Below are 115,343 nucleotides of genomic sequence, written 5' to 3' on the forward strand. Positions count from 1 at the left end.
GGTTTTCGCTTTCCGCCGAGCAGGGAACGATTGAAGGGCTCTCGATCCAAGCCTACCGGGATCTGATGACGCCGTTCTTCGGACGATCAGTCTGGCTGACCTTGAAGTTGGCGTTCATAGCGACAGTGATTGTCATGGTTCTGGCGGTGCCGCTGGCCTTCCTGATGACATCGCTGAGAAGCTCGTTCTTCCGCCGCGTTCTGACGATTTCCATCCTTCTGCCACTCATCCTGAATTTGTTGGTTCAGGCCTATGGCTGGATCCTGTTGCTCGGTCCATCGGGTGTTTTGAACTCGACGCTGAAATCGCTGGGCCTTATCGACCGGCCGATGTTTCTTCTCTTCAATGAGACAGGGGTGTTGCTCGGTCTCGTTCAAACGTCCTTGCCGCTTGCCGTCTTCCCAATTGTCGGAGCGGTCAGGGCAATCTCACCTGAATATCTGGAAGCGGCGAGTTCGCTGGGCGCTGGTCATTGGCGGACCTTCAAAGATGTTACGGTACCGCTTCTCAGGCCTGGTCTGGTCGGTGCGGCCTCTATCGTCTTTGCATTTAATGCCAGCGCATTTGCGATCCCGCTGTTGTTGGGCGGGCGCCGCGTCCAGATGATGGGGGTCGTCATTCGGGACATGATCTCGCCGCTCTTCAATTGGTCTGGCGCTGCTGCTGGCGGCATGATTCTGATCACTTTGACGCTTGCCGTTTTGATATTCTCTTCCTGGCTGGTGCGTTTGACGTCCACAGCGAAAAGGGGCGCATGATGCGGGTCGGTCTACTTCCAACTGAAGGCGGGGGCACCTATCGTTTCGCAGTCCTGTTTCTTGCGACCGTCGGTATCCTGATTTCGTCGCTGCCGGTGATTGTCGTCACCATCATGTCCTTTTCGGCGTCGGAGTACTCGAGCTTTCCGCCGACGGAGTTTTCGTTCCGTTGGTACGTCGAAGTTCTTCAGCTCTTTACGAATGAAGATCCATCGAGCGCTCAGTCGGTGGTCGATTCAACGCTCACCAGTTTGTTGGTCGCATTCCTGGTCATGATTATATCGACCTTGGTTTGCGTACCACTGGCTTATGCGCTGACCCGCAGCAATCGCAGCCTGCGCGAAGGCATGGAACTTCTGTTCACTTTGCCGCTGGTGTTTCCGTTGGTGATGCTAGGGATCGCCTTTTTGCTGATCGCTGAAAGCCTTCAGGTTGAACTCGGTATCTGGCGGATTGCCATCCCGCACATAGCGCTCGTCCTGCCGTTTGTTCTGCGGAATTGCCTCAGTGCGATGAACGGGATTAGCGTCGAAATCGAAGAGGCGGCCATTTCCCTTGGCGCACCTCCGCTGCGTGCAATCTGGGATGTGGTGATCCCGTTGATGAAAGCCGGCATCCTGGCTGGTTTGATCTTTGCGCTGATCATCAGCTTCAACGAGTTCACTGTCACCTTCTTCATGTACACCATTGACGTCAGCACGTTGCCAATCTGGATGTACAGCCGGACGGTGTCTTCCCTCGATCCGGCGACGCTGGCGCTGTCTGTCTTTATTATTCTGGTTGATGTTGTTCTGGTGGTGCTTGTCGACAAGCTGATCGCCGGACGCGGCAACCTGTTCTGACAAAGGTTCTCTCGTGACCAACACACACTTGAACATCGAAGCGGTTTCCAAGTCCTTTGGAGCGGTTACCGCCTTGAACAACATTGATCTGAAGATTGAGCGCGGGTCGTTTGTTTGCCTTTTGGGACCTTCTGGATGCGGCAAGACAACCTTGTTGCGGATCATTGCCGGGTTCGAAAAGCCGACTTCCGGCCGTTTGTTATTGGATGGGACTGATATCTCTGAGGTGGCGCCGCACAAACGCGGTTTTGGCATGGTGTTCCAATCGCTCGCCCTCTTCCCGCATATGAGTGTTGCCCAAAATATTGCCTATGGCCTGAAACTGCGGAAAGCCTCTGCCCTGGAGCAGCGCGAGCGCGTCGAGGAACTCTTGAATGTAATTGAATTGCCGCACATCGCCGACAGGGCAGTCTCAGAGCTTTCCGGTGGGCAACGTCAGCGGGTTGCGATTGCAAGGGCTTTGGCGATCCAGCCAAAACTGTTCCTGCTCGATGAGCCTTTATCTGCACTTGATGCCAAGCTCAGGGACAACATGCAGATCGAGTTGCGCCGTCTGCAGCAAAAATTCGGCGTCACGACCGTTCTGGTGACCCACGACCAGACAGAAGCGATGATGCTGGCCGATGAGCTTGTGGTCCTGGACCACGGCATCGTCCAACAAGCGGCAACACCAACGGAAGTTTACCGAACCCCGGCGAACAGCCTTGTGGCCGACTTTATCGGAGCTGCAAATCTGGTTCATGCCGAGGTGGACGGTGAAGAAAAGCTGAAGCTGTTTGGCCAGATGCTCGACTTGGGCAACAAGTTCCCATCGGGAACCAAAGTTTGCGCGGCAGTTCGGGCGGAAGACATTGAGCTAAACCGCGCCGACATGTCCGGCAGGGGGACCGGGACGATCGTGTTCGCCCGGGATCTCGGCGCCTTCCAGGAATGGCTGGTATCCGTTGACGGCCAGGAAATTCGGGTTCGTGGCACGACGGCAATTGGACCGAACTTTCAAGCTGGAGATATCGTTAGCTTAAAAGCAGACCCCGCGCGGGTTTCTGTCTTCCCAGCCCAATAAACATGAAACCAAAGGCGGGGTTACCCGCCTTTGGTTTCATGCACGACGATGGCTGCGGCTAGATCTTCAAGAGCAGCGCCAACCGATTTGAATAGAGTGGTTTCTTCTTCACTCATGCGCCCCGGATGTTTACCGCGGCTGAGGTCGTAGAGATCAGCGCGGATGTGTTCAAAGTCAATCAGACCGGCATTCATCGGTTGGACGATGTCTCCGCCTTCCGACAAAACGCCTTCGCGCGTATCTGCAAAAACAGACGCGACCAGAACGGCGGCGTCATCGGATTCCCGCATCGTTGGTTTGAACGCTCCGACGAGGTCTAGATGCGCTCCAGGCTTTAGCCAGCGCCCGAGGATCAAGGGTTTGTCGGATAAGGTGCAGCAGCTGATGATATCAGCGTTCCGGGCTGTTGCTTCCAGGTCGGAAACAGCCTTTGCGTTGAACCCTCGGTTCTGCGCTTCCGATGCGATCTTTTCAGCCTGTTCAAACCGGCGTCCCCAAATTGAGATTTGGCCGAAGTCATGAACGGCAGAATGCGCTTCAATCAGGTTCAACGACAGTGTTCCAGTTCCAACAACAAGAAGATGCGTGGCGTTTTGGCGGGCAAGATACCGACCGGCAAGCGCAGATGCAGCGGCTGTGCGCCGGGCCGTGAGTTCGGCACCATCCAGGATGGCCAGGAGTTCGCCTGTCTTTGCCGAACTCAGAATGTAGGTTCCCGAAATGGCGGGCAGGCCTCTACCGGAGTTTCCCGGGACAACTGACACCATCTTGACGCCCAGATAATTGCCTTCGCTCCAGGCGGGCATCAGCAGTAGAGTGCCGTCTTCTTCGCCGGGGATATGAAACCCGTGGTGATGGCGGATAGGCATCGTGCAGCCGACGCGAAAGAGGCCGTCGATCGCATCGATCAACGGCCTCCAAGCCAACGCCACGGCTACATCTTTGGCGTTGTAAAACTGTGTCATGAGTTACGCCTTGGCCGCGATGATCATGACTTCCACCAGAAACTCGGGCGCAACCAGCTTGCTTTCAACACAGGCTCGCGCAGGAGGATTTGCCGGATCGATCCAGGCATCCCAGACCTTGTTCATGTCATCGACACCGGCCATGTCTGCGACCCAGATCTGAGCGGACAAGATGTTTGATTTGTTGGTGCCTGCAGAGGCCAGTAACCGGTCGACCTCAGCCAGCATGGAGCGTGTCTGGCTCTCCATGTCAGGGCCTTCGCCAATTTGACCGGCAAGGTAGATCGTTTCGCCGTGAACGACGACTTGGCTCATTCGGCTGCCTTTTTCCTGGCGTTCAATTGTCATCAATCTTCACTTTCATTTTTTCGGGAGAGACGGGGAGAATTGCATCAGGCTCAAGATCTCAAAGAGCATCTGAGCGCCGTTTTGCGCAGTATTGGTACTTGGATCGTAGGCGGGAGCGACCTCAACGACATCGCCGCCAACAAAATTCAGGCCTTTCATGCCCCGTATCAGGCGCAGGGCTTCCCGTGGTGTCAGGCCTCCGACTTCCGGTGTCCCCGTGCCGGGCGCATAAGCGGGATCGAGACTGTCAATGTCGAAGGAGAAATAGGTTGGGCCATCGCCGACAACCTGACGGGCTTTGTTGATGATTTCCGGAAGGTATCCATCCGTGATGTCTTTGGCCTCGATAACCGTCATGCCGGACATTTCGGAGAATTCCCAAATGTAACCTGCCGCGCCCCGGATGCCGATCTGGATGGTGCGTTCGGGATCAAGAACACCGTCGAGCACCGCGTTGCGGAAGGGGCCGCCGTGGTGGAATTTTTCGTTTTCGTAAGAGCCGCCCGTATCACAATGGGCGTCGATGTGGATCATACCGACCGGGCGGTATTTTCCGACGGAACGCAGGATTGGATGGGTGACAGAATGATCGCCGCCAACGCCCATCGGGATCGCACCAGTTGCAATGATTTGCGCCACGTAGTCTTCGATTTCCTTGTGGCTCTGGCCTAGGTCAAAGCGACTGCTGAAGGGAACATCGCCAATATCAGCGACGAACATTTCGTGAAGCGGTGCGGTCTCCAGGGCGTCGTTGTAAGGTCCGACACGTTCAATGGAGCGCAGGGCACGTGGCCCAAATCGCGATCCGTTGCGGTTGGTGACACCGAGGTCCATCGGCATGCCATAAAGGGCAACCTGAAGGGTGGAGGCATCATCGATTGAGGATTGTGGAGCATCAAGAAGCGTTGGAATTCCGGAATAGGGGGCGGGACGCTTGCCGCCTTCAGAAAAGATCTTGTCGGCGATTTTCTGATATTTAGGCGTAAACAGGGTTCCACCATCTGCATTCCCAAATTTCTCCCGTAGGGCCTGGAGTTTCGCGTCCGCCATCTGTCGCTCCTTAATCGAACTTGAGCGCATCAGATAGGGCGGATTTTAATCTCCAAAAAGTTGAACTATCCAAAGATCTCTTGCATAAAAATGCATGAGAAAAATTGGGGTGGAACAAGCAAATGGCTCGGCGGAAAAATGCGTTTTCAGGAAGCGTCAGCGGTGCGGATATTCGCTTGATGCGGATCTTCAAAACCGTGATTGAATGCTCCGGATTATCTGCAGCGCAAACCGAACTTGGTGTTGGTGCTTCGACCATTTCGCGGCAGATTTCGGATTTGGAAACGCGGCTCGGCATCCGGCTGTGTCACCGTGGGCGCAGCGGGTTCTCACTGACCCAGCAGGGCGAAATTGCCCTGGAACATATCGACCGGTTGCTTGCGGCCGCCGATGAGTTTGCCACCAGCGTTGCATCAATCAATCGCCAGCTGGTTGGCAAGATCGATATCGGGATGATCGACTACACATTGTCCGATGTCCGCAATCCTCTGGTCTCGGCAATTCGCAGGTTCAAGGACGACGCTCCGGAGGTTGATGTAAGCCTCATGACCGGAACTCCGGCGGAAGTCGAGCGCGGAGTGATCGACGGAAAGCTTCACCTCGGAATTGTGCCGGATTATCAGCGTCACCCGAGCCTCAAATACCGCCGCCTTTATGATGAGGATGTCGGATTGTTTTGTGCAGGTGAGCATCCGCTGTCATTGGCGCTGGATGCCGGGGAAACGCTTTCTGAAGCCGAGATTCTCAAGCAGGCTTTGGTTTTTCGCGGCTATTTCGAAAGCGATACTCTGCGAAACCTGAAACAGAAATTTCCGGTCGGAACGATCGTCTATCAGACCGAAGCGGTGCTGGCTCTGGTCGGTGCTGGTGTCTATCTCGGGTTCTTTCCGGCCCATTGTACGGATCAAACACTCTATCATTTCAAGGAGCTAAGGCCGGACATTTTTCGCTATTCAACACCAATATGTGCGGTCTGGCGTGGCGATCGCACCCAGTCAGCTGTCCTGCAGCAATTCCTAGAGTTAATTTCAGTAGATTGAAACAAGGCGATGGTAGCGAATCCAGAAGTCCTGCCATTACTGATTGGGTAGGCCAAGACTGAGGGTCACCAATGAGAGTGTTCAGGAGCGACGCAAATCCAATTTGATTTGGTCTAAGCCACTCTGAAAAAAAGGCTAGTTGGTGACGTTGCCCCAAAAAAGTTCAGATCAAGTCTGAACAAAACACTGTTGTGCAGATTACACGCACAAATTTGGCAGTAGGTTCTTTGCTGAGCGTCGTGAGTTTGTCAACACAGTCTCATTATCAGCCGAAGTCCGGCGCGGGAGCTGACGCGGCGAGGCAATAAACAAGCAGCTGAGAGTTCATCAGGAAGCTTTGATAGTTTCGGTTAGTGTCGTGTGAGCCGTACCGTTTGACTGAGCATTGACTTTCACTGATTGCGCGATTTTTCCTGCCCTCCCTTCTTGTAGCTGTGCCGTCCTGAAGGTTGGCGATCAAAAAGGAATTGAAATTTACACAAAAATCCAATAGTACACAAAAAAACACAAAACTGCACATTTTGCCGAATGTGTAGAAGAAAAAGCAGACGCGTTTGTGTTTCTGGGAGGATGCAAACTGGAGTGAAACCGGAACGAAACTGGAAGGGGAAGACTATGATAAAGGCAAAGGCCACGATCGCGGCATCTCTATTTGCGCTTGGCGCGGGGACAGCAGCAAATGCAGATGAGCTGACGATTTACAGTGCTCTTGAGGAGGAAGAGATTGCTGTTTATCTGGAGGCTGCCAAAGAAGCGATGCCTGATCTGGAAATCGACATTCTACGGTTGTCGACAGGCAAGCTTGGCGCGAGACTTCTCGCAGAAAAAGACAATCCTCAGGCGGATCTAATCTGGGGCTGGGCGGTGACAGCCATGATGGATCCTCAGGTTCTGGAGCTGTTGGAGCCGGTCAAGGTCGCTGGTGCCGAGACACTGGCACCGGAATTCCGTGATGCCGGAGATCGTTGGTTCGCCCAGATCGGCTACATGGGCGCATTCTGTGTGAATACCGAACGCCTCAAGAGCAAGGGGCTGGAGATGCCCAAGACCTGGGCTGATCTCGAAGCGCCCGGCTTCAAGGGGGAGGTGTTGATGCCGGATCCCAACTCATCAGGTACTGGCTACTTGCACGTAAATGCTGTTTTGCAGAGCCTTGGTGTCGAAAAGGGCTGGGCGCAGCTGGCGGCAGTTGACCCGAATATGGCCCAATACACCTCTTCCGGCTCAAAGCCGTGTAAAGCAGCCCGCGTTGGCGAATACACCGTCGGTATTTCTCTTGCGTTCACAGCCATGAAGTCTATCGACGACGGCTATCCGCTGGAAATGGTGCTGCCGGAAGGTGGCGTCGGCTATGAGCTGGAAGCTTCCGGTGTTCTTTCCAGCAGTGAGAACAAAGATGCTGCAAAGCGCTTTCTTGACTGGTCCATGAGTAACGATGCTCTGTCTCTCTTTGCACAGTACAAGGCCCTGGTAACGGCTCCAGGCGTTGAGCTCTCCGGTTTTGCAAAGGAAGCCGGTCTTCCAAATGACATCAGTTCGGTTCTGGCTCCTGTAGATTTCGTAGAGTCTGCAGGCCGCCAAAATGACGTCAAAGCTGAGTGGCGCGAGCGGTTCGGCCGTTAACGCTCTGGATCTTTGCGGGCGGCGGCCTCGCCGTCCGCAAGTGTCTTAGTTCCAACTGCTCCTGCTGAACGTGAGAGCAAGCTTGATGTGTTGGCTTGCCGGGCTTGCCGTACGAAAGATTCCCGATGTATTTGAAAGTCGATAAAGCAACCAAGAAATACGGCGCGTTCACGGCCCTCGATGGCGTCTCGATTGAGCTTGAAAAAGGCGAGTTCGTCTGCCTTCTTGGACCGAGCGGGTGCGGCAAGACCACTTTGCTCAGGATCATCGCGGGACTAACCGGAATAGACGCTGGCAGCCTGTTGCTGGAGGGGCAGGATATTTCCAAAGTTCCTGCAAGGCAGAGGGATTTTGGGATTGTGTTCCAGTCCTATTCCCTTTTTCCCAATATGACGGTTGCTCAGAACATTGGGTACGGGTTGAAAATTCGGGGCGTGTCAGAGGCCACAATCGCCAGCAGGGTTACGGACCTCCTGGAGATGGTTCATCTCCCTAATGTGGGCCAGAAATATCCCGGGCAACTGTCGGGTGGTCAACAGCAACGGATTGCGCTCGCAAGGGCGATTGCGGTCGACCCTCGTGTTCTCCTTCTGGATGAGCCGCTTTCTGCGCTGGATGCAAAAGTGCGTGGATCTCTCCGCGATGAAATCAAGCAAGTTCAGCGGTCATTGGGCATTCCAACTTTGATGGTGACCCATGATCAGGAAGAAGCTATCGCGCTTGCTGACAAGATCATTTGCATGAACCACGGTGTTGTTGTTCAAGCCGGTACGCCGGAAGAGCTCTACCACAAACCCAAGACGCGTTTTGTTGCGGACTTCATGGGAGCCGGTAACCTGATCGAACCGTGCCGGGTGCAAGACGTCATGCCCGAGCTTCTGGCGGACATGCCGACGACGGGAAATGGGCGGTATTTTGCCAGCCTTCGGCCGGAGAAAATTTCGGTCAAAAGTGATCAACAGGGCACGTCAACGATCCGCTCTATCTCGTTCCTCGGCAATCTTACAAGGCTGAAACTTGAAAGTCCTCTCGGTGACCTCGTTGTGGAAACCCACGGCGAGAGCGAACTGACGGAAGGACAAGCCGTTGCTTTAGAAATTGCGCCGTCTTCTGTGGCGTGGGTCGCAGATGACATGGAAGGAGAGGCCGTGTGACAACCGCTGTCATCTCCACCGCTCCGACCGACGCTCGCAAAAGTTTTGACGGCGACAAGATTATTGCTGCTGCCTGTGTCCTGATCCCGCTGATCGGCTTGGCGCTGTTTTTCCTTTATCCGATGGTGGTCGTGTTCCTGCGGTCAATCACGGCGCCGGATGGAACCTATGGCTTGCAGAACTATGCAGAAGTTTTGCAGTCCACTGGTTTCTGGCGCGCAACTTGGCACTCGATGGCCATGGGCGCAGCGACAACCGTTGTCAGCGTCTTCCTGGGTTTCATTATCGCCCATGGGCTGCACAGATGTGCTTTTCCTGGCAAGTGGCTGATCAGAGGGGCAATCATCCTGCCGCTTTTGGCTCCGTCACTGGTGCAAGCTCTTGGCTTGATATTCCTTTTGGGGCGCAACGGGGTCATCAGCCGGGCTCTTGGAATTGAACTGGATATCTATGGTTTCTGGGGACTTTTGATATCGAATACGCTCTATGCGTTGCCCCAGGCGGTGATGATCATTGGCGCTTCCCTGGTGTTGCTGGATGCCAGAACCTATGAAGCGGCCGAAGTCATCGGGGCAAAACCCAGCCGGCAGTTTCGCGACCTGACACTGCCTGCAACGGTTTTTGCACTTTTAAACAGCTCCTTTGTCGTCTTCATCATCACGATTACGGACTTCGGCAATGCTGCGGTCATTGGCGGGGATTACTCGGTTCTGGCAACCGAGATCTACAAGCAGGTGATCGGGCTGCGCAATTTCAATCTAGGTGCTGTTGTTGGCATCATGCTGCTGCTGCCCACCGTGGTTTCTTATGTCATCGAACGTCAGGCGATGAAGCGCCAGAGAACCCGGGGCAATACCAACATTGAAAAGTTTGTGCCGGCCTTCTACGCCCGGCGCGATGTTCCAATGGCAGCACTCTGTTTCCTGATTGTGGCCATGATAGTTTCGGTCATCGGAATTGTCGTCTACGCCAGTTTCGTTAAGCTCTGGCCCTACAATTTCGATCTGACTTTTAAGCATTTCAATATCACCTTAGCGGGCGGATATTCTTCGCTGTGGATCACAATTGCCATTTCGCTCGGGGCTGCGGCAGGCGGAACGTTCTTGATCTTCATCATGGCGCTGGGCTTGCGGGAGCTGCCTGAAAAACTCGCGCAATGGATTCAGGTCCTGGCTGCCATGCCAGCTGCTGTGCCGGGGATTGTTCTGGGTCTTTCCTACATCCTGACCTTCAATTCGACATCCACACCCCTCTATCTACTTTACGGGACGGCGGTGCTGATTGCGATTATCAACTTCTATCACTACCACACACAGGCGTTTTTGACGGTCATGACCGGGTTCCGGCAGTTTCCTTCACAACTGGAGGAGGCTGCGAAAACGCTCGGTGCGGGCATGGCGCGCACGGCGATCAACATCATCGCGCCGTTCGTTGCGCCCATGCTGGTGTCTGTCTTCTTCTTCCTCTTCATGCGTTCGATGGTGACCTTGTCCGCCGTCGTGTTTCTCACAACGCCCAAGCTTGATGTTGCTGCGGTCACCATCATGCGTCTGGACGATGCGGGGCTAACATCTCAGGCGGCAGCTTTCTCGACCTGTGTCATGGCCGTTGTCGCTGTTTCTCTGGGGTTGATGAAAGTGACTTTGGCGGTCTTGTCACGCCAACGTACATCCAAGCGGGAGCTCTGAATGTGGTCGAAAGAACGGCATAAACGAATTCTGGCTCTGCTTGAAAGCTCTCAGCATGTGAGCGCGAACGATCTGCCGAAACTTCTTGGTGTGTCGCGTGAAACCGTGCGCCGGGATCTGCTTGAACTGGAAGAAACCGGACTAATAGACCGGGTACATGGGGGCGCAGTGCTGCGCACCAGCAAGACCGAAGCTCCCTTTGAAAAGCGCCGAGATGCTCAAGCCGGGGCAAAACAGAGTATTGCGCGAAAAGCTGTTTCATTGGTTGAGCCGGGCATGTCGATTTTGGTTGATGCCGGGACGACGACTGCGGCTTTCGGACATGCGCTTTCAAAGCTTTCCAACTTCACATTGATCACCAATTCTGTCGAAATCACCCAGGTGCTGAAGGCTGCTGAGGCCGACATCGAGGTCTTCCTTTTGGGCGGGCAAATCGTTTCGGATGTTCCGGCAACCTATGGGGAGCTGACTCTGTCTGAAATCCGGCGTTTCAAGGTTGATTTGGCGATCATTTCGCCGGTTGCGCTGAGTGCCTCCGAGGGAGCGTTTTCCTATGCGCTTAAAGAAGCGGAAGTTGCCAAAACAATGCTTGGCCAGGCGTCACGCCGCGTGTTTTTGTGTGATCGGACCAAGCTGGGGGAGACGAACCGCGTTCAGATCTGCGAAGCCAACCAAGTCGATATGCTTGTAACTGACGGCAAAGCACTGCCTGAACAAATAGCTCCGTTTGAGGAGAACGGAATACCGGTCTTGATTTGATGTGCGGCGACCGGCCTTCCTGAAAAAAAAGATATTAACTCAAAGAGAATAAAATGAGCAACGTGTTGGCAGAAAAACCGATTGTAGCAGATGTCGCCGAGATCATTTCCGACTGTGAAGCTTGGGCCCGGCACGCTGCTCCGATTGCGCGGGAGGCCTTCTGCCAGCGCGGTTCTGTCCGGTTCAAGCAAGATGAGAGCCCGGTAACCGTGACCGATGAGCTGATCGAACAAGAACTCAAAAAGGCAATTTCATCCAAATACCCGAAAGACGGAATTTTCGGTGAGGAAACAGGGATTGAGGGCGACACGTCGCAGAACCTCTGGATTATTGACCCGATTGACGGGACCCGCTCGTTTATCTCGGGTAATCCCTTGTTTGGACTTCTGCTGGCCTATGTCGAGGAGGGGAGGCCCGTGGCCGGAACGATTTCAATGCCTGTCCTGGAGGAGGTTTATTCCGGCGGTGTCGGGCGTCAGGCAACGCTTAACGGAGCGCTCATAAACGTCTCCGGTCAAACGGATATTGACGATTGCATCCTTTATATCAATGAAGGCGAAAAACTATTGGCCGAGCGGCCTGAACAATTGAAACGACTGCTAGAAAAAGGCCGAACCCGCCGGTTTGGTTATGACTGTTATCCGCATGCGTTGCTCGCCGCTGGCCGTATCGATGCTGTCGTGGATTATGATCTCAAGCCCTATGACTTTTTTGCACTGACTGGCGTGATCGAGGCCGCCGGAGGGGTGATCACCGACTGGAACGGCAACAAACTCGGCCTCTCTTCAGATGGAACAGTTGTATCTGCCGCAAGTCCAGAGCTGCATCGCTCGTTGCTCGAAATGCTATAGGGCTTTTGCTGTCCTGAATATCTCAGCAATAGTCCTGAGTTTCCCAGTCAGAAGGTATTGGATGAACTGTTCTGTTTGATTGGTTTGTTGTGATCTATGGCCATAGACCTGAAGTAGCTAAGACCTCAGGCAAGGAGAAGCCATTTCTGCATAAGGGTACAGCTCAATCCTCTTGGGCAACCGTTGTCTATGTCTTCGGGCTGGGCATGAAGAAAACTGGTAGCGGGAGAGGGACTCGAACCCCCGACACGCGGTTCCTGATTCCAACGATATGAAACATATTGAACGTGAGTTCAGTTCGTCATTGATGATTTGAGATCATCGCTTTTTGTAACTTCGGATCAGGAATTTGGGTCGCAGACAAAGCCGTAAGCGCCCATGCTTTGGATCGCATGTCAATCGGCTAGCAATAGAAAGGTTAAGCTGAACCCAATTGCTATTTTCAGAGGAAGTACATTGAACGTGGGCACAAGTGCATGACTTTGAGATCAAGGGCTGGAGTGTGATTCCTGAGGAATATGGCCGTGCCGGAATAGGATCTGACCGGTCGATGTGGACGCCTTTTAGCAATATTGGGTTTCGAATTTAACCTTCGTTGTCTTTCGATTTTTCCATTTTGGTTTCAAGATCGCTTGCTTGACGGGTCCCAAACGGTCAATGTCAGTCATTAGGTGGCTAAAAAAGGCTACTTCCAAAGGGGTTCAATTGAGCATGCCGCCCAATTGAGCCATCAAATAACGTTCTGGGAGGAACTCATATGAAACGGATTGCAACACTTCTTGCGTCGGCGGCGGCTGTCGCGGTGTTTACATTCGCCGGTGCAGCGCAGGCGGAAGAATGCCCGCGGGGTGATCTCGACAAGCGTTTTTGCGATGCTGATGGTGATCTGATTGCCGATATTCCAACAGACGCCAGCAAACTGATAGATCCGGATACTCTTATTTTTGCCTATACACCTGTTGAAGATCCTGCGGTCTACAAGACAGCCTGGTCGGATTTCCTGACCCATCTTGAGGCCGAAACCGGCAAGAAAGTTGTTTTCTTCCCGGTTCAGTCGAATGCGGCTCAGATTGAAGCCATGCGCTCCGGCCGGTTACATATCGCCGGATTTAACACCGGCTCAAATCCTCTTGCAGTGAACTGCGCCGGTTTCCGTCCGTTCACGATCATGGCGTCGAAAGACGGCAATTTCGGTTATGAAATGGAAATCCTGACCTATCCGGGATCGGGCATAGAGAAGGTCGAAGACATCAAAGGCAAACAGCTTGCCTTTACATCGCCTACGTCCAATTCCGGATTCAAAGCGCCGTCGGCTATTTTGAAAGCTGATTTTGACATGCAGGCAGAGCGCGATTTCGAACCGCTTTATTCCGGCAAGCACGACAACTCGATCCTGGGTGTTGCCAACAAGGATTATCCAGCTGCTTCGATCGCAAACTCAGTGCTGTCCCGCATGATCCAACGTGATGTGATCAAGCCGGATCAGGTTGTCTCTATCTATAAATCACAGACATTCCCGACAACGGGTTTTGGAACTGCTTACAACCTGACGCCTGAACTACAGGACAAGATCCGCAATGCGTTTTTCAACTTCGAGTGGGAAGGCACAACGCTGCAGACAGAATTCGAAAAGTCGAATGAAGGCCAGTTCCTGGAAATGACCTATCAAGAGTTCTGGGAAGTTATCCGCAAAATCGATGCCGCAAATGGTGTCAGCTACGCTTGCGAATAATCCTTTTTGAGGTGGCCCTGCGTGGGCCACCTTTTTTAACGACTTTAAGATTCTAGGGGGCTTCATGCTGCGGCTGAAGAAGCTTGTTAAGACGTACAAGACCGGGGATCAGGCACTCAAGGCTGTCGATCTGGAAATACCGCAAGGCCAAGTTCTGGCGCTGATCGGGCCATCAGGCGCGGGCAAATCAACCATGATCCGTTGTATCAACCGGTTGGTTGAGCCGAGCAGTGGAGAAGTCTGGCTGGAGGATACCGAACTGACCACGTTGTCTTCTGGTGGTCTGCGCCATAAGCGACGCGAAATGGGGATGATTTTTCAGGAATATGCCCTGGTGGAGCGTTTGACGGTCATGGAAAATGTCTTGTCCGGTCGCCTTGGGTACGTCGGTTTTTGGCGCAGTTTTCTGCGGCGGTATCCGCAGGAAAGTGTCGATGAAGCCTTTCGTCTTCTGGATCGTGTCGGCCTGCTGGCCATGGCGGACAAACGCGCTGATGAACTTTCCGGCGGCCAGCGTCAAAGGGTTGGTATTTGCCGGGCGTTGATCCAGAACCCGAAGCTACTTCTGGTCGACGAACCGACGGCCTCGCTCGACCCCAAGACCTCCCGTCAGATTATGCGTCTTATCTGCGAATTGTGTGAAGAACGCGGACTTGCGGCAATCATCAACATCCACGATGTCGCCCTGGCCAAAATGTTCGTTCAACGCGTGGTCGGTCTGCGGTTTGGTAGCATCGAGTTTGATGGCCGTCCGGAAGACCTGACACCCGATGTACTGACGTCGATCTATGGTGAAGAGGATTGGGAAGCGACCATCGAGAAGGTTGAAGATGAGGACGATCATCCTCATGCCGGCTTCGATGAGAACGCCGGGGCCGCCGCGTTATGAGCAGTGAACTGGATGCGCTCATCGGGCGAAAGTGGAAGAAACCACCATTTATCAAACGCACCTGGCTTCGCTGGACCCTCGGCATTGGGTTTGCCGCCTATCTGATTGCGGCTTTCATGACCATCGATGTCAATTGGAGCCGGGTCTACGAGGGACTTGATCGGGGGGCAGCGTTCATTCTGGCCTTCACGTCGCCAGACTTTTTTTCGCGTGCTGCCGATATTCGTGACGGGATCCTTGAAAGCATCGTTATGACCGTTGCCGCTTCGGTTGTTGGGATTGCGATCTCAATTCCAATCGGACTGGGGGCAGCCCGCAACATTGCGCCGTTACCGGTTTATTTGGTGTGCCGCGGAATTGTCGCGATCAGCAGGGCGCTGCAGGAAATCATCGTTGCGATCCTGCTCGTGGCAATCTTTGGGTTCGGGCCGCTGGCCGGTTTCCTGACCTTGAGTTTTGCGACCATCGGCTTCCTGTCAAAACTCCTGGCGGAAGACATTGAAAGCATGGACAAAGTCCAGGCTGAGGCGATCAAAGCTTCTGGTGCCCGCTGGCTGCAATGGATCAATTATGGTGTCCAGCCACAAGTGATGCCACGGCTTGTTGGGCTCAGCATGTACCGGATCGATATCAATTTCCGCGAAAGCGCGATCCTTGGCCTTGTTGGGGCTGGCGGGATCGGGGCAACGCTGAACACAGCGTTCGACCGTTACGAATATGATACGGCCGCTGCAATCCTGATCATCATCATCTTGATCGTTATGGCGCTGGAATATCTGTCCGGCATTATCCGGGCGAAGGTGCAATAATGCCAGTACTTGAGAAAAACGGCCTGAAGGTCTGGCAGCGCCGGACCCAAGGTGAAACCCTGTTGCGCTGGGCAGCTTGGCTGACGGGCACTGCTGTCTTCGTCTATTGCTGGCAGCAGATATCTGAATCCACCACTTGGTTCTTCGTCTGGGACGCTCCGCGTATTGCTGAGGATATCTGGACAAGAGCAACACCGCCGCGCTGGGAATATATCACCCAGCTTGGCAAGCCAGTGTGGGACACGCTCAATATAGCGACGCTTGGAACGCTGATCGCCTTGTGTCTGGCGGTGCCTGTGGCCTTTCTGGCAGCCCGTAATACAACACCTTCAGCGACGTTCATCCGCCCAATCGCGCTGCTGATCATCGTTTCTACGCGCTCTATCAACTCGCTGATCTGGGCCTTGCTCTTGATCGCAGTCATCGGGCCGGGGGTTCTGGCGGGCGTGGTCGCAATTGCGATCCGGTCAATCGGTTTCTGCGCCAAACTCCTTTATGAGGCGATTGAAGAGATTGATCATACCCAGGTTGAGGCAATAACGGCGACAGGGGCATCCCGGTGGCAAGTGATGGCTTACGGCATCGTTCCACAAATTGCGCCAGCATTTGCTGGCGTTGCCGTGTTCAGATGGGATATCAATATCCGTGAATCAACGGTCCTTGGACTAGTCGGGGCCGGTGGAATTGGACTACAGCTCTCCTCTTCGCTCAATGTTTTGGCCTGGCCACAAGTCAGCCTGATCCTGTTGGTGATCTTGGCTGCAGTTGTTCTCAGCGAGTGGGTCTCGGCAAAGGTACGGGAAGCAATTATTTGACCGACATGACATTGGAAGAAGCGTTCGCGGCCTATGAGGCCGCGCGCCCACGTTTGCCTGAAGCGCAAGAGCGCGGGCTTGCCACCCGGTGCTGCAACCTCGATGACATTGCAGATCAGTTCGATGTCTTTCTGCTCGACGCCTTTGGGGTGCTGAATATCGGCGAACACGCTATTCCAGGCGTTCCAGAGCGGGTTGCCGGTCTGCAAGCCAAGGGAAAGCGCATTTTTGTTGTGACAAATGCCGCTGGGTATTCAAATGCGACCTTGCTGGCAAAGTATGCCCGCCTTGGATACGATTTCGCCCCGGAAAATGTCATTTCAAGCAGAATGACCCTGCTGCACGCTTTGACCAGCGAGCCGAAACGGCATTGGGGCGCCATGCTGTCCAAAGCTGCAGGTCTCACCGATCTCGAAAACATTGATCTCACGCGCTTGGAAGAAGACCGCTCTGCTTATGCCAAAGCGGAAGGCTTCTTGTGCCTTGGGGCGGCAGAGTGGACCGAAGAACGGCAAGCTTTGCTGGAAGAGGCGTTGCTTGAGCATCCAAGGCCGGTTCTGGTCGCCAATCCGGACATTGTGGCGCCGCGCGAAAACGGGTTTTCGACAGAGCCTGGCAGCTATGCGCACCGGCTGGCAGACAAAACCGGTGTCGCACCGCGATTTTACGGCAAACCCTTCGCCAATATCTATGATCTGGTGTTCGAGCGCCTGGGCGGTGATGGAGACCGGAGCCGGGTCGTTATGGTTGGCGACAGTCTTCACACCGATATTCTGGGGGCGCAAACGGCAGGAGTTTCGTCCGCTCTGATATCGAGTTATGGGTTTTTTGCAGGAACTCCGGTTTCTGGACTGATTGCACAATCGGGTATTCGGCCAGACTACATTCTTGACCGACCGTGATCTTGTATTGGGAGAGGGACTCGAACTCTCGTCATCCGAATTACAACTCCAATGCTTAGCTTCCGAAGTTCATCGTTAAAAGCTGCTTTCGGCTTGCCTTCTGCATTTACAAATCCAGTGCCATTCAAGATCTTATAGAGAACGCGGTCTGAAATGTTCGATGGGTTTTTGACATTGAGGATGTCATTCGGAAAAAACAAATCTCGAACACCGATTGCGGGCTCAATGTTATGATCTGCGTGATTGCGGTATGAGCGCAAAGTTACACGCTCCAACTCATCATGTTCACAGCGTTTGATCCAGGCTTTTCTGGCGTCACTGATTGTTTTGTTGTTTGTCATTCTGTTCGTCCAAGTCTTAGACGAACAATTGTTTAGGACGGCGGAAGACTGTGTCGGGTATTTTCCAGTTCGAAGATGGAAAATGAAGATGCATTCTCAATGCCGGATGGAAGTCCTAGAAAATCATCTCTATCGCTTGCGAAATGCCTTCTGGGTCCACAAGGGTCTCGGGGTCAATCCCCGGAAATTAGGTCAACAATAATGGCCGCAATTGCCCTCAAGCTATCGTTGATACAAGCGGCTGCGAGCGATCATAATGTGTCACCACTTTGGACATTCGGTGCTTCTTGCCTTGGTTTCTAAGACTGTCATTCCCACTGAGTTTTGTTGCGCTGATCACAATGGATATCTCATCTGAAACGCTTATGTCTCCCTAAGACCGATTACAGCCTTAAGGAACGAGTGCAGATCCGCGTTTGATCTTCGCAGGATTGGCTGAACTTTAGTTGATATACCCAAATGCTCGTGGCAACCAAAGCACCAGTTCTGGAAATAGGATGAGGGCAGATAGCGCTGCCAGCAGCACCGCCAGAAACAACCAGATTTCGCTGATGATTTCATTCAGAGGGATGCGTGTGACGGCATTGATGACAAACAGAAGGATACCGTAAGGGGGCGTAATCAGCCCGATCATGCAGTTCACAACCGCCACGACGCCAAAATGGACCAGATCGATGCCAAGTTCACGGCAAGTGGGTATGAACAAGGGGATGATGACTAGAATAATTGTTGTGGCATCCAATACGCATCCCAGAAGCAGGATCAAAAGATTGACCAGGACAAGGAAGGCCAGTGGGTGGATATCAAGTCCAACCAGCTGCGCCGCCATCAACGACGGAATGTTTTCCGAAGCAACAATGTAGTTCAGGATCAACGCGCCGCCGATCACAATACCCACCGCTGCCGAGGAGCGGGCGCTCTCCACCAGGATTTCGTAAAGCGTTCCAAGCGACAGGGCCCGGTAGAACAGTCCCGCCAGGAGAAGCGCATAAAAGGCGGCAACCGCGGCAGCTTCGGTCGGAGTGGTGACACCGCCATAAATGCCATAAAGAAGGATGGCGGGCATCAATAACGCGGGGAAGGCGTTGACGGTTAGCCGGGGCAATTCAGTTAAGGGAACCGCAGCTTCCAGGGCGAAATTCCTGCGATGCGAGACCCAGGTGTTGAGGCCCATCAGCACCGCTCCCATCAGCAAGCCCGGAACAATCCCGCCGAGAAACAGGTAGCCAATCGAGGTGTTGGAAACGAGTGCATAAAGCACCATGGGAATCGAAGGCGGAATGATTGGACCGATGGTGGCGGACGCAGCTGTAATAGCAGCTGCATAGCCCCGCGTGTAATGACCGCTCTTGGTCATCATCTCAATAATGATTTTGCCGATCCCAGCAGCGTCGGCCACGGCGGACCCGGACATTCCGGAGAAGATCAATGACGCCACGATGTTTACATGGCCCAATCCGCCGCGGAATCGGCCAACCAGGGCCACGCAAAACTGCAGAAGCCGATCGCTGATCGTACCGGCATTCATGATATTGGCCGCAACGATAAACAAAGGAACGGCGAGCAGAACGAAGCTTGAATAAAGCCCGTCCATCAACACCTTTCCGGTGAGGCCAATGTCTTGTCCAGCGGCAAACAGATACAAAAGTGAAGAGATCAGGATGGCATAGGCAATGGGCGCGCCGATACCTGCCAGCAGAAACAGCGTTCCGAGGCACAGAAGGAATTCAAAGCTCATTTGCTTTGCCTCGCGCCACTTTGGTCTGGCAGGTCAGGCGCTCCATAGCGGAATGCGCGCCAAACGGACCAGAAATAGCGGGCCGACACAACAACGAGAAACAGAATGTAGATGGCAAAAAGGTCACGCATCCGGACCCAGTCGCCAAACAACGAAGACAATGTGGCCGTTTTCTTGAGCCTGAGGATGTAGAATTTGGACCAGGTGGGTTCAATTGAAACGGCAAGGCCAATGGCAATACACAAGCCGGAGACGATAAGGAATACCCGCCGCAGCTGTGGGTTAGCCCGGCTGTAGAAAATGTCAAAACGTACATGGTCGCTCTCGCGGACCACGAAGGCATTGCCCCAAAACACAAGCCATAGCCACAAGACAAGACAAAGCTCCAGGGTCCAACCAAACAACGTCGGTTCCAGGAAAGGAAAATAGTCCGGCAGCCACTCCAGACGTGCCGAATAACGGATGAAAATCTGTAAAACGAAGGTCAGGAACATGACGGCCATCATTGCCGCCGCGACTGCCTGTGCAGAGTGCTTCAGGCCTGCTGCAATCTGTTTCATATTTGCTGATCACCAATTCGGGCAAGGGCGGAAATCACCCTTGCCCTGCACAGGTTACTTGCCCAATGCGTTGATCTTGTCGAGCACACCCTCCGGCCACGACGCCGCGAACTCGGAGCCAACATATTGAGATTGTACGTGTTCACGGAAAGCTTTCAGGTCCGGTTCGTAGATCGCCAAGCCCTTTTCTTCCAGGAACGACACCAGTTCAGCTTCTTTTTGAAGCTGGGCCTTTCGGCCGCTTTCAGCCGCGGTTTCGGCAGCAGCCTTTACTGTCGCTTGCTGATCTGCACTGAGATTGTCCCAGACAGCTTTTGAGAAGGCTACATAGTTCAAATCAACCAAATGCGATGTCAATGCTATTTGGTTGGTAACTTCAAAGAACTTGGCGTCGACCACGGTTGGCAGCGGGTTGTCTTGTCCATCAACAGAACCGGTTTGCAAAGCGGTATAGACTTCCGTGAAAGCCATCGGGGTTGGGTTGGCGCCCAGAGCTTTTCCAAGGAATTGCCAAGCGTCTGTGCCTGGCATACGTAGGTTTACACCAGCCAGATCCGCGGGGGTTGTTACCGTCAATTCATCCTTGGATTGCCGTAGATTCACGTGGCGGCGGCCCAGATACATCACCGCAAGTAGTTTGATGCCCAGCTCGTCTTCGACTGTTTTTTTGAACGGATCCATCAGAGCATCATTGAATACACGCACCTGATGTTCGGCATCCTGATGCACATAGCCAGTCGCAAAGATTGAGAATTCAGGGAAGTATTGAGCCAGTTCCTGGGCGGAAGCGATCGACATTTCCAGATCACCTGAAGCGATGGCTTCAAGTTCCGAATTCTGCTTGATCAGCGACGCGTTGTAGTGAGGTTCGTATGTTGCGAAGTCCGCAACCGCTGGAGCAAACACGTCCGCCAAGGCTAGGGAGCGCTGGTCGGTTTCTGATGCCGGGGTCGACATACGCAACGTCACCATATCGCCAGCCAGGGCAGGTGCAGCAATTGCTATGGTTGCGAGGGCGGCCAAGCCCTTCCGAATAAATGATGTTTTCATATTACTTCCTCCTCTATTATTGCGGCGTGCCCCGCATTCTTCGTCAGACCCCAAGGGCTCGGCGTTTTGCGCTGTCCACATGGGCATGGACAGCTTCAACCGTTTTTTCCACGTCGCGCTTCTCAAGTGCTTTGATAATCTCTAGATGTTCGGCCAATACGGATTCAACCAATTCTGGCAACATACGGGTGTCGGAGTTTCTAATCAGGCGTATTTTGATCGCATTTACCCGGTAAATGTCGGATATGATCCGATTCCCGACGGAATCGATTACAAAATCATGAAATGCCCAGTCCATGTGTTGCGCACGCGATAGCAATTCCGGTGTGACACCACGTTCCGCTTCGCTCAATGTCGTGCGATGTTCGTTGGCGATCCGGGTGATATCGGCATCGGGCGCATTTTTGCAAAATTCTGCAAATGCCTCACTCTCGATGATCCTGCGCAATTGAAACGCATTGCGGATCAGTTCAAGATCGATATTGAGCACTTGAAGGCCTCGTTTGGGTACAGTTCGGATCAAGCCATCCGCTTCCAGCCGAGGGATCATTTCGCGTATTGCGCCCAAGGGCATTCCGGTCAGTTCGACAAGTTCCCGCTGGGACACGATTTGGCCAGGCTGGATGTCGCGCGAAAGGAGCTTTTCGGTGAAACTGGAGTAAGCGTCGTCTCTGAGGCGTCGATCTGTGTTCTTCATGCTGCGACACCTTTGCCTTCCAACGCCAGGATTTGAGATTTCTGTTCTGCCGATAACTGCGTTAGCGGCGCTCGCAGGTTTTCCCAGATCGGGTCATGTAGTGCATTGGCCAAAAGAACTTTGAGGGTAGGGATCACAGGCTGGGCTACGATGCGGTCGACTGTGCGCGATAGCATCGTGTCTTCGGTGGCGGAGTCGACGATTTTGCAAAGCCTTTCAGGATACAGATTGGCGACGCCTGCGATTGAGCCGACACATCCCAGGGGAATGGCTTTATGCAGCAAGCGCTCATCGCCAATCAGCACCGGCAATAACTTGCTGTCCAGCAATCGCACAGCGTTTGTCCAATCTCCGGAACTGTCTTTGATGGCGATTATCTGGTCGGGATAAGCTTCCTTCAGACGCCTGGTCAGGGACGGCGAGATGCCGACACCGGTCACCTGAGGGATATTGTAGAGAATGATCCCGGCTTGGGAATTGCATAAGGCCAAGAGCTCAGCAAACCACTGAAACACACCGTCTTCATCGGCATTGCCGAAGTAGCAAGGCGGCGGGACCAAAAAGCGTGTGATCCCGGCACGCAGACCTTCGTCAATCTGAGCGGCAGCATCCGCTACTGCTGAGCCATATACACCCAAGACGATCTGGCTGCCCGACAAACCGGTTTCGAGCAATGCATGGATCCCCGCTTCACGCTCGGGTGCGGCTATCGAAGCACCTTCGCCCGTCGTGCCGAACAACGTTACGCCTGAGGCGCCCCTGTCTACAACCGCAGCAGCGTGGCGCGCCAACCGGTTCCCATCAATGGAGCCATCTGCTGCAAATGGAGTCAACAGAGCCGTTAATATGCCGAAACGTGTCATCATATCCCTTGGATTATTAGCTCCATAATACATAACATTTTAGACTTGTATAGGCTAACATGTTACATGTGAATATGAGAGGAGCCTGGTATGCCGACTGTTGTTTGTGCCGGATTGATAACGCTGGATGTGATCTATGATCTGGGCAGTTATCCGGAAGAGGGCAGCAAGGTAAGAGCAGGGTCTGCTCGACTGTCACCAGGTGGCGGTGCGATGATTGCAGCAACGGCGGTGGCGCGATTGGGAGGAATCGCGCGGCTTGCCGGGGCTGTAGGTGACGACCTGTTTGGCCAGTTCCTTCGTGATCAGATGATTGTACGGGGCATCGATGACGCACTCGTCCAAACCGTAAACGGTGTGGCGACAGCCAGTTCCGCTGTGATCGTCACAGCAGATGGTGAACGCACTATCGTTAATCAAAGGTCAGACCAATTGGTCGATGCGAGGCTGGCCATCGATTTTCCTGATTGTGACATTGTTCTTGCAGACACGAGGTGCCGTCATCTCGCTAAAGACCTGTTTGAAGTGGCACAAACCCAAGGCAAACCAACGGTTCTGGACGGCGAAGCCCCAGTTCCACAGGATCTTTTACCGTTTGTCAGCCACCTTGCACTTTCTGAGCAGGGTTTGGCCGATTTCAATGGCCAATCCCTTGCTGAGATCGCAGACCAAATCAAATGCTGGGCATGTGTTACGCGCGGCTCAGGTCCGGTGGAGGTTCATGATGCCAGTTTATGTGTCCCTCCAAAGGTTGTCCCGCTGGATACTCTGGGGGCGGGCGACGTCTGGCACGGAGCCTTTTCCTTTGCTTTGGCCGACGGATTTGACGAGCTGGACGCGGTTATATTTGCCAATTCGGCAGCGGCACTGTTTGTCTCGTGTGTCGGAGAGGAGCGTTTTCCGACCTACAAAGAAGTTTCCGAAAAGCTCGAAACAGACTTGTCAGCACTATTGAGAACGCGTGGGTAAGGTGCGGGAGTTGCTGTCAGATTCTGTGTTAACATTAGGGTGACGAAACCCGGCAGACTGCGTTTATCTTCGTTGGAATCATTTGTACGTCGCGCAACGTATGTCTGATTTTCGATTAAATCAGACGTTTTGGAGCTGTGGCCTGAACAGCAGATAGATGATCAGATGGTGTGAGCGTTTGAAAGGTGTTTTCCATAGCTGCCCTTCATGCTTTCGATCATGCACTATTCAGGCGGTTTTCAAGCTGTAGATTGAAGACGCAAACGCTGGGCCTGCTCTATTTGTTCGCAATGTGCCTGCCGGAGAGTTCAGATAACTGCGCGTTGCTTTCTTGTCCGAGCTTATAAATGCCGCGCCAGACCCTCAGTCGTCCATCTGCACCGAACGTGCGCGGGCGACCTCGTTGGCTTCCTGCTAGGCGAGTTCTGGTTTTAAGGCGCGTTAATACCAGCAGGCCATCGTCGCCGAATGCCGGGGCTTCACGATGTGATGAGTTGCAGGACTTGAATCAATAAGCTGCGTGTGATTGTGGGTTGAAGTGGCTATCAGGAGATCAGCTGCAATCGAGTGAGAATTTGCGTTCAAAATGAAACGTTTCATATTGACAGGGCATCCGGGTTTGATCACTGTTGAAAAAGTCTCTTAGGGGCGGATGCCTTGGTAATTTTATTGGAGAAACAAAGGTCTACTAATTGATGGAACCAATCCCGGAACAAAAAAACTGGACCATCCCGCTTTGGCGAAAGATTTAAAAAAAACACCCACGATCAAGGATGTAGCGACCCATGCTGGGGTCTCGATCGGAACGGTCTCACGCGTTTTATCAAAGGAACCAGCGGTCAAAGCGCACTTAAAAGAAAAAGTCGATGCCGCCGTTGCCGCCCTCGGCTACCGGCCGAATTTCGCCGCGCGTGCGCTACGCAAAAATCATATCGACGTTGTCGGTTTCGTTCTGCCGGACATCACCAATCCATTTTTCTCCCAGCTGGCGAAAAGCATCGAGAGCGAAGCAAGCGCGCGCAACCACACGGTGATGCTGGCCTGTTCTTATAATGACCCGGCAATTGAGCAGACCCACATCCGGGCCCTTCTGGACAGATCGGTTCGGGGCATCGTGGTCATTGCTGCGTCCGATGAGGCCGAAAACTCCTTGGAAATCGACGTTCCGGTCATATCGCTTGACCGCCAATATGCAAAATACCCGCTGATCTCCACCAATCACATTCAGGGCGCTGCGCTTGTTGCTGATCATTTGGTGGAGCTTGGGCATCGCCGCTTCGCTTATATTGCCGGCCCGTTGAACACCGAGGTTGGCAGGGCGCGCCAAGTGGGGTTTGTCCAGCACCTGCGCCAGCTAACAGATGATACAGATCCTGCAGATCTGATCATTCGGCCAGGACAATTCGATTATGAATCCGGCGAGAAAATCACGCTGGAGCTCCTTGATGTGCCAGAAAAAGCCCGCCCCACCGCAATTGTGGCAGCAAGTGATCAGCAGGCGATCGGCGCTTTGCGCGCGGCCCGGGATCTGGGATTGAATGTTCCCAATGATTTGTCGGTAACAGGGTTTGATGACATCGTTCTGGCCGAATTGGTGGCGCCGCGGCTGACAACTGTCCGCCAGCCAACCTCTGAGCTTGCCAAGCGGGCTATCGAGGCGATTTTTGCAAAAACTGCCCCAGATGAAAACATCACAATCGATGGAAAACTCATTCGGAGAACGTCGACTGGCCCGGCACCAAACTAACTGTTTGAACAAACAAAAACTGAATTAGGACGAGGGGGATCTATGCTCAAAGGAATTCACCCGGCGCTGAATGCGGATGTTTTGAAGGCGCTCCGTAACATGGGACACGGTGATACATTGGTTGTCTCCGACGGCAATTTTCCATCTGATTCAATTGCCCGCCAGAGCCGCATCGGCAAATTGCTAACAATGGAAAACATGAGCGCGCCGGATGCCATCAAAGCAATCCTGTCGGTCTTTCCATTGGATACCCCACTGCAGCCCTCTGTCGGCCGGATGGAAGTAATCGGGAAACCGGATGAGATTCCGGAACTTCAGGCGGAAGTGCAAACCATTGTCGATGCCAGCGAAGGCCAGCCGGCGCCAATGTATGCTGTGGAGCGGATGGCGTTTTATGAAGAAGCCAAAAAGGCCTACTGTGTCATCGCGACCGGCGAGACGCGGTTTTACGGCTGCTTTCTGCTGACCAAAGGGGTTATTCCCGCTGAGGACCTGGCGGTATGACCCAAAAAAGCGGCATTACCGTCCTCGGGATCTTTGTGGCAGATACAGCTTATTATGCTGATCGGCTGCCCAAGATTGCCGAAACCATCATGGGGTCGGACTTTACATTGGGGCCAGGGGGCAAAGGCTCCAACCAGTCTGTGGCCGCCGCGCGAGCTGGCGCTGAGGTGAATTTCATATCCCGGCTCGGCAAAGACGCCTTTGGTGAACTGGCCTTGTCGACGTATGCCGCAGCTGGTGTCACGCCAAAGATTATACGGATGGACGATCAACCGACTGGGGCTGCCTTTATTTTTGTCAATGAAAACAACGGCGACAATGCTATAATTGTCGTTGCCGGGGCTGCTGGAAAAATCACAACTGCAGATGTGGAAGCCAACCGGGACATCATCGAAAGTTCAGCCGTGTTTGTGACACAGCTGGAACAACCGGTCGAAGCGGCCCGGCTTGGTTTGCAGATCGCGCGGGAGGCCGGGGTTAAAACGATTTTCAATCCAGCGCCGGCCCTTGAGTTTCCGGATGACTTGTTCGGCCTATGCGACTACATCGCCCCAAATGAAGTCGAAGCTGCGGAAATTGTCGGCTTTCCGATTAACAGTCCGCAAGACGCCCAGCGGGCGGGTGATGTTTTGCTGGAAAAAGGGGCTAAGGCTGCGCTGATCACGCTTGGTGAAGATGGCGCGCTCTATCACACGTCTCAAACATCGGAACTTGTTCCGGCGGTCAAAGCTGGAACCGTAATTGATACGACCGGCGCAGGTGATGCTTTTATCGGCGGATTTGCATCGGCTCTTTCCCGCGATATGGACCCGTTGGATGCCGTGCGGTTTGGCTGTGCGACGGCAGGAATTGCCGTCACACGCCGCGGCACCGCACCAGCCATGCCAACTTTGGCAGAGATTGAAGCGTATTTGTAAGAAACCGGGGCTAAGGTTAGCCCCGGTTAATACCGCAATTTCCTGGTGTGCAGTTTTCCAGAAGTTCTGAGTGAAAGCAGCGACAGCTGCCTATTTGACCGCGCCTGCAGTCATTCCGGCGATGATGTGTTTTTCCAATAGGATACCAACGATCACCAGCGGGATTATCCCCGCGGCCGATAGCGCTGCCATCGACCACCAATTGATGCCCTGACTGCCGGTCTGGCTGGCGATCATCACCGGCAAGGTGTTGGCATTGGTCGACGTCAAAAGAGCGGCAAAGAAGTATTCGTTCCAGCACAGCACCAAGGCCAGAATGAAAGCTGCGACCATGCCCGGCAAAACCAGCGGAACAATGATCCTGGTGAAGGCGCCCCAGATCGACAGGCCATCTACCAGTGCAGCTTCTTCCAGTTCGACCGGTACGGTTGCGAACTGATCGCGCATAATCCAGATCACAATCGGGAGCACCATGAGGGTATAGACCGCGATCATGCCTAAGTGGCTGTCCAGAAGGTTCAGCTCTTTGTAAAGGACCAGAAACGGCAGGGCCAAAACCACCGGCGGCAGGATCAGTTGGGACAAGAAGAAAAACGAGATATCGGAGTTCTTCATGAAACCGAAACGGTAGGAAAACCGGCTTAGACCATAGGCGGCCAACGATCCGAGAATAACCGCAAGTGCTGACGCGGAAACAGAAATCAGCGTGCTGTTCCAGAACCGGCGCATGAATTCTTCGCGCACAGTCGACGTCTCGAAGATCGTGTCTGGCGACAGGCCAAGGGACCTCCAGCCCAGCCACTTCGGTGTGAACTCAAGCCAGGGCAGCATGTTGCCGCGCATAACATCGGCGGCCGTTTTGAACGATGTCGTCAATGTCCAGAAAATCGGGAAGAGACAGACGACAGCCCAAAAGATCAGAAGGCCGTAGATAACAAAGCGCATCGACCACCAGCGCAGCCGCTGCTTCCGGTCAAATCGATCCATATCGATGGCGGCCATCACAGTCTCCCAGTTGTCCGCCGCACCAGACGGTCAGAAAGTTTCAGCAAAAGTGTCATCGCCACCACGATGATCACCAGATAAACGATTGCCAGGAGTGTGCCGTAGCCGACGTTGGAACGGTCGCGGTATTCCCGAAAAATGAAACTGGTCACGGAGTCTGTTGCACCGCCTGGTCCGCCGGCGGTGACGGTTATGATGATATCGGCCAGTTTGAGCTTGAAGATGATGCGGATCATCACGGCGGTGATGGAGACCGGTAACATAAGCGGGAAAGTCACCTGCCAGAATTTTTGCCAGGGTGTCGCGCCATCGACTTCAGCGGCTTCCAGCACTTCCCTTGGCATGGCCTGAAGGCCAGCCAGGATCATGATCATCATGAAAGGGATGAACGTCCAGGCATCCATGATCATGATGGACAGCTTGGCGATTTCCGGAGAGCCAAAAAACGATGGCTGTTCCCAGCCCAGCCACCTTGCGAATCGGGCGACCGGGCCAAAACGGGTCTCCAGCATGGATTTTCCGACCATCCAGCTCAGCGCAACAGGGGACAGCATCAAGGGGATCAGGAAGGTCACCCGCCAGAATTTCCGTGCAACGATATTCTGGTTCAACAAGAGGGCAAGGCCGAACGCGATCGCATACTCAACGGCGATTGCGAGGGTGAAAATCACCATGTTGTAGAGGGCGTTCCAGTAGAACGGGTCCTGGGTCATCTGCCAGAAATTATCGAGCCCGTTGAATTTCCGCCCGGTCAAAGACGCCAGGTTCCAATCGGAAAAGGCAATCCAGAGCGCAAACACAAGCGGAAAGACAACCATGGAAATGACAAAGAGTGCCGCCGGCAGAACGAAGAGGGATTTTTTACCCTCTTCGCCATGAATGACCACACGGGTCACGCAGAGCGTGACGGCCCAAAGAAAATAGGCATAAAGAACAGGCCGCCAGTTTGCGAAACCCCAGCTTGTCAGTCCGGACGCATGAAGCGCTTGCAAGGACGCCAGAGCAACCAGGAGAAGACCACTGATCCAAAGGGCAATGTGGCCGGTCCGCTTTCTCGTTGGTGTGATGTTGTCCACGCTTACCGTGTGAAGCAGATCAACGTCAGCTGCGCTCATCTTGAAACGACCTGTCTAGTTTTTGCAGCTTCTTAAAAAGCCAGAAAGAGAAAATGACGGGGCGGACCTGGGTAATAGTCCGCCCCGTCGATCAGTTCGAGATCAATCAAACACCAAGGCTGGCTTTATAGAGCTTGATCTGGCTCTCGCGCCCGATCTGATCGGTGATCTTTTCCCATGCGGCGGCAATGGCATCCGCCCCTTCTTGAGCTGAGGCGTATTTGCCCGCGTAGATTTTCGCCAATTCGTCTTCCGCTACTGAATAGTATTGGAAGATCCCTGGAATGCGCGGTTCGATTGCCGCATTCGGGTGGTTGTAGGAATCGGCTTCGGACGCAAGGTAGTCCTCAATGAACGCCTCATCGTAACCTGCACCCACCCATTCGGCGATGTTGAAATGGGACTGCCGGTACGGCTGGAACCCGGACGGGTAAGCAGAACACCACAAGGAAATGTCCTTACCGCCGAGATGCGCGGCAGCAGACCAGGCCGCTTTTTTCTTTTTCTCATCACCGTCAACGCGGGCCATGACGTAAACACCCCAGCCGAGGTAGGCCATATTCGGCGAGTGGTTCGGTCCTGAGGCCAGTGTCTCCCATTTGCCTTCCTTGTGATTCCAGACATCGTCGGACCCCGGCAGGATTGAGAACCCGGTAACTTCGCCGACAACAGAGGTGTCCGACGTCTTGGCGCTGGAGCCGATATCGCCCCACCAGGACAACATCGATCCGGTTCCTGCCAGGAACTGCTGGAACCCTGTGACGCCCGGATCGGCATTGAGCTGATCGGTCGGCTGGCTCGGCATGGCATCTAGAACATCCTGAATGGCGCGCACCCAAGCTTCGTTGTTGACCCGAGGCTTCATGGTGTCGGCATCAAAGAGCCATGCCGGATCATTTGGATGTTTGGCATAAGCTGTCGCGCGGGACGCCAGGAAGTAGAAACCGAAGCCGCCCCAACCTTTCAGCGGATCCAGATATCCATGGGCAGGCAGGCCGCTTAAGGGATCGGTCTTGCCATTGAGGAACTTTGTGACTTCCTGAACTTTCTGCCAGGTGGTGGGCACGGCCCATTCGCCCTCGTGCCCGGCGGCTTTCCAAGCCTGTGCGAACTCTTCGTTTGCAAAATAGTCTTTGCGATAATTGAAGTTGTGGCAATCGCCGTCAATGGAGACGCGGTAGGTCTTGCCGCCCCAGGTGCCGACCGGTGCACTCAAATAGCCGACATAATCGTCCATTTCGATCTGGTCTTTGACCCAGTCCGGCATTTCCGAAGCCAGTCCTTTGCCGCAGACATCGCCTTCGAACGGAGCGCCCATCTCGACAATGTCGAAGTCCACGGTGCCGGTGGCGATGGCTTGCTGAAGACGAGCATTGTAATCGGCCTGCGCCAGATCAACCCATTTGATTTTTGCGCCCGTATAAGCTTCCCAAGGCTTCAGGAAGCCGCGGAACAGGAAGTTGTGCAGGTTCTGGTTGTTGAGGCCCATAAAGGTCAGTTCAACACCTTCAAATTCCCCTTCAGCCACATTGGCTTTGGTGGCTTCCAGGCACAGCGCACCGACCTTCTGCCAATCCGAATCCGTCGGAGACCCGTTGCCAACTCCCGGAATTTTCAGAATTTGTTCCCGGACACTGTCACTCGCCGCAAAGGCAGCGTTTGGCAAGCCACCTGCGAGCGTCGACAGGCCAGCCAGTGCTGCAAGGCTTGCGGATCCGCGAAGTATATCGCGGCGACTCGCCTGCCTTTTTACAATGCTATTATAGATTTCTACTTTCATCGGTTTCCTCCCAAAATTAGGTCAAATCCCTTTTCAAAAAGATATGCCTGGCGTCCGACCATACACCATGCTACCAAATATGAAACGTTTCATTTTTTTGTCAATCGCCATTTTTTCTTCTTTGGGATCTAATGGCTAAGCGAAAAACAACGACAATAGAAAGAGTTACAGGGCGGAAAATGGCTGGGGTAATAATTTCAGAAGTGCGGAAGTCCTACGGCCAGGTTGAAGTCATGCATGGCGTCAACGTGGACATCGCTGATGGTGAGTTTGTTGTTCTGGTCGGACCGTCCGGTTGCGGAAAATCCACCTTGCTGCGCATGACTGCCGGGCTTGAAAGTATTACCGGCGGCACGATCCAGATCGGCGACAAAGTGGTCAACAACATCCCGCCAAAAGACCGTGATATTGCCATGGTCTTTCAGAGTTACGCTCTTTACCCGCACAAAACTGTCGCCGAAAACATGGTGTTTGCTCTGAAGCTGCAAAAGCAGCCGGCAGACGTCATCAAAACGCGCCTGCAAAACGCCACCGAGATCCTCGACCTGCAACCTTACCTAGATCGCTACCCGCGCCAGCTGTCAGGCGGACAACGTCAACGTGTGGCGATGGGCCGGGCGATTGTCCGGGATCCGCAAGTTTTTCTGTTCGACGAGCCGCTGTCCAACCTGGATGCCAAACTGCGCGTTCAAATGCGCAAGGAGATCAAGGAGCTTCATCAACGGCTGAAAACCACCACCTTGTTCGTCACCCACGATCAGGTAGAAGCCATGACTATGGCAGACAAAATCGTGGTCATGCAATCGGGTTGGGTGGAGCAAATAGGGACGCCCCTTGAGCTCTACGACAATCCGCAAAATACCTTTGTCGCGACCTTTATCGGCTCGCCTTCGATGAACCTGATCAAGGGGACATACAGCGGGTCGAAAAACGCGTTCGTCGGTCTGGATGGCACCGAGCAGCCCCTGCCGCTCAGCCCGGCCGCCGAAGATGGCCAACCCATCTTGTTGGGGATCCGGCCGGAGCATCTGACGCTCAGCGATAAAGGATTGGAGGCAACCATTTCTGTTGTGGAGCCGACTGGGTCAGAAACGATGGTCTTCCTTCGCCACGGCAATGAGGAAATCGTAGCTGTCTTCCATGAGCGGCAGGACTTTGCTCCGGGTCAAACGATCCATCTGTCACCGCGGGCGGAGACAATTCACTTGTTTGATCAGCAAACAGGCGAGCGTCTGGCTGAGGAATAAAAGTCAAGGGCGCGCGGCATTGGAAACACGGGAGGGCAGCATGAACTATGTCATTGGTGTTGATGTCGGAACTGCAAGCGCCCGCGCCGGGGTTTTTGATGAGCAAGGTGTTCTTTTAGGAACTGCTAAATCCGACATCGAAATATTCTTCGGGGATGGCGGGATTGTCGAACAGTCCAGCAGAGGCATCTGGGACGCTGTTTGTCAGGCCACGCGAGCCGCCATTGAACAGTCCGGTGTGCGAAAAGAAAACATCGTCGGAATTGGCTTTGATGCGACTTGCTCCCTTGCCGTGGTGCAGGCTGACGGTTCTCCCCTGGCAGTCAGCTCTTCCGGCAATCCCGACAGGAACGTGATCGTCTGGATGGACCACAGGGCTGTTGGCCAAGCGGCCCGTATCAATGATCTTCAACATGAAGTCTTGAAATATGTAGGCGGCCGGATTTCACCGGAAATGCAGACGCCCAAACTTCTTTGGCTGAAGGAAAATATGCCGGAGACATTCGCGCAAGCCGGTCATTTTTTCGATTTTGCCGACTACCTGACATGGAGAGCCTCTGGAAGCCTTGCGCGGTCCATGTGCACCTTGACCTGCAAGTGGACGTATCTCGGTCACGAAAAGCGCTGGGATGCCAGTTATTTCCAAGCCACCGGCCTAGAGGAATTTGTCGAAGAAGAGTTCTGCAGGATCGGAACAGAGGTGGCAGAGCCCGGAGCGCCGCTTGCCAATGGGGTGTGTAAGGATAGCGCGTTGGAGCTCGGTCTTTGCCCCGGAACAGCTGTTGCCACCGGCTTGATCGACGCCCATGCAGGCGGTGTTGGAACCGTGGGGGGCTTTGCGCCGGCGTATTCCCCAGAAAACACAATGGCATATGTGTTTGGCACATCATCCTGCACGATGACGTCGACAGCGCAGCCAGTCTTTGTGCCGGGTGTCTGGGGCCCTTATTATTCGGCGATGGTGCCTGGGTTGTGGCTCAATGAAGGCGGTCAATCGGCAGCAGGGGCTGCCATTGACCGGCTGATCGCCCTGCACCCCGCATTTTCCGAAGCCAAAGGCCATGCCACAGCAGCCGGATCTTCCGTTCCAGCTTGGCTTGCCGAACAGGCCCAAAAGCAATCAGCCGACTTGTCGGGCACGGTTATGCTTGCTGGCAGGTTGCATGTGGTGCCGGAATTTCTCGGAAACCGGGCGCCCTTCGCTGATCCGGAAGCCCGAGCGGTGATCGCTGGTTTGGGGATGGACAATGATATCAATAGTCTGATTGCGCTTTATGTCGCCGGAATTTGCAGCCTGGGCTACGGGTTGCGGCAGATCCTCGAAACTCAAGCAGCCCAAGGAACAGAGACACGTGCAATTGTAATCAGCGGTGGCGCCGGCCGCAGTCCGCTCATCCGGCAATTGCTGGCGGATGCGACCCGAACGCCTATTCTCACCACGTCGTGCGAGGAACCCGTACTCTTAGGCTCAGCGATCTTGGGAGCCGTTGCCGCCCGTCAACATAACGATGTCGCTTCTGCCATGACCGCCATGTCGGATCGTGGTGCCGTCTATTATCCGGCAGGGGACGATATCCTGAAACTGCATGAAAAACGCTTCACGGCCTACAAGCATTTGCAGACGACAGCCCGGGACATTGCTGCTCTATGACCAGCGTTACTTGAGAGGACCAGCGTTAGTGTTCGCGCAGAACCGGGGTGGGTGATGGCGCACATTCTGTTTGTGTGCGTCACGTCCGGAAGGTCTAAAGTTGTGCGGCTGAATATTGCAATCTCCACAAACTTAAGACGGTGCCAGCTTGTAGGCCTCAATCGCATTCAGGTTCCACACCCGATCGACTTCATCTGCACTGAGGTCAGACAGGAGGTCTACCGTTGCTGCGTGCCAGTCGGTGAAGGATGCGGCCAGTGTGCAGACTGGCCAGTCACTCCCCCAAATCAGGCGGTTTGGGCCAAAAATTATTAAAAGATGGTCCACATAGGGCTTCAGTTCGCCGATTGTCCAGTTCTCGGAAGCCTCGGTGACAAGTCCGGAAAGCTTGCAATAGGCGCTGGTTTCGCGGGCAATTTCTGTCATGTCGTTGGCCCAGGCATTGAAACCACCGTCGCGAATTTCCGGTTTGGAGCCATGATCGACCACAACCGTCAGATTTGGATGTTTCTCGAGCAGGGTGAGAAGCGGCGGAAGATGGCGGGGCAGGGTCAAAGCGTCAAAAGTCAGGCCCGCTTGGGTCATAGCGGCCAGCGCATTGGAAACGGCCGGTGTCAGCATCCAGAGATCGTCTTTTATATCCTGGATCATCGGGCGAAGCCCAACGAGTTTTGGGTGTTTGCTCATCTCTAAAATGCGGTCAGGGGCATCTGGTCTATCAAAATCGGTCCAGCCGACGACACCCAGGATGAAGTCGTGTGCTGCGGCCAGCGATAACATGTAGTCCGTTTCCGCTTCCGTTGGAGCAGCTTGAACAAGGATTGTGCCGGTGATCCCGGTCTCTTTCAGATGCGGGAGGAGATCTTCCGGATGGAAGTCGCTGTAAAGCGGGGCGAGATCCGTCGTCAGCCAACCATAGTCGCCACGGTCCAGTTTCCAGAAATGCTGATGGGCATCAATCCGGGGCGGGGGGCTGGTCATGGTGCAATCACCCCTTTTGTCAAAATGATGTTGCCATAAAGCCGGGTTTCACCGGTTTGAACAACGGCGAAAGCAGTCTGAGCCCGGTCATAAAAGACATGCCTTTCCAGGGAGGCAAGTTTTGCGGGCTGATCGGCCACACGGTCAATCACTTCCTGAAATGCGGCAACGACTGGAGGGACCTCGTGTTGGTCACCGACCACCTGCATGGTGAGCGCCGGGGCTGGAACGTATGTGTCGAGTGGCATGACTTGCAAAACAGCTTCCAGCGTATCGGTTGCGGAGATGCCATCCAGCCGGATGAGCCGCTTTGCAGTGCTTACTGCCGGAAAATTAGCGTCGGCAATGACAATCTCGTCACCGTGGCCCATGGCTCGCAAACAGTGCAGCAGATCTGGGGAGAGCAGAGGGTTCAAGTCGCGTAGCATGAAGTCTCCTTGGGCAGCGGGGCGTCCTTTCGAACTAAGCCAGATGATTGCAAATCGGACCAGAACGCAGCGGGGATCGGGGTGTTTGGAAGGGCCACATTCGCTGTGACTTCCGATGCATTGACTGCTCCTGGAATGACCGTTTTGACACACGGATGGCCTAGGACGAATTGCAGGGCTGCGGCGATCAAGGGCACATCGTGAGCCTTGCAGACGGCCTCAATCCGGCGCACCCGATCGAGAATGCCCGCAGGTGCGTCCGCATAATTGTATTTTGCGCCTTCAACAGCACCCGTTGCGAGAATGCCCGAATTATAGGGGCCGCCAAGCATGATACCGACGTCGCGTTTTTCACAAAGCGGCAGGAAGCTTTCGAGCGCGTCCTGTTCCAGCAAGGTGTACCGGCCGGCCAGAAGGAAGCAGTCGAAATCGGCAAGCCCGAGCAGTTTTTCGCACACTTGCCACTCGTTAACACCGGCACCGATGGCCTGGACATCACCGGCGTCTTTTAGCTCACTCAGCGCCCGATATCCGCCGAGATCGAAAAGCTCCCGGACACGCTGATCGCTCATCTCTTGTGAGCCCTGCGAAAACGCACAGACATCGTGAATGAAAAGGATATCCGCATTCGCGGTTTTCAGCCGTGATCTGCTGGCCTCATAGCTGCGCATGACGCCGTCGTAACTGTAGTCAAAGACGATCCGTTTTTGCGGCACATCGACAAATGCTTCGGGAGTGACGTCTTCCGGTTCGCAATCGACAAGCAGGCGGCCGATCTTTGTCGACAAAATAATGTTGTCCCGCCCGAAGCGGGTAATGGCCTCTGCAAAACGTTCTTCGGAACGGCCGAGCCCATATTGCGGTGCTGTGTCGAAGTAGCGGATGCCCTGGTCAAACGCGGCCTGAAGCGCGGCTTGGGCGTCTTCGTCGGAGACTTTGCGATAAAGGTTTCCGAGGGGCGCACCGCCAAAACCCATCACAGTCAGATTGAGTGGATCACGCGTATGACCATTCACGGCGCGTGTTGCGAATTTCGGCATTCCGGTCCTCCCAACCGTTTTCAGTTTCCGGTGACGTGATCAGTCGAACAGATCCGGGCGCTCCTGCGCCAGTGGTTCCAGACGCGTGACCAGTTCACTTAAGTGTTGTCTCATGGCTTCCCGGGCTGCCGGCGGATTTTTGGTTTCAATGGCGGCAATAATGGCCAGGTGTTCCTGGAAGGCTCCAACGGCACGTTCAGACAGCGGCAATAGAAGCTGGCGCGCCCGGTTCACCTGAATCCAGCCGGTGGCAGCCAAAGCCCCCAACTTGGGAAACCCGGTAAATTCAAGGATCAGCTCATGCATGTGTTCGTCTTCCCGGTAGAAGCCGATTTCATCACCTTCTTCGAGACACATTGCTTGCAGGCGCAGGTTTCGTTTCAGTTGGGCGAGCTGGTCATCTGTTCGCTCTTCTGCCACCTTGGCAACTGCAGCGAGTTCGACGGCTTCCCGAAGAAACGCGCCTTCACGGATTTCTGGCAGTGAGAATTTCGTCACTCGGGACCCGGACTGCGGAACAACTTCCACCAATCCCTCACCAGCAAGCCGGGTAATGGCCTCGGTCACTGGAGACCGGGAAACGCTCAGTTGTTCGCAAATGACCTGCTTCTTTAAAAGCGCTCCTGGCGGCAGATCCAAAGCCAGAATGGCGTCGCGCAAAACCTCATAAACCCGTTGAGCCAAGGACCCATTCATCTTGGTAATGTCTTTGAGTTTGTAATCGCTTTCTGCGGGTTTGGGGGCAGGGATCATCTTTTCCTCAGCCTAGAATGCTAACATGTTAGTTGACGCAGTTGGTGTGTCAAGTTACCAAATAGACAAGATGGCGCAGCGTAAAAACTGCCTGGGAGAGGATTACGTGTATAAAAGTCCTGCCAACGCGATTTTGCTACACGCTGACGACAACGTTGTCATCGCGCTTCGTGATTTGCAAAAGGGGGAGCGTGCCTCAAGCACGGAGGTGACTGTCCGCGAACCGATTGCGCCTGGGCACAAAATCGCCCGCTTTACCATTCCCAAGGGAGCGTTTGTAATCCGCTATGGCCAAATCATTGGGCAGGCGAAAACAGACATTGAAATCGGCGAACATGTCCATACTCAAAATCTGGGCATGGGGGAGCACACTCAGGATTATGGCTATGCCGAGAACTGTGTGGCGTTGGAGCCGATTGCCGAGCAGCGGACTTTCCAAGGGTATGTGCGTGAGGACGGGAAAGTCGGTACGCGCAATTATGTTGGCATCCTGACCTCGGTGAACTGCTCAGGATCTGTGGCGCGGTTTATTTCTGAGGCCGCCAAGCGGACTGGGCTCCTGGATGCCTTTCCAAACGTAGATGGGATTGTGCCCATCGTGCACGGTACGGGGTGCGGCATGTCCGCAAAGGACGAGGGATACGCAACTTTGTTCCGGACGCTATCCGGCTATGCGCAAAACCCGAATTTTGGTGCGATCCTCCTCATCGGTCTTGGGTGCGAGGTGATGCAGGTAGCCGATCTTGTTGGCGGCCGGCCAATTCGTTCAGATAGCGCGCTTCGCTACATGACCATCCAGCAGACCGGCGGAACGCGCCGAACCATCGAAGCCGGTTTGAGCGAATTGCGCGAGCTGGCCGAGCTGGCAAACAAAGCAGAGCGCAGACCGGCGCCGGTGTCGCATATCACGGTTGGAATGCAATGCGGTGGTTCTGACGGTTATTCCGGGATTACGGCCAATCCAGCGCTAGGTATTGCATCCGATCTGCTGGTCCGCCACGGCGGCACGACCATCCTTTCAGAGACCTCGGAGATTTACGGCGCCGAACACCTGCTCACCCGCAGAGCGGAGTCGGTAGAAGTTGGCAAGAAACTCATCGACCGGGTTCGTTGGTGGGAGGAGTATACGGCGCGCAACGGCGGTGAGATGGACAACAACCCATCACCTGGCAACAAGCGCGGTGGTTTGACGACCATTCTTGAAAAATCGCTTGGCGCCACTGCAAAGGGCGGCTCCGCACCGCTGACCGATGTTTACCAGTTTGGAGAGCTGATCGACAAAAAGGGATTTGTCTTCATGGACAGTCCGGGGTTCGATCCCTGTTCGGTAACCGGTCAGATTGCCTCCGGGGCGAATATTGTCGTCTTCACAACGGGGCGCGGATCTGTCTCCGGATATCAGCCAACGCCTTGCATAAAGCTCGCCACGAATTCCGAGATGTACGGCCGGATGTCTGAAGACATGGACATCAATTGCGGAGATGTCATCTCCGACGGCGTGAGTCTGGAAGACAAGGGTGGAGAAATCTTCAATACGATTGTCCGGATAGCCTCCGGTGAAAAGACCAAGAGCGAGACACTTGGCTTCGGCGGAGTTGAATTTGTTCCGTGGCAGATCGGCGCGGTTATGTAGATCACCGAACCAACTAGCCAAACACTGCAGACGATTGAAAGGAACGAGGCATATGTTTGCCCTAGGCTAAGACCTTTCATCGCCCCCAACAGGGGTACGTCCAATTACTTGTTTTCAATTTCAGAATCCGTCAGTCAGCTCCCGGACCCATTTCACACAATGATCGTCCACTGTTTGAACTGTGGTTGGTTACATGACCCCGTTCAGCTTTGTCTCACTGCCCTACAGCAAGCATGAAGCATACATTATTATTTGGATGATCTTTTCTGAAGAAAGCTGGTAGCGGGAGAGGGACTCGAACCCCCGACACGCGGATTATGATTCCAACGGAAAAGCTTTGAATCTCATTGTTTTGAGCTGACTTTGTGCTTGCGACACGGAGTTCGATCGCTGTAACTGGCTGCATAAAATTACGCGGATAGTTTCTGTGAAGTCAGTCATTGGTTTGATGTTTGTTCGGGGATACCCGCATGGGATATTGCCGGTTGAAGCTCGAGCAACGCCTTCAGGGCTCTTTCAGTATCGAGCAATAGAGCGCTGGGCATCAGAGCACGGCAAAGATATTTGCGGCTGGCTGGCTATTGGTGAAGATGCCAGTCGGCCCTTACGACCATCGAACCCGGGGTTTTCGTTGGCCCGCCTTCGAGCTTCAATGAAGAAATCGCCTTTGGTGATGGATAACGTTTTGCGGCTTTATGATGGAGCGACATCGGATAGTGCTTCTGAGATAACGCGGTATCTTCAGGACACGCCATTTCCGGTTATTAGTGCTGCGCATGACTGTATGGTGCACTCTGATCCGGAGCTGTTTGAACTTGTTTTGGCTGATCGTCTCGTACAGATCAATGAACGCTGTCAGCGTGCTGATATCAAAGCTGAACTCGCTGCACTTGGGCATAGAAAACCACCACGGGCAAAACCTGATCTTAGGCGGAAACAGGTCGCGGCGCACAAGGCATCTGAGAGTATTGTTCTCTCAATGCAGATTGGAAAGATCACCTCCGAATGCGATCCCGGCGAACTGCCGCTTGCGCTTAGAACCCTCTGTGATGAACTCAATAAGCGCGGTGTTCTGACAAAGACGGGCAAGCCCTGGACGCTCCCAAATTTGAAGAAAAGGCTTAAGACAATGCGCGCTGCGAAGCCTAATGCTCCGATTTGGCAGCATCTGAATGTTTGACTAAGCGGCCTCCAGATCTGCTTCTAGCTTTGCGAACAGCTCGACATCATCCTCGGCGTTGTCGAACAGGTGCCCATAGACATCAAAGGTCATGGTGATTGAGGCATGTCCCAGAAGCGTCTGGATTTTCTTCGCGGGCCAACCTTGTTCGATGTACAGCGAGGCAGCGGCATGACGCAGGGCGTGGAACGAGAACTTCGGTTTACCCTCTGCAGTGACAATTCCAGCGTCTTTCAAAAGCGGGTAGAGAACCCGGTTTGAGATATTCGACGGGCTTTCCACGTTGCCGATGCCGTTTGGAAAGACAAGATCGAGCTCGCCGGTTGGGCAGTCTGCTTTCCAGGACATCAGCACCTTCTTCACACTTGGTGCCATTGGAATGTCACGGCGGCCCGACTTCGACTTGGGCTTCCCGATCTGATTGAAGCGATCAGCGCGTTGACGCACAAGAATGATCGACTTCTGAAAATCAACATCTTCCCAACGCAGACCACGCAGCTCGGACATGCGCATGCCCGTATAAATCGCGGTTGTGATGAGCGGGCGCTGTTTGTCTGGAACAGTCTCGAGCATGGCTTTGATTTCAGCCTTGGTCGGGATGATGCGATCGGGAGCGTTCCTTGATGCCCTGCGCAGCTTTACTGACAGAGCAACATTGTTGTCGATCCACTCGCGATCGAGAGCCTCATTGAGAGCTGAGCGCAAAGAGCGCAGTACCTTGTCGGTCATCGCCCTTGAGTTCTTATCAAGCATGTCATCCATGAAATCGCGCACGTGTGAGCGGGTGAGGGCAGATAGCTCCCGATCGCCAATCGCTGGCTCAATGTGGTGATCAACATGATTGCGATAGGAGCGCAGGGTTGCTCGTTCCAGCTCATCGCGCTCACAGCGCTTGATCCAGGCTTTGCATGCGTCATTGATTGTCTTGTTGTTTGTCATTCTGCTCGTCCAAATTTTCGATTTACAAAAGTGTAGGACGGGCGGAAGACGGTGTCGGGTGTTTTTCCAGTCGGACAGATGGAATAATGAAGATGCTTATCAGTGCAGCGTGGAAGTCCTAGAAAAACCGCGACGATGCTTGGGGGATGCCTTATGGGGTCGACAGCTCGTCCGTGCCAAACCCCGGAAGATCAGGTTGAAGGTGATGGCAGTTTTCGGCCCAAAGCCGCCGCTCGTTAGACACTTATCGAACGGCAGCTTTGCGACTTTCTAGAGGATCGATTGCCCAGTGCCCTCCCAGTCTTTGAGGAACTGCGCCAGGCCGTTGCTTGTCAGCGGGTGCTGGACAAGTTTGCGAATGACATCGGGCGGTATCGTCGCGACATCAGCCCCGGCCAAAGCAGCTTGGGTTACATGGTTCGCGGTCCTGATGGATGCAGCCAGGATTTGGGTTTCAAACCCGTAATTATCGTAAATTGTTCGGATATCACCAATCAGATTTGAGCCTTCCAGATTGATGTCATCAAGCCGTCCGATGAACGGCGAGACATATGTGGCCCCTGCCTTTGCAGCCAAAAGCGCTTGATTTGGTGAAAAGCAAAGCGTCACATTGGTGCGAATTTGATTGCGCTTGAAGTGGGCGCATGCGCGCAACCCATCAAGCGTCAGGGGCAATTTAACGACCACATTGTGGGCGATCCCGGCAAGGTGTTCTCCCTCTGCGATCATTTCATCCGTATCTGTCGCTGACACTTCCGCCGACACCGGCGTATTTGTCAGCGCACAGATTTCGGCAATGACTTCCACGAAATCCCGCCCGGACTTCGCGATGAGACTTGGATTGGTGGTGACCCCATCAAGCAGGCCGGTCGCCAACAGATCTCTAATGTCTTTGGTTTCAGCAGTGTCTACAAAAAACTTCATTGTTCTGTCCCGTAGTTGGCTAGCCGCAATCAGGCTGCGTAGGGTTTTGAGTTGCGAATGATGATCCGAAGGGCTTCGGACGTGATGTTTTCAGGGGTCAGCCCAAACATCTGGTAGAGCTCTTCAACTGAGGCCGAAGCGCCAAAACCGGTTACCCCGATCACATTTCTCTCAGATCCGGTATATCTGGCCCAGCCGAATGGAGTAGCCGCCTCAATGGCAAGTTTGGGAGCCTGTCCCAGAACATCGCTCCTGTAAGCGGCACTCTGCGCCTCGAAGAGTGACCAGCATGGCATGGATACAACGGCGGCTTTGATCCCCTGCGCCAGCAACATGTCCGCAGCACCAAGAGCAAGGGCAACTTCCGTTCCAGTGGCCAGGAGCGTGATGTCGCGCGGGCCATCGACGTCACGGATAATGTAACCGCCTTTCGAAACGAGGTTCTCAGAGGGCTGGTGATCGCGCACTAAAGGCGTGTTTTGGCGAGACAGGGCAAACACCGCCGGACCGCCGGTCGCCAGAACGGTTTCATAGGCTTCCATCGTTTCGACGACATCTGCTGGCCGGTAAACCGCCAGCCCCGGTATGGCGCGCAGACTGGCGAGATGTTCAACCGGCTGATGTGTTGGTCCATCTTCTCCAAGGCCGATGGAGTCGTGCGTCAAAATGTAGAGAACGTTTGTCTGCATGAGTGCGGAGAGACGGATTGCATTTCGCATGTAATCGGAAAAGACCATGAAGGTCCCGCCGTAAGGGCGTACGCCTCCGTGCAGCGCCAATCCATTCATCGCCGCGCCCATGGCAAATTCACGCACACCATAGTTGATATAACGCCCGCTGCTCGATCTACTAAAAGTCGTTTCCGTTGTGTTTGTTTTTGTCAGGTTCGAACCGGTTAGGTCTGCGGATCCACCAATCAACTCTGGCAGTTTGCGCGTTAAGACCTCGAGACAGAGCTGGCTCGCCTTGCGTGTTGCAACGGCGGGCCTTTCTTCAATCCAGGTAACTTTTTGCGCTTCAATTTCCTCAAAAAGCCCAGCAGGTAGCTGGCTAGACTGCCTTCGATGAAATTCGCTGTGCTGACGTTCAGGAAGCGCGTCAACTCTGCTGTGCCAGGCCTCCCGCTCCGCATCGCTCCGTGTTCCAAAACTACGCCAGGCAGAGAGGAGTTGATCATCAATCTCAAACGGCTCGGCCGGAAGACCCAGGGCTTCCTTGGCCACGCGTGCTTCATCGACCCCAAGAGGAGATCCATGTATTTTCGAAGAGCCTGACTTCGTCGGTGCGCCTTTGCCGATTGTAGTTCTGAAAAGAACTATTGACGGCTGTCCGATTTCATTTCTGGCAGATCCAAGGGCCCGGTCGATCTCCGAATGGTCGTGCCCATCAGCTTCCAGCACATGCCAACCGAGCGCCTTGAACTTTGAGGCGGTATCTTCAGTGAACGCCAGATCAGTGTTGCCGTCGATGGTTATGCCGTTCATGTCATAAAGGAGGTTAAGGTGACCCAGACCCAGATGGCCGGCTAATGACACGGCTTCCTGTCCGACCCCTTCCATCAAGCATCCGTCCCCCGCAAACACCCAGGTTCTATGGTCGCAGATGGCTTCGCCGTATTCTTCTCGAAGCCGCCGTTCGGCCATTGCAAAACCAACGGCCATGCCAAGGCCCTGCCCAAGAGGACCCGTTGTAGTTTCTACACCGGGTGTATGGCCGTACTCGGGGTGACCTGGTGTAATGGATCCACCTTTTCGAAAGGACTTCAGATCTTCCAGCTCAATCCCTGGGACGCCTGTAAGCCAAAGGAGCGAATAAAGAAAAATGGCGGCATGACCGTTCGAGAGAATGACCCTGTCGCGGTCATGCCAAGTTGGGGAGGATGCACTGAACTTGAGATGCTTGGAATAAAGCCCCAGAGCGATATCAGCCATGCCCATCGCTGCCCCAGGATGACCATGTCCGGCAGCTTCAACGGCGTCTATCGCGAGGCCTCGAATAACATTTGCCAGCTCTTGTTCAGTTGGATTGATGGGCATACTTTTCGTTCCATTTCTAAGGTCAATAGGCGTATCGAACGCCAAATTCCTTGTAGTTTTGAGTGATCTTTAGATCCGCTTGTTGACTTTCCCGAACAACAAATTCCGCGTTAGGAAGATCGTTGCTTTGCACTCTTAAGGACGCGGAGTCCGGATCAAGGCCATGCTTCATCCATCGTTGCTGCAAACGGTCCCGAAGAGCCGCAATCGACGGTGAAACAAAGATCGTGGCGGCAAATATCTCGCTGAGCCGTGACCAGGGCTCATGACGCAGCAACAGATAGTTGCCTTCCACAACCACAATTGGCGATGCTGGATGAATTGCGATCGAATTCGCTATCGCCAGATCCATTTGCCGATCGAATTTTGGATGAAATGTTTCCCGATCTGCGATGGAAAGACGTTTCACGGCCTCACAAAAGCCAAACGCATTGAAGGATTCTGGAGCCCCTTTGCGAGCAAGCAAACCACGCGATTCCAACAGGCGATTGTCAAGATGATAACCGTCCATCGGAAGGAGGGCCGCCCTTGGAACGGAGCCACTGCGATCAGTGTTGAGCTTGTGAACCACGGATTCCGCCAAGGTGGACTTTCCGGAAGCGGGCGGGCCAGCGATCCCAACAATGGTGCGCCGGTCGCCCTGCATGCGAGCTAGAATTAGCTCGCATACGGCATCAACATCTTCTTTCATGGAGGCGGTAGTCATGCCGCCACACCTGCTTCTTCAGGTTTCATTGCTCCCGTCATCAAAGCCACCGCATCAGACATGGAACAGTCATCGGGTTTAATCGTGCAAAGCCGTTTGCCCAGCCGGTGAATGTGGATACGATCTGCGACTTCAAAGACATGCGGCATGTTGTGGCTGATCAATATGATCGGAATCCCACGTGCCCGAACGTCCTGAATCAGCTCCAGGACCCGCCTGCTTTCCTTGACCCCAAGCGCCGCTGTCGGTTCATCCATGATGATGAACTTGGTTGCAAAAGCCGCAGCCCGGGCCACGGCGACCCCTTGCCGCTGTCCACCAGACAGGGTTTCGACGGTCTGGTTGATTGACTGCACGGTCATCAGTCCGAGTTCCGTGAGCTTGTCACGAGCGAAATTTTCCATTGCCGGCCTGTCCAGCATCCGCAAGTATTTGCCCATAAACCCTGATTTGCGGATCTCTCGGCCCATAAACATATTATCGGCGATTGAAAGAGCCGGAGACATGGCGAGCGTCTGATAGACAATCTCAATCCCCATCGCCCGCGCCTGCAACGGCGACGTGAAGTTGACAGGCTTGCCGTCTATCAGAATTTCACCTTCATCTGGGACTGTCGCCCCGCAGATTGCTTTTACGATTGAAGACTTCCCGGCGCCGTTGTCACCGATTACCGCGAGGATCTCTCCCTGGCGAAGCTCAAAGTCTGAATGATCAATTGCGGTAACGTGGCCATAACGCTTTACGATCCCGCGGCCTTCTACGACCGGTGTTGTGCTAGACATTATGCCGATACCTTTCTGATCCATTGGTCGGCCGCAACAGCGGCGATGATGAGCAGTCCGATAAGAAGGAAGGTCCATTGCGCGTCCGCACCAAGGAGCCTGAGCCCAAGGGTGAAGACACCAACAATCAAGGCGCCGAAGAGCGAACCGAGAATTGAGCCGCGTCCACCGAAGAGGGAAATACCTCCAATCACCACGGCGGTGATGCTTTCAATATTGGCAAGCTGACCGGAAGTCGGAGAAACGGAGCCAATCCGCCCAATAAGAGCCCAGCCGGCAAAAGCACAAATGAGACCGGAAAGCATGTAGACGGACATCAAGGTCCGATGGACGTTCACGCCCGACAGATCTGCTGCCTCTGGATCATCCCCAACGGCATAAACATGACGCCCCCAGGCGGTGTGTCGAAGTGCGTAGGCAAGCCCGAGGATCAGCACGAGCATAAAGACAACACCGAAGGTCAATACCGCACCTCCGATGTCAAACTTGGTGCCGAAAAACTGGAGGAACGGGGCATTGACCTCGATTTCCTGGGACCGAATAGTTTCGTTGGCCGAGTAAAGAAAATTGGTGGCGAGAACGATCTGCCACATGCCAAGTGTGACAATAAACGGCGGCAACTTGACCTTGCTGACGAGCCAGCCGTTAAGCGCACCGATCATAGTGCCGACAGCCAACCCGCATGCGACGGCGATCGGTGCGGGTATTCCATATCGGAACGTCAGTTGCCCCATGACAACTGATGAAAACACCATGATGGCGCCGACGCTGAGGTCTATGCCGGCTGTCAGGATAATGAGGCTTTGAGCAGCCGCAACGATGCCAACGATCTGAACTTGCTGAAGGATCAGTGTCATAGCGAATGGTGAAAAGAATTTCGATCCCAGCAGAATGCCGAATACGACAATAGCCACGACCAAAACGATCAGCGGAACCAATGATGGATTTCCATGCAAGGTATGCTGGACTTGACCAAGAAAACCGCGCCGATGATCTTCGAATTCCGCAACCGCTGTTGATCGGCTTGCCGCAGCTTCAAAATCTTGCGCGCCGTCGTTTGATTCAGACATACCTCCCCCTTTCGCAGCACGGCGATCACTCCCATCGCCAGCTACAATTCAGCGTGTTCCAAGTTTTCGGATTTGTGAGGGAGGCGCGTCATCACGCCTCCCGAAGGTTCGGACTTCTTAGCCCCAGCAGAGCTCAAGGCCCTTTTCAACAGAGATGGACTCAACACCGTCAACAGCCTTGTCCGTGATGAGGCCAACGCCGGTGTCGAAGAAGTCCTTCCCCGGAGTTGTGTCCGGCTTCACGCCTTCATCTGCCCATTTCTTGACGGCTTCCACGCCGAGCGATGCCATGAGGAGTGGGTATTGCTGGCTTGTGGCGCCGATAACGCCATCCTTGACGTTTTGGACACCAGGGCAGCCACCATCGACGGATACCACGAGAACGTCATTCTCACGGCCAATAGATTTCAGGGCTTCATAGGCTCCAGCCGCAGCCGGTTCATTGATCGTGTAGACAACATTAATGCCAGAATCTGCAGCGAGCAGGTTCTCCATACCCTTGCGGCCACCTTCTTCATTTCCGTCCGAAACGTCATGTCCCACGATACGCGGGTCAGTTTCGTCGCCCCATTTGTTCGGGTCGCCCAAATCGATTCCGAACCCGTCAAGGAACCCCTGGTTCCGGAGAACGCCTACAGTCGGTTGAGAAATATTTATGTTCAGCAGCCCGATTTTCGCATCGGCTGCAGCATCGCCGAGCTGTCCCTTGGCCCATTGACCAATCAGCAGGCCCGCACGGTAATTGTCAGTGGCAAACGTCGCGTCCGCTGTGTCAGCCGGGTCAAGCGGAGTATCAAGCGCGATAACCAGCAAACCAGCGTCCCGCGCCTGCTTAACAGCGCCGCCAATAGAGGACGTATCCGAAGCGGTCAGCAAAATACCTTTTGCCCCATCGAGGATGCAGGTCTCGATAGCCTGAACCTGTATTTCATGGTCACCGTCGAAGCTGCCAGCAAAGGATTTAAGCGTCAGGCCAAGCTCTTCTGCCTTGGCTGTCGCCCCTTCTTTCATTTTCACGAAGAAGGGATTGGTGTCTGTTTTGGTGATCAGGCAGACGGTTGTTTCTGCGGACGCAACACTGGCAAAGCAAAACGACGCCGCAAGGGCTGCAATGCCTGTCTTAAGATACTTCATTATGGTCTCCCAGGTAATTGGACATGATTGTCCGTTCACTGCACAGCGCTGTGCAGCGTGATAAATTGGCGAAATATGTAAGATGTAAGGCTGCCACGCAGCTCTGCGCGCAGCGCGCCCCTCAGCTTCTCCTCCCGACGGAATTAATCCCGTCTATCCTTTGAATAGTGGCTGTTTATGTATCTTGTCAATAATTAATTCGTTATGAATTAGTTATATTTACGCGCGTAAAATTAGAGAGTTATCGACATAAGATCAGCAAATGGTGGTCCATGGAGCAAATATTTGCTATTCCCTTTTTAGGAGAATTAGGTGCTGTCGATGGATGATCAAACGAAAGAAGAGTTGCTCAAAGGGAACCTTAAAAAGGGGACCAACCAAGTTGCAGTTCGCAGTTACAACGAGCAGCTGGTATTGCAGTTGATCAGGGCGCACGGAGCGCTCACCAAAGCCGAGACCACGAGAGCGACAGGCCTGTCCGCCAACGCAATCTCTGTAATCTTTCGATCACTCGAAGAAGAAGGATTGCTGATCCGTGATGCTCCGATACGAGGCCGGATCGGTCAGCCATCCGTTCCCCTGCGTTTAAATCCTGATTCCCACACTTATGTCACTTTGAGGATAGGGCGCCGCAGTCTCGAATTGGCTGTTGTCAACTTCATTGGAGAGATCATTTCTAGTGAACGGGCTTCATTTCCCTATCCTACACCCAGCAGAACTCTCGACTTTGTACGTGAGCACCTCAATGGGGTATTGAAGGCGGTGGGCAAAAGCCGGAAATCAATTTCTGGAATGGCGGTGTCGATGCCATCAGAGCTGTGGAGTTGGACCGAAGAGTTCGGCGCGCCGCAAGATGAAATGGCAGCATGGCGTGACTTCGATGCGGCCGATGACCTTGGCGGTATGGTCCCCTGGGATATTCTCGTGGAGAATGACGGAACTGCCGCTTGCCGGGCAGAACTAATGTTTGGGCCGCATGCGGAAAAACAGAACTGGATATATTTCTTTGTTGGTACGTTTATAGGCGGCGGCGTTGTCCTGAATGGCGCAGTCTACACGGGAAGCAGAGGCAACGCGGGCGGCTTCGGCCCGATGCGCGTTCCGGATCAACATGGCGGTAACAGATTGGTCGATCACGCATCGCTGGTCGTACTGGAGCGCATGATAAATGCCAACGGTGGCAGCCCATATGAGATATACGAGGAACGGTCATCCTGGAACGAGTTTGAGCCACTCGTCAGCGATTGGATTGGCGAGGCAGCGAGGAACCTGGCTCACGCAACAGTATCCGCACTTTCAGTCTTAGACTTTGAATCCGTGATCATTGACGGGGCAATGCCTTTGGGTGTGAAGGAGCGTCTCGTAAAAGAAGTCCGCCTTCAAATGGAGAACACCGATCTGCAAGGTGTTTACATGCCAGTAATCGAAGCCGGTCGACTAGGCTACCAAGCTCGCACTTGCGGTGCTGCCGCAGCCCTAATCACCCAATCCTACATCAACTCCTAGTTCATCAAATGGGCTTAGCTGAGGGTATGCGGACATTCGTTCCAATTGCAGCGAACGTCCGTTTCCCGCCCAAAGCTGACCATTACTCATAAGCTGGAGCGGTCTTTGGTGAACTGCGATAACTGACCCACGCCAAATGCGAAGTCCTAGAGAAACCGTGATGGCTCGTGGGTGATGCCTTCTGCGCTCACCAGCAATTCCTGTCCAATCCCCGGAACATCTGGTTCAAAGGTGGTTCACAAAAGTTCATAACGCTCGTTTCAGCGTGAACTTGTTTCAAAGTTCCGACCAGCAAACTCATTCGATCCTTTGATCCGCTGTTCATCGACCGGCCGTGTCGGTTGTATTAAGTGCAAATTAAGTCAACAGGATCTGCACGTTTTTGCTCAACCGCAAACGCGAACCCGCGCTTTTCTGCTGATCACCAAGTTCGATCAAGTGCTAATTCCGAGCCGCGCCTTTGAATCTGCTTCGCGGCGAGATCCGGTCGGATAGTTCTAGCTATCAAAACGATAGCAATTTGGCCCTCTGATCGGCTGTCATTCATTTGCCCTACCAGGCTGAAGATCATCTCATGCTTGATCGCGCAACGCCTTGCTGGCCCTTGCGCCGAAATATGTGCGCGTCCGGACGGATAGTTCTCGAAACGCAAGATCGACAGGGAAGCTCCGTGGCGCGCGTTCTGTTTGGCGTGTGTGATTTATCGTTGAGAGTGCGCAGCGCGCGCCAGTGACTCTCAAAATCGATCCTCGGGCATGTCTGGTGTGTTTTGTCGAGTTGATTGTCAGCCGGGGAGGGGGAGGAGTGCGGAAACACCCGCCATCTTATTGTTGTGTCAAGACTTGGTGCCAAGACCCGGAAGGAAAAAGCTGCCGACGTTTCACGATGTCAAAGAGCGCTCGTCGGGCCGGAACGGCCCATCGAGCTGGAACAGTGTCCTGTTCTTCTTTCCGGAGGAAAAAACCTGACGCTTCGCTAAGCCGGAAGGAAGGGAGCGGAGAGCGCCGCAGGCGCGAGCCGGTGCCTTTCACTCTGATCTTCTTGTTTAAGCCAGACCAAGTCTGATGCCGGGATGTTTTTGAGATCTTCTTTTCAATCTCTTCCGGGAGGGAGTTTCATTGCGAGCGTGCGCAGTGCCGGAGCCGAAGGCGAAGGCCGGAGCGAAGCTCGCAGGGCCGCAGGCCCCAAAGAATGATCTATTTGTCTGTTGTTCTATTCCTTTGTTAGTTTAGTGGATTTTTGGATCTTCTATTAGCTCAATGTTTTCATGAATTTCCGGCTGGAATACTCTTTCCGAATTTGATGCGAATTGCTGACAAATCCGGATCGAACTTGGCGCAAATCGAAGTCATGCTGGCTTCTTGCCGCGGAGCGTTTTCATCACCTTTTGATAGCGATTTTTATATCCAGATGGGCGATCGCCAAAGTCGCGGCCGATCAACCGGCAGCCGAGCATCAGGTTCTTCCCGGTGACCTCATAGTCGAGGGCTTTCAGCATGCTTCCAACAGCAAGGAGATCGGCCTGCGCCTCGTGATTGGGCTTGCCCTGGATGCTCCGGTTCTTCAAGCGAACGAGATAGGACCTGCGCCGCTCGAAGAAGGCTTTTTGCGCGATGCGATCATCGGCTGTCTTCAACGACATATTGCCAAGGCGGCAAAGGGAAATCGTTTCTTCATCATCTAAATCAAGAAACTTCAGCTTCGCTGGCACCTTGCCCGGGGTAGATGAGAACTCTAGAGCCTTGTCGAAGTCGAACGGCTTCCCGAAGATGTCCTGTGAAAGTTCGTGCGTCACCGGCGTGTGACCCATCATTGCGCAGAAGTGCATATCGATGATCCGCGCGACGTTAGACAACGCTGCTTCAGATCCGACCGGGATGTTTGTGCGTTTTGGCTGAGGACGAAAAACTGGCGCAGGGCAATGACTTTGCATCATCCGTTCGTTCAGAGCGAGATTACAGGCGATATAGGTCTCGCGAGTCTTCCCTTTGAAGGCTTCGGCATGCTTTGACATGTCGATCGCTGTCTTAATTCCTTCCATCATCTCAAGAATGTCAGCGGTCTCAAATGCGCGAAGTTCCTCCAGGCGCGAAGAAACATCATCAAATTTCGGCCGATCTGGAACCTGGGTGATGGCAGCCGGTGTTGGATCGTTGCCGAAGGGCTGGTTGAAGTTAGTGGGGGCGTAGTCGGTCATGCTGCGCCTTTCTTTTTCTGCAGGTTTTCGTTTCCGGGTTGAGGATCTTGATCTGAACATTGCGCTGTGGTGCAGCAGTGCTTCTTGGTGGCTGTGCGGAGGCGCTGCAGCGGGCTCGCGGCGATGCTCAAGATCCAAGAGGCTTGATCGAGAGCGGGCGCATAGAGGAGCCGGAGCAGTTCCAGAGGGTACATGTGGACTTCCTTTCAAGATTAGGCTGCGAGCAAAACGCCGAAGCGGGCTTGGATCTCACAAAGCCGTTTATTGGGGCGGCGGATGAGGTCGTTGCGGATCTCTGCCAACAGGGCGTCCGAAAAGTTGGTGCGCCTGAGCCAGTTCGAGAATTGCGCGACCTCATCGGCAGTTTCGTTGGTCAAACACTCAGTGAGGTCGCTGGACGGCAAGGAGAGCATGCGTGCGGTGTTTTCGACGATCTCGTGGATCTCTGATGGGAAATTGGACGCACGTGTCCGTTGGCTGTTCATGCGAACCTCCTGAGGGATTGATAAGTTTTCGGGGTGAGTATGCCGCTAGTGGTGCGGCATTCGAGGTAATTTAGGCTGCAGACAACCGCTTAACGAGGTGGCGAAGCGTTGTTTCTTGGTGCTTGAAGTCGTAGGTCTGTGCTTTCAGCTGATGCAGTTCGCAACGGGACATACTGTAAACGTACGCCTGTGCCGCTGACCGAACACGCGGAGCGCCACGGCTCGAAATAGCCGCTTCGATCACAGCGCCCCTCCAAGTCGCCAAAAAACCATCCAAGACCGACAATGGGATTACCTCATTGTTACAAGTCCGATGCAAAGCACGCAAAGTGCCCAGCGTTTCGCATTGAATTGCGACTACTTCTTTATGGATCTCGACCCAAGTACAGCGTTGCGGATCGATCCGTTTGTGAACGACGCGTGCTGCGTGAGTTGGGTCCAGAAGCACTTGCAGTTTTTCAACCAATCCCATCTGTTTTTCCAACGCATAGCCAAGGTCCAAGAGAAGACGGTTGAATGATTTCGCAAAATCGATCTCGTGGATCTCCAAAGTTGACTGCTGAGTAATCGCCATCTTGTGGAGGAAGTGATGAAGAGCGTTCTTTGATACAGAATAGCCGAAGCTCATTTTTATTCCTTTAGATACGGGGAGCCCGTTCTCGTGCGAGGGTGCACACGAGTTGACACAGGCCCTTTTGGATATGCCTTTCGGCGGTGAATTACTCTCTGGTCAGACCAATCGTCTTATTTAGAGAGCAGCTTGAAGACGCCTCTCTGGGTCATCTTCAAATTTCTTGAGCTCGGAAACAGTGATGCGTTCCCAGCGAACACCAGCAATGAGTGCCCATTGTCCGTTTGCGTTCTTCCGGCGCCAGTAAGGCTTGGAAAGTGACTGAAGATGAGACAGCGCGTCTTCGAACTGACCCATCGTTTGTTCAGCGTCTCGTGGGCCAACGCGAAAACCTCCGTCGTGCTTCAGACCCGGATGAAAAATGCTGCCATCGCGCGAAACTGGAACGAAAACAAACGTTTCGACAGTGAGCTCTTCCAATGGCTTATAGTGGCCCTGCATATCCTGTGTCTGCCAAATCGAATCCCAAAAGTTTGGCCGTGTTGAGAGCCATTCCAGCGCATCTTGAGCCGGAACCTTGCCCTTTTCTGAGTACAGACCGCCCTTCTTTTTGGACATCAGGTTTCGGACAGACTGTCCGGCCATACCAGCGAGGTAGGCGAGACCTGCAGGTTCGATGGGCTCATTGTTATCGAGTGCCCAACGTCCTTTTGCCCAAGTGAGTAGAGGGCCAATTTGGTCTGCGTCATCAAGCTGCCACGCGGTCACTGGTGTCAGGGACCATAGCTCGTCGACGCGCTCGATCATCGCCTTGATATGCTCTGCCAGAGTGTCGCGATCGGTACTTGGGTGCAGAACAATTCCATACTCAGCATAGGCCATGAGATTGTGCATGATCTCGCCGAGTTCATTTTCTGAAAAGAGATTATAGGCATTGCGCTCAACGAATTCCTTCCATTGAGACGACTCCTCGAGCCCAGCGTTAAAAACTTCATTTAGATAGGTTGCCATCGCTTTATCGGAGGCAACTTCACCGCCGATGACCGAGAGGTATCGCGCTAGCGCAACGAAGATGTCTTCATAAGTGTTTGCCCCGTCAAGGGTGTTTCCGAAATTCTCATGGAAAATCTCGGCACGCTCAGAGGCTGGGATATCCGCGTTTCGTTGTCCTGACACAGGCAAGCTCCTTTTGTTGAGAGCAAAGTAAGTCAGCGCTGATCGATCGTCAATCTTAAAGTGAGTAAAAAGTAAAATAATAAGTCAGTAATGACTTACTTTCTTGTCTGAAGTGGCTGATTTCTGCCATTTTTGAAGCGAAAAAAATTGGCGCCGCGCAACCGGCGTCCTATCGCGTTGTGATCTGAAACGATGAAAAAGGATCTCAGCAATGAAAATCAGAACCCTTACGACGGCTCTCACAGCTGCCGCAGCATTGGGCATATCGAGCCTATTTGCGGCTGAAGTAGATCCCGCACTTGAGCAGGCTGTGCGGACGAAAGCGGCTGAGACGCTCGTCGATCCCTACTCAGCCGTCTTCACGTTCGACGTGGTCAACGAATTCGAGGGCGGTATGGCTGGAAAGATCTGCGGCTCGGTCAACGCGAAGAACCGGTACGGCGCTTACATGGGTCAGAGGTTCTTTTATGCGGGCTATGTGAAGACGGGAGGGAAGTATCTGGTGATCGTCTTTACGACGATCGCAATGCGCTTTGAACCATCCATGGCAAACGGGAGCATATGCTCGTAAAGCCGTGAGCTATGGCGGATGAGCTGTCTCGAGATGTTCGCTTGAGGCAGCTATCAGGCGAGACCAGAAAAAGTTCCGCGTGAGTTTGAACAGCCGAACACATAATCCGTCGCTCAGCCAGAGCCGTCCTCTCTTTGGTTGCTTCATGGGCACTTTCAGCCACTCTCGTCGCCAAGGTCGCTCAACATGCTTGTCAATTACATGCCAACCGACCTGTCTGAGCAAAGCAGCGATACGCCGGTAACCGTAACGGCCATACTGGCGGGTCAGTTCTATCATGTCCGCCACAAGACCTTCTTCGTCAGCACGCCCTGTGGGCACCTTCCTCTGGGTGGGCCGGTGCTGACCCAACACACAATAGGTCTGAAGCTCTCAGACGCCGAGATGTTGACGGATATGATTGACGCAGGCTCGACGACGGGCGGCTCTCAAAAGTTGGCTGCGCGGCCGCTTCGCGGAACACCTTGGCGGCCTCTAACAAGATCAACTTGTCCAGGGCCAGGTCATAAACTGCTTTGCGCAGCCGTTCGGTTTTGTTCTGAATGCGCTTGAGTTCTTTCAGTTGGTCGGTTCCCATCCCACCACACTGCATCCGCCCACGGTAGTAGGTCTTCTCGGTAATGCGAACTTGCCGAGAGGCATCAGTACGCGGCATTCTTTGGCCGACAAGGACCTCAACCCGCCGCAACTTCGAGACAATTTCTTCTGGCTTGTGACGTTTGTGGCCATTTTTATCCTCCGTTTTCCTAAACATAACGATGGACCACTTCAAAGGGGGAGGATCACCTTGCCAACTTTTATGTCGATGCCGCGAATGGTGGCGATGGTAACGTCATCTCTAGATCATCGAAGACATGGGCGTTGGAGAGGTCGAAGCGGAGTGGGACGGCTTCGCCACTTTTCACATCGGTGTTACCAGCCACTCTCAACAGGACACGACCGATCTTGGGAATGTCGCAATAGATGTAAGACTCTGATCCCAGTCTTTCGACGACCTCAGCTGTTCCGTGTGCATGTGCTGATTCCGGGTCACACAAGCTGATATGTTCAGGACGAATTCCGATATGCCGGGCCTGCGGTGATGCGGGCAGTTTGGGGTTGCAGAGCCGAACGCCGTTTGGCATTACGAGAGCGTTTGAGTCCGGTGCGGCCGGAATGATGTTCATTGTGGGAGACCCGATGAATTTGGCGACAAACAAGTTTTCCGGCGACTGGTAGAGCTCGAGCGGTGTACCAACCTGTTGGACCACGCCATGATTGAGTACAACAATCCGGTCAGCGAGAGTAAGAGCTTCCACCTGATCATGTGTGACATACACCATGGACGCGCCGAGCCGCTGATGCAGCTTGGCAATTTCCAGCCGCATCTCAACCCTGAGTGCGGCATCCAGATTAGAAAGCGGTTCATCAAACAGGAATACGCGCGGATCACGTACGATCGTGCGGCCCATGGCGACTCGCTGGCGCTGGCCGCCAGATAGGGCACGAGGCAACCTGTCCAGGTAACTTGTCAGTCCAAGTGTCTCGGCGGCCATGCGGACACGTGATGTCTTTTCGGATTGTTTTTCGCGCCGGATCTCAAGACTGAACCCCATATTGCGGGCGACATCCATATGCGGATAAAGGGCATAGGATTGGAACACCATGGCAATATCCCGGTCCCGGGGCGGCAGATCGTTGACCCGTTGATCATCGATCAGGAGATCCCCTGAAGTGATGCGTTCCAGACCGGCGATCATGCGTAAAAGAGTGGTCTTGCCGCAACCGGACGGGCCGACCAGGACAATGAATTCGCCGTCCTGAAATTCAAGGTTGCAGTTTTTCATGACTTCAACAGAGCCGTAGATTTTTGAGATGTTGTTGATCTTGATATGCGCCATGACGAAGTTAGCCTTTGACCGCACCAGAGGTCAGCCCCTGGACCAGATATCGCTGGATGAAGATGAAGAACAGACTGCTCGGGATTAGCGCGAGCACGCCGGCAGCCATCATCTGTCCCCAATCGACTGAGAATTTCGACACAAAGGTCAAGAGCCCGACCGGGAAAGTCATTGTGTCGTTGGAGTTGATGAGCATGAGGGCGAATAACAGTTCGCTCCAGGCAGCCGTAAATATGAAGCCGAGTGTCGCGGCCAGACCCGGAAGGGTTAGCGGGAAAATCACTTTGCGCAGAGCCTGGAACCGTGTGCAGCCGTCAATCATCGCGGCCTCCTCCAGGTCTTTCGGGATGCCATCAAAAAACGACTGCATGAGGAAAGTGGCGAAGGGCACGTTGAAGGCCGTATAAACCACGATCAAGCTCGTCAGTGTATTGAGCAAGCCAAGTGCGGCAATGATCTTGTAAATCGGTGCGATGATCATCAGAAGCGGGAACATCTGCGTGATCAGCATCACTACGATGATCAGCCGTTTGCCGCGAAAATCAAAACGGGAGAAGGCATAACCTGCGGCGGACGCGATCACTGTTGTCAGGGCGGCGGTTCCAAGCGAAACGATAACGCTGTTCTGGAAATATGCCATGAAGTCGGAATAGAAGATCACGGCCCGGAAGTTTTCAAGAGTCGTGGCGCTCGGCCACAGGGCAGTACCTTCCGAATAGATCAGCTTTTCTTCCGTAATTGCGATCTTCAAGAGCCAATAAAGCGGGAACAGCGCAAAGGCGACGTAAAGGCCAATCGCACAATATTTGCCGGTTGTTATCAGCGGATTTGGTCTGCGCAAAGCGGCCATGTCAATTCACCTGTACCAGTGCCTTGCGCATTTTCAGCAAGACTGCGGCATAGGCTAAAAGCAGAAGCAGCAACACGACGGCAATCGCGGAGGCATAGCCAAAGTCGAGTTTGCGGAAGGCTGTAGTGAAGATGTAGGTGGACAGAATTTGTGTTGAGTTGGCGGGGCCGCCACCTGTCATGACGAATATCAGATCGGCAAAGTTGGCGATCCAGATCGTGCGCAACATGACCGTGATCGCGATCATTGGCGCCAGGAACGGCAGAGTAATCTTGAAAAATGTTTGCCATACGGTCGCGCCATCGATGGCCGCAGCCTCATAAAGTTCGCCCGGAATTGATTGCAAGGCTGCGAGCAGCGTGATCGCGAAGAACGGAATGCCAAACCAGATGTTGGCCGTGATCGGACCCCACATTGCGATCGAGGGATCTGAAAGAATATTGAAAGGCTCACTCAGGATGCCAAGGGCTGCGAGCCAATGCGGCAAAGGACCTATGACCGGGTTAAAAAGCCATGCCCAGGTGAGGGCGGATAGAAACGTTGGGACCGCCCAGGGCAGAAACACCAATGCTTGAACCAGCCTTCGGCCGACAAATGCCTGGTTTAATAGGATTGCCAATCCCAGCCCTAGGAAGAACTGAAAGAAGACTGAGCCGAGGGTCCACCAGAAGGTGTTGACTAGTGATTTCCAGAACTTTCGGTCAGAATAAAGCGCCTCGAAATGCTCAAATCCGACCCATCCTGTCTCGAATGGATTGAGAAGAGAAATCGCCTGAAACGCATAGGAAATTCCGATTGCCAGCGGCACGAACATGACCAGTCCGATCAGGATCAGCGCCGGAGACAGGTAAAGATACGGCTCTGCCAAAGCGGACAAGTTGCCAAAAAAACGCTTCCGGCCGGGGCCGGAAGCAGAGGTGGCTGAGAAGCTGGAACTCACTGGGAATCCTTATAAGCTGCATATTCATTGGTGAGGTATTCAGCCCATTCGTCAGCAAGATTTTGAGCGGTGCGTTCACCAAGCAGGGCCTGCTGGGCACCTTCCAGAAGAACGGTGCTGGTGAAGAACCCCCATTTTTCCAGGTAGGTTGGCATGACGGTTGGCACGTACTGGTCACCGTTGAGTTCTTCAAACCAGCCTTTGAATTGTTCAGTCTTGAAGTAGGGGTCCTGATCCGCACCTTTGTGGATCGGAATGACGCCGACACGCTTCGACCAGACCTTGTTGTTGTCGGGGGTAGAAAGATGAGACAACAGACCCCAGGCTTCCTCTTCATGTTCGGTGGTGTTGAAGATTGACCAGCCGACATACCCGATTGTTGGGAAGGCTTTGCCTGCCGGGCCAACCGGCATAGGTGCAACCGCGAAGTCGGCAGCATCCATGCGCTCGGCCACCGCAATCAAGGCGTCGGGATCCTGATCAAGGAATGCGCAGGTTCCTGAATAGAAACCGGCAACGATTTCATTAAAGCCCCAGCTGACGGAATCCTTCGGTGCATAACCTTTTTGGTAAAGGTCGATGAGGAACTGAATACCTTCGACCGAGCCGGGCTCGTTGATCCGGCTGACGCCTTCTTTGGTGAAAAACTCATTTGTGCCGTTCATGGCGGCGGCCATCATGATCCAGCCGTTCGTGCCGCCCGGTCCGCCGCGCAAGCAATAGCCGAATTTGCCATCCAGCTTGGAAACAGCCTCGGATGCCGTCATGAAATCTGCCATAGTTGCCGGAGGTGTGTCGATGCCGGCCTCTGCAAGAAGCTTCTTGTTGTAGAACATGGCCCTGAGATAAAAACCATAGGGGATCATTCGCGCCTTGCCTGTCTGGCGCGCCATTGCCATGGTCTTGTCAGTTAAGGTTTTACCATTGTCCCAACCGGCAATACGGCTCTCAAGATCCACGAGTTTACCGGAATTGGCATAAAGTGCAGCCCAAGTGTCCGGCATTTCAACCACATCGGGAATATCGCCGCCTGCAACCATGGTGGCCAGCTTTTCAAAGGCCTGTCCCCAGGGAAGGGATACGATCTCCACTTCGACACCAGGATTGGCTTTTTCATAGCCCGCAACCATTGACTTCAGGGTCTCGGTCCGTTCCGGACTGGTGATCACTTCAACAAGTTTTAGCTTTGTGTCGGCCAGCGCAGATCCGGCAATTAGCATTGCCGTGGCGCTCAGCCCCAAGAACAGCTTCTTCATGTTTTCCTCCCATGCAACTTCCACCTTTAGGCGGTGGCTTTGGTCAGGGCCTTTTCGAAATCAGCCCATAAATCATCGGTCTCCTCCAAGCCGATGCTGATCCGGACTAGGTTTTCCGGAACTTTGAATGTCCTCATTGAGTTGTGCTCGCCAGCCTGAGCAATTCCGACTTTTGCAGGCAGGACAAGGCTTTCAAACCCACCCCAGCTGACCCCCAGCTTGAACAGCCGCAGAACGTTGCAAAAGGCGCGAATGTCGACCGCCGGATCAAGCTCGATCGAAAACAATCCGGACCGGCCGTGCAATCCCGCGGCGCTGTTGGGACCCGGTGCATTGATCCGGTGAACGGTGTCCAGACCCGCGAGCCGGTCGATGAACGTATTGGCCGAGGCTTGATGTGTCTTCATCCGGGGAACCAGTGTCCGCAATCCGCGGACCAGCAGCCAGGCTTCAAAAGGAGCCAGTTTGCCACCCAGGAGGGGCTGCGTCAGATCCCGGATGACATCCAGATGGGCTTTTGAGCCGGCAACCACCCCGGCAACCGTATCGGAATGGCCGGAGATGTATTTTGAAGCCGAGTGCAAGACCAGGTCGATTCCAAGCTCGCTTGGCCGCTGAAACACCGGCGTTGCCCAGGAATTGTCGATGATTGTGATCGCGCCGCGTTTGCCAGCCTCATCGGCTGTCCGGCGGAGATCCACCGTTTCGAACTTGATGCTGTTCGGGCTTTCCAGATAGACGACTGCCGCTCCGTCCAGAATGCTTGGATCATCCAGCATCCGGGCGGGAGAAACATATTCGGTTTCTATGCCGATCGGGCGCAGCATCCGTTCAAACAAACGATAACTGTCGGGATATACATTCTCGATGCAGACGATCTTCTGACCAGGTTTGGCAAAGGCCATAACCGTTGACGATATAGCAGCCATTCCGGACGCAAAACCAATGGCATCCTCCGTTTTCTCCGCACTGGCCATGAGGTTTTCAAAGGCACGAACCGTAGGGTTCTGGACGCGGCTGTAGATCGACTGGTCGCTGCGGCCAGCCATCCGGTCTTCAAAAGCATCGTAGCTGTCAAATGCAAAAAGGGATGATTGTACGATCGGTGGTGTTATTGACCCGTCCGCGCCTTCGTAGGGCGTGCTGAGCAGGGTTGCGAGGCTATCTTCGCCGTGATCCGGAGTGTCAGGCTTCATTAATATAGGCTTTCACTTCGTCTTCGACAAAACCGGAGATTTCCAGCATGACCCGGGCGGCCTCATCAGCATTTCCTGCAAGTATTGCCCGGGTGAGTTCGGCATGGACGGGTATGGAGGATTCTCCGAGATACACATCACCGAACGGTGCGTCATAGATGCTGTGAAACGCGTTTTGCAGTTGGGAAATCAGCTGTCCGAACAAAGGATTTCCGGACGCCTGATGAATGGCCGCGTGGTAGTGTGCATCGGCCTCGCGCCAATCTCCGCCTGAGGCGTGCACTGCCAGCAACCGCTCCGATAGCCGTCCGATTGCCTCCTTGTCGGAAGTTGAGGCGTTCAGAGCAGCCAGCCGTGAGGCTTCGATTTCGAGCGGTCTGCGCACCGCATGGGTCCGCAGCAGGCTTTCCGCTTCCAGCTTCAAGGTAAGTGGAACATGAATCGAGTTGGACGATACTTCCGCAGCAAGGATGGTTCCTGCACCCTTGTTGCGAACAACGATCCCCATGCTTTGCCAGGACTTCATGGCTTCGCGGATCGTCGAGCGTCCGACGCCAAGACGTTTTGCAAGTTCGTTTTCCGGTGGCAGCTGGTCGCCAACCTTCAAACCTGCTGCTTCGATCATGCCGATAAGGGCATCAATAACTTCCATATCCCGTGTTCGGGCCTTGATCGGGCGCAGGAAATTCGCGGCGTTTTGGCCGGCATCCGATTTGTCTGGTGCTCTATTTGCCATGTTCAGCTTGGTCTCTATCGCGTTGCGCAGAATGCCGTTGAATGTATCTTTGTCGGACATAATACATAATTTTGCATGATTGTCAGACATAATTTCGAAAGACGTCTGTCTTTGTTCAATGCAATCATCTTGCCCTGCAAACATTGGCGAAGCTCGTGGTCCTGAGGACGAATTGTAGATACGTTTCGTGAGGCAAAGCTCGAAAGACGGCGTAGCAAGACCTGCCGAGCCTATCGATGATAGGGTCAAAGGGCAGTCCGTGTCAGATTGCTGCCCTTTGCTTCACCCGAAGGGCCGGGGTTGCTGCGACCGATCCTCTGCGAAAACCCGCCTTGAGGATGCACCAGCATCATCTGACCCTAGATTTTCTTGATCTTGAAAGCAGTAAATTCCGGCGAAAGACATCTCCAATTCGTATACTCAGCCGAACCTGCCTTATCCATACCTTCATGGATAGCAATCCCATGCCGAACGGTTCTGTTGTCGGATTGAGAGTTGTTGGTGCATTTTGGTTCATTAAAAGAGAAATGATTTTTGTACTTTCAATTTATTGAGGCATTTGAAGTAATTTGAAATTTGTAGAGAGTTTATGTTCTATTGGTAATATTTGCAGTGATTGCTGGGTTTTTTGTCAATAATTATTAAATAGAATCAAAATACAGAATTGAGGGCTTTAACATCACTGGAGTTCTTTAATATGAAAAAACTAGCCGGGTTTGCAGTTGCTGTTTCCTTGTTTGTTGCGCCATTTACTGCCTCAGCGGAGGTGCTGACATTTGCAATGGAAGACGCGGATGTCTTTCCGTGGCAGTTTTCCGCAGGCGGTGGTGCTGACTCGTACCTCATAGAAACAGCAGCCAAAAATCTTGGTCATAGCGTTTCATTTGTCAGGGTGCCTTGGAAACGCTGTCTCGCGACTATGAAAAAGAATGAAGTCGATGGATGTTTTTCGGCAAGCTACAAAGCCAAACGTGGTGAATTTGGGATTTATCCAATGGCAGGTGATAGTCCAGATGCATCCAAACGTTTGCATTCGTCCAGTTACACGCTGTATGTCGGGACGGATTCCCAAATCGATTGGGACGGGACTGATTTTAAAAACCTTGATGGCAAAATCGGTAGCGTAGCAGGGTATTCCATCGTTGAGCAGTTGAAGGAATCTGGGGCCGAAGTCTATGAGGCCGGCAAGCTGGAGCAATTGTTCAAAATGCTGGAGGCGGGACGTTTATCAGGCGTTGCTTCTTTGACCGCACAAGCTGATCGTTTGATCAGCCAGTCTGACAAGTTTCAAAAATCTATTCGGAAGGTGGAAACGCCTTTAACCGAAAAGGGCTACTACTTGATGTTCTCACATGGCCGGTCCGAAGGAGATCCGAGCTTTGTCCAGGCGTTTTATGATGAAATCGCCAAGGTTCGCGAGTCACAGGAATATCAGGACTTCTATTCTGGCGTTTTAAAGCGATAGTATCCTTTGCTTGGCCGGTTTTGCCGGTCAGGCGACATCCTTTTGGTGCCGTTATCCGTCTGTATCTGTAGGGCCAGATGTGCTGATAGCATAAGGGAACGGTTTTGGCCCACCTTCACCGCTCAGTTATGAAGCATGAGACCGAAGAGTGATCATCCCCGAGACGCCATGGACCGCCCCGTGAAGGTTATCCGCAGAAATGCAGGGGAAGTTGCTTTCGAAGACAAGTTCCAGATTGTACTTGCAGGCATTCGAGGCGAATGCGTATAGCAGAGCTGCATCGCTTAGCAGGCATTCCTTGACCAGTACTACTGTTTGCCGACGGGGCATCAAAGCTGGCCACAAGCATCTGGTCGGCGACACAGCCCAGGATGCCAAATAGGAGCGGCAAAAACAAAGTGTATAGCTTTATCCTGCGCTGCAAGAGCTATCCCGAAACGTCAAATTGTTGTATTTCTTGCGGTTAGGCTGTGGAATCATAACGTCTCTTTTGCATTTTCATAGATCGCCAATGCCCGTTCAGTTGCGATGTTGTTGCCGGTAAGGATGGTTGCGGCCGCTCGGCTTTCTTGAATGATTGGTGTTGATAACATGGCAGCGACGCCCGCCGCTGCGCCCCCTTCAACAACACACTTTTCGTGACGTATCAGATAGGCCATGGCCCTTTCGATGTCGGCATCTGCGACTTGAACAAATTCATCAACCAGATCGCGGCACATATTGAAAGTGTATTGATTGTCCGCTGGTATGGGTCCCGGCAGGGCATCGGCTATCGAAGGTTTTTCTTCGACAGTTACGATATGTCCGGCCTTGATACTTTCGAGCATTGCCGCTCCATGCTCGGTCGAAACGCCGATAACTCGAATGCTGGGCTTCAGGGTTTTCAAGGCCAATGCTGCACCGCTCATCAATCCGCCGCCGCTGACCTGAATGAGCACAGTATCGAGGTTGGGTTGCGCTGCGAGAAGCTCAAGGCCAAGTGTTCCTTGTCCTGCGATTACGAGCGGGTCATCAAATGGAGAGACAAAAACCAACCCATGTTTGTCGGCAAGTCGGCGCGCATGTGCGTCGGCCGCATCCTGATTTTGGCCGTGGACGACGACCTCGGCTCCAAAGGCTTTCAAACCTTCGACTTTCTCAGCCGGGATGATTTCAGTAACACAGACCACGGCACGAATGTTCAGATGTCGCGCGATATAAGCAACGGCCCGCCCGTGGTTGCCGGATGAGACAGTAATGACACCCCGCTGACGCTGTTCGTCCGTCAAGCTGAGAAGCTTGTTTGCCGCCCCCCGAAGCTTGAAAGCGCCCGTGTCGTGCATTGTCTCGAACTTCAGCCAAACCGGCAAGTCTAGAAAATCAGAAAGCGTATGGGATTTGCGCAAGGGGGTAGGACGCACATAAGGCGCGATCCTGTTCTGTGCCGCGTAGATGTCGTCTATTCGGATTTTCATCACTCATACCTGCTGTCAAATTTCTCTTATTGACTTTATTGTCTAAATTAGAATTACTGTCTACTCTAAACTTAAAGGCGCTGCCGTCGCGCTTTTTGAAAGAACAATTGAAAGAGAAATATTAATGCGCATTGTGACCAAGCCCGAGATTCTGGCAAACTTCGACAAGCAAGCCGTCCTTGCTGATATCGAAAATGGTTTCAAAGCTTTCGCCGCTGGCACCGCTCAGGTTGCGCCCGTGGTTCATCTGGCTTTTAAAGAAGCTAATGGCGAGTGCCACGTCAAATGCGCGCATGTTGGCGAAGATGATGTTTTTACGGTTAAGTTGGCGACCGGTTTTTATGACAATCCGGCTCTTTCAATCTCTTCAAGCAATGGCTTCATGGCTGTGATTTCGGCCCGTCATGGAACGCCGTTGGCGATTTTGCAGGACGAAGGTGTTTTGACAGACCTTAGAACGGCGTTGGCTGGGGTGATTGCAGCCAGCATTGGGATGCAGAGGCATGCAAAAGTTCTTGGGATTGTTGGAACGGGTATTCAGGCCCGGCTTCAAGCTCGGCTTTGTTGCGAGATACTTGGATTTACCAAGGTTGTTGTTTGGGGGCGGAATGGCAGAAACGCAGGAGATCTTGCATGTGCTCTTGTGGAGGCGCTTCCTGATGTTTCCATCGAGAAGGCCGAAAATCCAGAAGCGCTGTGTGCCAATGTGGATGTGATCATCACAACGACAGCAGCAACTTCGCCCATCATCAAATCGGAGTGGGTAAAGGATGGAACCCATATTGTCGCGGTAGGTGCCGATTCACCGGGAAAACAGGAGCTGGATACCGATTTGTTTGCAAGAGCCGAGCATATCGTTGTGGACTCGCTAGTCCAGTGCATTGAACATGGTGAAACAACAAATGCACTGCGAGAGGGCGCAGTTGAAGAAGCCACCCTAAAGCCGCTGGGAGATGTGCTGCTGGCTGGTGGACTCGAGCTCTCGCCAAATTCAATCAGCATTGCAGATCTGACTGGCGTGGCAGTTCAAGATGCCGCGATTGCGAAGTCTGTCTGGTCAAAGATCTCCGACACCTGACTGCTTTCTTCTGATCCATAAACATGATCAAGCCGAAGCAACGGAACTCAAACAGAGATTAGACTTTTTCGTCTTTATTAAATGGGAAAGTTTAAAAATGCCGGATCTGAAAAATGCCTGAATCACTCCCGCGTTTAAGTGTGAAAAACCTTTGCAAGTCCTTCGGCTCTCTTCAAGTGCTCGACAACGTGTCGCTGACCGCATCCAAAGGAGAGGTCATCACCATGATTGGGTCTTCCGGATCAGGGAAGAGCACTTTCCTGCGGTGTCTGAACTTGCTGGAAGTTCCCTCTGCCGGTGAAATCCGTCTTGATGGTCAGGAAATCCACGTTGAGCAAAGGCACAGAAAGCTCAAGATCACCAAGGAAGTGAGGGCGCTGCGGGCTTCATTGCCGATGGTTTTTCAGGGGTTCAATCTCTGGCGGCACATGAGTGCACTTGAAAATGTGGCTGCCGCGCCCATCCACGTTCTGGGTCGTTCCAAGGTGGATGCTCACCAGCAGGCGCGTGAGTTGCTTGCGCGTGTCGGTCTTTCCGAGCGGCTGGATCATTATCCGCATCAACTCTCCGGTGGCCAGCAACAACGCGCCGCAATCGCCAGAGCTCTTGCCATGGAGCCCAAGGCACTTTTGTTCGATGAGCCGACTTCAGCACTCGATCCAGAGCTCGTTGGTGAAGTTTTGAAAGTGATCGAGGAGCTGGCAGCAGCCGGAAACACAATGGTTCTGGTTACCCATGAAATGGGATTTGCACGCAACGTTTCAGACCGTGTGATCTTTCTCGATAAAGGAAAAATCGCCGAAGAAGGCGATCCAAAGCAAGTGTTCGAAGCCCCTCGTAGTGAACGTGCGGCCCAATTCCTAGCAACCGTAATGTGACAAACTGGAGAGACGGATGAAACATCTCGTATTCGCGGCTGTGGTGTCAGCCTTCGCAATTGTTCCGGCATGCGCCAAGACGCTTCGAATTGCAACAAGTGCAGACTATCCGCCCTGGGAATCGGTCAATTCCGGGGGAGATATCATTGGCTTTGACCTCGATATTGGCAATGCGGTTTGTAAAAAGATCAAGGTCGAGTGTGAATGGACGAACCAAGCCTATGACGGTTTGTTGCCTGCTTTGGTTGCAGGCCAATACGACATGATCATATCAGCAATCTCGATTACAGAAGATCGTAAAAAGAATATCGATTTTTCGGCGCCTTACGCTCAGGCTCCGGCATCATTCGGCACTACAGGCGATAACTTCAGCGGTATTGAGGACAAAGCTGCGCTTGATGCAGCGCTGGCCGGAAAAAATGTCGGCGTGCAGGGTTCGTCCATATTTGAAGGTGTCGTTGCCGAGAACTTCAAGTCAGCAAACGCCAAAATCTACCAGCAAGCTGATCAGATCATCGCCGATCTTCAGACCGGTCGCATTGATGCGGCTGTGATGGAAGTCTCGGCCTGGGAAGAATATGGCAGTAACCACAAGGAAGCCAACTTGACCATGTTCGGCCCCTTGCTGACCTACGCTGACTATCCGCAACTCGGCGATGGTATCGGCTTCGGTATTGCAAAGGGCAATACGGATCTGAAGGAAAAGGTGGACGCAGCAGTTGCCGAACTTCTGAAGGATGGCACCATAGCAAAATCCTCTCAGAAATGGTTCGGCTACGACGTTTCTCCATAACAAAAACGACTTAAACCTTCAGAGCTGCAGGTGCCCTCTTCTTGCAGCTCTGTTTTTGGCGATGTGATACTGAATGTTTGAGCTGTTTTCCTTCGGGTCCTCAGGTTGGGGCGATGAACTTCTTTCCGGGCTGGCAACAACCCTAGCTTTGGCGGCCATCGCCTTTATTGCGGGGTCGACCCTGGGACTTGTCATGTTGTTGTTCCGGCGTCAGGGAACCCTCCCAAGATATATTGTGGTGGGCTACGTGACGATTTTTCGTGGCGTGCCTGAGCTCCTCATTCTCTATCTGTTTTTCTTTGGTACTGGTGCAATCATCCAATCCGTTGCAGCGAGCTTTGGATATACATCGCGGATTAATCTGAGCGGTTTTGCGCTTGGTGCTTTTGCGTTGGCAGTCGTTGCTGCCGCTTATGCAACGGAAGCTCTTAGGGGCGCGGCCAACAGTATACCGAAGGGACAATTGGAAGCTGCCGATGCCTATGGATTTTCCCCGACCAAGCGTTTCCTTTTGATTGAACTGCCGCAGCTGTTGCGCGTGGCACTTCCCGCATTGGGCAACATCTGGCTGATCATCCTCAAAGACACTGCGCTTGTTTCCCTGACAGCTGTAGCCGAACTCATGCGCCAGGCGACGGTAGCCGCAGGCTCCACACATCGTCCGTTTACATTTTATGCTGCCGCTGCGCTGATTTATCTGGTTGTTTCGTTTTGTTCAGAACGGGTACTCAACCGGGTTGAACGGCAATTCGCACTGAAAGGGGCTTGATTCATGAACTGGCCGCTTCTTATCTCATTTTATCCGCGTTTGCTGGAAGGTCTCACCACCACACTTGGCATTCTGGTTTGCAGCTTGTCATTGGGTCTTCTCTTGGGCGCGGTTATCTGCACCATTCGGATGCGCCGTATGCCTGTTCTGGCGCAGTTCTTCGATTTCTACGTCTTGTTCTTTCGCGGAACTCCATTGCTGGTGCAACTGTTTGCTATCTATTTTGGCCTGGGCCAATTTGAGGCCGTTCGCGAGAGCATTGCTTGGCCGCTTCTGCAGGAGGCCTGGTTCTGTGCCGTTCTTGCTCTTGGCCTCAATTCAGCTGCGTTCACGTCGGAGATAATTCGAGGAGGGATACTGGGGATCGAGCGCGGCCAATTGGAAGCAGCCGCTGCCTATGGTTTTTCGCAAGTCAAAACCGCTCGCGTCATCATGTTTCCGCAGGCATTGCGCATCGCAATGCCGGCCTACAGCAATGAAATCATTCTGATGCTGAAGGGTACAGCCCTGGCAAGCACCATCTCCATCATGGATATCACGGGCATTGCCCGAAAACTCTCGTCCGACAACTTCGCGCCGTTTGAAGCCTTCATTGCTGCTGGCACACTCTATCTGACTCTATCATTGGCACTAACTGCCGCATTTTCTATGGTCGAACGTCGGTTCGCCTGAACCCCTTGAAAGGATATGGGTATGTTCCACCCCTTCCACGTTGAACAGTTCCTTTCCGAATTGGAAAATGGCGTCAAATACAATTACTCCGAAAGCGGTGTGCATCCGATGACGCTCAAAGAGCTTGTCGAATTGACTGGCATGGATCCTGACGCCCTTTGGGCGACCATGCTGGATTATCCGCAGGTCAATGGGTTCACATTGATGCGCGAGCGGATCGCCGCACTTTATGAAGGCGCAACATCGGACAATGTCCTGGTGACCGCTGGAGCCACCGAAGCCAACACGCTGGTGGCCAACACCTTGCTTGAGCCCGGTGACAGCATGGTTGCCTTCCGACCGATCTATGAGCAGTTAACAGGAGACGTCAAAAACCGCGGAATCGACGTGAAATACGTCGATATGGACCCGCTCAACGATTGGAAAATCGATGCGCAAGCGGTATCGGATACCGTTGATGCAACGACAAAGGTTATTCACGTCATCAATCCGAATAATCCGACCGGGCGGGTTTTGAGCATAGAAGAACGGCGCGGGATCATCGCTGCTGCGGCCAAAGTTGGGGCCTGGATCGTGTCTGATGAGGTCTATGCCGGCACCGAGCGTGACACGGATGAAACAACGAAAAGCATGTGGGGTGATTACGACCGTGTTGTTGTTCTCAACTCTATGAGTAAGGCCTATGGTTTGCCCGGGCTCCGTCTTGGATGGCTTGTTGCGCCCAAGGCCGAAGTGAGAGCGTGCTGGAGGCGGCACGAATATGCTTCTGTTGCGGCGAGCATGCTGTCAATGAAACTAGCCGAAGCGGCGCTCGAAGAACGGGCGAGAAAAGCGCTTGTCGAGCGTGCCCGGCGGCTCATCCGGACCGGTTTTGAAACATTGACTGAAGCGCTTCAAGTGCACCCTGGTGTCTTTTCTGTGTCCCCACCGCATGCGTCTGCAATGTCGTTCATCCGTTTTAAACTGCCGGTTGATTCCGAAACACTGGCATTGAAACTGCATCGAGAGCAGGACGTTCTGGTTATTCCCGGTAGCCGTTTTGACGTCGAGAACCATTTCCGTTTCAGCTCCGCGCTGCCAGACGCCCATTTGCGGGAAGGTTTGCGCCGGATGAATCTTGTCGTTGGCGAAATGCTTGAAACTGTCTGATTTAGCTGACGGTAAATGCAAAACCGCGGTCGCCTGAATTTGCTGACGGCAACAGAGCGGCCTCAAATTCTCCGGCCGGGGCGCATCCACTGCACGCAACAAACCTCACTCTATTAGGACACTAAGATGCTGAGCACTTCGCTTGATCTTGATCAGAATGGTTTTCAGAAGGGATACATTGATGTCCCTGTCTCACTGAACCACAGTGCTTGGTCGAACCAGCGAGTTCCGATTTTTTGCCTGAAAAACGGTGATGGGCCGACGCTGTTGCTTTTAGGCGGCTGTCACGGCGATGAATATGAAGCTCCGATTGCATTGTCGAAGCTCCTCCACGGCGGCCTGGACCTTGAAAACCTAACGGGCCGGGTCATTGTTCTACCTGCTATGAATCCGGCTGCTGTGCAATGCGGAACCCGGCTGTCACCACTCGATGGTGGTAACATGAACCGGGCCTTTCCGGGGAACCCGCGTGGGTCGGCGACAGAAAGGATAGCTGACTTCATCAGCCGTGAGCTGATTTCACGCGCAGATGTGGTTCTAGATCTTCATTCAGGTGGCCGCTCCCTTATGTTCAAGCCCTGTACCATCGTGCCGATGCAGGCCACACCTGCTGCCACGCAAGAGATCATGGAATTAGCAAATGCATTTGCTGCCCCCATGATGGTTGTCTTACGGGAACCTCAAGTCGAAACAATGATCGATACGGAGGTGGAGAAACAAGGCAAACGCATTTTGGCAACCGAATTGGGTGGGTCGGGGATTGTTACCGCTGAGACCGTAACAATCACCCGAAAAGGTATCTTAGGTGTGATGCGGGTCATGGGACTGCTTGCGCCTGCCTCGCCGGTAGATGGGGAAAAACCGCCTGCCAGCACACCATCAGAGACGGTCTATGTCGATGGTCTCCATCACTATATTTACGCTGATGATCACGGGATATTCGAGCCGTCTGCCGGTGTTGGAATGCCTGTGTCAAAGGGAGAGCCGATCGGTTTTCTCCATTTTGCTGATCGCGTTGATATAGCGCCCAAACCCATCTTTGCTGGCACTGGTGGAGTGTTGTTTTGTTCAGCGGGTCAAGGGCTTGTGCGGCGCGGCGATGTTTTGGCTGTGATAGGCCATACAGCTCCACCACCGGAACTCGTTTGATACGTCATTTGATGGACCCCGAACTCTTTCAAGGCTGTTTGATAGAAAACTTTATCAATTGCCATGGGCAGTTTATTGCTGAGTGGAATTGTGTTGGGAGATGATCGAATTAAATGGACCAGTCTGAGAACGTCGTCACGAACATTGCGATCCCGCTCGCTGATGCTCTCTCCAAACTGTTGGGATCCAACGTTGAAATCGTTGTGCATTCCCTGGCCACCGAAACAGTCGCCTATATCTGCAATCCGTTTTCTAAACGGGAAATAGGTGATCCATCCTATTTGTCCGAGCTCGATTTCCGGGAAGGTGACAGTGTACTCGGGCCTTTTGAACGTGTGAACTGGGACGGCCGGGTAATCCGGTCGATCAGTGCTGTTTTGTGCGGAAGTGACTCCAAACCTGCGGCACTTGCGTGCTTCAACTATGATCTTTCTGACATTATGGCCGCTCAGAATGCCATAACCGCGCTAATTGGGGCGCCAGTCGCCCCCCAAGGCCCGGAAGTTCTGTTCAAGGATGATTGGCATGAAAAGATGAACCGCTTCATTGTCGATTGGTGCCGAGATAAAAATAAAAACGCAGACACACTCTCTCGCGATGACCGCAAAGATCTATTGGACGATATCCTCCGCACCGACGGTCTACGGGAGAAACATGCTGCGTCCTATATCGCCCGTGTTTTGGGGGTAAGCCGCGCCACGATCTACAATGATTTGAAAGCGGCGCGGAAGCACCGGATTGCCGTAACTTCAACAATTTAGGTGTGTGATACTCACCATTTGATTTGAAAGATGAAATCCGTCCGTAATCGCGGCAATCTTCGCTTACGGTTTTTAGCATGAAATTCACTGTACTTCGTTTGCTTGCACGGTAAGCACAATTCGAGCGGCAGATACAATCCTATATAGTAAGGCTTCATTTGCGATTTGGGTGTGCCAAGCAGCTGCATGCCTTAGTTAGTTGCTCAGAGGCTTGCAGACCACTTTCAGCCATGCTGCAGCCTCCTCTGTGCAGCGCGGGGAAATCTTACTCTCAACTTGGGTGTGATACTCGTTGAGCCAGTCTGTTTCTGTGTTGGTAAGCCGGTCCAGGAGCAAAGGGGCGGTTTGAATGGGGATCCAGGTGATGGTCTGAAATCCGTAAAACCCGTTATTGAGTTCAATGATTTCAAACAAATTCTCTAGACGGATTCCATAAAGCTCCGCTTTGTAATGCCCCGGTTCGATCGACATCACCACCCCTGGAAGCAAATCGAAGGGGCTATGAGGTTTGCCAATTCTTTGCGGATGTTCATGAACAGACAGCCGGTGGCCGATACCGTGTCCTGTGCCATGGTCATAGTCGAGCCCAAGATCCCATAGCGGGCGCCGGCAAATGGCGTCGATGTGGTGTCCTTGTGTTCCGTCGGGAAATCTCACCGTCGCCAGGGCAACAAAAGCTTTGAAGACGGCGGTATAGGCTTCCCGGTAGCCGTCCGGGTAACTGCCAAATGTGTATGACCGTGTGGCATCGGTTGTTCCTGTCTCATACTGGCCGCCGCTGTCCATCAGATAGCAACTCTCAGGAAGAACCGGGGCCGAGTTTTTGAGGTCGGCAGCGTAGTGGCACATGGCTGCATTTCCCCCGGCGCAGGAAATCGACCGGAAGCTATCAGACAGAAAACTGGCTCGCCTTTTTCTAAAGAAATGGATCTGGCTTTCTGCTTCATATTCCATAACCGGATTGCCAGCTGCAGCCCGCTTCGGAACTTCTGATGAAAGCCAAGCACCAAACTCCGCCCAGGCTGCACCGTCTTCCAAATGGCAGGCCCGCAGTCCCTCCAGCTCTGTCGTGTTCTTTTGAGATTTCCGGATAGTCAGTATACTGCGCTCAAGAACCGGTGTTCCTTTGTTCTGCTCAATCTGATTGCGCACTGCCGCCGGGGAAAAATCCGGGTCCGCAAGAACCCTTTTTCCCTCAATTACTTTAGTTTTCAGGACTAGCAAGAATTCCGATTTCGAGTGAAGTTCCAGCCACTGCGGTAGGGTATCGCGCAGTCCATTTTCAAATTTTTTCGTATCAACAAACCAATGTGCAGCACCGGTGTCTTCCAATAGCAAATACGACTGCGGCATCGGGTTATAAGCGACGTCATCGCCTCTCACATTGAGCATCCAGGCAATGTTGTCCGGTTGGGTTTCCACCAGAAGACCGACATCTCGAGCTTTCAGGTGCTCAAGCAATTCATTGCGTTTGGTGTCCGGGGATACGCCGGCATATTGCAGTGGAAAACTGCTAATTTGACCAAACGGTTCTTCAGGTTGATCGTCCCAAATCGTATCCACCAGATTGTCGTATTGAGCAATCAATTTTGCTTTTTTAGTGGAGACTGCCTGCGCGAAACGATCGACCCAGCTGGGTGGTAGCAACATGGCGTCATAGCCGATCGTCCAGCTGTCTTTGGCGACTTCCGCAAGCCAGGTTTCAGGTGGATTTTCAAAAATATGATCGCGTTCGATCACATTCACTGGACACTGGTTCTGTGCCTGAACCGTATATCGGCCATCTACAAACAAGCGTGTTTGGTCTTTGGTGACGATTGCCATACCGGCCGAGCCAGTAAAGCCGGTCAAAAACGCAAGCCGTTCATCGTGCGGGGCGATGTATTCACCCTGATGGGCATCAAAGCGGGGCACGATAAACACATCGATTTGGCGCAGCTGCATTGCGTCTCGCAGGGCGGTCAGACGGTTGGCAATAGAAGTCAATTTGTTAGGCAATCTTAAATCTCGTGAGCATGATGGCATGCGACTTCACCGCGCCCTTCCAAGGGCCGTAATATGGGGAGGTCAGTCGTGCATTTGGGGGTTTTATGGCGGCAGCGCACGTGAAATGGGCAGCCTGACGGAATGTCGAGAGGCGATGGCAATTCGCCCTCAAGGTGGATTTTTTTGCCCTTGTCATCCGGATCGAGTGAGGGAGCTGCACTTAACAGCGCCTGTGAATAAGGATGTGAGGGGGTTGCAAACAAGGTTTCGGCATCGCCGATTTCCACGATACGGCCAAGGTAAATAACAGCGACTCTGTTGGAGACATGGCGGACCAGCCTCAAATCATGAGCGACGAATAGAATGGTAAGGCCAAGCCGTTCCTGCAGTTCCAAAAGCAGATTGACGATCTGGGCTTGCACCGAAACATCGAGCGCAGACACAAGCTCATCCGCGATGAGAACTTCTGGTTCCACAGCCAGGGCGCGGGCTATTGCTATGCGCTGTCTTTGACCACCGGAGAACTCATGCGGATACTTGCCCAACGCGTCATGCGGCAATTGAACCAGATCCATCAGGTTTGCCAAGCGATCCGCCACTTCCATCTCTTCACACATGTTGTGCACCAAAAGCGCTTCTTTCAGGATCTGCGCTGTGGTCATACGTGGATTGAGAGAGGAATAGGGATCCTGAAACATCATTTGGACACGCCGGTTGTAGGCGCGGTCATGGCGCTCACTGGCGGCAAAGACGTTCTTGTCGTGAAAGCGGATTTGCCCGCTGTTCGGTTCGTGTAGGCGGACAATGCAGCGGGCTAATGTCGACTTCCCGCAACCAGACTCCCCGACAATGCCAAGTGTTTCGCCCCGTTTGAGTTTCAGGGAAACTCCATTGAGTGCATTCACATCTCGGGCGGGTTGCCCGGCGATAACGTCAAGCACACCTCTTTTGCCTTTGAAGGCAAGGTTCACATCACGAACTTCAAGAACGGTGTCGATCATGCCGCGGCTCCATCGTGGGCTTCGATTTTGTTGAAGCAGGCAAGTGCTCGGCCGTTTTTATGTTGCAGCTCCGGTCGGGCGTCGCCGCAGTTCTGGGTTTTGTTGGGACAGCGCGGCGCAAAGGCGCAGCCATTAGGCAAGGCAAGCAGGCTCGGCGGTGTTCCCGGGATCGAATAAAGCGGCGTACGTGGCGGAACATTTTGTGGCACCGAGCGCATTAAGCCGACCGTATAAGGATGCTGCGGTGACTTCAAAACCGCTCTGACAGCGCCTTCTTCCACGATGCGGCCCGCATACATAACCGCAACCTGTTCACAGGTTTGAGCAACCACGCCCAGATCATGGGTCACAAGAATGACACCCATGTTGAAGTCTTTGGCGAGCGACAAGATGAGATCAAGGATTTGCGCCTGGATGGTCACGTCCAAGGCTGTTGTCGGTTCATCGGCAAGCAAGAGCTTGGGCCGGGCGGCAAGGGCGATGGCAATCATCACCCGCTGACGCATGCCGCCCGAAAACTGATGCGGATATTCTGACAGCCGCGATGCGGCTGCCGGGATGCCGACAAGATCGAGCATCTCGATGGCGCGCTTTTTCCGCTCCGGCGACGACATTGTGGTATGCGCCTTCAACGTTTCATCGATCTGCATGCCAACCGTCAGCAACGGATTGAGCGAGGTCATCGGTTCCTGGAAGATCATCGCGATCTCACCACCGCGGATTTGCCGTATCTTGTTTTCCGGCATAGTTACAAGGTTTTGCCCTTGCCATAGGACTTTGCCTGTTGTTTCGCCGTAGCGACGGGACAGGCCTAGGATCGAGCGCATCGTCACGCTTTTGCCCGAGCCGCTTTCGCCGACGATCCCCAGAACTTCGCCTTTCTTTAGTGTGAAACTTACATCCCGCACGGCTGGAATCTGGGCACCTGTCGCGCTGAACGTCGTGTTCAAATTCATGACCTCAAGAAGAGGGGGTTCAATGCTTTTTAAGTTCATCCGCGAGGCCTCAACAGATCTGCCAAACCATCCCCAATGAGTGAAAAGCCGAGGCCGGTCAGAACGATGGCGATCCCCGGCATCAGGCTGAGCCACCAGGCTGTGGTGATGAAGTTGCGCCCTTCGGCGATGAGCACACCCCATTCGGCTTGCGGCGGTTGTGCGCCAAGACCGAGGTATCCGAGAGACGAGCCAAGCAGAATGGCAAGGGCCATGTCTGTCATCCAGTAAACGATGATCGGGGTAATCGCATTCGGTAACAGATGGCGGAAAATGATGCGGCGGTCCGAATACCCCATGACGATTCCGGCCGAGGCATAGTCGTTGCCCATTTGCGATATCACTTCGGCACGCATCAGCCGGGCGTAATAGACCCAGCCAACCAGGGTGATGGCGATATACATGTTGACGAGGCCCGGTCCCAGGACCGCGACAACAGCAATCACGAGAACGAGGAAAGGAAAGGTGATGACCGCATCAACAACCCGTCCAAAAATCATGTCGGCAATGCCCCGATAGTATCCGACCAGAGCGCCGACAACAACGCCGATCAGAAGAGCGAAAATCGTTGCCAGGAATGCCATTTGCATGTTGACCGAATAGGCCCAGATTACGCGTGAAAACGTATCGCGACCCAACAGATCAGTACCAAATGGGTGTTGCCAACTTGGTGCCTGGCGGACGGCAGTGTAGTTGATGAAATTGGGATCATAAGGCGCAAACACCGAGGGTGCAGATGCCAGCAATATCGATATCCCGATTATTATCAATCCACACATGAAACCAGGCTTTTGCAGCGCGGCGGCCAGTTTTCCGGGTCTCTTAATCTGCTGTGGGGCTTGGTTCGCTATTGCGTCACTCATGTCAGGCGCATCCTTGGATCTAACCAGCTTTGAAAGATGTCGGTCATGAGAAAGACAAGTGACACCAGGACAGCGAAGGTGAGCGTCAGCCCTTGGATCAGAGGATAGTCACGGGCAAAAATCGCCTCCAGCATAGACCGGCCAACACCGGGGATAGCGAACACCGTTTCAGTGACCAATGTGCCGCTCATCAATTGGCCAATGGACAATCCCAGCAGGGTTACGGTTGAAATGAGCGCGTTTTTCAGAACATGGCGCCCCAGAATGAGCCGGTTGGGCAGGCCTTTGGCGCGCGCAAACTGGACATATTCGGCATCAAGAACTTCAATGATGGCAGCGCGCAGGTTCCGCATCAGGATCGCGGACGTGTAAAGCGCGACCGTCACAGCGGGCAAAAACAGATGATAGAGCCGTTCGGAAAAGGTTTCGCCATATCCGCCGACCGGAAACAGCCTTAGTTGGGCTGCCAAAAAGGTCAACAGGATCAGTCCTATGTAAAAGACCGGCATCGACAGGCCGATCTGGAAGATCGCCCGGATCAGATTGTCTTGCCATTTGCCGCGATTGACTGCGGCCAGAAATGCGAGAGGTCCGGCGATCAGGATTGAAAGGGAAACCGCATAAATCGTCAGGAAAACCGTTGTTGGCAGTCTTGCGAATACAACATCAACCACCGGCGCCCGCATTAGGATCGAGCGGCCAAGATCACCTTGAAGGGTATTGGTTAGAAATAGCCAGAACTGGGTCCATAGTGGAGCGTTTAGGCCCAGTTTCTCCCGAATTGCGGCGATATCCGCATCGGATGCTTTGTCGCCGGCGATTGCAATTGCAGGATCTCCCGGCAAAAGCCGGACCAGCAAAAATATGATGACCATTACCAAGAGGAATGTCGGGATCATCAAAATCAAACGGTTCAGGGTGTATTGGACACCAGCCATATCGTTTGCCGTGAATTGTTTGGGGTAGCAGACAGAGCTCCAAGACATACTCGGGGCTCAGGACTAACGGAATAACGTCATCCAGCTCGAAAAAGCAGGCTCCTCCAGGAGTGGTCCAGGAGGAGCCTTAGAGGCTACCGGTCCAGCGAAACATTCTCGAAAATGTTGTTTCCGAGAGGTGTTTGAATGTAACCGTTCACCTTGCCGGACACTGCAACTGCAAATGGGGTTTCATACATAAACAGAAGCGGTGCAGCCTCAGCATAGATTTCCTGCATCTGCCGGTATTGATCTGCGCGTTTTTCAGGATCCATTTCCGAAGAGGAAGCTTCGTAAAGACCGTTGAACTCAGCGTTGTTCCAGCCGGTGCCAACCGCCTTGCGGGTTGGGTAATAGCCAAGCCATCCGGTGACCTGGCTCGGATCGTTGACATCATCGACCCAGCCGTAGGTGTGGATGTCGAACTCGCCTGACCGGTTCTTTGCGCCGCGGGTCGCGCCATCGACCTGTTCGGCAACCAGGGTGATGCCGATTGCCGACCACATTTGCTGAAGTGCGGCGAATACGGTGGCATCGTCGGAAGACCCGGCCAGCGTCGTCAGTGTGATTTCCGTTCCCGGCTTCAAACCGGCTTCAGCAGCCAGCGATTTTGCCTTGTCCAGATCATAGCCATAAAGCGGACTCAGATCCACCGCCAACCGGGTGGCGGAAGACATGACCGATGTGGACATCGGTTTGCCAGCACCTTGCAGAACCAGGCCAATCAGGGCTTCTTTGTTGGTGGCGTAATTGATCGCCTGGCGGACACGCTTGTCTGCCAGCGGGTTCGGGGAACCGTCTGCCCGCGTTTCGCGGGTGTTGATTGGGGAATAGATGATCCGTGTTGACGGATAAAGGTTCATGTTGATGGCCGGGTCGGCGTCGAGTTCTGCCACTCTCGAGAAGGGAATAAACTCGGCAATGTCCACTTCACCAGCAACAAGTTTCAAGACACGTGTGGCATCATCTGGGATGATTTCGAAACTAACACCATCCACATAGGGGAGGGGTTTGCCGTCTTCACCGTTTTTCCAGTAGTGCTCATTGGCCGCAAAGGACATAGACGTTCCTTGCTCAAATCCACTGAGAAAAAACGGACCTGATCCCAGACCTGGGCCGCCTTCAGCAAAAAGCGCGGCTGATTTTTCCTGGTCTGTGCTGCCAGGAGCGGCCTCAAATGCTTTTTTGGAAACAATCGCTGTGTTGAAGGTCGCCAGCATCGACAAAAGGGCTGGATCCGGGCTTTCAAGTGAAAGTGTTATTGTCCGTCCGTCTGCTGTTACATCGGAGATGGCTGAAAGCAGGCCGGCCCAAGGGCCAAGATCCGGATCTCGAGCGCGGCCAAGGGAAAACAGAACATCATCTGCTGTCAGGGCACTTCCGTCGGAAAACTTCAAGTTCTCGCGAAGGGTCAAAGTGACTGTTTTTCCGTCCGGAGAAACTTCGAAGGTTTCTGCCAAAGAACCGACGAGATTTCCGGTATCTGGATCGGTTGCCAGAAGGGTCGAAAACAAGCTGCCAACCATCCAGATATCCGGATTCCGATCAGCGTAAATCGGGTCAATGAGTTTGGAGCCGTCGTAACGGGCAAAGCTGAGGGTTCCACCTCGTTCGACAGCTTCGGCCGGTAGATAGGTGAGTGTGCTGATTGCTGTGCCGATTGCCAGCAATGCGGCAAGTGATGATGCCTTCATGGTGTGTCCTCCCAAGATGCCCATGCGATGTTTCAAACTTAGCCAAACAGCGAGGTGCCGCAAGGCAAAATTTTAGTAAGGCTACGAAAATGGGAGTTTTTTAAGTGTGGTTTAGAAAATTTAAAATCGACTTAAATAGTTGTAAATAAAAGAAAAAAATTAGAAGTTTCCGTTGAAATAGACGACTAAAAATATTTTTAGTTTGACTAAATATCGGCATGTGCTGAAAGCTGGTGTTGATTGTCACTGAGTTATATAAGGGTGCTGGAACGGAGGACTACATGGCCAATCACGGATCGCCTGCATCGCTAAACCCCGACCAGGATGCCCCAAATTATGGGCCGGTAATCCGGCAACGGCGTAAGGCTCTTGGTATGACGCTGGAGGATGTTGCCAAGGCGACAGATTTGACGATCGGATTCTTGTCTCAGGTGGAGCGGGGAATTAGTGCGCCGTCGCTATCCTCCTTTCAGCGGATTGCCGGAGCGTTGCAGACAAGCCTGGAACAATTGATCAAGGTGAACGAGCCTTACAGCGAATATGTTTCCAAAGACGCGCGTCAAACCTATGTGCTTGGTAAATCTAAGCGCCTTTACGAAAAACTGGGGCCGGGATTTTCAGGTGCACTGACGTACCCTTGCATCGTCCACCGCCCAGCAGGTCATGTTTCGGAGCACATGCAGCATGATGGGGAAGTGTTTTGCTATCTGTTGTCAGGCAAACTGGAGTACCATCTGGACGATAGGACCTTCATCATGACAGCTGGAGACAGCATTCATCACGATACGGCCAAGCCGCATTATTCAAAGGTGTTGGGCGATGAAGAATCCGTGGAGCTTTGGGTGAGCTCAACTCCGATCAGTCATGGCAAAAGCTAATATGCGGCAATCGTGTCAGATTGAAGTCTGAGAGCCCGCACGCGAAAAGAGTGCGCAGTGAGTGCTAGAGTACAATAGCAGATACGCGGCGGTCGAGACTTTTCGAAAAAGATGGAAGTAGCACCAGTTCAATGATGATGATCAATCTGCCAAATGCACTGCAAGCTTGGTGCTTGAGCCATTTTGAGAGAACTGGTAGCGGGAGAGGGACTCGAACCCCCGACACGCGGATTATGATTCCGCTGCTCTAACCACCTGAGCTACCCCGCCATCCGGTCAGCTACCTTCACAAAGGCGCTGCGGTGTGGGGAGCTTATAGTGAGGCGGCGCGCAGGCGTCAAGCGCAGAATCTGCGCCTGACGACATTCTTTCGGCTGGCAGTCTAAACGGCAGAAACCGGCGTCTCGGCTTGTGGAAAATCGACAGCCCAATTGCCCGTGCGTTCCGTTTTGTGAATCCATCCGCCACCCAGAACACGAGCGGTTTCATCATCGCTGTCAAAGAAGACACAGGCCTGGCCCGGGGCAACTCCAGTTTCGCCATTGGCAAGGTCGACAAAGGCCTTGCCATTCAAGATCCGCAAGGTCGCTGGTGCCGGCGGCCGCGTCGAACGGACCTTGGCAAAGACATCTATTTCATCACCTTCATCCAGTGGTTGGTCGCCGATCCAGTTCATCTCGCGCAGTAAAATTGTGTGCGTCGCCAGGGCTTCGCGCGGGCCGACTATCACCCGGCGCTCATCGGCGTCGAGACGCACCACATAAAGCGGGTCGCCTGTGGCCACGCCAATGCCGCGGCGCTGGCCGATGGTGAAATGGATGATGCCGTCGTGCTTGCCCAAAACACGTCCGTCCATGTGAACGATGTCGCCGGGTTCGGCTGCGTTCGGCCGGAGCTTTCTGATCACCTCAGCATAATCTCCGTTCGGCACGAAGCAGATGTCTTGGCTGTCCGGTTTGTTTGCGACAGAGAGGCCAAACTCCTCTGCAAGTTCCCGCACTTTCGATTTCGGCATGCCGCCAAGCGGAAAGCGGACAAAATCCAGCTGCTCCTGGGTGGTGGCAAACAGGAAATAACTTTGATCGCGATCAAGATCCGCCGGGCGGTGGAGGGCGCGCCTGTTGCCCTTGGTAACTGAACGCACATAGTGACCGGTTGCCAGCGCGTCGGCGCCAAGATCTTTGGCGGTTTTTAAAAGATCCGTGAATTTGACAGTCTGATTACAGGAAACGCACGGAATGGGCGTTTCGCCGTCGATGTAACTATCGGCAAACCGGTCCATAACCTGTTCTTTAAAGCGGCTCTCATAATCGAGTACGTAATGCGGAATGCCGATCTTTTCTGCAGCCCGCCGGGCGTCGTGAATGTCGACCCCGGCGCAGCAGGATTTTGCCTTGGCAACGGCCGCACCATGGTCGTAAAGCTGTAGGGTGATGCCGATGACGTCATACCCTTGTGCATGCATCATCGCGGCAACCACAGAACTGTCGACACCGCCAGACATGGCAACAACGACACGCGTGTCTTCAGGGCGGCCGGGAAGATCCAGACTGTTCAACATTTTCAAAGGCACTTTCAGAAGTGTTGGGCCCTGCCGTCCGGCATGCACATTTGTGCGCCGTTGATGGCTGCCGCCAAGCGGTTGTCAGGTCAGGCCAATTCTCATTGCGCGGCACTATACAGATAAGGGCTGTTTTTGCCAATTGCGAGTGCCGGGCACCCGGCATGCATTGCCGGAGCGGCAAAGCTTGCCGTGTTAAGGGCGGTGCTTGTACCGCGAGTACGTGGCAAAAGCTAAGTGATTCAATGTCTTGATGGTTTTGGGGAAACTGGCCCGCAGTTTGCTTTCAGTTGGCTGATGCTATCCGTCCGCTGATTGGGCGTGAACTATTGGGGGCTTTCCGTGCTGCCTATTGGAATGATGACCGAGCTAACTCAAGGACCTGTGCAAGTCAAAGCCGCTGGTGGGCTGGCGTCTGGCTCGACTGGTGGGTCTGGTAACGAGTTTCAGCAGTTTTCCGAGGAGCTTCAAAGCGCGTTGCAAGAGCCAGGTGCAGAGCTGCCGGTAGAGGTAGAGGGTGATGCTCTTCCAGTTGACCTGTCCGGTGAACTGGAAATGCCGACTTCATCGCCTGAAGATGGTGTTGGTGGTGGGATGCTGGAAGCTGCTCAAAGTACGGATATGTCGTCTCCGGATGCTGGGCTTGTTTTTGCTGAGGCGCAAGAAAGCGCGGTTCCAGGATATCTCGGGGTCGCCTGGCAGGCGGATGCTGGGATTGGAGATTTGGCTGACGATGGGCGCGTAGAAGTGGCAGGCCGGGAGGGAATAGGTTCGGCCGGTGCTGCGTCTAGGGTGGCTGAAGCGCCAAGCTTGCCTCAGGTCGGTATGCCAGCCGCCGCAGGCGAGGCAGGCAAATATGTTAAACCAGCTGTGAGTGCTGGGGTTCCTGGCAAGCAAGCCGGGTCAGTGCCGAATTTTGAAGTCTCAGCAGAGCAGCGTGTTAGCGCGGGTAACGGTCCGCTGACAGGCGCTGGTGAGGCAGATGTAAATGATGCAGGCGCGGTTACGCGTTCCATTATCGTGGAAAACGACCCTGAACTGGTTGGAAGTGACACGAAGGCCGTCGATCGCCCAAATGGCGTGCAGGCTGTAGAAACCAATAGCCGTCGCTGGCAGGAGGGTTTGCCTCAGGAGCTGAGAGCCGATACTCCGAATGTGCAGCGTTTTTCCGAATCTACCCTGTCCCAGCCAGTGCAAGAGCTTGCTGGCCTGGCCGTGCAAAGTGAGCGGGTAGGCGATGTTAAGCCTGGTGTGCCAATCGGGGCCGCTGAGGTTCCGGCAGCGGATGGAGCTCAGGCGCCCGAGCATGACTTAAAACCGCGTGTTTGGCGGTCAGAGCCGGTTTCCACTGCGCCTGGCGCAGAGGTTGCGAGTTTGGTGCGGCAGGCAAGTGGCGCACCTTTTAATGGTGCGGCTGGGGCAAGTGACGTGGCTAGGTATGACCAGGCTGATGCGGATATAAAGCTGGTTCGCCCGGTTCAAGCTGCCGATGCTAAGCCAGCTCAAGGCGTTGTGGCGCCGGCACCGCAAACAGCTGGTGCGTTGGCTGGTCAGGTTCTGCCTCAAACACTGTCTCGGTCGGATGCTTCTTTATCTGATGCCACTGCTCGTCAATCCGAGGACGTGCCATTCGATCTTGGCGGTGAAGAGATGCGGCCGGGGCCGCGCTTGGCTGACGAGGTGCGGATGGCCGGTTCGAGGAGTGTCGGCGTTGATGGTCAGGCGCAGGCCGGAAGTCCAATTACCGGACAGCCGAAAATCGTGACTCCTCAAAATTCGATTGCCGCGGCGGCCTCAGGTCAGTCGCAGGTGAGCGAGATTGTTGACGATCTTGTCGTTGATGGTGCTGGTACCAAAGCCGGACTAGAGGCCGAGTTAGCCGACGAGCCGGATTTTGTAGCTACGCTGCGCGGCGGTGATATGCAGGGTGCGGCCCGGACCGAGGCTCTTCAAACTCCAACTCAGGCGCAAAGCTCCCAGGTGGCCACTCAAGTGGCTGTCGAGATGGCCCGGAACCTGAAAAACGCCCAAACCCGCTTCCAGATGAGGTTTGATCCGCCGGAGTTGGGTCGTGTGGATGTGAATATGAAGGTGGCGGCAGACGGCAGCGTTCAGGCGCATCTGATCGTTGAGCGTCCGGAAACACTTGATATGTTCCTGCGGGATCAGCGCGGTTTGGAGCGGGCACTTGAAGCGGCGGGTCTGAATACCAATTCCAACGACCTTCAATTTTCCTTGAAGCAGGAAGCCGGGCAGCAATTCGCGTCTGGTGAAGACCATCAGCAAAATCAATCTGGTCAGTCTTCTAGCGGCAAAGATGGAGCTGCCGATGATGGGGCGGCTGGCGAAATCATAGACCGGGAACTTCTACAAATGACGCTCGCAGAGCAGCGTGGCGGTTTGGACATCCGGATTTAAGGGGCGTGCCAAGCGTCTTAGGAGAGAGTAATGACGATTATTACACCTGGAACAAGTGGTGTCACCCAATCTGCAAGTGATGCCGCGAGCCAAGCTAGCCAGTCCGGTTTATCGGCAAACTATGAGCTGTTCTTGAGTATGCTGACGACGCAGATTCAAAACCAGGATCCGCTGGATCCGCTGGATTCTGCTGAGTACACCAACCAGCTTGTGCAATACTCCAGCGTTGAGCAGTCTATCCAGACCAACCAAAACTTGGAAGAGATGATCAGTTTGCTGTCTAGCAATCAATCCTCTGCCTATGTCAACTATATTGGCACAGAAGTAACCGCAGCTGGCGGTACAGCGATGATGGTGGATGGCCAGGCGTCATGGGAATACGATGTCCTCGAAGACGCCTCTGGAACAGTCGAAATTCTCAATGAATTTGGCAATGTCGTCTATACCGGTGAGATTCAGATGCAGGCGGGTGGCGGAACATATACGTGGAACGGCGAACTGGACGACGGTGGAACAGCGGCAGGCGGCGCATATACCATCCAGCTGGATGTGTCCGATGCGGCTGGGAACGCTGAACCGGCATCGATTGAGGTGTCTGGTGTTGTCGATGAGGTCGATTTCGGTGGGGATATCCCTTTCCTAAGGATTGGCGAAATCTCAGTGCCGGTCAGTGCAGTGAAGTCCGTCCGCTCTATTTAATATTGGCTGTTCAGGCACCTCCCTGGCAGTTATTTGGCGGGAAGGTGGCGGTTTTTTCAAATTATTTGCCAATTCAGACAGGCTGTGCCGCGAATTTTACCGCAGGCAGGGTGTGGCAAATTTGCGTTTGTCCCGTTCTGTCTCGCATTGCGTTGCATTTTGCACGATCAAGACATCATGGTTAACAAATTGATATAATGTCCTGTAGTTTCTAAGTTTAATTTTTCATAGTTTGCTAAATATTATTCACAAAATCTGAGTTTTATAGTTAATAAAAGGCGAACATTGCTTTAGCCGTTTGTTAAGCGTCATTGTGTAGTCTCATCTAAACCTTGGTCATGGTTAGTGTGAGAGTACAATGACCGAACAAATTCGTTCGCGTGTAAAATATGTCATCGGCCCGGATGGAAGCCCGCTTACAATTGCGGACCTCCCCCCCACGTCTACAAAGCGATGGGTGATCCGGCGAAAAGCGGAAGTGGTCGCAGCCGTTCGAGGCGGACTGTTGTCGCTTGAAGAAGCCTGTCAGAGATATACCCTGACTGTTGAAGAGTTCTTGTCTTGGCAAAGCTCAATTGAAAAACATGGGTTGGCCGGTTTGCGGGCCACTCGGATTCAGCAGTACAGGGGCTGATAAGCCTGGTGAGAAATTCATAGGCACCTGACCAGGTGCTTCGGGGAAGGTCGGCTGTGCCGGCCTTTTTTGTTGCCTGCTGAAACGTTATGCTTATCCAAAGGTTAATGGGATGGGCAGTTTTTCCCCATCTCAGTTGCATCCTGCAGCTCCCAAATTCGCCGATTTCTGCCACTCTGTGTTCGCGAGTAATGTTTTGTTAACTTCTTGTTAACCTTCAGGGCGGCAAATTTTGCCTAACAGGTGCGTGGCATGTCGCTCCGACTCTGCTGATAAGGGCGGAAGGCATGCGAAAGATGCGGGCGGGCATTCGTGAACGGATTAATTGAATTCATAAAAACACTTGGACCGGCGCGGATCGCGGCGATGGGAGCCGTGGCTGCGATCTTGGTCGGTGTTTTTGCATTTATCATCTTCCGGGTGACAGCCCCTCAGATGACAACGCTCTACAACGAGCTGACTCTGGAAGATTCCGCTGCAATCGTTACGCAACTCGAAAGCCAGGGTGTCCAATTCAAGCTTGCGCGCGAGGGATCGAGTATTCTTGTGCCGCAAGAGCAAGTGGCGCGGCTGCGTATGCAGCTTGCTGCTGAAGGTTTGCCGACGGGTGGTTCAATCGGTTACGAGATCTTTGACCGGTCTGACACACTTGGTGCAACCAGCTTCGTTCAAAACATCAATCATCTCAGAGCAATGGAAGGCGAGCTCTCGCGTACGATCGGTTCACTCGATCGTATCCGTTCTGCCCGCGTTCATTTGGTCATTCCTGAGCGCCAGCTGTTTCAGCGGGACCGCCGTCCGCCGTCCGCGTCTATCGTCCTGAATGTGCGTGGTGGCCTTGGGCCTGGTGAGATCCGCGCTGTTCAGCATCTTGTTGCGACGGCTGTCGATGGGCTGGATCCTGATAAAGTGTCGATCGTTGATGAAAGCGGGCGCCTGTTAGCGTCCGGCGCTGGCAGCGATGACGAAGGTATGGTGTCTGCCCGTCTGCAAGAGCGGACGACCGCGATTGAAAGCCGTTTGCGCAACCAGGTGGAAGAAATTCTGAATTCGATAGTCGGGCCAGGCCGTGCCCGGGTGCGGGTGAATGCCGATATTGATTTTAATCGCCGTACAGAAACTACCGAAACATTTGATCCAGAAGGTCAGGTCGTCCGTTCGACCCAATCAAAAGAAGAGGCCACGGCCAGCACGCGTAAGGACGGTCAGGTCACCGTCGGAAACGAACTGCCGAATGCTGACGACAATGCAGGTGCGAATGGCGGCGAACAAGATACGTCGTCTCTAACGGAAGAGATTGTCAATTACGAGATCTCTAAATCGACACTGACAGAAGTTGTCGAAGCCGGGAAGATCACGCGCCTGTCTGTTGCGGTTCTCGTGGATGGCACTTATCTGCCGGATGAAAATGGTAACTCCGTCTATACACCGCGGGAACAAGACGCTTTGGACCGGATTGCAGTGTTGGTTCGCTCCGCTGTGGGGTATGATGAAAGTCGAGGCGACGTTGTAGAAGTCATCAACTTGCAATTCGCCTTGCCGCCGGAGCAAGACATCGCAGAAGGCGATGGCCTCTTTGAGTTCACCCGCGACGACATCATGCGGTTTGCAGAGTTGGGTGTCTTGTTCCTGATTGCGATCTTACTGCTGCTGTTCGTGGTCCGGCCGCTACTGCGCCGCATTGTAACGCCTGAGGAGCAGCAGCCGCAGGAGTTGGTAATCGGGCCGGACGGAACGTTGGTGGCCGATAGCGAAGTGCCTCAAGAAGAGGAAGCCGAAGATGAGTTCGTTATTGAGTGGCTTGAGCAGGCTAAGCAGGAAGGTGCGCTGCAGGCCAGCTCAATTGCCAAGGTCGGCGAAATGATATCGGATCATCCAACGGAAGCGGTGAATATCGTCCGGGGCTGGTTGGATGAGCAGGCAGCGTAATGGCAAGTGATCAGCTACAGCAACATCTAACAGTCAGTGTTGATGAAGAAGAGCGGGAACTCAAGGGTGCGGAGCGTGCGGCTGTCCTATTGCTCGCGCTTGGGGAATCTCATGGTGCACCCATTTGGGATAAATTGGACGAAATTGAAGTCCGTCAGGTTTCTGCAGCCATGGCAAGCCTTGGGCCCGTTACGCCGAATATGCTGGAGGATCTTTTTAAGGACTTCGTGCGCCGGATCAGCTCAAAGGGCGCGCTGACCGGGAACGTCGATGCGACCGAACGTTTGCTGGCGACTTTCCTGCCGGGCGAAAAAGTCTCGGTCATCATGGAGGAAATCCGTGGTCCTGCCGGCCGGAACATGTGGGAGAAACTCTCAAATGTTCAGGAAAACGTCCTGGCCAACTATTTGAAGAACGAATACCCGCAGACGGTGGCGGTTGTTCTGTCGAAGATCAACTCCGATCACGCTGCCCGGGTCTTGGGAATCTTGCCGGAAGAATTGGCACTGGAAGTTGTCAGCCGGATGTTGCGCATGGACGCTGTCCAAAAAGAGGTTCTGGAAAAAGTTGAGCAGACCTTGCGCGTTGAGTTCATGTCGAATCTGACAAATACATCGCGCCGGGACAGCCACGAAATGATGGCGGATATCTTCAATAACTTTGACAGGCAGACCGAAGCGCGCTTCTTGGCTGCTCTGGAAGAAGATAATCGTGAGGCTGCGGATCGCATCAAGACGTTGATGTTCACTTTCGACGACCTGCTCAAGCTGGATGCGGCAAGTGCGCAGACACTACTGCGGCATGTGGAAAAAGATCAGCTGGCGATCGCCCTTAAAGGATCTACGGATACAGCACGCGAGTTCTTCTTCGGTAATATGTCCTCCCGCGCGGCCAAATTGTTGGAGGATGATATGGAAGCGCTCGGCCCTGTGCGCCTGAGAGATGTGGATGACGCTCAGACAGGGATGGTCAATCAGGCCAAGGATCTGGCAGCCAAGGGCGAGATCATGATCTCCAAGTCCAAGGGTGATGAAGAGATTATCTACTGATGCGGCAACAAGCAGAATCCTACACGAGAATGGGCACGATGACGAACCCGTCGAAATTTCTGTTCAATGTTGACTTCTCCGAGCCGGAGGAGCCCGAGGAGATTGCTCCGCCGGAACCGGAAATTCCGATGATCCCGGTTGCCGATCACCAAAAGCTTCTTGAAAAGGCGAAGGCGCAAGCTTTTGAAGAGGGCCGTGTTCAAGCCCTGAAAGATATGCAGACCAAGCAGGAAACTCTGCTGACTGAAGAGGTCAATCATTTGACCAAAGTGATCGGGCAGGTCTTGCAGACGGTGGATGAATCCATCTCTGCGCAAGAGAAAGATGCGGTCAGCTTTGCATTTCTTGTGGCTAGACGCCTGTGCAGCCACCTGATTGCCCGCCAGCCACTGGCAGAAACGATCGCTTTGGTGTCAGAATGCCTTGGACCGTTGCGCCGGGCTCCCCACTTGGTCATCCGAGTGGGCGAACAGGATGTTGAAGCACTGAAGGCCAAGGTCGATCCAATTATTCATGAAAAAGGCTTTGACGGAAGATTGGTCATTCTTGGAGAGCCGGAGATTGACCGGGGTGATTGTCATATCGAGTGGGCCGATGGCGGTATCAAGCGGGACCGGAAAGCGCTTGAAGCGGAGATAGATGGAAGCATACGCGCGTATTTGGCAGCGCGCAGCGCCCCGAAACCGGCCACGAAAGCCGAGGCTGAGCCGGAAAAGGACACTGAGGCATGAGTGACGAACAAGACACAAACATCCCTCTAGATGAACTAGAGGCGCCAGAGCGTATCGGCGACGATGATGAGATTCATAATCCGCAGTCTGCAGCTGATCTTGAAGCGGTTTTTGATGTTCCAGTCCGGATTTCTGCTGTCCTGGGGCACTCCAAAATGCATGTCTCAGATTTGCTCAAACTGGCCTCTGGAACAGTTCTGGAACTCGACCGGAAGGTCGGGGAAGCCATTGATATTTATGTAAACGATCGCCTTGTGGCACGTGGTGAGGTTGTTCTGGTTGAGGACAAGCTTGGTGTGACCATGACAGAAATCATCAAGACCGATCGATAGGAAAGGGATCGTATGCGCCTTTTGATTGTCGGAACCCTCGGCGGGCAGCTAACGGCAGCTTCAAAAATAGCGATGCAGGGCGGCGCTCAGGTGACCCATGCCGACGATGTCGATGGGGCATTGAAGGTTCTCCGGTCTGGGCGCGGCGCGGACCTAATGATGGTCGAGGTTCACCTCGATATCGAAGGATTGATCGCCAAGCTGCAGACCGAGCGGGTTCACGTTCCCGTCGTTGCCTGTGGCGTTGAAACAGACGCTCAAGCTGCTGTGTCTGCTATCCGGGCTGGGGCAAAAGAATATATTCCGCTGCCGCCTGATCCGGAGATGATCGCTGCCGTTTTGGCTGCTGTCGCACAGGAACGTGGTGATCTCATCTACCGTGATGATGCCATGGCGAGTGTCGTGAAATTGGCAGAACAGGTTGCTCCCTCCGATGCCTCCGTCTTGATTACCGGAGAATCCGGAACCGGTAAGGAAGTCATTGCCCGCCACGTTCACAAGTGTTCAAACCGGGCTTCAAAGCCCTTCATTTCCATAAACTGTGCCGCGATCCCGGAGCACCTTTTGGAATCAGAACTTTTTGGTCACGAAAAGGGAGCCTTCACCGGGGCCGTTGCCCGCCGCATTGGCAAATTCGAAGAAGCAGATGGTGGCACGCTTCTGCTGGACGAGATTTCGGAAATGGATGTTCGCTTGCAAGCTAAGCTTCTGCGCGCTCTCCAGGAGCGGGTTATCGACCGGGTCGGCGGGACACGTCCGGTTCCAGTCGACATTCGTATCCTCGCAACATCCAACCGGGACTTGGCTGAAAGTGTGCGCGAAGGACATTTCCGGGAAGACCTTTTGTTCCGCCTCAACGTCGTCAATCTGAAATTGCCAGCTCTGCGGGAACGCCCGGCGGACATTATGGAGTTGGCTCAGTTCTTTATTACGCATTATTCGGAAGCCAATGGGGTGCCGGTGCGGCCGTTGTCTGTTGAAGCCCGGCAGGCGTTGATGTCGAATCCGTGGCCGGGCAATGTCCGTGAGCTGGAAAATACCATGCACCGCGCAACACTGCTGGCGTCCGGCGCGGAAATTGGTGTTGAAGCTATTCGTATGCCCGATGGCACTCCTTTGAGTGTTTCGCGCGGTCCAGCGGAGCGCGCAGCGCAAACGGCAGAAGCCGTCACTCGTAACTTTGTTGGGCGAACTGTTGCCGATGTTGAGCAGGACCTCATCCTGGATACGCTCGATCATTGCCTGGGAAACCGGACACATGCTGCCAAAATTCTCGGAATTTCGATCCGGACACTGCGCAACAAACTGAATCAGTATTCAGATGAAGGCGTCCAAGTGCCGAGCCCGGGCGAAGCACGCGGTTAACAAACGTCATAACCATCCAGATCGGGAATAATCCGGGACTGGATGAAACGGAAAGAGATTAGCAACAAGCATGTCGGACACTGCAGCAGGTGGAGAAGGCGGGGCAGCAGGACCTGCCGCTGGTCAGGAGGGGGCTCCAGGAGCCGCCCCGGCTTCTGCTGTTTCCGGTTTGCCGAGTGTTCAGGAAATAATAAATACGCTGCGCAAGGGCGATATCGGCCTTGCGACCGGCGTGCTCATTATCCTGACGCTTTTGATCCTGCCGATGCCGCCGGTCATGCTGGACATGTTCCTGGCGGTCTCCATTATCTTTTCCGTGCTGGTCTTGATGACCGGTTTGTTCATTCAAAAGCCTTTGGAATTCTCGTCTTTTCCGACGGTTCTCTTGATCGCGACGATGTTGCGTTTGGGACTGAACATCGCTTCCACCCGCCTCATTCTGGCAAATGGTCATGAGGGAACTGCAGCGGCCGGGAATGTCATCCAGTCGTTCGGCAACTTGGTGATGGGCGGCAACTTCGTCATCGGGATCATCGTGTTTGCGATCCTGGTGATCGTGAACTTCGTGGTCATCACCAAAGGTTCCGGCCGTATTGCAGAAGTCGCGGCACGTTTCACCTTGGACGCGATGCCGGGCAAACAAATGGCAATTGATGCCGATTTGTCCGCTGGATTGATCGATGAAGCGACAGCGAAAAGCCGGCGTAAAGATCTCGAAGATGAAAGCTCATTCTTCGGCGCGATGGACGGTGCGTCCAAATTCGTCCGCGGAGATGCCATCGCGGGCCTTCTGATCACCTTTATCAATATCCTCGGTGGGATCTTCATCGGCGTCGCCCAGATGGAGCTTAGTTTCTCAGAGGCGGCGAACAATTATACGCTTTTGACTATCGGTGATGGTCTTGTTTCGCAGATCCCAGCGCTGATTGTTTCGACCGCCGCAGGTCTTCTGGTTTCCAAGGCCGGTGTGCACGGTGCTGCAGATAAAGCGCTTGCAAGCCAATTTACCGGCTATCCGAAAGCGCTCGGCATGTCCGCTGCGGTGATGGTCGTTCTGGCGTTGCTGCCGGGTATGCCGATGATCCCCTTTTTGGGACTGGCTGGTGCAGCTGGCTATCTCGCTTATCAAGTCGGCACGAATAAGAAGAAGGAAGAAGCCCAGGCAGCTGTGGTTAAGGCGATTGAAGAAGCGCCTAAGCCGCCTGCAGAGCCGCCGATCACCGACGCACTCAAGATGGATGAACTGCGCATCGAACTTGGCTACGCTCTGCTACCGCTCATCAACGGCAAGGCAACCGGAGATGCCGATGTGCTGACCGAGCAGATCAAAGCACTGCGCCGGCAGATTGCAGGCGATATGGGCGTTATCATGCCGCCTGTCCGGATCCTCGACAACATTCAGCTCGGTGCCAACGACTATGTCATCAAGGTCAAGGAAGTCGAAGCTGGCCGTGGAAATCTTTATCCGAACCATTTCATGGTGATGGATCCGGCGGGCGGGCAAGTGAAACTGCCCGGCACACATACGACGGAGCCGACTTTTGGTTTGCCTGCGACCTGGGTGGAAGCCCAATATCGTGAGGATGCTTCGCTGCGCGGCTATACAGTTGTAGACCCGGCAACCGTTTTGTCGACCCACCTGACTGAGACCATTAAGGGCAATATCAGTGAGCTGGTAACTTACGGTGATGTTCAGAAACTTCTGAAAGAGCTGCAGGGCGAGCAGGCCAAACTGGTTGAAGATCTGATCCCGTCGCAGATTACCGTTTCCGGCATTCAACGCGTGCTGCAGGCACTGCTCAATGAGCGGATTTCCGTTCGTGATCTGGGCACGATCCTCGAAGGTGTGTCCGAAGCAACCGGCATGACCCGCAATACTGATACGATCGCAGAACATGTGCGGACTCGCCTTGGCCGCCAGATCTGCGCTGCAAACCTGTCACCGGGAGGCTATCTGCCGTTGATTGCAATGTCCCCGCAATGGGAGCAGGCGTTCCTTGAATCCATTGTTGGCGAAGGCGATGACCGCCAGCTTGCGATGCAGCCGAGCAAACTTCAGGAGTTTGTTGGTATTGTGCGGGATGCCTTTGAAGAGGCCGCACAGCAAGGTGAAGTGCCGGTGCTTCTAACCTCTCCACAAACCCGGCCATTTGTCCGGTCCATCGTAGAGCGCTTCCGGGCACATACGACCGTGATGAGCCAAGGTGAAGTGCACCCGCGGGTCAAGCTGAAGACGATTGGGTCAATCTAAAAATAATGAATTTGATTTTTGGGAAGTGTTAGGCCAGCACACTCACTCGTGAGGCCACTGCGGTTGGGCTCGCGTAAGTGGCCTGAGGTGTATAGCTGTTTCGCAAAAACATCTGAGCTTGTTGTTGCCCGGCGGCAGTCGTGATGTTTGTAACCGTCGTATTCAACTGAGTACGCAGGGCTTGGCCCTTCTTTATGGAATTTGAGCGCTTTTGTGACCAGCCGGTGTTGTACGCCTTCCACTTCGACTTCCGTTTCGAGCTGAAACGATTGTGGTAATCGCGTTGCACATAGTTTCCTACTTTTGGCATCTCGCATCTCTCCTGGATACAGATTGACCGTGGCAAAACATGGTTAATCAGTCGTTAACGATCAGCCTGGGTTCGGGATCCTCACAGATTGTTTCTTCACGAAGGACATGACAGACCGACCTGGAGGCGGCTATGGCTTGGCGGTTTCAAAAACACCTGTTATGGCGGTTCGCAGCAAATTTGGCCAAAGGAGGCAGCATGTCGGGACCGGTCTTGGATCTGAACGGCTATACGGACATTCCGGATACAAAAGTCGCAGTTGTGGTCACTCATCTGGAAATGACTGCTGCGCCGGAGAACCCTTTGTCGGCTGGCCGCGAAGATGTGGTTCTGGAACAATGGGAAAACCCAGAAACGGCAGATTATAAAGCCCTCTTTAGGGCGGTCGGAGAAGAATGGATCTGGTTTGGCCGTCTTGTGAAACCGGATGACGAGCTTGCTGCACTTCTATCAGAGCCGGCCCGCAAGAATTTTCGTCCTATGCGCGATGGAAAAGTGTTGGGAACACTTGAAGTCAATTTTGCCGATCCAGAAAACGTCGAAATAGCCTATTTCGGTTTGGTTCCGGATGCAATTGGCGGCGGGGTTGGCCGCTGGCTGATGAGCCAGGCGATTGAGATGGCTTGGGCCCGGCCGGAGACCAAGCGGGTCTGGCTGCACACCTGCACGGCCGACAGCCCGCAAGCAATTCGGTTCTATCAATCTTGTGGCTTCAAACCGTTCAAACGATCGATTGAAGTTATGGACGATCCGCGCCTTCAAGGCCTCTATTCCAAAAACACAGCCTCTCACGTGCCGTGTCTGGGTTAGAGTATTTTCAAGCGCTCAGTTTTACCCGTTCGGGAAAAGCCGCCGCAATCGCCTGGCGGTTTGGTTCAAGGACACCACGCTCTGTGATCAGTCCAGTGACCAGCCGGGCCGGGGTGACATCGAAGGCCGGATTTCCGACTTCGGATCCATCTGCGACGATGTCGACGGTTTCAATTGCTCCGGCGGCCGTGCGCCCCGTCATTTGACTGATTTCTTCACCACTGCGTTCTTCGATCGGGATTTCTCGCACGCCGTCGGAAAGTGAGAAATCTATCGTGGGAGAGGGCAGGGCGACATAAAAGGGCACATTGTTGTCCTTAGCCGCCAGGGCTTTCAAATAGGTGCCGATTTTGTTGCAGACATCGCCCGTTGCAGTGGTTCGGTCGGTGCCGGTGATCACAATGTCGACCTCGCCATGTTGCATCAGATGGCCACCGGCGTTGTCGACAATCACGGTATGGGGGACGCCGTGTTTGCCCAACTCCCAGGCCGTTAAAAAGGCTCCCTGATTTCTCGGGCGGGTCTCATCGACCCAGACATGTACCGGAATACCGCCGTCGTGGGACATATAGATCGGCGCTGTTGCTGTGCCCCAATCGACTGTTGCCAGCCAGCCCGCATTGCAATGGGTCAGGATATTGACGGGGTCGCCCTCTCGTTTGGTTCTGGAAATCGCTGCGATCAGCTCCATTCCATGCATACCGATAGCCATATTGATGGCTATGTCCTCGTTGCAAACGTCATTGGCGAATTTGTAGGCAGCGTCCCGGCGATGCTCTGGTGCGACTTGGATGAGCGTCTTTCGAGCAAGATCCAGAGCCCATCGGAGGTTTACTGCGGTTGGCCGGGTTTCCAGAAGACTGGAGCAGGCGGCGTGCAGAGAAATGTCAGAAGGATCTTCTCGCATGGCGAGCGCAACACCATAGGCAGCGGTCGCGCCAATCAGCGGTGCTCCGCGGACCTGCATCACGCGAATCGCGTGCGCAGCTTCTGCCATTGTCCTCATCTGGACAGTCTCAAACACATAGGGAAACTTCGTTTGATCGATGATTTCGACTGTTTCGCCATCATCGGCCAGCCAAATCGTGCGGTATTTCTTGCCATCGACATCCATGCCGGTATCTCCCTAAAAACCGGATTTCTTTTTGAATACCTCATCGCTCGCAAGCAAACCAGCACTGGCTTGCTGGTCTCAAGGCAAAAAATCAATTAATGTTTGTTAACCATATTCGCGCGATTGGCAGTGGATACCCTGCAATGAGGAATGGCGTCTCGGCCGTGCGTGTTTAAGATTCAATTAAGACTAAGTCGCACTGACAAAACATATGGAGCTGGCACTCAATGGCTGAAATGCAGGACAACGTGGTTCCGCACACCCGCATGCGATCCTTGCGCGATGCCATCCGCAAAGTGCAGCTGGGCGAAGTTGAGCGTTCTGATGTTGTTGTCGAATTGCAGGATACCGAACGCGCGCGTTTGGACATGCTGGCGGACGAGCTGAAAGACGTTTTCCGGGAAATTCCAGAGGACGATGATCAGTTCTCTCTTCAGATCATTGCAGGATCCACTCCGCGCCTCTGGATCGATGCGACCAGTCATGTTGCCGTGGCCGGTGATAGGCGGACGTATCGTTTCTTGAAGGATACCCGGCTCGGGCGCGTGGTCATTCTGGAAACGGCGAATATCGACGATATGGCCGATTGTTTGACTGAATATATCGCCGAGCGGGTCTTGGAGCGGGAAAAAGCGCTGGAAGGTGATTGGCTCAACAACCGTCTGCGTCAGGTGGCCCTGGAATCCAAGGTAGTTCGGGTCAAAGAAAGCCGGACGCCCTGGTTGCCTGTTGCAGGGGCTTTCGGCATTGGCCTGGCGCTGGGCATTGTTGGCTTGATCGGATTCGCCTGGTTCGCAAACCCGCTTTGAGCAAAACGGTGAATTACGAATATACGAACTTCTCCAGGCATCGCCGCGAAAACAGGTCCAGTTTCGTTAAACGCTTCATCATTATCATGAGTTCGCTTGTGGCAGACACCGTGTGACCTGATTTATCCAAGTATTGGGCTATCTGATTGACTGCGTCCTCTGATACCTTTTTTGTGAAGACGTCTGAAACGCACAGATTATAGATGATATCTTCGATCTCATCTGTTTGATCAATATCGTGATTGTGAAGAATTCGTTCGTTTTGGATAATCTTGCTAATTTCAAACCAAGCAAAGTCGGCAGCGAGTAGATCATCTCCCAGAGATCCGAGAATAAAACTGATTTTCTCAAGTGGTGTGCCTTTCAGCCCCTCAAGATAATTTATGTCTGCTGCGTCAAAATCTATGTGTTTTGACATTGTAGTCGTAGTGACTTCTTGAACATCTTTTCCAGAAAAACGTTCAAAGAGATAGAACCCGTCTTGCTCTCTTTGCAAATCTGTTTCTGATTTCTGGAAATAGGCGATGGTCCCGGCGACAGAAAGTAAAAGCACTGTCATGCTAACGACGGAGAAATACCTAACTGAAAGGGGCAAAACAATTTTCCGGAATGGATCACATTAGATGGCATCGGTCATGTTAGTTCTCGATTGGTTGCGACCGTGTTAAGTTCAATATTAGATTGCGAATTATGAAGCGAATCTCTCTAGATTGGCTGTGTTCACTTTGGAACCGCAATACTTTGCTGGCTAAGCCGTTTCACCGGGCCGCCGTCTGGCTCAAAGCCGTGTTCTTCCATCTGACACGTCCAGCCATCCCCATTTCGCGCAATCGAAAAGAGGTTGTAGCGGGCGGCGGGTTTGTGCCCACCTGGTGCGCTTGTGGCTGACGGCACACCAATCACAGGGACGGGGCCACTTGGACCTTCGACTTCCTCTAAGCTGTCGATATGGGTGTGACCGTGAAGGATCAGTTCCGCGCCGACACGTTTGACCACTGTCCGTAGACGCGATGCATCGGACAGGCGTTTGTGCCACAAGGTGGCGTTTTTAAACGGTGGATGATGTATGAGCACAACGCGGAAGAGGTTTTCTTCGCCAAGTTGTTCAAGAATTTCACGTAGCCGCCGGGATTGTTTGATACCGACGCGCCCGGACGCAAACCAGGGAGCCGTGGCTCGCCCTGTTGTCACGCCAATGATCGCGACCTCTCCCCGTTTCCTGACATAAGGAAATGTTGCTTCCGAACGGACTTTTTCCGCAGGGGCGGCAGCAGCGCCATTATCGCCGCTCATGTAAGGCCACCAGGCTGTGCGGGCTTTTTTGACGGCGCCGCGGACATAGGCATCATGGTTGCCTGGAACAACGGACACTTGGTCAGCTGGGCCTATCTCCTCTAGCCACGTTCGTGCGCCGGTGATTTCCATTGGAAGAGCGATATTTACGAGATCTCCTGTCACCGCGATGTGGTCGGGCGACTGGTTTTTCATATCCTCCACCAACTGCTCCAGGTGATTGCCACCCATGATTTTCGAGCGGTTGCGCTGCCAGTTCAAATAACCGAGCAGGCGTTTGGAAAACAACTGAAGGAGTTTGGGATCCGGCAGAGGACCAAGGTGGGGATCAGAGATATGGGCAAGCTTGAACATGATGCGCGCATCATCAAAACAAAAAGCGCCGCGTCAAGGAAAATGAGCGGCGCTAAATATGCAGCAATTTTAAGGGCGCTTATGCGCCTTTTTTGCCGGATTTGATCTTTGCAGCTGTTCTAGGACCTGCTGCTTTTGCCTGTGCGGTCCGGGTTCCTTCCCGCAGGCTTGCTCCGACGACGTTGACAAATCCAAACATGGCAAGGCCTCCGCCTGCCGCCAACTAATGAGATCAGTTGGTCGGGAATGTGGTCAGGGATGCGGCGATGCGCGGGTTGCTGGTATCGATAGCCGGTTTCCACTGGTAAGTGCGGCGGCGGCGGTTAGAGAAGAGAGCTTTCAACATAGCGCGTTCCTTTTTGGTCGTGGGCACTGCGCTGCCCCTTAAGTCATCAAGTTGATGCATATATAGGCATTCGCTGTGCAAAAGAGGAGCGTTATTCTTCGAGGGCTGCGTTGCACGGATTGCATGGGTTAATGAAGTCTTCCCAGATACTTCAAATTGGTAACAACATGCAGAATTGCATTAGTTATTCGCTCAGGGGCCCGTTTGATCTAACTGCAAAAAGCGGGGCGCTGTTTTTGTATATTTATTGCGTGAAGGGGTGTTGAGTACCTATGCGCAGGGCTTGGGAAATGGCCTATGCCCTCTCAAGCAACACCATCGGGAAAAACTGTGATCCCGATGGCGTTGGGAATATCAGAGCATTTTTGAACACTACGGAGCCGCTTGATCCGCTTTTCGGGTCTGTTGAATAGGCGCGGCCGGTGCCATGGCCTGGATGGCCACAAGCCGGACCAACACAGGTCTACGGATCTGAAAAGCGGACCTCCGGTGGGCCAAATCCGCACAGCTGCAGCGTTGCGAATTTCGCCCGATAACCCCGTATCGCACATCAATCCGCGCCTTGCATCTGAGCAGATTTGAATCCATCAAGCGGCTGCGTATTGTTCAAAAGTGCTCTAGTGTCAGGCCGCCTTTTTGAAACGATCCCGGTCATGCGGTGCCCAATAGTCGAGTTCCGGGCCTGCAGGCACAATTCGATGCGGGTTGATCGATTCATGCGAGCCAAAATAATGCTGCTTGATCGTCGCCATATCCACCGTCGCCGCAATTCCAGGATACTGGTAGAGCTCGCGCAGATAGTTTGACAAGTTCGGGTAATCAATGATCCGGCGGATGTTGCATTTGAAATGAGACACATAGACAGGGTCAAAGCGCACAAGTGTCGTGAATAGCCGCCAATCGGCTTCCGTCAGCGTATCCCCAACAAGATACCGTTGTTCTGCCAGACGGTTTTCCAATTCATCAAGTGTTTTGAAGAGTTCTGCTACTGCTTCGTCATAGGCGTCCTGTGTTGTCGCAAAGCCAGCTTTGTACACACCATTGTTCACTGTGTGATAGATCGGCTCGTTGATGGCGTCGATTTGGTCGCGCAATCCTTCAGGATAGTAATCAGCTTCCGAACCGGTCAGATGATTGAACGCTGTGTTGAACATGCGGATGATTTCCGCGGATTCATTGCTGACAATGGTCTGTTTTTTCTTGTCCCAAAGGATCGGAACCGTCGCGCGCCCAGAGTATTTTGGATCGGCTTTGACATAGACCTGCCAGGCGAAGTTTGCCCCCGTTAACGGTTCGCTCTCGCCGAACTCCCAGCCGTTTTCCAGCATCAAAGGCTGAACAGCGGAAACGGTAACAAAGTCTTCCAATCCTTTTAGTGTCCGGAAAATCAGGGTTCTATGCGCCCAGGGGCAGGCAAAGGAGACAAAGAGGTGATAGCGGCCGGATTCAGCTTCAAATCCGCCCTGTCCGGTTGGCCCGGGACTGCCATCCTTTGTGATGAAATTACGGAAAGCGGCGTCCTTGCGTACAAACCGCCCACCGGTTGATTTTGTGTCATACCACTGGTCGTGCCAGACGCCTTCAACAAGCGTTCCCATGCCGGTCTCCTTTTGCAATTCTCTGTGACAATAGCTTGTGTCCCGGCGGCCATTTTCAATCAACTGAATGCACTGTTCGCAGTCAGAGAACAATTCGGATCGGCTTTTCTAACTGGGGCCGATTGAAAAAAGTTCTGGACCGGAAAGTGTTATGCGTGGTAGGCGCTAGCCTCTGTTTTGAAATGGTGTGCCGATGATGCTTGGCCACCGCATGGGAAAGACACCGGATTGACGAGCGCAGGTCACATGCTCCGACGACGAACTAGCCGACGAGGAAACTCTCGTCTGCACCGTCGCGGCTGACCTGATCCCGGAACACCTGATTCAAAAACGGGATACCGGCGGGCGCGTAACTGATACACTTTGCCAGCTGGAAACATCGCCATGAAACAGACCTCCTGGGTCATTCGTCTCGAAGACGCCGCCGACAACACAACGATTGAAGATCTGCAAGCCGAGGCTTTTGGTCCGGGCCGTTTTGCACGGACGGCGTTTCGTATTCGCGAAAATGTGCCACATAGGGAAGATTTGGCGTTTGTCGGCATGGCTGGCAGCCAGCTTGCAGGATCTGTCCGGCTGAGCCCAATCACCATTGGTGAAACGGATGCGCTCCTTCTAGGGCCTCTGACGGTCTCTCCTGATTTTAAGAACCGCGGGCTTGGAAAAGCTTTGATGCGGACGGCACTGGACGCTGCAAAGGCTGCAGGCGACCAATTCGTTCTGCTGGTGGGCGATGCTCCGTATTATAGCCCCTTTGGATTTGAGCAGGTACCATTTGGCAATATAACCTTGCCCGGTCCGGTGGATCCGGAGCGCCTATTGATTGCCCGGTTACATCAGGACGACCTGCCTGAAGGCCATGTTCACGGAAAGACGCTCTAACGGCCTTCCCGGTACCAAGTTGCGGTCGTCGCGCCGAGAAGTATGGCCAAACCAAGAAGCCCGATCAAAAGTGGGAACCGGTCTACGCCGTTCAAGACACTGGCCTCAGTTGCCTTCAGCCCGATCCAGCCATTGCCGGCATAACTTGCAGATGGCCGCATGGAGACCACGCGCGGTAGGTCGAGATCGCCACCGACATCCCGCAGACGCCGGGCAGTGCCACCTGTCGCCTCACTGACCGGGGTCAACACTTCAGTCGTGGAGAGAACGTCCGTGTATTCCCGCGGGTTCTGCGGGCCAACATGGATCAGTGCGTTCATTGCGCCATCGCTGATCGAAAAGAGCCCTGTTTCCGTTGCAGGTATGGAGCCCCGCCACAGGCCCGGCTCCTGTTCAGTCATGCTGAGCTCAGAGCGGTCTCCTGTCGGCGTAACAACTGTGACGTCATTCGCGGTTTGGCCCAGTGTTTGCCGTTCCACGATCAATTCGGGTCCACGTAGGGAGACGTTAAGCGCTTCTTCTTCTAGGTCCGGTTCCTGCATTAGCCAGTGCGCCAGGCGCCGAAGAAGCGGCACGTGCGGGCCACCGCCTTCAAAGCCGCGGGCCCAAAGCCAGACATGATCGGACAGGAGCATGGCGACCCGGCCTTTTTCTTCTCGGTTCAGCACAAGAAGCGGCGTCTCACTGGGCCCGGACATCAAAGCGTGCCCGGCATCCAGTTCTGTATCGACCATGCGGAACCAGCGGCTCCAAGCCGGTGGGTCTTGTTCAGCACCGGGTAATCCGCGTGTTACGGGATGCCGTTCACCCAAGCTGGCAAGCGTGGCATGGAATGGCTGTTCCAAAATGGCACCGGTTGGACGGGCCGGAAGGATCGGGGCCAGCGGGGTCCGATAGAGGCTGCCACCTTCAGCATAGTCCGGACCGCCGGCAAGGAGGACGGCACCGCCTTCGCGGACATAACGGGCGATGTTGTCGAAATAGAGCATCGGAAGAACGCCGCGCCGGACATAGCGGTCAAAGATGATCAAATCGAACTCATCAATCTTGACGGAAAACAGTTCCCGGGTCGGGAAGGCGATCAGCGACAGCTGATTGATCGGGGTTCCGTCCTGCTTTTCCGGTGGGCGAAGGATGGTGAAGTGTACCAGATCGACCGAAGCATCAGATTTCAGAAGGTTGCGCCAGGTCCGCTCGCCTGCATGCGGTGACCCGGAAACAAGCAGCACCCGCAAATTCTCCCGGATGCCATCAATGGTGACCACGGCCCGGTTGTTTAAAGTGGTGAGTTCGCCGGGCAGGGAGTCTGCTTCAATTTCAAAAATGTTGTCGCCGCCATGCGCGATTTCAACGGGTATGTCGATCTTTTCACCTGTGCGAGCCGTACGGGTGGTGACCACGCTGCCATCACGCTTCACGGTCAGATTGACTTGGTCGCCAGGGCCTGTGCCCAACCCCTGATCTACAACCGTCAGGCTGATGGTTTGTTCCGATCCGACAAGACCGAACCGCGGAGCTGTCTCCAGAACAATGCGGCGATCACGTTCGTCGGCGCTGCCGGTGATCAGTCCGTGGACTGGCGCGTTAAAGCCGAGAGCCTCTGCATTTTCGGGAACATCGTGGATCTGGCCATCTGTGATGATGATTGCGCCGCCCACCCGTTCGGGCGGGACATCCGCTAGACCGTTGGCAAGTGTTTGGAACACCTCAGTGCCATTTCCCGATCCGGAATTGCGCGCTTCCAAGAGCCGCAGATCAAAGCCCTCGAGCGCTTCAATCCTGGACTGAAGTTCTTTTGCAGCGGTTGTCGTGGTGTCTTCGCGTTCAGCTAGCCGCTGGCTTTGGCTTTTGTCGACAACCAACGCTACCACGCTGGACAACGGTTCTCTGTCTTCGCGTTCAATTGCTGGATTGGCCAGAGCCAGGACAAGTAAGGCCATGGCGGTTGTTCGCAACACCCAGCCGCGCAGATTGATGAACCCCAACACTATAGCAATCAAGGCGGTCACAAAGGCCGCTGTGATGAGCAACCATTGCGGGACAAGCGGATCGAATGAGATTGACCAGACCATCAGATCTCCTATTGCCCGAGCCGTTCCAGCAAGGCTGGAATGTGGACTTGATCGGCCTTGTAGTTGCCTGTCAGGCTGTACATGACGATGTTGACGCCAGCCCTGAAGGCATAGTCGCGTTGAACCGGGTTGTTGGGCACGGTCGGATACATGAACTCGCCTGAGGGTGTGATGGCCCAAGCCGCAGCAAAGTCATTGCCGGTAATCATCAGCGGCGAAACACCATCGCCTGCCCGTACTGGGCGATCTCCGCGAGCATTGATGTCTTCGAGACTTTCAACCCACAAGGGGCTAGTGGCGTAGCGGCCTGGGAATGTCTCCAGAAGATAGAACGCCTTGGTCAGGACATGGTCGGGTGGGACCGGCTCTAAGGGCGGGACATCCAAGTCTTCCAGGATCTGGCGTAATTTCAATGTGGCTGGCGTGGAGCCAAAGCCGGTTGTCGACGCATTGATGTGATCGCGGGTGTCAAACAGGATCGTCCCGCCATTGCGCATGAAAGTATCGATCCGGGCAATCGTCCGGTCGCTCGGCTTGTCTGCTGCGGGGTCAATGGGCCAGTAGAGCAAGGAATAATAGGACAGTTCGTCCCGGGCAATGTCGATTGCAACCGGTTCGCCGGGTTCCAAAGCAGTGCGTTCTGCAAGAAATTGAGAAAGACCGCTTAGCCCGGCCGCACTGGCATCATCGACTTCTGGAGACCCGGTGAGCACATAGGCGAGCCGGGTCTGCAAGGTCGCTTCCAAGGCCCTCAAATCATCTGAAGACGATTGCGCTTTGGCAGAATTCAGATCGGCTCCGAATGCCAGCAGCGTTGCGGTTAGAGCAACGGCTGCAACGCTGGCCATTCGGCTACGCAACCGCATGCGGCTGATGCCGCCTGCGAGGAAAAATACTGCGACCGCATCCAGGATCATCAACAGGAAGACCAGAGTGAAGAAAACTGCCCGCAGATCCAATGGATCAGAGGCGGGATAGGGCGCGGTCTCTGCGTCCGGGCCAAGGGTGTCAATGTTGAGCGGCTGCAAGGAGTCGTCCGGGCGCATTAAATTGAGCGCGCGAAACCCGTCCTCGGTTCCATAAAGGCCAGGTGGTGTCCGGCGGCTGGCAAGCGCATCGCGGAATTCGTTCGCACTGACAGGCGTCACGTCGACCGGAGGCGAGCCGAAGCGGCCATAGCCGTCTAGCAGCCGCAAAGGCGGCAGAACGCTGCGGGCGGCTTGTCCATCTTCCGCCGTTTCAGAGGCTTGTGCGACATTCGAAACTGACAGAATCCGTCGCAGCATATTCAGGAAAACGCCGGAAAGCGGCAGGTTGGACCAAGTGGAATCGGCCGTCACGTGGAACAAAACAAGGCTGCCGGCGCCCGATTGCGTGGCGGTTACCAAAGGCGTGCCATCTTCCAGCATCGCCCAAGTGCGTTTTGGAAGATCGGAGGTCGGTTCGGCCAATACTTGGCGGGTGACGGTGACTTCCCCGGGGACTTTCAAGCCAGAGAATGGCGATGTTTCGGGGAAGGGTGCCAGATGCTGCGGTTGTTTCCAGGAAAGCGAGCCGCCAAGCGACCGGTCGCCAGCCCGCAAGCTTACCGGGATCAGCTCGTCCGTTCCGCCCGCTGTTCTGGGGCCGGCAAAGCGAACCAAGGTACCGCCGCTACGCACCCATTCGGCGAGCACACCCGCTGTTGTGTCCGGCAAACGCCCGACGTCGGCCAGGATCATCACGGAGATACCCTGATCTATCAGCGCAGGTACTGCCACGGCGATGTCGCTGTCACGGGGGCGGCGGATATCGGAGAAGGGCGCAAGGGCACGTTCAAGATAGTAGAGCGGCGACAACAGCGGTTGATCGAGGTCACCTGATTGTCCCGAAATAAGGCCGACCGTCCGCCGGCGCCAGCTGTCGTCAACCAGTTGGACTGCTCCGGCCGCCAATTCGCCGGTGATTTCGACCCGGGCGATGTCATTGCGCAATTCGCTCGGAAGCTCAAACCGCGCTTCGGCCTGCAATTCATCACCCGCGAAAGTCGCCGTTGCTTCTGCAAGAACCAGCCCCTTCAGATCCAGAGCCCGGACATTTGCAGTCTTCGTTTGGTTATCTGGATGTCGGACGACATCTACGCTCAAGGCTTCGGTGTCGTTTGCTAAGCCCTTAAGGCCAAGCGGTGTTTCCAGTCCAGTCAGAACAGTTACCGGAATACCTTCTGTCAGCGCAGCCAATGTTTCCAAAAACGGGTCGACCGTGTGTGTTCCGTCCGAGAGCCAAACGACGGCGCCGGGAGGTGTTTCTTGAGCGGCTTTTCGAAGGCCAATGTTCAATTCGCTGCGCAGCGGAGGGTAAGGTCTTGGATCCAGCGCTCGGAGTTTCTCAAGCGCAGCGGCAGAACTTTCTGGAACAAATGCCTGACCAGGACCTTCTGCTGTCGCGGCAAACAGCACTGGCTGGCTGTTTTGTTCAGCTTCCGCGAGGATCTGTTCGGCGGTCCGAACCTGGTCGGACCATCCTTCGGCGGAGGTCCAGCCGTTGTCGATCAGAAGCCACAAAACACCGTCGCGGCTTGCCACTGGCTCTTGCGCCCGCCAGACTGGCCCAGCAAGGGCAATGATCAAGATCGCGGCGAGTAACAGCCGCAACAAGGTCAACCACCAGGGGCTCCGCTGTGGAGTTTCATCATGTTCATCGATGTCGATCAAAAGGCGCGTTGGGGGGAAGGCGACCTGCCGCGGGCGTGGCGGGGTGAGGCGCAAGAGCCACCAGATAACCGGCAATAAAGCCAGTGCTGCAAGAATCCAAGGGGCGGTAAAGGTCAGCGGCAAACTTGCAAACATTGATTACGCGCCTCCCTTCGGGATCACATCCAGATTGCCGGACAAGGCACTGTGCAGAACCAGAAGCGGTTCTGCCGCTGAATGATCTGTATGATGAAGAACATAAGTCCAGCCGGCCCGCCGGGCCATATCGCGGATTTCAGCGCGATGGGCTTCAAGGCGGTTCTGGTATTCTGCTCTCCAGGTTTCGGCCCGTCCAGCAGTGAGCCGGATTCCTTGCTCGGGATCACTGAATTCTATGCGGCCATCAAAGGGGAAGGTCTCTTCGATCGGATCGAGAACCTGCACGAGATGACCGCGGGCACCAGTGCCTGCGACCTGTGCAATCCAGGCAGAGATCTCTTCTAGAGGATCCAGAAAGTCGGAAATCAAAACGACATCTGCAAAACGTTTGACATCGGTGGGATCCGGCAGCGCGACCGGTTTCGATAAATGGGTGAGGGCATCGGCGAGCCGTTCGGCAGCCCTTCGGTCCGAAAATGGTCGCGTGACACCCGTCAGACCGATTCGTTCGCCGGTTTCGGCGAGCATGTCGGCAACAGCCAGCATCAAAACAAGAGATCTGTCACGTTTGCTGGCTTCAGAAAGGCGCGACCGGAATACCATGGACGATGAAAGATCCGCCCACAGCCAGACCGTGTGGGCGGCTTCCCATTCACGTTCGCGCACATAAAGATGGTCATCCCGGGCGGACCGGCGCCAATCAATGCGCTTGGCCGGTTCCCCCATATTAAATGGACGGAATTGCCAGAAGCTTTCACCAGGTCCTGCGCGGCGGCGGCCATGCCAGCCTGCAATGATGGAACTTGCAACATGGCTGGCTTCAACAAGCAGATCCGGGAGCGCATCCGCAACCGAACGGGCTTCGCCAATGACATTCGGCCAAGTCGTCTGGTCAATATTCGCTCGCTCAGCTTGTGAGGCCATGGTCTCAAGTTCCTCCCTCGTCAAAGAAACCTTCCAATCAGGTTATGGTTTCCTTCACTCGCCGGATAACATCGCGGACCGTATGGCCATCAGCGCGCGCCGCAAATGTCAGAGCCATACGATGTTGAAGAATCGGCTCAGCAAGGGTAAGCACATCATCTAAGGACGGAGCGAGGCGGCCATCGACCAGCGCGCGTGCCCGGACGGTGAGCATCAAAGCCTGACTGGCCCGTGGGCCTGGACCCCAGGCAATCAAATCGGTGAGATCTGAGTTTTCTGAACTCTCTCCCGGCCGGGCAGACCTCACCAGTTTCAAAATACTTTCAACGACAGATTCACCGACCGGCATACGCCGCACCAGCTGTTGGTATTCCATCAACTCTTGAGCGGTAATCGCGCCATGGGCAGCTGTTTGCCCGGCTCCCGTTGTCTCCAGCAAAATACGCCGCTCGGCTTCCAAATCCGGATAATGCACATCAATTTGCATCAGGAAGCGGTCCAGCTGTGCTTCTGGGAGCGGGTAGGTGCCTTCCTGTTCCAGTGGGTTTTGTGTTGCCAGAACGTGGAATGGGCGAGGCAGATCATGCGGGTGCCCTGCGACTGTGACATGATATTCCTGCATGGCCTGAAGAAGGGCCGACTGGGTCCGCGGGCTTGCACGGTTGATCTCATCTGCCATCAGGAGCTGGGAGAAAACTGGCCCCGGAATAAACCGGAAAGACCGCCCCCCGCTGGCGTCCTGCTCCATGACTTCGGCGCCAAGAATATCGGACGGCATCAAATCGGGCGTGAACTGAATCCGCCGGGCGTCAAGTCCAAGGACGGTTCCCAGAGTTTCTACCAGTTTGGTTTTGGCAAGGCCGGGGACGCCGACCAATAAACCATGCCCGCCGGCAAGAATTGTAACCAGTGATTGCTCAACCACTGTTTCCTGTCCGAAAATGATGCGGGCTATGTCGGCTTTAACATCTGAGATGCGCTCGACTGCCCGTTCCGCGCTTTCAGCAACAGCGGCAAGATCTTCTTCGGAGGGATTTGTGGGAGAAACGACGCTCATGGATCACCTATCCTGTTGCTTTGACGGTGCGGCGGTTGCCGGGCGGAGGCGGTAGGCTGCTAAGTTGCTGCTGTTATGACAGTTTGACACCATATAGGCTGGTACATAAGGCGCAATTGTGCGCCATACAGTGGATAGGTCCAAGAATCTTTTCATCGCTTTTGGATAAATGCAAAAAGATCAATGGATATCAGGTAGAAATGCACGGCCTCATTGATAGAGGCTAGGTAGATTTTCGGAGCCTTTGTAAAACGAAAATGGGCCGAGGGAAAAACATGACAACAGACGCACAGACGGACGCTTCCTTACCAGAAGGCCTCAAGGCGTTGATGAGCCGGGCCGATGCAAAGGATAAGACATTAAGGCCGGTCGATAAATGGAATCCGCCATTTTGCGGGGATCTGGACATCCGGATCGCCCGGGACGGGACCTGGTATTACCTCGGTTCTCCTATCGGCCGGAAGCCTTTGGTGGAACTGTTTGCCTCCGTTCTGCGAAAGGATGAAAACGGCAAACACTATCTTGTCACGCCAGTCGAAAAGATCGGTATTACGGTCGAAGATGCACCGCTCTTAGCAGTTGAGATGGCAGTTGAGGGCGAAGGGATTGCGCAGACTTTAACAGTACGCTCAAATCTCGGTGATTTGATCCGAATCGGTAAAGATCATCCGCTGCGATTCGAAATGGAGGCGGTGAGCGGAGGTCTAAAACCCTATGTTTTGGTTCGTGGCCGTCTCGAAGCGCTATTCACCCGCGCTTTGATGTATCAGCTGGCGGACCTCATGGTGGAGCATACAGGTTCCAATGGAACCGAGACGGGCGTTTGGAGCAGCGGGCAGTTTTTTGCCCTTGATCCTGACCTCCTGTAACCTTGTTCCAACTTGTGATTGCCCTTTGAATGGAAGTACCCATATCAGAATCAATGACAGCTTCTTTTGAGACGATCGACAACAGCCTGAGCGGTTGGGCCCAAGATTTGAAACAACGGCTTGATCTCGCAACACAAGCGGAACCTGAGCGCGACACTGGCGATCATATTTTAAATCCGGGTATCGATCTGTTCGCGAGTTGGGAGAAACCACCGCGCGATGCAGCAGTGTTGATCGGCCTTCGCAATGCTGCTGACGGACCAAGTGTTGTCCTGACACAGCGCACCGGGCATTTGAATTCTCATGCGGGGCAGGTTGCCTTTCCCGGTGGTAAAATTGATCCGGAAGACAATGGTCCGGTTGATGCCGCCTTGCGGGAAGCCCATGAGGAAATTGGGTTGGACCCGGGGCTCGCACGGCCGTTGGGGAAGCTAGCGCCCTATTTCACTGGATCGGGTTATCGCATCATACCGGTTATTGCGGCTGTTGATGAGCCGGTCAGCTATGTCCCAAATCCGAACGAGGTGGAAGACGTCTTTGAGGTGCCATTTCTGTTCCTGATGGATCCGGCCAATCACCAGAAGCAGAGCCGGGTATGGAATGGGCAACGCCGCTACTTTTATGAGATGCCTTTTGCCGACCGTTACATCTGGGGTGTAACGGCTGGAATCATTCGCTCCTTGTACGACACGGTGTACCGCTAATGCTGCGCATAATACTGACGCAACTGTTTCTGTTTTTGCTGCCCTTTGCTTGTTATGCGACGTGGTTATGGTTGTCCAAAAAAGGCGACAAACCAGAGAGCTGGTCCCGTGGCCCCGTCGCGTGGCTGACGCTTGCCGGTCTGGCTTTGACAATTTCTGGATTTGTTGCTGTCGCCCTTTTGAACAAGGCACCGGAAGGTAAGGAGTACAGACCTTCGGAGTTTAGGGACGGAGTGCTCGTTCCGGGCCGGTTCGAATAGTGCCATGAAGGAAAAGGCGCATCAGATACTCGCTGCGGCTGATTGGCTGCAGTCGAAAGATATACAGGCCGTGTTTTCTGCGATTGATCAGGACGGGGATAGTGCACGCGTTGTTGGCGGGGCAATCCGAAACACATTGCTGGGATATTCCGTTCCCGACATCGATATCGCGACCACAGCGATGCCTCAGGATGTGATGCGCCGTGCTTCCAATGCGGGTTTGAAGGCAATTGGAACCGGGATCGATCACGGCACCATCACGGTGATCAGCAACGGTTTCCCTTATGAAGTGACGACATTACGGGAAGATGTCGAGACCTACGGCCGGCAGGCCCGCGTGGTGTTTGGCCGCGATTGGACCAAAGATGCGCTGCGCCGGGATTTTACGATGAATGCCCTTTACGTGGACCGGCATGGGTACTTGCACGATCCGCTGGACGGCCTTGAGGATTGTTTTGCCCGCCGGGTTCGTTTCATTGGCGATCCCGATATGCGCATCCGCGAAGATTACCTGCGAATTCTACGGTTCTTCAGGATCTATGCAGCCTATGGCGAAGGCGACATGGATGCAGACGGGCTCGGTGCATGTTTACGTGAGCGTGACGGATTGCGTCATCTTTCCGCAGAGCGCATTGGCCATGAAATGCGCCGTCTAATGGCAGCGCCCAAGGCGGCCATTGCCCTGCGAATGATGAATGATTGCGGCCTTTGGGAAATCGCAACAGGCGGGCTGGCCCGGATTGACGATTATGATGCTTTGCGCGCGCTCGATGGAATAGCTGCTGAAACCCGCGATCCGGAACTTGGGTTGATTGTCCTTGCTGGGTTTGTCCGCGAGGATGTGGACCGGGTGGCAGACCGGCTCCGCCTATCGAATTCGGAACGCAGACGAATGATGACCGGCTGGTCCGTTTATAAGCAGTTCCGGCAGGCGGATATTTGGCCAGATTTGGAGTGGTTGTTGTATGTTCATGGCCGCCAAGGCGCTGTTGATGGGCTGCTGGCCTATTGGGCAGCTTTTGAGGCACAATACCGGACCGGTTCGAAACCGGACTTTGTTAAGTCTCTGAATACTTTGCGAACGGCCGATATCCCGATCTTTCCATTGAAGGGCGCGGATGTGATTGCCTTGGGCCATCCTCCAGGGCCAGGCGTCGGCCAGTTGCTCAAGTCACTTGAGCAGATTTGGCGCGAGAGTGGATTTACGCTTGATAAGAAAGATCTGATGTCCCGGGTGGTGATCAACGTTTAGCGAATTGATAAGGGTCCTTCGATAAATATCCTAGAAGGTTCCGCTGGGTCATGACGCGGGGCTGGGAGGATTCGGGGAAACGGGCAATGCCACAAAGCGAAATCATATTGATCTCCGATGGGCCGCTGCCGATGGCATCGCCACTGCGTAAAGTGCCGTTTTTCTTCCCCGCACGTCTGATCGACATGGCGAAAGTCTCCGAAAAAACAGCCGGAGAAGCAGCTGTTGCTGTGATTGAGCTAATCGGATCGAGCGAAGCTGGAATGTCGGCTCTGAAAGCATCGTGGCAGACCATTGCCGAAATCCCAGTGATCTGTATTGTTGCCAAGTCGGATCGCAGAGAACTCACACAAGCCGCTGCACTCGGGCAAACGGAATTGTTGGATCGCGAGGCGCCGCTGGCCCTGTTGCTGCAGCAAATCCGAAAGCATCTCAATACCGACGTTCTTGCTGACCTTCCAGACGATACGCCTGCAAAGACTTCTGAGGCTTATGGCAAATCAAATGCGTTTCTTGAGTCCTTGTGTATGTCCGCTTCCACCGATATGGAAATCAAGGTCAAGGCAATGGAGGACAGTGCCGCGGAAATGCTGTCTGCTATTGAGCTGGATGGATTGACCGCTTGGATGCAGGCCGTTCAGCACCACCACAGCGGCACGTATAGTCATTCCCTGAAAGTGTCTGGTCTGGCCGGAGCCTTTGCACGCCATCTCAAGTGGTCTGAAGCCGACTGCAAGGAAGTGATTGCCGGCGGGTTGGTACATGACATCGGCAAAATGCGTATTCCTCTGACGATCTTAGACAAGCAATCTGCACTCAGCGATGAAGAATGGGCATTGGTCCAAAAACATCCGATCTATGGTCAGGAGATCTTGAAACCGCGCTTAGAAGTTCCTTTTGAAGTCAAACGAATGGCCATCCAGCATCACGAATATTTGGATGGGTCCGGATATCCGAATGGCCTAAAGGGAAAACGTATTTCGCCGAAGGTCAGACTGATAACTATTTGCGATATTTTCGTCGCTATGACCGAGGAGCGGGCCTACAAAGAGGCTATTCCGGTCCGTCAAGCCCTGGTGAAAATGAGAGAAATGGGGCCAAAACTCGATCAGGATATGTTGCGTCAATTCGTCGGTATGATCGTGGATAGGGGCTTCGGGGAGGTCTCAAAGTCAAGTTCGGCGGCGAATAATGGCGCCGCCGCCTAAATCACCGCACTATTTTTCCGTCAATTCTAGGGCCACTTAACCACAGGTGGCATGGACGACAGAATTGAGGCGACATTGCCGCCGGTCTTAAGCCCGAAAATTGTGCCACGATCATAGAGAAGATTGTATTCCACATAGCGGCCCCGGCGGATTAATTGTTCTTCGCGCTGGTCATCGGTCCAAGATTTTTCAAAATTGCGGCGGACCAACTCTGGATAGATTTTAAGAAATGCCAGGCCGACGTCCTTCGTAAACGCCAGATCCGCGTCCCAATCTCCACTATTGAGATAATCATAGAAAATGCCGCCGATGCCCCGCGGTTCATTGCGGTGTTTTAGGAAGAAATACTCGTCGCACCAGTCTTTGTACCTTGGATAATCCGCTACTGCATGCCGGTCACATGCTGCCTTCATCGTGTCATGGAAACTGACCGTATCGGGATCTTCCTGGGTGCGGCGGGCATCGAGAACCGGAGTTAGATCAGCGCCACCGCCGAACCATTGCCGGGTTGTGACAACCATGCGCGTGTTCATGTGAACCGCGGGCACATTGGGATTGTGCGGGTGGGCAATGAGGCTGATCCCCGAGGCCCAAAATCTTGGATCCTCGCTCGCGCCAGGGATTTGCCCCCGGAACTCAGGTGAGAATTCACCGTGGACCGTCGAAATATGAACGCCAACTTTTTCAAACACACGGCCATGCATCATCGACATGACCCCGCCGCCACCTTTGGCTCCGGTGCTGTCGGTGCGCTCCCAAGGTGTCCGCTCAAACCGGCCCGCAGGCTGGTCGGCTAAAGAGCCTTTGCGATCACCGATTTCGTCTTCCAGCGTTTCAAACGCACCGCAAATCTGATCGCGCAGATCTTTGAACCATGCAGCGGCTAACTTCTTCTTGTCCTCGATACCATCAGGGATCGGTCCACCACGGGATTCAGGAGAGTTTGCTGTCATCGGTAATGCCTCGGCATAGAACGCGTTTTCCCGGAAGGTATTCCCGGCTCAAGATTGGCCTGCTCTTTTAGGAAATGCTTGTGTCTGCCGCAAGGCCTCGCCAAGCACCATGCCGGTGGAAACAGCAACGTTCAGCGAGCGCATGCCATCGGCCATAGGGATGGTCAGCCGGCCATCGGCGAGAGCATGAATGTCTTCGGGCACACCGGTGCTTTCCCGGCCCATAAGCAAGATATCTCCGGGCTGATACTCAAAATCTGTAAAGGCCAGGTCAGTCTTGGTGGTGAGCAGCAGAAGACGGCGGTTTTGGTGGCACCGCCAGCTGTCGAAAGCTTCAAAATTGATGTGCCGGTTCATCGCCGCCCGCTCAAGGTAATCCATACCCGCGCGCTTCAAGGCGCTGTCGGATATCGGAAAACCGGCCGGTTCGATGAGGTGAACAGTGACGTTCAAACAAGCCGCCAATCTTAGGATCGTGCCGGTGTTTTGGGGGATGTCAGGCTGGTAAAGGGCGATATCGGGCATAAGTTTAGTCCTTAGAAATCCAACGCCTCGTAGCAGGTCGTTCGCTTTCTGTCATGCACCGTGGCCCAAGCCTTGGTTCCACGCGTAAGATAGTTGCTAGAATCAATTGCCCGCCCTGTCTGGAAAACTCATGTCCGCCCTGTTCCGGCTTTTTGAATCCTGGATCGATCCCTTCCGTCCGCTGCCCGAGGCTCCGATCCCTCGCGGCGGCCTGGCCTTTTTGTTGTTCTTTTTAAAACAAGCGCGCTGGCCGTTTTTCCTAATGTTGTTTGCAGGTGGCCTGACGGCTTTTGTAGAAGTCACACTGTTCAGTTTTCTCGGCAAAATCGTTGACCTTCTGGACAGCAGCACCCCTGAAACATTTCTTATCGATCATGCATGGACCCTGGCGGGCATGGCGGTTTTCGTCGTGGTCGTAAGGGTGGCAGCCAACACCTTGATGGCCTTGCTTGAAGAGCAGACAATTGTTCCGGGGTTCTTCAATCTGGTGCGTTGGCAGGCACACCAACAGGTGATGCGCCAGAGCCTCAGTTACTTTCAGGATGATCTGGCCGGCCGGTTGTCCCAAAAGGTCTTGCAGTCTGGCCTGTCTGCTGGCGACTTCATGGTCAATCTTCTGCAGGTCGTTTGGTTCATCGTGGTCTATGCCTTGACCACCCTCGTGCTGGTCGCGGATCTGGATCTGCGGCTTGGAGCCATCGTGTGCCTGTGGCTCGGTTGTTTTTTCCTCACAGCATGGATCTTCGTACCGCGGGTTAGGGGAGCGGCAAAGGAGACTGCCAATGCCTATTCCGGCGCATCCGGGCGGCTGGTGGATACCTACAGCAATATTCAGTCCGTCAAGCTTTTCGGGTCTCTGAGCGAAGAGAACCGGGGCGCCCGGTCGGCGTTCTTGCATTTTATCGGCAAGTTGATGGCCTTTACTCGGTTGCTGACGACGATCCGGATGGTGATGAGCCTGATAAACGGGGTGATGATCGTCGCGATCACGGCCGTGGCTTTGATTGCCTGGCAAAATGGCGGCATCAGCACGGGGCATGTGGCTTTCACGTTGAGCCTTATTTTGCGGCTGAGCATTCTGCTCAATCGTTTGTTCAACCAGCTGAATGGCTTGTTCCGGAATTTCGGCACCCTCCAGGACAGTATGGAAGCCATCGTCAAGCCAGTGACGCTCACCGATAAAGTGGATGCTACAGCTTTAACGGTTAGCAAAGGTGCCGTGGACTTTCAGGGGATCAAGTTTCATTACGGCAAACAGGGTGGGGTCATTGATCATCTGGATCTCTCGATCAAACCGGGCGAAAGGGTAGGCCTGGTCGGACCTTCAGGAGCCGGCAAAACCACATTGACCAGTCTTTTGCTGCGGTTCTTCGACGTTGAAGCTGGTCGGATAACCATCGATGGCCAGGATGTTCGCAGCGTTACTCAAGATTCTCTTCGAAAGTCGATCGGAATGGTGACACAGGATCCTTCCTTGTTGCATCGATCCATTCGCGAGAACATTTTGTATGGGCGCCCGGACGCAAGCGAAACCGACCTTTATCAATCCGCCCGGCGGGCCCATGCGCTAGACTTCATTGAGGTATTGGAAGACAAGTCAGGACGCAAAGGATTCGATGCCTATGCCGGTGAGCGCGGTGTTAAATTGTCCGGCGGGCAACGCCAGCGGATCGCGATTGCCCGGGTACTTCTAAAAAACGCTCCAATCCTGGTTTTGGACGAGGCGACGTCTGCGTTGGATTCTGAAGTGGAAGCGGCGATCCAGGAAAATCTACAACAACTTATGGCGGGCAAAACAGTCATTGCGATTGCGCACCGGCTCTCGACCATTGCAGCTCTCGACCGGCTTGTCGTTATGGATGGGGGGCAGATTGTACAAGAAGGCACGCATGAGCAATTGCTGCAAGATGAAGCCGGTCTTTATGCTCAGCTCTGGCGCCGTCAGTCTGGCGGGTTTTTGCGGGCCGAAGCTCTGGCGGATTAGTTTTTGTTTCGGTTACGCTCTGACTGATTGTGTTTGATCTGAACAGCTGTGAGCTACGTAAAGGTCGGGTCAATTACCTGAGGGTCTTATGGTTCAGTTCGCCACCGCCTATGTCACCACCGCCATCGTGTTTTTCGCAGTCGACTACGTCTGGCTCAGCCAAATCGCGACACGATTTTATTTTGATCGGATAGGCCATCTTCTTATGGATCGGCCGAACCTGGCGGCAGCAGCCGCTTTTTATCTGATTTACGTTGTGGGGATCGTGGTGTTCGCTGTTGGGCCGGCCCTGAAAAACGGCAGTCTGGCATATGCGGTTATTTACGGTGCATTGTTCGGTTTCTTCACCTATGCAACCTATGACGTCACCAATTACGCCACCATGAAGAACTGGCCCGTAATCGTTGTGGTGGTTGATGTTGTGTGGGGTACAGTTTTAGCGGCGTCCTCCGCTGCGCTTGGTTTTCTGTTGAGCCGGCAGCTATTGAATTAATTCATCACTAAGAAGAAATGACGTGGGTGCGTTTGCCGGGTGACGCTGCGGTTTCTGCGTTGAGGCCTTAAGGCTTGTAGTTACTCATTTTTTACAGCTTTGCATTATTTATCGACGACGATTCAGGTTTGGGCAGGTGCGTTACCCGTAGACTGCCATGTTTGTTGGGTTGGAGCCCGGACTATCGTGACGCTTTCCATAAACGGCCGTTTTGTTTTCATGGTGGTAACTGCCGCTCTGATCATGATGGGTGGTACGGCATTCGCCTTCTACACATTTCGGCAGGCATTAATCGCGCAGCTTGGAACAGCTAACGGAGCCCAACGTTTCCTGGAGGGAGATGTGGCTTCGAACATCGATGGGCTGATCCTGGATCAAATGATCACGATCGGTTTTACGATGTCACCGGTTGGCTTGGTCTTTCTTGGGATAGCGGTTGTTCTCGCGGTTGGAATTGCCCGCCCTTTGAGCCGGCTTCAGTCTGCGCTTGACCGTCTTTCGGCCGGTGATCTTGATATCGAAATTGATGGTGTCGATCGTGACGATGAAATCGGTTCTATTGCCCGATCTGTCACTGACTTCCGCAGTAATTTGGCTGAAAACGCTAGAGAACAGGCACGCAAGGAACAGGCTCATCTGGAGGCATTGACGGAAGAACGGTCAGCCTTGATGCACGATGTTGCCGATGACTTTGAGAAGTCGGTTATGGGGGTTGTGTCGTC

Annotated in this window: 105 protein-coding genes, 1 tRNA gene and 1 pseudogene (2 of these 107 cut by a window edge); 54 read left to right on the top strand and 53 right to left on the bottom strand. The window is 53.9% G+C overall.

Annotated features, from left to right (window positions below):
- The 3 genes in view from ACOOFE_RS05540 to ACOOFE_RS05550 are tightly spaced (at most 13 nt apart) and all read left to right on the top strand, a layout consistent with a single transcriptional unit that may run on beyond the window.
- Positions 1-758: the 3' portion of an ABC transporter permease gene (locus ACOOFE_RS05540; protein WP_420414039.1), read on the top strand. Its footprint begins 100 nt before the window's first position; only the last 758 of its 858 coding nucleotides appear in the window; the start codon falls outside the window, past its left edge; it ends in the stop codon at positions 756-758.
- The gene (locus tag ACOOFE_RS05545; RefSeq protein ID WP_420414040.1) at positions 758-1,600 is read left to right on the top strand and encodes an ABC transporter permease; all 843 of its coding nucleotides are present in this window, start codon (positions 758-760) and stop codon (positions 1,598-1,600) included. The genes ACOOFE_RS05540 and ACOOFE_RS05545 overlap by 1 nt, the downstream gene beginning before the upstream one ends.
- Before the next feature lie 13 nt (positions 1,601-1,613).
- Entirely contained in the window at positions 1,614-2,663 is a 1,050-nt protein-coding gene (locus ACOOFE_RS05550; RefSeq protein ID WP_420414041.1) for an ABC transporter ATP-binding protein, read from the top strand.
- 20 nt (positions 2,664-2,683) lie between these two features.
- On the opposite strand, the gene ACOOFE_RS05555 is transcribed toward ACOOFE_RS05550, so the two are convergent.
- Genes ACOOFE_RS05555 through speB form a run of 3 tightly spaced genes read right to left on the bottom strand, consistent with a single transcriptional unit; the run spans position 2,684 to position 5,026 of the window.
- A complete protein-coding gene (locus tag ACOOFE_RS05555; protein WP_420414042.1) occupies positions 2,684-3,628 on the bottom strand; it encodes an ornithine cyclodeaminase family protein in 945 nt (314 codons plus the stop codon).
- Positions 3,629-3,631: 3 nt separating this feature from the next.
- A complete protein-coding gene (locus ACOOFE_RS05560; RefSeq protein WP_420414043.1) occupies positions 3,632-3,976 on the bottom strand; it encodes a RidA family protein in 345 nt (114 codons plus the stop codon).
- 12 nt (positions 3,977-3,988) lie between these two features.
- Positions 3,989-5,026, bottom strand: a complete 1,038-nt coding sequence (gene speB / locus ACOOFE_RS05565) for an agmatinase (protein ID WP_420414044.1) — start codon at positions 5,024-5,026, stop codon at positions 3,989-3,991.
- A 122-nt stretch (positions 5,027-5,148) separates the two neighbouring features.
- Between speB and ACOOFE_RS05570 the strand changes: the two genes are divergently transcribed.
- The 11 genes from ACOOFE_RS05570 to ACOOFE_RS05620 all read left to right on the top strand — a co-directional run bounded on the left by ACOOFE_RS05570 (position 5,149) and on the right by ACOOFE_RS05620 (position 17,288).
- Entirely contained in the window at positions 5,149-6,066 is a 918-nt protein-coding gene (locus ACOOFE_RS05570; protein ID WP_420414045.1) for a LysR family transcriptional regulator, read from the top strand.
- A gap of 615 nt (positions 6,067-6,681) precedes the next feature.
- Positions 6,682-7,689, top strand: coding sequence for an ABC transporter substrate-binding protein (locus ACOOFE_RS05575; RefSeq protein WP_420414046.1), 1,008 nt, complete (start codon positions 6,682-6,684; stop codon positions 7,687-7,689).
- Positions 7,690-7,814: 125 nt separating this feature from the next.
- A complete protein-coding gene (locus ACOOFE_RS05580; RefSeq protein ID WP_420414047.1) occupies positions 7,815-8,843 on the top strand; it encodes an ABC transporter ATP-binding protein in 1,029 nt (342 codons plus the stop codon).
- The gene (locus tag ACOOFE_RS05585; protein WP_420414048.1) at positions 8,840-10,531 is read left to right on the top strand and encodes an ABC transporter permease subunit; all 1,692 of its coding nucleotides are present in this window, start codon (positions 8,840-8,842) and stop codon (positions 10,529-10,531) included. Before ACOOFE_RS05580 ends, ACOOFE_RS05585 begins: the two co-directional genes overlap by 4 nt.
- Positions 10,532-11,290, top strand: a complete 759-nt coding sequence (locus ACOOFE_RS05590) for a DeoR/GlpR family DNA-binding transcription regulator (protein ID WP_420414049.1) — start codon at positions 10,532-10,534, stop codon at positions 11,288-11,290. It abuts the gene before it with no gap.
- Positions 11,291-11,343: 53 nt separating this feature from the next.
- Entirely contained in the window at positions 11,344-12,141 is a 798-nt protein-coding gene (locus ACOOFE_RS05595) for an inositol monophosphatase family protein (protein WP_420414050.1), read from the top strand.
- Positions 12,142-12,898: 757 nt separating this feature from the next.
- Entirely contained in the window at positions 12,899-13,873 is a 975-nt protein-coding gene (phnD, locus tag ACOOFE_RS05600; RefSeq protein WP_420414051.1) for a phosphate/phosphite/phosphonate ABC transporter substrate-binding protein, read from the top strand.
- A gap of 64 nt (positions 13,874-13,937) precedes the next feature.
- A complete protein-coding gene (gene phnC / locus ACOOFE_RS05605) occupies positions 13,938-14,762 on the top strand; it encodes a phosphonate ABC transporter ATP-binding protein (RefSeq protein WP_420414052.1) in 825 nt (274 codons plus the stop codon).
- On the top strand, positions 14,759-15,571 hold the full coding sequence (gene phnE / locus ACOOFE_RS05610; protein ID WP_420414053.1) for a phosphonate ABC transporter, permease protein PhnE: 813 nt from the start codon (positions 14,759-14,761) through the stop codon (positions 15,569-15,571). Before phnC ends, phnE (ACOOFE_RS05610) begins: the two co-directional genes overlap by 4 nt.
- Entirely contained in the window at positions 15,571-16,386 is an 816-nt protein-coding gene (gene phnE, locus ACOOFE_RS05615) for a phosphonate ABC transporter, permease protein PhnE (protein ID WP_141185507.1), read from the top strand. Before phnE (ACOOFE_RS05610) ends, phnE (ACOOFE_RS05615) begins: the two co-directional genes overlap by 1 nt.
- Positions 16,387-16,391: 5 nt before the next feature.
- Positions 16,392-17,288 carry an HAD-IIA family hydrolase gene (locus ACOOFE_RS05620; RefSeq protein ID WP_420415547.1) on the top strand — a complete coding sequence of 299 codons (897 nt, stop codon included), beginning with the start codon at positions 16,392-16,394 and terminating at the stop codon, positions 17,286-17,288.
- A 783-nt stretch (positions 17,289-18,071) separates the two neighbouring features.
- On the opposite strand, the gene ACOOFE_RS05625 is transcribed toward ACOOFE_RS05620, so the two are convergent.
- The 5 genes from ACOOFE_RS05625 to ACOOFE_RS05645 are packed head-to-tail and all read right to left on the bottom strand — an operon-like array spanning position 18,072 to position 22,540.
- Positions 18,072-19,367 (bottom strand): TRAP transporter large permease, encoded by a 1,296-nt coding sequence (locus ACOOFE_RS05625; RefSeq protein ID WP_420414054.1) that lies wholly within the window; start codon positions 19,365-19,367, stop codon positions 18,072-18,074.
- The gene (locus ACOOFE_RS05630) at positions 19,364-19,927 is read right to left on the bottom strand and encodes a TRAP transporter small permease subunit (protein WP_420414055.1); all 564 of its coding nucleotides are present in this window, start codon (positions 19,925-19,927) and stop codon (positions 19,364-19,366) included. Before ACOOFE_RS05630 ends, ACOOFE_RS05625 begins: the two co-directional genes overlap by 4 nt.
- Before the next feature lie 54 nt (positions 19,928-19,981).
- Entirely contained in the window at positions 19,982-20,977 is a 996-nt protein-coding gene (gene dctP, locus ACOOFE_RS05635; RefSeq protein WP_420414056.1) for a TRAP transporter substrate-binding protein DctP, read from the bottom strand.
- A gap of 43 nt (positions 20,978-21,020) precedes the next feature.
- A complete protein-coding gene (locus tag ACOOFE_RS05640) occupies positions 21,021-21,674 on the bottom strand; it encodes a GntR family transcriptional regulator (protein ID WP_420414057.1) in 654 nt (217 codons plus the stop codon).
- Positions 21,671-22,540, bottom strand: a complete 870-nt coding sequence (locus ACOOFE_RS05645) for a dihydrodipicolinate synthase family protein (protein ID WP_420414058.1) — start codon at positions 22,538-22,540, stop codon at positions 21,671-21,673. The genes ACOOFE_RS05640 and ACOOFE_RS05645 overlap by 4 nt, the downstream gene beginning before the upstream one ends.
- A gap of 87 nt (positions 22,541-22,627) precedes the next feature.
- On the opposite strand from ACOOFE_RS05645, the gene ACOOFE_RS05650 reads away from it, so the two are divergent.
- The 4 genes from ACOOFE_RS05650 to rbsK all read left to right on the top strand — a co-directional run bounded on the left by ACOOFE_RS05650 (position 22,628) and on the right by rbsK (position 26,674).
- Positions 22,628-23,506: a carbohydrate kinase family protein gene (locus ACOOFE_RS05650; protein ID WP_420414059.1), complete on the top strand. Its 879-nt coding sequence runs from the start codon at positions 22,628-22,630 to the stop codon at positions 23,504-23,506.
- A gap of 736 nt (positions 23,507-24,242) precedes the next feature.
- Positions 24,243-25,253 carry a LacI family DNA-binding transcriptional regulator gene (locus tag ACOOFE_RS05655; protein ID WP_420414060.1) on the top strand — a complete coding sequence of 337 codons (1,011 nt, stop codon included), beginning with the start codon at positions 24,243-24,245 and terminating at the stop codon, positions 25,251-25,253.
- 42 nt (positions 25,254-25,295) lie between these two features.
- Positions 25,296-25,757 carry an RbsD/FucU family protein gene (locus tag ACOOFE_RS05660; RefSeq protein WP_420414061.1) on the top strand — a complete coding sequence of 154 codons (462 nt, stop codon included), beginning with the start codon at positions 25,296-25,298 and terminating at the stop codon, positions 25,755-25,757.
- Complete coding sequence (gene rbsK, locus ACOOFE_RS05665) at positions 25,754-26,674, top strand: ribokinase (protein WP_420414062.1); 921 nt, start codon at positions 25,754-25,756, stop codon at positions 26,672-26,674. Before ACOOFE_RS05660 ends, rbsK begins: the two co-directional genes overlap by 4 nt.
- Before the next feature lie 90 nt (positions 26,675-26,764).
- Here the strand turns inward: rbsK and ACOOFE_RS05670 are convergent, their stop codons facing one another.
- From ACOOFE_RS05670 to ACOOFE_RS05680, 3 genes are all read right to left on the bottom strand, one after another.
- Entirely contained in the window at positions 26,765-27,676 is a 912-nt protein-coding gene (locus ACOOFE_RS05670) for a carbohydrate ABC transporter permease (protein WP_420414063.1), read from the bottom strand.
- On the bottom strand, positions 27,676-28,794 hold the full coding sequence (locus tag ACOOFE_RS05675) for a carbohydrate ABC transporter permease (RefSeq protein ID WP_420414064.1): 1,119 nt from the start codon (positions 28,792-28,794) through the stop codon (positions 27,676-27,678). Before ACOOFE_RS05675 ends, ACOOFE_RS05670 begins: the two co-directional genes overlap by 1 nt.
- A 106-nt stretch (positions 28,795-28,900) precedes the next feature.
- Positions 28,901-30,574 carry a sugar ABC transporter substrate-binding protein gene (locus ACOOFE_RS05680; protein ID WP_420414065.1) on the bottom strand — a complete coding sequence of 558 codons (1,674 nt, stop codon included), beginning with the start codon at positions 30,572-30,574 and terminating at the stop codon, positions 28,901-28,903.
- 179 nt (positions 30,575-30,753) lie between these two features.
- Between ACOOFE_RS05680 and ACOOFE_RS05685 the strand changes: the two genes are divergently transcribed.
- On the top strand, positions 30,754-31,821 hold the full coding sequence (locus tag ACOOFE_RS05685; RefSeq protein ID WP_420414066.1) for an ABC transporter ATP-binding protein: 1,068 nt from the start codon (positions 30,754-30,756) through the stop codon (positions 31,819-31,821).
- Positions 31,822-31,861: 40 nt separating this feature from the next.
- Complete coding sequence (locus tag ACOOFE_RS05690) at positions 31,862-33,472, top strand: FGGY-family carbohydrate kinase (RefSeq protein WP_420414067.1); 1,611 nt, start codon at positions 31,862-31,864, stop codon at positions 33,470-33,472.
- 132 nt (positions 33,473-33,604) lie between these two features.
- Here the strand turns inward: ACOOFE_RS05690 and ACOOFE_RS05695 are convergent, their stop codons facing one another.
- The 4 genes from ACOOFE_RS05695 to ACOOFE_RS05710 are packed head-to-tail and all read right to left on the bottom strand — an operon-like array spanning position 33,605 to position 36,674.
- Positions 33,605-34,453, bottom strand: a complete 849-nt coding sequence (locus ACOOFE_RS05695) for an amidohydrolase family protein (RefSeq protein ID WP_420414068.1) — start codon at positions 34,451-34,453, stop codon at positions 33,605-33,607.
- On the bottom strand, positions 34,450-34,881 hold the full coding sequence (locus ACOOFE_RS05700; RefSeq protein WP_420414069.1) for an RbsD/FucU family protein: 432 nt from the start codon (positions 34,879-34,881) through the stop codon (positions 34,450-34,452). Before ACOOFE_RS05700 ends, ACOOFE_RS05695 begins: the two co-directional genes overlap by 4 nt.
- A complete protein-coding gene (locus ACOOFE_RS05705; RefSeq protein ID WP_420414070.1) occupies positions 34,866-35,921 on the bottom strand; it encodes an aldo/keto reductase in 1,056 nt (351 codons plus the stop codon). Before ACOOFE_RS05705 ends, ACOOFE_RS05700 begins: the two co-directional genes overlap by 16 nt.
- Before the next feature lie 39 nt (positions 35,922-35,960).
- Positions 35,961-36,674, bottom strand: a complete 714-nt coding sequence (locus tag ACOOFE_RS05710) for a GntR family transcriptional regulator (RefSeq protein ID WP_420414071.1) — start codon at positions 36,672-36,674, stop codon at positions 35,961-35,963.
- Between the two features lie 70 nt (positions 36,675-36,744).
- On the opposite strand from ACOOFE_RS05710, the gene ACOOFE_RS05715 reads away from it, so the two are divergent.
- Together ACOOFE_RS05715 and ACOOFE_RS05720 are read left to right on the top strand one after the other, a co-directional pair.
- Entirely contained in the window at positions 36,745-38,307 is a 1,563-nt protein-coding gene (locus tag ACOOFE_RS05715; protein ID WP_420415548.1) for a UxaA family hydrolase, read from the top strand.
- 652 nt (positions 38,308-38,959) lie between these two features.
- Positions 38,960-39,487, top strand: a complete 528-nt coding sequence (locus ACOOFE_RS05720) for a hypothetical protein (RefSeq protein ID WP_420414072.1) — start codon at positions 38,960-38,962, stop codon at positions 39,485-39,487.
- Here the strand turns inward: ACOOFE_RS05720 and ACOOFE_RS05725 are convergent, their stop codons facing one another.
- The 7 genes from ACOOFE_RS05725 to ACOOFE_RS05755 form a co-directional block, all read right to left on the bottom strand.
- Positions 39,488-40,426 (bottom strand): tyrosine-type recombinase/integrase, encoded by a 939-nt coding sequence (locus tag ACOOFE_RS05725; RefSeq protein WP_420414073.1) that lies wholly within the window; start codon positions 40,424-40,426, stop codon positions 39,488-39,490. It abuts the gene before it with no gap.
- Between the two features lie 270 nt (positions 40,427-40,696).
- Positions 40,697-41,350 (bottom strand): fructose-6-phosphate aldolase, encoded by a 654-nt coding sequence (fsa, locus tag ACOOFE_RS05730; protein ID WP_420414074.1) that lies wholly within the window; start codon positions 41,348-41,350, stop codon positions 40,697-40,699.
- Positions 41,351-41,379: 29 nt separating this feature from the next.
- Positions 41,380-43,386, bottom strand: a complete 2,007-nt coding sequence (gene tkt, locus ACOOFE_RS05735; protein WP_420414075.1) for a transketolase — start codon at positions 43,384-43,386, stop codon at positions 41,380-41,382.
- Positions 43,387-43,408: 22 nt separating this feature from the next.
- Positions 43,409-44,092: a hypothetical protein gene (locus ACOOFE_RS05740; protein WP_420414076.1), complete on the bottom strand. Its 684-nt coding sequence runs from the start codon at positions 44,090-44,092 to the stop codon at positions 43,409-43,411.
- Entirely contained in the window at positions 44,089-44,898 is an 810-nt protein-coding gene (locus tag ACOOFE_RS05745) for an ATP-binding cassette domain-containing protein (RefSeq protein ID WP_420414077.1), read from the bottom strand. The genes ACOOFE_RS05740 and ACOOFE_RS05745 overlap by 4 nt, the downstream gene beginning before the upstream one ends.
- Positions 44,874-45,944, bottom strand: coding sequence for an ABC transporter permease (locus ACOOFE_RS05750; RefSeq protein ID WP_420414078.1), 1,071 nt, complete (start codon positions 45,942-45,944; stop codon positions 44,874-44,876). The genes ACOOFE_RS05745 and ACOOFE_RS05750 overlap by 25 nt, the downstream gene beginning before the upstream one ends.
- A 117-nt stretch (positions 45,945-46,061) precedes the next feature.
- The gene (locus ACOOFE_RS05755; protein WP_420414079.1) at positions 46,062-47,078 is read right to left on the bottom strand and encodes a sugar ABC transporter substrate-binding protein; all 1,017 of its coding nucleotides are present in this window, start codon (positions 47,076-47,078) and stop codon (positions 46,062-46,064) included.
- A gap of 321 nt (positions 47,079-47,399) precedes the next feature.
- On the opposite strand from ACOOFE_RS05755, the gene ACOOFE_RS05760 reads away from it, so the two are divergent.
- Positions 47,400-48,584, top strand: coding sequence for an ROK family protein (locus tag ACOOFE_RS05760; protein ID WP_420414080.1), 1,185 nt, complete (start codon positions 47,400-47,402; stop codon positions 48,582-48,584).
- A 1,348-nt stretch (positions 48,585-49,932) separates the two neighbouring features.
- On the opposite strand, the gene ACOOFE_RS05765 is transcribed toward ACOOFE_RS05760, so the two are convergent.
- The 5 genes from ACOOFE_RS05765 to ACOOFE_RS05785 all read right to left on the bottom strand — a co-directional run bounded on the left by ACOOFE_RS05765 (position 49,933) and on the right by ACOOFE_RS05785 (position 53,013).
- Entirely contained in the window at positions 49,933-50,781 is an 849-nt protein-coding gene (locus ACOOFE_RS05765) for a hypothetical protein (protein WP_420414081.1), read from the bottom strand.
- Positions 50,778-50,975 (bottom strand): hypothetical protein, encoded by a 198-nt coding sequence (locus tag ACOOFE_RS05770; RefSeq protein WP_420414082.1) that lies wholly within the window; start codon positions 50,973-50,975, stop codon positions 50,778-50,780. Before ACOOFE_RS05770 ends, ACOOFE_RS05765 begins: the two co-directional genes overlap by 4 nt.
- Positions 50,976-50,993: 18 nt before the next feature.
- Complete coding sequence (locus ACOOFE_RS05775; RefSeq protein WP_420414083.1) at positions 50,994-51,266, bottom strand: hypothetical protein; 273 nt, start codon at positions 51,264-51,266, stop codon at positions 50,994-50,996.
- A 70-nt stretch (positions 51,267-51,336) separates the two neighbouring features.
- Complete coding sequence (locus ACOOFE_RS05780; protein WP_420414084.1) at positions 51,337-51,894, bottom strand: hypothetical protein; 558 nt, start codon at positions 51,892-51,894, stop codon at positions 51,337-51,339.
- 120 nt (positions 51,895-52,014) lie between these two features.
- Positions 52,015-53,013, bottom strand: a complete 999-nt coding sequence (locus ACOOFE_RS05785) for a hypothetical protein (RefSeq protein ID WP_420414085.1) — start codon at positions 53,011-53,013, stop codon at positions 52,015-52,017.
- 211 nt (positions 53,014-53,224) lie between these two features.
- On the opposite strand from ACOOFE_RS05785, the gene ACOOFE_RS05790 reads away from it, so the two are divergent.
- Complete coding sequence (locus ACOOFE_RS05790) at positions 53,225-53,584, top strand: hypothetical protein (protein ID WP_420414086.1); 360 nt, start codon at positions 53,225-53,227, stop codon at positions 53,582-53,584.
- A gap of 60 nt (positions 53,585-53,644) precedes the next feature.
- Here ACOOFE_RS05790 and ACOOFE_RS05795 read toward each other — a convergent pair.
- The 7 genes and pseudogenes from ACOOFE_RS05795 to ACOOFE_RS05825 form a co-directional block, all read right to left on the bottom strand.
- Positions 53,645-54,338 (bottom strand): annotated as a pseudogene (locus ACOOFE_RS05795) (IS3 family transposase); the annotation flags it as partial.
- Positions 54,339-54,381: 43 nt separating this feature from the next.
- Positions 54,382-55,488 carry an ABC transporter ATP-binding protein gene (locus ACOOFE_RS05800; RefSeq protein ID WP_420414087.1) on the bottom strand — a complete coding sequence of 369 codons (1,107 nt, stop codon included), beginning with the start codon at positions 55,486-55,488 and terminating at the stop codon, positions 54,382-54,384.
- Positions 55,472-56,305, bottom strand: coding sequence for a carbohydrate ABC transporter permease (locus tag ACOOFE_RS05805; RefSeq protein ID WP_420415549.1), 834 nt, complete (start codon positions 56,303-56,305; stop codon positions 55,472-55,474). The genes ACOOFE_RS05800 and ACOOFE_RS05805 overlap by 17 nt, the downstream gene beginning before the upstream one ends.
- A 10-nt stretch (positions 56,306-56,315) precedes the next feature.
- Complete coding sequence (locus tag ACOOFE_RS05810) at positions 56,316-57,254, bottom strand: carbohydrate ABC transporter permease (protein ID WP_420414088.1); 939 nt, start codon at positions 57,252-57,254, stop codon at positions 56,316-56,318.
- Positions 57,251-58,510 (bottom strand): ABC transporter substrate-binding protein, encoded by a 1,260-nt coding sequence (locus tag ACOOFE_RS05815; protein WP_420414089.1) that lies wholly within the window; start codon positions 58,508-58,510, stop codon positions 57,251-57,253. The genes ACOOFE_RS05810 and ACOOFE_RS05815 overlap by 4 nt, the downstream gene beginning before the upstream one ends.
- Positions 58,511-58,536: 26 nt before the next feature.
- Positions 58,537-59,706: a PLP-dependent transferase gene (locus ACOOFE_RS05820; RefSeq protein ID WP_420414090.1), complete on the bottom strand. Its 1,170-nt coding sequence runs from the start codon at positions 59,704-59,706 to the stop codon at positions 58,537-58,539.
- Positions 59,696-60,502, bottom strand: a complete 807-nt coding sequence (locus ACOOFE_RS05825; RefSeq protein WP_420414091.1) for a FadR/GntR family transcriptional regulator — start codon at positions 60,500-60,502, stop codon at positions 59,696-59,698. Before ACOOFE_RS05825 ends, ACOOFE_RS05820 begins: the two co-directional genes overlap by 11 nt.
- A gap of 637 nt (positions 60,503-61,139) precedes the next feature.
- On the opposite strand from ACOOFE_RS05825, the gene ACOOFE_RS05830 reads away from it, so the two are divergent.
- On the top strand, positions 61,140-61,907 hold the full coding sequence (locus tag ACOOFE_RS05830) for a substrate-binding periplasmic protein (protein WP_420414092.1): 768 nt from the start codon (positions 61,140-61,142) through the stop codon (positions 61,905-61,907).
- Between the two features lie 476 nt (positions 61,908-62,383).
- Here ACOOFE_RS05830 and ACOOFE_RS05835 read toward each other — a convergent pair whose 3' ends face one another.
- Positions 62,384-63,361, bottom strand: coding sequence for a threonine ammonia-lyase (locus ACOOFE_RS05835; protein ID WP_420414093.1), 978 nt, complete (start codon positions 63,359-63,361; stop codon positions 62,384-62,386).
- 124 nt (positions 63,362-63,485) lie between these two features.
- Between ACOOFE_RS05835 and ACOOFE_RS05840 the strand changes: the two genes are divergently transcribed.
- The 8 genes from ACOOFE_RS05840 to ACOOFE_RS05875 all read left to right on the top strand — a co-directional run bounded on the left by ACOOFE_RS05840 (position 63,486) and on the right by ACOOFE_RS05875 (position 70,610).
- Positions 63,486-64,439 (top strand): hypothetical protein, encoded by a 954-nt coding sequence (locus ACOOFE_RS05840; protein ID WP_420414094.1) that lies wholly within the window; start codon positions 63,486-63,488, stop codon positions 64,437-64,439.
- A gap of 113 nt (positions 64,440-64,552) precedes the next feature.
- On the top strand, positions 64,553-65,317 hold the full coding sequence (locus ACOOFE_RS05845) for an amino acid ABC transporter ATP-binding protein (RefSeq protein ID WP_420414095.1): 765 nt from the start codon (positions 64,553-64,555) through the stop codon (positions 65,315-65,317).
- A 16-nt stretch (positions 65,318-65,333) separates the two neighbouring features.
- On the top strand, positions 65,334-66,110 hold the full coding sequence (locus ACOOFE_RS05850; RefSeq protein ID WP_420414096.1) for a transporter substrate-binding domain-containing protein: 777 nt from the start codon (positions 65,334-65,336) through the stop codon (positions 66,108-66,110).
- Positions 66,111-66,183: 73 nt separating this feature from the next.
- On the top strand, positions 66,184-66,879 hold the full coding sequence (locus ACOOFE_RS05855) for an ABC transporter permease subunit (RefSeq protein ID WP_420414097.1): 696 nt from the start codon (positions 66,184-66,186) through the stop codon (positions 66,877-66,879).
- 3 nt (positions 66,880-66,882) lie between these two features.
- A complete protein-coding gene (locus ACOOFE_RS05860) occupies positions 66,883-67,551 on the top strand; it encodes an ABC transporter permease (protein ID WP_420414098.1) in 669 nt (222 codons plus the stop codon).
- A 21-nt stretch (positions 67,552-67,572) separates the two neighbouring features.
- A complete protein-coding gene (locus ACOOFE_RS05865; RefSeq protein WP_420414099.1) occupies positions 67,573-68,700 on the top strand; it encodes an aminotransferase class I/II-fold pyridoxal phosphate-dependent enzyme in 1,128 nt (375 codons plus the stop codon).
- A 126-nt stretch (positions 68,701-68,826) separates the two neighbouring features.
- Complete coding sequence (locus ACOOFE_RS05870; protein ID WP_420414100.1) at positions 68,827-69,849, top strand: succinylglutamate desuccinylase/aspartoacylase family protein; 1,023 nt, start codon at positions 68,827-68,829, stop codon at positions 69,847-69,849.
- A gap of 113 nt (positions 69,850-69,962) precedes the next feature.
- Positions 69,963-70,610, top strand: coding sequence for a helix-turn-helix transcriptional regulator (locus ACOOFE_RS05875; RefSeq protein WP_420414101.1), 648 nt, complete (start codon positions 69,963-69,965; stop codon positions 70,608-70,610).
- A 195-nt stretch (positions 70,611-70,805) separates the two neighbouring features.
- On the opposite strand, the gene ACOOFE_RS05880 is transcribed toward ACOOFE_RS05875, so the two are convergent.
- From ACOOFE_RS05880 to ACOOFE_RS05905, 6 genes are all read right to left on the bottom strand, one after another.
- Positions 70,806-72,554, bottom strand: a complete 1,749-nt coding sequence (locus ACOOFE_RS05880; protein ID WP_420414102.1) for an aminopeptidase P family protein — start codon at positions 72,552-72,554, stop codon at positions 70,806-70,808.
- A gap of 56 nt (positions 72,555-72,610) precedes the next feature.
- Entirely contained in the window at positions 72,611-73,597 is a 987-nt protein-coding gene (locus tag ACOOFE_RS05885; RefSeq protein ID WP_420414103.1) for an ABC transporter ATP-binding protein, read from the bottom strand.
- Positions 73,594-74,592: an ABC transporter ATP-binding protein gene (locus ACOOFE_RS05890; RefSeq protein ID WP_420414104.1), complete on the bottom strand. Its 999-nt coding sequence runs from the start codon at positions 74,590-74,592 to the stop codon at positions 73,594-73,596. Before ACOOFE_RS05890 ends, ACOOFE_RS05885 begins: the two co-directional genes overlap by 4 nt.
- Positions 74,589-75,455, bottom strand: a complete 867-nt coding sequence (locus ACOOFE_RS05895; RefSeq protein ID WP_420414105.1) for an ABC transporter permease — start codon at positions 75,453-75,455, stop codon at positions 74,589-74,591. Before ACOOFE_RS05895 ends, ACOOFE_RS05890 begins: the two co-directional genes overlap by 4 nt.
- Complete coding sequence (locus ACOOFE_RS05900) at positions 75,452-76,441, bottom strand: ABC transporter permease (protein ID WP_420414106.1); 990 nt, start codon at positions 76,439-76,441, stop codon at positions 75,452-75,454. The genes ACOOFE_RS05895 and ACOOFE_RS05900 overlap by 4 nt, the downstream gene beginning before the upstream one ends.
- An 86-nt stretch (positions 76,442-76,527) precedes the next feature.
- Complete coding sequence (locus ACOOFE_RS05905) at positions 76,528-78,126, bottom strand: ABC transporter substrate-binding protein (RefSeq protein ID WP_420414107.1); 1,599 nt, start codon at positions 78,124-78,126, stop codon at positions 76,528-76,530.
- Positions 78,127-78,407: 281 nt separating this feature from the next.
- Between ACOOFE_RS05905 and ACOOFE_RS05910 the strand changes: the two genes are divergently transcribed.
- Entirely contained in the window at positions 78,408-79,004 is a 597-nt protein-coding gene (locus ACOOFE_RS05910; protein WP_420414108.1) for a helix-turn-helix domain-containing protein, read from the top strand.
- A 193-nt stretch (positions 79,005-79,197) separates the two neighbouring features.
- Here ACOOFE_RS05910 and ACOOFE_RS05915 read toward each other — a convergent pair.
- Positions 79,198-79,274: transfer RNA gene (locus ACOOFE_RS05915), tRNA-Met, on the bottom strand.
- Positions 79,275-79,386: 112 nt separating this feature from the next.
- Positions 79,387-80,565: a tRNA 2-thiouridine(34) synthase MnmA gene (gene mnmA / locus ACOOFE_RS05920; protein WP_420414109.1), complete on the bottom strand. Its 1,179-nt coding sequence runs from the start codon at positions 80,563-80,565 to the stop codon at positions 79,387-79,389.
- A gap of 342 nt (positions 80,566-80,907) precedes the next feature.
- Between mnmA and ACOOFE_RS05925 the strand changes: the two genes are divergently transcribed.
- The 10 genes from ACOOFE_RS05925 to ACOOFE_RS05970 all read left to right on the top strand — a co-directional run bounded on the left by ACOOFE_RS05925 (position 80,908) and on the right by ACOOFE_RS05970 (position 93,093).
- Positions 80,908-82,983: a flagellar hook-length control protein FliK gene (locus ACOOFE_RS05925; RefSeq protein ID WP_420414110.1), complete on the top strand. Its 2,076-nt coding sequence runs from the start codon at positions 80,908-80,910 to the stop codon at positions 82,981-82,983.
- Positions 82,984-83,013: 30 nt separating this feature from the next.
- Positions 83,014-83,682 (top strand): flagellar hook assembly protein FlgD, encoded by a 669-nt coding sequence (locus ACOOFE_RS05930; RefSeq protein WP_141185550.1) that lies wholly within the window; start codon positions 83,014-83,016, stop codon positions 83,680-83,682.
- A gap of 358 nt (positions 83,683-84,040) precedes the next feature.
- A complete protein-coding gene (locus ACOOFE_RS05935; protein WP_029065927.1) occupies positions 84,041-84,316 on the top strand; it encodes a DUF1153 domain-containing protein in 276 nt (91 codons plus the stop codon).
- Between the two features lie 312 nt (positions 84,317-84,628).
- Entirely contained in the window at positions 84,629-86,245 is a 1,617-nt protein-coding gene (gene fliF, locus ACOOFE_RS05940) for a flagellar basal-body MS-ring/collar protein FliF (RefSeq protein WP_420414111.1), read from the top strand.
- A complete protein-coding gene (gene fliG, locus ACOOFE_RS05945) occupies positions 86,245-87,294 on the top strand; it encodes a flagellar motor switch protein FliG (protein WP_420414112.1) in 1,050 nt (349 codons plus the stop codon). The genes fliF and fliG overlap by 1 nt, the downstream gene beginning before the upstream one ends.
- A complete protein-coding gene (locus ACOOFE_RS05950; RefSeq protein WP_420414113.1) occupies positions 87,294-88,025 on the top strand; it encodes a FliH/SctL family protein in 732 nt (243 codons plus the stop codon). Before fliG ends, ACOOFE_RS05950 begins: the two co-directional genes overlap by 1 nt.
- Positions 88,022-88,357: a flagellar motor switch protein FliN gene (fliN, locus tag ACOOFE_RS05955; RefSeq protein ID WP_420414114.1), complete on the top strand. Its 336-nt coding sequence runs from the start codon at positions 88,022-88,024 to the stop codon at positions 88,355-88,357. The genes ACOOFE_RS05950 and fliN overlap by 4 nt, the downstream gene beginning before the upstream one ends.
- 12 nt (positions 88,358-88,369) lie before the next feature.
- Complete coding sequence (locus tag ACOOFE_RS05960; RefSeq protein ID WP_420414115.1) at positions 88,370-89,722, top strand: sigma-54-dependent transcriptional regulator; 1,353 nt, start codon at positions 88,370-88,372, stop codon at positions 89,720-89,722.
- Positions 89,723-89,792: 70 nt separating this feature from the next.
- Positions 89,793-91,973, top strand: coding sequence for a flagellar biosynthesis protein FlhA (gene flhA, locus ACOOFE_RS05965; protein WP_420414116.1), 2,181 nt, complete (start codon positions 89,793-89,795; stop codon positions 91,971-91,973).
- 508 nt (positions 91,974-92,481) lie between these two features.
- A complete protein-coding gene (locus ACOOFE_RS05970) occupies positions 92,482-93,093 on the top strand; it encodes a GNAT family N-acetyltransferase (RefSeq protein WP_420414117.1) in 612 nt (203 codons plus the stop codon).
- A gap of 7 nt (positions 93,094-93,100) precedes the next feature.
- Here ACOOFE_RS05970 and mtnA read toward each other — a convergent pair whose 3' ends face one another.
- Positions 93,101-94,207 (bottom strand): S-methyl-5-thioribose-1-phosphate isomerase, encoded by a 1,107-nt coding sequence (gene mtnA / locus ACOOFE_RS05975; protein ID WP_420414118.1) that lies wholly within the window; start codon positions 94,205-94,207, stop codon positions 93,101-93,103.
- A gap of 227 nt (positions 94,208-94,434) precedes the next feature.
- On the opposite strand from mtnA, the gene ACOOFE_RS05980 reads away from it, so the two are divergent.
- Positions 94,435-95,016 carry a hypothetical protein gene (locus ACOOFE_RS05980; protein WP_141185560.1) on the top strand — a complete coding sequence of 194 codons (582 nt, stop codon included), beginning with the start codon at positions 94,435-94,437 and terminating at the stop codon, positions 95,014-95,016.
- Positions 95,017-95,029: 13 nt separating this feature from the next.
- Here the strand turns inward: ACOOFE_RS05980 and ACOOFE_RS05985 are convergent, their stop codons facing one another.
- The 3 genes from ACOOFE_RS05985 to ACOOFE_RS05995 all read right to left on the bottom strand — a co-directional run bounded on the left by ACOOFE_RS05985 (position 95,030) and on the right by ACOOFE_RS05995 (position 98,607).
- A complete protein-coding gene (locus tag ACOOFE_RS05985) occupies positions 95,030-95,575 on the bottom strand; it encodes a hypothetical protein (protein WP_420414119.1) in 546 nt (181 codons plus the stop codon).
- A 161-nt stretch (positions 95,576-95,736) separates the two neighbouring features.
- Entirely contained in the window at positions 95,737-96,663 is a 927-nt protein-coding gene (locus tag ACOOFE_RS05990) for a metallophosphoesterase family protein (protein WP_420414120.1), read from the bottom strand.
- Between the two features lie 969 nt (positions 96,664-97,632).
- Positions 97,633-98,607 carry a glutathione S-transferase family protein gene (locus ACOOFE_RS05995; RefSeq protein ID WP_420414121.1) on the bottom strand — a complete coding sequence of 325 codons (975 nt, stop codon included), beginning with the start codon at positions 98,605-98,607 and terminating at the stop codon, positions 97,633-97,635.
- Between the two features lie 384 nt (positions 98,608-98,991).
- On the opposite strand from ACOOFE_RS05995, the gene ACOOFE_RS06000 reads away from it, so the two are divergent.
- On the top strand, positions 98,992-99,489 hold the full coding sequence (locus ACOOFE_RS06000) for a GNAT family N-acetyltransferase (protein WP_420414122.1): 498 nt from the start codon (positions 98,992-98,994) through the stop codon (positions 99,487-99,489).
- Here the strand turns inward: ACOOFE_RS06000 and ACOOFE_RS06005 are convergent.
- Genes ACOOFE_RS06005 through ACOOFE_RS06020 form a run of 4 tightly spaced genes read right to left on the bottom strand, consistent with a single transcriptional unit; the run spans position 99,486 to position 106,373 of the window.
- Entirely contained in the window at positions 99,486-101,561 is a 2,076-nt protein-coding gene (locus ACOOFE_RS06005) for a hypothetical protein (RefSeq protein WP_420414123.1), read from the bottom strand. The genes ACOOFE_RS06000 and ACOOFE_RS06005 overlap by 4 nt on opposite strands.
- Positions 101,562-101,569: 8 nt before the next feature.
- Complete coding sequence (locus ACOOFE_RS06010; RefSeq protein ID WP_420414124.1) at positions 101,570-104,389, bottom strand: DUF4159 domain-containing protein; 2,820 nt, start codon at positions 104,387-104,389, stop codon at positions 101,570-101,572.
- Between the two features lie 3 nt (positions 104,390-104,392).
- Positions 104,393-105,316: a DUF58 domain-containing protein gene (locus ACOOFE_RS06015; RefSeq protein WP_420414125.1), complete on the bottom strand. Its 924-nt coding sequence runs from the start codon at positions 105,314-105,316 to the stop codon at positions 104,393-104,395.
- 37 nt (positions 105,317-105,353) lie between these two features.
- Positions 105,354-106,373, bottom strand: coding sequence for an AAA family ATPase (locus ACOOFE_RS06020; protein WP_420414126.1), 1,020 nt, complete (start codon positions 106,371-106,373; stop codon positions 105,354-105,356).
- Positions 106,374-106,630: 257 nt separating this feature from the next.
- Here ACOOFE_RS06020 and ACOOFE_RS06025 point away from each other — a divergent pair, with 257 nt between their 5' ends.
- From ACOOFE_RS06025 to ACOOFE_RS06045, 5 genes are all read left to right on the top strand, one after another.
- The gene (locus tag ACOOFE_RS06025) at positions 106,631-107,242 is read left to right on the top strand and encodes a DUF1285 domain-containing protein (RefSeq protein WP_420414127.1); all 612 of its coding nucleotides are present in this window, start codon (positions 106,631-106,633) and stop codon (positions 107,240-107,242) included.
- Between the two features lie 53 nt (positions 107,243-107,295).
- Positions 107,296-107,946 (top strand): CoA pyrophosphatase, encoded by a 651-nt coding sequence (locus ACOOFE_RS06030; RefSeq protein ID WP_420414128.1) that lies wholly within the window; start codon positions 107,296-107,298, stop codon positions 107,944-107,946.
- Positions 107,946-108,206 (top strand): DUF6111 family protein, encoded by a 261-nt coding sequence (locus tag ACOOFE_RS06035; RefSeq protein ID WP_420414129.1) that lies wholly within the window; start codon positions 107,946-107,948, stop codon positions 108,204-108,206. The genes ACOOFE_RS06030 and ACOOFE_RS06035 overlap by 1 nt, the downstream gene beginning before the upstream one ends.
- A gap of 4 nt (positions 108,207-108,210) precedes the next feature.
- Positions 108,211-109,458 carry a CCA tRNA nucleotidyltransferase gene (locus ACOOFE_RS06040; protein ID WP_420414130.1) on the top strand — a complete coding sequence of 416 codons (1,248 nt, stop codon included), beginning with the start codon at positions 108,211-108,213 and terminating at the stop codon, positions 109,456-109,458.
- A gap of 86 nt (positions 109,459-109,544) precedes the next feature.
- Positions 109,545-110,666 carry an HD-GYP domain-containing protein gene (locus tag ACOOFE_RS06045; protein WP_420414131.1) on the top strand — a complete coding sequence of 374 codons (1,122 nt, stop codon included), beginning with the start codon at positions 109,545-109,547 and terminating at the stop codon, positions 110,664-110,666.
- Between the two features lie 26 nt (positions 110,667-110,692).
- Here the strand turns inward: ACOOFE_RS06045 and hemF are convergent, their stop codons facing one another.
- Both hemF and ACOOFE_RS06055 read right to left on the bottom strand, forming a co-directional pair.
- On the bottom strand, positions 110,693-111,619 hold the full coding sequence (hemF, locus tag ACOOFE_RS06050; RefSeq protein ID WP_420414132.1) for an oxygen-dependent coproporphyrinogen oxidase: 927 nt from the start codon (positions 111,617-111,619) through the stop codon (positions 110,693-110,695).
- Between the two features lie 48 nt (positions 111,620-111,667).
- Positions 111,668-112,144, bottom strand: coding sequence for a tRNA (cytidine(34)-2'-O)-methyltransferase (locus ACOOFE_RS06055; RefSeq protein WP_420414133.1), 477 nt, complete (start codon positions 112,142-112,144; stop codon positions 111,668-111,670).
- A gap of 130 nt (positions 112,145-112,274) precedes the next feature.
- On the opposite strand from ACOOFE_RS06055, the gene ACOOFE_RS06060 reads away from it, so the two are divergent.
- The 3 genes from ACOOFE_RS06060 to ACOOFE_RS06070 form a co-directional block, all read left to right on the top strand.
- Positions 112,275-114,128: an ABC transporter ATP-binding protein gene (locus ACOOFE_RS06060; protein WP_420414134.1), complete on the top strand. Its 1,854-nt coding sequence runs from the start codon at positions 112,275-112,277 to the stop codon at positions 114,126-114,128.
- Positions 114,129-114,216: 88 nt separating this feature from the next.
- Positions 114,217-114,621: a DUF2177 family protein gene (locus ACOOFE_RS06065; RefSeq protein WP_420414135.1), complete on the top strand. Its 405-nt coding sequence runs from the start codon at positions 114,217-114,219 to the stop codon at positions 114,619-114,621.
- A gap of 186 nt (positions 114,622-114,807) precedes the next feature.
- Positions 114,808-115,343, top strand: partial view of a methyl-accepting chemotaxis protein gene (locus tag ACOOFE_RS06070; RefSeq protein ID WP_420414136.1) — the start only. Its footprint extends 784 nt past the window's final position; only the first 536 of its 1,320 coding nucleotides appear in the window; it begins with the start codon at positions 114,808-114,810; its stop codon lies off the right edge, out of view.

The sequence above is a fragment of the Roseibium sp. genome (genome assembly GCF_965216085.1).
Classification (GTDB): Bacteria; Pseudomonadota; Alphaproteobacteria; order Rhizobiales; family Stappiaceae; genus Roseibium.

Coding starts and splice junctions, on each gene's coding strand:
- ACOOFE_RS05960 (WP_420414115.1), top strand. CDS start 88,370: ATGCGCCTTTTGATTGTCGGAACCCTCGGCGGGCAGCTAACGGCAGCT.
- ACOOFE_RS05820 (WP_420414090.1), bottom strand. CDS start 59,706: ATGAAGCCTGACACTCCGGATCACGGCGAAGATAGCCTCGCAACCCTG.
- speB (WP_420414044.1), bottom strand. CDS start 5,026: ATGGCGGACGCGAAACTCCAGGCCCTACGGGAGAAATTTGGGAATGCA.
- ACOOFE_RS05770 (WP_420414082.1), bottom strand. CDS start 50,975: ATGTACCCTCTGGAACTGCTCCGGCTCCTCTATGCGCCCGCTCTCGAT.
- ACOOFE_RS05895 (WP_420414105.1), bottom strand. CDS start 75,455: ATGAGTGACGCAATAGCGAACCAAGCCCCACAGCAGATTAAGAGACCC.
- ACOOFE_RS06040 (WP_420414130.1), top strand. CDS start 108,211: ATGAAGGAAAAGGCGCATCAGATACTCGCTGCGGCTGATTGGCTGCAG.
- ACOOFE_RS05670 (WP_420414063.1), bottom strand. CDS start 27,676: ATGGCCGCCATCGATATGGATCGATTTGACCGGAAGCAGCGGCTGCGC.
- ACOOFE_RS06015 (WP_420414125.1), bottom strand. CDS start 105,316: ATGGCCTCACAAGCTGAGCGAGCGAATATTGACCAGACGACTTGGCCG.
- phnC (WP_420414052.1), top strand. CDS start 13,938: ATGCTGCGGCTGAAGAAGCTTGTTAAGACGTACAAGACCGGGGATCAG.
- ACOOFE_RS05575 (WP_420414046.1), top strand. CDS start 6,682: ATGATAAAGGCAAAGGCCACGATCGCGGCATCTCTATTTGCGCTTGGC.
- ACOOFE_RS05685 (WP_420414066.1), top strand. CDS start 30,754: ATGGCTGGGGTAATAATTTCAGAAGTGCGGAAGTCCTACGGCCAGGTT.
- ACOOFE_RS05700 (WP_420414069.1), bottom strand. CDS start 34,881: ATGCTACGCGACTTGAACCCTCTGCTCTCCCCAGATCTGCTGCACTGT.
- ACOOFE_RS06000 (WP_420414122.1), top strand. CDS start 98,992: ATGAAACAGACCTCCTGGGTCATTCGTCTCGAAGACGCCGCCGACAAC.
- ACOOFE_RS05875 (WP_420414101.1), top strand. CDS start 69,963: ATGGACCAGTCTGAGAACGTCGTCACGAACATTGCGATCCCGCTCGCT.
- ACOOFE_RS05570 (WP_420414045.1), top strand. CDS start 5,149: ATGGCTCGGCGGAAAAATGCGTTTTCAGGAAGCGTCAGCGGTGCGGAT.
- ACOOFE_RS05880 (WP_420414102.1), bottom strand. CDS start 72,554: ATGCAGCTGCGCCAAATCGATGTGTTTATCGTGCCCCGCTTTGATGCC.
- ACOOFE_RS06035 (WP_420414129.1), top strand. CDS start 107,946: ATGCTGCGCATAATACTGACGCAACTGTTTCTGTTTTTGCTGCCCTTT.
- ACOOFE_RS05555 (WP_420414042.1), bottom strand. CDS start 3,628: ATGACACAGTTTTACAACGCCAAAGATGTAGCCGTGGCGTTGGCTTGG.
- ACOOFE_RS05900 (WP_420414106.1), bottom strand. CDS start 76,441: ATGTCTTGGAGCTCTGTCTGCTACCCCAAACAATTCACGGCAAACGAT.
- ACOOFE_RS05755 (WP_420414079.1), bottom strand. CDS start 47,078: ATGAAGTATCTTAAGACAGGCATTGCAGCCCTTGCGGCGTCGTTTTGC.
- rbsK (WP_420414062.1), top strand. CDS start 25,754: ATGACCCAAAAAAGCGGCATTACCGTCCTCGGGATCTTTGTGGCAGAT.
- ACOOFE_RS05690 (WP_420414067.1), top strand. CDS start 31,862: ATGAACTATGTCATTGGTGTTGATGTCGGAACTGCAAGCGCCCGCGCC.
- ACOOFE_RS06045 (WP_420414131.1), top strand. CDS start 109,545: ATGCCACAAAGCGAAATCATATTGATCTCCGATGGGCCGCTGCCGATG.
- ACOOFE_RS05950 (WP_420414113.1), top strand. CDS start 87,294: ATGCGGCAACAAGCAGAATCCTACACGAGAATGGGCACGATGACGAAC.
- ACOOFE_RS05860 (WP_420414098.1), top strand. CDS start 66,883: ATGAACTGGCCGCTTCTTATCTCATTTTATCCGCGTTTGCTGGAAGGT.
- ACOOFE_RS05745 (WP_420414077.1), bottom strand. CDS start 44,898: ATGGATCAGAAAGGTATCGGCATAATGTCTAGCACAACACCGGTCGTA.
- fsa (WP_420414074.1), bottom strand. CDS start 41,350: ATGAAGTTTTTTGTAGACACTGCTGAAACCAAAGACATTAGAGATCTG.
- ACOOFE_RS06065 (WP_420414135.1), top strand. CDS start 114,217: ATGGTTCAGTTCGCCACCGCCTATGTCACCACCGCCATCGTGTTTTTC.
- ACOOFE_RS05580 (WP_420414047.1), top strand. CDS start 7,815: ATGTATTTGAAAGTCGATAAAGCAACCAAGAAATACGGCGCGTTCACG.
- ACOOFE_RS05780 (WP_420414084.1), bottom strand. CDS start 51,894: ATGAGCTTCGGCTATTCTGTATCAAAGAACGCTCTTCATCACTTCCTC.
- mtnA (WP_420414118.1), bottom strand. CDS start 94,207: ATGGATGTCGATGGCAAGAAATACCGCACGATTTGGCTGGCCGATGAT.
- fliN (WP_420414114.1), top strand. CDS start 88,022: ATGAGTGACGAACAAGACACAAACATCCCTCTAGATGAACTAGAGGCG.
- ACOOFE_RS05855 (WP_420414097.1), top strand. CDS start 66,184: ATGTTTGAGCTGTTTTCCTTCGGGTCCTCAGGTTGGGGCGATGAACTT.
- ACOOFE_RS05620 (WP_420415547.1), top strand. CDS start 16,392: ATGACATTGGAAGAAGCGTTCGCGGCCTATGAGGCCGCGCGCCCACGT.
- ACOOFE_RS06010 (WP_420414124.1), bottom strand. CDS start 104,389: ATGTTTGCAAGTTTGCCGCTGACCTTTACCGCCCCTTGGATTCTTGCA.
- ACOOFE_RS05630 (WP_420414055.1), bottom strand. CDS start 19,927: ATGAAACAGATTGCAGCAGGCCTGAAGCACTCTGCACAGGCAGTCGCG.
- ACOOFE_RS05725 (WP_420414073.1), bottom strand. CDS start 40,426: ATGACAAACAACAAGACAATCAATGACGCATGCAAAGCCTGGATCAAG.
- phnD (WP_420414051.1), top strand. CDS start 12,899: ATGAAACGGATTGCAACACTTCTTGCGTCGGCGGCGGCTGTCGCGGTG.
- phnE (WP_420414053.1), top strand. CDS start 14,759: ATGAGCAGTGAACTGGATGCGCTCATCGGGCGAAAGTGGAAGAAACCA.
- ACOOFE_RS05710 (WP_420414071.1), bottom strand. CDS start 36,674: ATGATCCCTGCCCCCAAACCCGCAGAAAGCGATTACAAACTCAAAGAC.
- ACOOFE_RS06020 (WP_420414126.1), bottom strand. CDS start 106,373: ATGAGCGTCGTTTCTCCCACAAATCCCTCCGAAGAAGATCTTGCCGCT.
- ACOOFE_RS06030 (WP_420414128.1), top strand. CDS start 107,296: ATGACAGCTTCTTTTGAGACGATCGACAACAGCCTGAGCGGTTGGGCC.
- phnE (WP_141185507.1), top strand. CDS start 15,571: ATGCCAGTACTTGAGAAAAACGGCCTGAAGGTCTGGCAGCGCCGGACC.
- ACOOFE_RS05650 (WP_420414059.1), top strand. CDS start 22,628: ATGCCGACTGTTGTTTGTGCCGGATTGATAACGCTGGATGTGATCTAT.
- ACOOFE_RS05830 (WP_420414092.1), top strand. CDS start 61,140: ATGAAAAAACTAGCCGGGTTTGCAGTTGCTGTTTCCTTGTTTGTTGCG.
- ACOOFE_RS05870 (WP_420414100.1), top strand. CDS start 68,827: ATGCTGAGCACTTCGCTTGATCTTGATCAGAATGGTTTTCAGAAGGGA.
- ACOOFE_RS05840 (WP_420414094.1), top strand. CDS start 63,486: ATGCGCATTGTGACCAAGCCCGAGATTCTGGCAAACTTCGACAAGCAA.
- ACOOFE_RS05560 (WP_420414043.1), bottom strand. CDS start 3,976: ATGACAATTGAACGCCAGGAAAAAGGCAGCCGAATGAGCCAAGTCGTC.
- ACOOFE_RS05545 (WP_420414040.1), top strand. CDS start 758: ATGCGGGTCGGTCTACTTCCAACTGAAGGCGGGGGCACCTATCGTTTC.
- ACOOFE_RS05645 (WP_420414058.1), bottom strand. CDS start 22,540: ATGATGACACGTTTCGGCATATTAACGGCTCTGTTGACTCCATTTGCA.
- tkt (WP_420414075.1), bottom strand. CDS start 43,386: ATGCCCATCAATCCAACTGAACAAGAGCTGGCAAATGTTATTCGAGGC.
- ACOOFE_RS05815 (WP_420414089.1), bottom strand. CDS start 58,510: ATGAAGAAGCTGTTCTTGGGGCTGAGCGCCACGGCAATGCTAATTGCC.
- ACOOFE_RS06055 (WP_420414133.1), bottom strand. CDS start 112,144: ATGCCCGATATCGCCCTTTACCAGCCTGACATCCCCCAAAACACCGGC.
- ACOOFE_RS05825 (WP_420414091.1), bottom strand. CDS start 60,502: ATGTCCGACAAAGATACATTCAACGGCATTCTGCGCAACGCGATAGAG.
- ACOOFE_RS05760 (WP_420414080.1), top strand. CDS start 47,400: ATGGATGATCAAACGAAAGAAGAGTTGCTCAAAGGGAACCTTAAAAAG.
- ACOOFE_RS05640 (WP_420414057.1), bottom strand. CDS start 21,674: ATGAAGAACACAGATCGACGCCTCAGAGACGACGCTTACTCCAGTTTC.
- ACOOFE_RS05845 (WP_420414095.1), top strand. CDS start 64,553: ATGCCTGAATCACTCCCGCGTTTAAGTGTGAAAAACCTTTGCAAGTCC.
- ACOOFE_RS05890 (WP_420414104.1), bottom strand. CDS start 74,592: ATGAACTTAAAAAGCATTGAACCCCCTCTTCTTGAGGTCATGAATTTG.
- ACOOFE_RS05935 (WP_029065927.1), top strand. CDS start 84,041: ATGACCGAACAAATTCGTTCGCGTGTAAAATATGTCATCGGCCCGGAT.
- ACOOFE_RS05865 (WP_420414099.1), top strand. CDS start 67,573: ATGTTCCACCCCTTCCACGTTGAACAGTTCCTTTCCGAATTGGAAAAT.
- ACOOFE_RS05885 (WP_420414103.1), bottom strand. CDS start 73,597: ATGATCGACACCGTTCTTGAAGTTCGTGATGTGAACCTTGCCTTCAAA.
- ACOOFE_RS05695 (WP_420414068.1), bottom strand. CDS start 34,453: ATGACCAGCCCCCCGCCCCGGATTGATGCCCATCAGCATTTCTGGAAA.
- ACOOFE_RS06005 (WP_420414123.1), bottom strand. CDS start 101,561: ATGGTCTGGTCAATCTCATTCGATCCGCTTGTCCCGCAATGGTTGCTC.
- ACOOFE_RS05765 (WP_420414081.1), bottom strand. CDS start 50,781: ATGACCGACTACGCCCCCACTAACTTCAACCAGCCCTTCGGCAACGAT.
- ACOOFE_RS05590 (WP_420414049.1), top strand. CDS start 10,532: ATGTGGTCGAAAGAACGGCATAAACGAATTCTGGCTCTGCTTGAAAGC.
- ACOOFE_RS05740 (WP_420414076.1), bottom strand. CDS start 44,092: ATGACTACCGCCTCCATGAAAGAAGATGTTGATGCCGTATGCGAGCTA.
- ACOOFE_RS05995 (WP_420414121.1), bottom strand. CDS start 98,607: ATGGGAACGCTTGTTGAAGGCGTCTGGCACGACCAGTGGTATGACACA.
- mnmA (WP_420414109.1), bottom strand. CDS start 80,565: ATGTTGAACAGTCTGGATCTTCCCGGCCGCCCTGAAGACACGCGTGTC.
- ACOOFE_RS05980 (WP_141185560.1), top strand. CDS start 94,435: ATGGCTGAAATGCAGGACAACGTGGTTCCGCACACCCGCATGCGATCC.
- ACOOFE_RS05715 (WP_420415548.1), top strand. CDS start 36,745: ATGGCGCAGCGTAAAAACTGCCTGGGAGAGGATTACGTGTATAAAAGT.
- ACOOFE_RS05905 (WP_420414107.1), bottom strand. CDS start 78,126: ATGAAGGCATCATCACTTGCCGCATTGCTGGCAATCGGCACAGCAATC.
- ACOOFE_RS05790 (WP_420414086.1), top strand. CDS start 53,225: ATGAAAATCAGAACCCTTACGACGGCTCTCACAGCTGCCGCAGCATTG.
- hemF (WP_420414132.1), bottom strand. CDS start 111,619: ATGACAGCAAACTCTCCTGAATCCCGTGGTGGACCGATCCCTGATGGT.
- ACOOFE_RS05850 (WP_420414096.1), top strand. CDS start 65,334: ATGAAACATCTCGTATTCGCGGCTGTGGTGTCAGCCTTCGCAATTGTT.
- ACOOFE_RS05990 (WP_420414120.1), bottom strand. CDS start 96,663: ATGTTCAAGCTTGCCCATATCTCTGATCCCCACCTTGGTCCTCTGCCG.
- ACOOFE_RS05750 (WP_420414078.1), bottom strand. CDS start 45,944: ATGTCTGAATCAAACGACGGCGCGCAAGATTTTGAAGCTGCGGCAAGC.
- ACOOFE_RS05675 (WP_420414064.1), bottom strand. CDS start 28,794: ATGAGCGCAGCTGACGTTGATCTGCTTCACACGGTAAGCGTGGACAAC.
- ACOOFE_RS05660 (WP_420414061.1), top strand. CDS start 25,296: ATGCTCAAAGGAATTCACCCGGCGCTGAATGCGGATGTTTTGAAGGCG.
- ACOOFE_RS05705 (WP_420414070.1), bottom strand. CDS start 35,921: ATGCCGAAATTCGCAACACGCGCCGTGAATGGTCATACGCGTGATCCA.
- ACOOFE_RS05970 (WP_420414117.1), top strand. CDS start 92,482: ATGTCGGGACCGGTCTTGGATCTGAACGGCTATACGGACATTCCGGAT.
- ACOOFE_RS05720 (WP_420414072.1), top strand. CDS start 38,960: ATGAAGAAATCGCCTTTGGTGATGGATAACGTTTTGCGGCTTTATGAT.
- ACOOFE_RS05595 (WP_420414050.1), top strand. CDS start 11,344: ATGAGCAACGTGTTGGCAGAAAAACCGATTGTAGCAGATGTCGCCGAG.
- ACOOFE_RS05985 (WP_420414119.1), bottom strand. CDS start 95,575: ATGACAGTGCTTTTACTTTCTGTCGCCGGGACCATCGCCTATTTCCAG.
- ACOOFE_RS05775 (WP_420414083.1), bottom strand. CDS start 51,266: ATGAACAGCCAACGGACACGTGCGTCCAATTTCCCATCAGAGATCCAC.
- ACOOFE_RS05930 (WP_141185550.1), top strand. CDS start 83,014: ATGACGATTATTACACCTGGAACAAGTGGTGTCACCCAATCTGCAAGT.
- ACOOFE_RS06025 (WP_420414127.1), top strand. CDS start 106,631: ATGGGCCGAGGGAAAAACATGACAACAGACGCACAGACGGACGCTTCC.
- fliG (WP_420414112.1), top strand. CDS start 86,245: ATGGCAAGTGATCAGCTACAGCAACATCTAACAGTCAGTGTTGATGAA.
- ACOOFE_RS06060 (WP_420414134.1), top strand. CDS start 112,275: ATGTCCGCCCTGTTCCGGCTTTTTGAATCCTGGATCGATCCCTTCCGT.
- ACOOFE_RS05625 (WP_420414054.1), bottom strand. CDS start 19,367: ATGAGCTTTGAATTCCTTCTGTGCCTCGGAACGCTGTTTCTGCTGGCA.
- ACOOFE_RS05910 (WP_420414108.1), top strand. CDS start 78,408: ATGGCCAATCACGGATCGCCTGCATCGCTAAACCCCGACCAGGATGCC.
- ACOOFE_RS05680 (WP_420414065.1), bottom strand. CDS start 30,574: ATGAAAGTAGAAATCTATAATAGCATTGTAAAAAGGCAGGCGAGTCGC.
- ACOOFE_RS05835 (WP_420414093.1), bottom strand. CDS start 63,361: ATGAAAATCCGAATAGACGACATCTACGCGGCACAGAACAGGATCGCG.
- dctP (WP_420414056.1), bottom strand. CDS start 20,977: ATGAAAACATCATTTATTCGGAAGGGCTTGGCCGCCCTCGCAACCATA.
- flhA (WP_420414116.1), top strand. CDS start 89,793: ATGTCGGACACTGCAGCAGGTGGAGAAGGCGGGGCAGCAGGACCTGCC.